Annotated in this window: 103 protein-coding genes, 7 tRNA genes and 2 pseudogenes; 37 read left to right on the top strand and 75 right to left on the bottom strand. The window is 65.5% G+C overall.

The genetic code is table 11. From position 1 onward, the window contains the following. Positions 1-194, top strand: a 194-nt coding sequence (locus tag L0C59_RS06310) for an AMP-binding enzyme (protein WP_423247925.1), incomplete at its 5' end; no start/stop codon positions are given. Here L0C59_RS06310 and L0C59_RS06305 read toward each other — a convergent pair. The 5 genes from L0C59_RS06305 to panB all read right to left on the bottom strand — a co-directional run bounded on the left by L0C59_RS06305 (position 191) and on the right by panB (position 4,325). After that, positions 191-1,321: a cysteine desulfurase family protein gene (locus L0C59_RS06305; RefSeq protein WP_243090423.1), complete on the bottom strand. Its 1,131-nt coding sequence runs from the start codon at positions 1,319-1,321 to the stop codon at positions 191-193. The genes L0C59_RS06310 and L0C59_RS06305 overlap by 4 nt on opposite strands. Positions 1,322-1,389: 68 nt before the next feature. Then, on the bottom strand, positions 1,390-1,836 hold the full coding sequence (locus L0C59_RS06300) for an RrF2 family transcriptional regulator (RefSeq protein WP_243090422.1): 447 nt from the start codon (positions 1,834-1,836) through the stop codon (positions 1,390-1,392). A gap of 23 nt (positions 1,837-1,859) precedes the next feature. Further along, positions 1,860-2,666: a metal ABC transporter permease gene (locus L0C59_RS06295; RefSeq protein WP_243090421.1), complete on the bottom strand. Its 807-nt coding sequence runs from the start codon at positions 2,664-2,666 to the stop codon at positions 1,860-1,862. After that, on the bottom strand, positions 2,659-3,399 hold the full coding sequence (locus tag L0C59_RS06290) for a metal ABC transporter ATP-binding protein (protein ID WP_243090428.1): 741 nt from the start codon (positions 3,397-3,399) through the stop codon (positions 2,659-2,661). The genes L0C59_RS06295 and L0C59_RS06290 overlap by 8 nt, the downstream gene beginning before the upstream one ends. A gap of 140 nt (positions 3,400-3,539) precedes the next feature. Beyond that, a complete protein-coding gene (panB, locus tag L0C59_RS06285; protein WP_243090420.1) occupies positions 3,540-4,325 on the bottom strand; it encodes a 3-methyl-2-oxobutanoate hydroxymethyltransferase in 786 nt (261 codons plus the stop codon). A 24-nt stretch (positions 4,326-4,349) separates the two neighbouring features. Between panB and ruvB the strand changes: the two genes are divergently transcribed. Together ruvB and L0C59_RS06275 are read left to right on the top strand one after the other, a co-directional pair. Continuing rightward, on the top strand, positions 4,350-5,327 hold the full coding sequence (gene ruvB / locus L0C59_RS06280; RefSeq protein WP_243090419.1) for a Holliday junction branch migration DNA helicase RuvB: 978 nt from the start codon (positions 4,350-4,352) through the stop codon (positions 5,325-5,327). Between the two features lie 3 nt (positions 5,328-5,330). Further along, positions 5,331-6,368: a DUF4388 domain-containing protein gene (locus L0C59_RS06275; protein ID WP_243090418.1), complete on the top strand. Its 1,038-nt coding sequence runs from the start codon at positions 5,331-5,333 to the stop codon at positions 6,366-6,368. On the opposite strand, the gene L0C59_RS06270 is transcribed toward L0C59_RS06275, so the two are convergent. Continuing rightward, complete coding sequence (locus tag L0C59_RS06270; RefSeq protein WP_243090417.1) at positions 6,365-7,717, bottom strand: tetratricopeptide repeat protein; 1,353 nt, start codon at positions 7,715-7,717, stop codon at positions 6,365-6,367. The two genes, L0C59_RS06275 and L0C59_RS06270, sit on opposite strands and share 4 nt — an antisense overlap. Positions 7,718-7,790: 73 nt before the next feature. Here L0C59_RS06270 and ftsH point away from each other — a divergent pair, with 73 nt between their 5' ends. Beyond that, complete coding sequence (gene ftsH, locus L0C59_RS06265) at positions 7,791-9,644, top strand: ATP-dependent zinc metalloprotease FtsH (protein ID WP_243090416.1); 1,854 nt, start codon at positions 7,791-7,793, stop codon at positions 9,642-9,644. Here ftsH and L0C59_RS06260 read toward each other — a convergent pair. From L0C59_RS06260 to L0C59_RS06180, 16 genes and pseudogenes are all read right to left on the bottom strand, one after another. After that, positions 9,641-11,179 carry an FAD-dependent oxidoreductase gene (locus L0C59_RS06260; protein WP_243090415.1) on the bottom strand — a complete coding sequence of 513 codons (1,539 nt, stop codon included), beginning with the start codon at positions 11,177-11,179 and terminating at the stop codon, positions 9,641-9,643. The genes ftsH and L0C59_RS06260 overlap by 4 nt on opposite strands. An 86-nt stretch (positions 11,180-11,265) precedes the next feature. Further along, positions 11,266-11,406, bottom strand: a pseudogene (locus L0C59_RS06255) (FGGY family carbohydrate kinase); the annotation flags it as partial. Beyond that, positions 11,403-12,449 carry a galactose-1-phosphate uridylyltransferase gene (gene galT / locus L0C59_RS06250; protein ID WP_243090414.1) on the bottom strand — a complete coding sequence of 349 codons (1,047 nt, stop codon included), beginning with the start codon at positions 12,447-12,449 and terminating at the stop codon, positions 11,403-11,405. The gene galT and the pseudogene L0C59_RS06255, both read right to left, overlap by 4 nt. Then, on the bottom strand, positions 12,433-13,893 hold the full coding sequence (locus tag L0C59_RS06245; RefSeq protein ID WP_243090412.1) for a glycoside hydrolase family 36 protein: 1,461 nt from the start codon (positions 13,891-13,893) through the stop codon (positions 12,433-12,435). Before L0C59_RS06245 ends, galT begins: the two co-directional genes overlap by 17 nt. Positions 13,894-13,934: 41 nt before the next feature. Beyond that, positions 13,935-15,197, bottom strand: coding sequence for an MFS transporter (locus L0C59_RS06240; RefSeq protein WP_243090426.1), 1,263 nt, complete (start codon positions 15,195-15,197; stop codon positions 13,935-13,937). After that, positions 15,197-17,245: a glycoside hydrolase family 2 TIM barrel-domain containing protein gene (locus tag L0C59_RS11125; protein WP_279232554.1), complete on the bottom strand. Its 2,049-nt coding sequence runs from the start codon at positions 17,243-17,245 to the stop codon at positions 15,197-15,199. Before L0C59_RS11125 ends, L0C59_RS06240 begins: the two co-directional genes overlap by 1 nt. Further along, positions 17,242-19,581: a glycoside hydrolase family 31 protein gene (locus tag L0C59_RS06225; protein WP_243090410.1), complete on the bottom strand. Its 2,340-nt coding sequence runs from the start codon at positions 19,579-19,581 to the stop codon at positions 17,242-17,244. The genes L0C59_RS11125 and L0C59_RS06225 overlap by 4 nt, the downstream gene beginning before the upstream one ends. Positions 19,582-19,635: 54 nt before the next feature. Then, a complete protein-coding gene (locus L0C59_RS06220) occupies positions 19,636-21,363 on the bottom strand; it encodes a glycoside hydrolase family 2 protein (protein ID WP_243090408.1) in 1,728 nt (575 codons plus the stop codon). Positions 21,364-21,369: 6 nt separating this feature from the next. Beyond that, positions 21,370-22,623 (bottom strand): MFS transporter, encoded by a 1,254-nt coding sequence (locus L0C59_RS06215; RefSeq protein WP_243090406.1) that lies wholly within the window; start codon positions 22,621-22,623, stop codon positions 21,370-21,372. Between the two features lie 12 nt (positions 22,624-22,635). Next, a complete protein-coding gene (locus L0C59_RS06210) occupies positions 22,636-23,424 on the bottom strand; it encodes a carbohydrate deacetylase (protein WP_243090404.1) in 789 nt (262 codons plus the stop codon). Positions 23,425-23,520: 96 nt separating this feature from the next. Next, positions 23,521-24,489 (bottom strand): D-alanine--D-alanine ligase, encoded by a 969-nt coding sequence (gene ddl / locus L0C59_RS06205; RefSeq protein ID WP_243090403.1) that lies wholly within the window; start codon positions 24,487-24,489, stop codon positions 23,521-23,523. Between the two features lie 9 nt (positions 24,490-24,498). Next, positions 24,499-25,077, bottom strand: coding sequence for an aminoacyl-tRNA hydrolase (pth, locus tag L0C59_RS06200; RefSeq protein WP_243090402.1), 579 nt, complete (start codon positions 25,075-25,077; stop codon positions 24,499-24,501). Positions 25,078-25,214: 137 nt separating this feature from the next. Then, complete coding sequence (locus tag L0C59_RS06195; RefSeq protein ID WP_243090401.1) at positions 25,215-25,835, bottom strand: 50S ribosomal protein L25; 621 nt, start codon at positions 25,833-25,835, stop codon at positions 25,215-25,217. Between the two features lie 247 nt (positions 25,836-26,082). Continuing rightward, positions 26,083-27,006, bottom strand: coding sequence for a ribose-phosphate diphosphokinase (locus tag L0C59_RS06190; protein WP_243090400.1), 924 nt, complete (start codon positions 27,004-27,006; stop codon positions 26,083-26,085). A gap of 15 nt (positions 27,007-27,021) precedes the next feature. Continuing rightward, positions 27,022-27,687: a 5'-methylthioadenosine/S-adenosylhomocysteine nucleosidase gene (gene mtnN / locus L0C59_RS06185; protein ID WP_243090399.1), complete on the bottom strand. Its 666-nt coding sequence runs from the start codon at positions 27,685-27,687 to the stop codon at positions 27,022-27,024. Further along, positions 27,684-28,151, bottom strand: coding sequence for an S-ribosylhomocysteine lyase (locus tag L0C59_RS06180; protein WP_243090398.1), 468 nt, complete (start codon positions 28,149-28,151; stop codon positions 27,684-27,686). The genes mtnN and L0C59_RS06180 overlap by 4 nt, the downstream gene beginning before the upstream one ends. 31 nt (positions 28,152-28,182) lie before the next feature. Here L0C59_RS06180 and guaA point away from each other — a divergent pair, with 31 nt between their 5' ends. The 8 genes from guaA (at position 28,183) to L0C59_RS06140 (ending at position 34,358) form a co-directional block, all read left to right on the top strand. Then, positions 28,183-29,694, top strand: a complete 1,512-nt coding sequence (guaA, locus tag L0C59_RS06175; RefSeq protein ID WP_243090397.1) for a glutamine-hydrolyzing GMP synthase — start codon at positions 28,183-28,185, stop codon at positions 29,692-29,694. After that, positions 29,694-30,257: a Uma2 family endonuclease gene (locus L0C59_RS06170; RefSeq protein ID WP_243090396.1), complete on the top strand. Its 564-nt coding sequence runs from the start codon at positions 29,694-29,696 to the stop codon at positions 30,255-30,257. The genes guaA and L0C59_RS06170 overlap by 1 nt, the downstream gene beginning before the upstream one ends. A gap of 81 nt (positions 30,258-30,338) precedes the next feature. Beyond that, complete coding sequence (locus tag L0C59_RS06165) at positions 30,339-30,626, top strand: glutamine synthetase/cystathionine beta-lyase binding protein (RefSeq protein ID WP_243090395.1); 288 nt, start codon at positions 30,339-30,341, stop codon at positions 30,624-30,626. Next, on the top strand, positions 30,626-31,006 hold the full coding sequence (locus L0C59_RS06160) for a VOC family protein (RefSeq protein ID WP_243090394.1): 381 nt from the start codon (positions 30,626-30,628) through the stop codon (positions 31,004-31,006). Before L0C59_RS06165 ends, L0C59_RS06160 begins: the two co-directional genes overlap by 1 nt. 4 nt (positions 31,007-31,010) lie before the next feature. Continuing rightward, complete coding sequence (locus L0C59_RS06155; RefSeq protein ID WP_243090393.1) at positions 31,011-31,301, top strand: hypothetical protein; 291 nt, start codon at positions 31,011-31,013, stop codon at positions 31,299-31,301. Continuing rightward, complete coding sequence (rnhA, locus tag L0C59_RS06150; RefSeq protein WP_243090392.1) at positions 31,298-31,783, top strand: ribonuclease HI; 486 nt, start codon at positions 31,298-31,300, stop codon at positions 31,781-31,783. Before L0C59_RS06155 ends, rnhA begins: the two co-directional genes overlap by 4 nt. A gap of 24 nt (positions 31,784-31,807) precedes the next feature. Then, complete coding sequence (locus L0C59_RS06145; RefSeq protein WP_243090391.1) at positions 31,808-33,490, top strand: acyl-CoA carboxylase subunit beta; 1,683 nt, start codon at positions 31,808-31,810, stop codon at positions 33,488-33,490. A gap of 4 nt (positions 33,491-33,494) precedes the next feature. Next, a complete protein-coding gene (locus L0C59_RS06140; protein WP_243090390.1) occupies positions 33,495-34,358 on the top strand; it encodes a hydroxymethylglutaryl-CoA lyase in 864 nt (287 codons plus the stop codon). Here the strand turns inward: L0C59_RS06140 and L0C59_RS06135 are convergent. Both L0C59_RS06135 and L0C59_RS06130 read right to left on the bottom strand, forming a co-directional pair. Further along, a complete protein-coding gene (locus tag L0C59_RS06135) occupies positions 34,355-34,750 on the bottom strand; it encodes a DUF3197 domain-containing protein (protein ID WP_243090388.1) in 396 nt (131 codons plus the stop codon). The genes L0C59_RS06140 and L0C59_RS06135 overlap by 4 nt on opposite strands. A gap of 38 nt (positions 34,751-34,788) precedes the next feature. After that, positions 34,789-35,286, bottom strand: a complete 498-nt coding sequence (locus tag L0C59_RS06130) for a DinB family protein (RefSeq protein ID WP_243090386.1) — start codon at positions 35,284-35,286, stop codon at positions 34,789-34,791. A 140-nt stretch (positions 35,287-35,426) separates the two neighbouring features. Here L0C59_RS06130 and L0C59_RS06125 point away from each other — a divergent pair, with 140 nt between their 5' ends. Continuing rightward, complete coding sequence (locus L0C59_RS06125) at positions 35,427-36,035, top strand: YkgJ family cysteine cluster protein (protein ID WP_243090385.1); 609 nt, start codon at positions 35,427-35,429, stop codon at positions 36,033-36,035. Positions 36,036-36,056: 21 nt separating this feature from the next. On the opposite strand, the gene L0C59_RS06120 is transcribed toward L0C59_RS06125, so the two are convergent. From L0C59_RS06120 to L0C59_RS06110, 3 genes are all read right to left on the bottom strand, one after another. Next, a tRNA-Ser gene (locus tag L0C59_RS06120) sits at positions 36,057-36,148 on the bottom strand. Then, a complete protein-coding gene (tilS, locus tag L0C59_RS06115; protein WP_423247924.1) occupies positions 36,127-37,671 on the bottom strand; it encodes a tRNA lysidine(34) synthetase TilS in 1,545 nt (514 codons plus the stop codon). Before tilS ends, L0C59_RS06120 begins: the two co-directional genes overlap by 22 nt. After that, on the bottom strand, positions 37,664-37,939 hold the full coding sequence (locus L0C59_RS06110; protein ID WP_243090384.1) for a hypothetical protein: 276 nt from the start codon (positions 37,937-37,939) through the stop codon (positions 37,664-37,666). The genes tilS and L0C59_RS06110 overlap by 8 nt, the downstream gene beginning before the upstream one ends. A gap of 31 nt (positions 37,940-37,970) precedes the next feature. Here L0C59_RS06110 and L0C59_RS06105 point away from each other — a divergent pair, with 31 nt between their 5' ends. Further along, complete coding sequence (locus tag L0C59_RS06105; RefSeq protein ID WP_243090382.1) at positions 37,971-38,180, top strand: CDGSH iron-sulfur domain-containing protein; 210 nt, start codon at positions 37,971-37,973, stop codon at positions 38,178-38,180. A 17-nt stretch (positions 38,181-38,197) separates the two neighbouring features. On the opposite strand, the gene treS is transcribed toward L0C59_RS06105, so the two are convergent. Genes treS through L0C59_RS06090 form a run of 3 tightly spaced genes read right to left on the bottom strand, consistent with a single transcriptional unit; the run spans position 38,198 to position 43,174 of the window. Continuing rightward, positions 38,198-41,119 carry a maltose alpha-D-glucosyltransferase gene (gene treS / locus L0C59_RS06100; protein WP_243090380.1) on the bottom strand — a complete coding sequence of 974 codons (2,922 nt, stop codon included), beginning with the start codon at positions 41,117-41,119 and terminating at the stop codon, positions 38,198-38,200. A gap of 19 nt (positions 41,120-41,138) precedes the next feature. Beyond that, a complete protein-coding gene (gene otsB, locus L0C59_RS06095) occupies positions 41,139-41,828 on the bottom strand; it encodes a trehalose-phosphatase (protein WP_243090378.1) in 690 nt (229 codons plus the stop codon). After that, positions 41,825-43,174 carry a trehalose-6-phosphate synthase gene (locus L0C59_RS06090; RefSeq protein WP_243090377.1) on the bottom strand — a complete coding sequence of 450 codons (1,350 nt, stop codon included), beginning with the start codon at positions 43,172-43,174 and terminating at the stop codon, positions 41,825-41,827. Before L0C59_RS06090 ends, otsB begins: the two co-directional genes overlap by 4 nt. Positions 43,175-43,355: 181 nt before the next feature. Here L0C59_RS06090 and L0C59_RS06085 point away from each other — a divergent pair, with 181 nt between their 5' ends. The 4 genes from L0C59_RS06085 (at position 43,356) to L0C59_RS06070 (ending at position 47,058) form a co-directional block, all read left to right on the top strand. Beyond that, the gene (locus tag L0C59_RS06085; protein WP_243090375.1) at positions 43,356-44,942 is read left to right on the top strand and encodes an alpha-amylase family glycosyl hydrolase; all 1,587 of its coding nucleotides are present in this window, start codon (positions 43,356-43,358) and stop codon (positions 44,940-44,942) included. A 7-nt stretch (positions 44,943-44,949) separates the two neighbouring features. Further along, positions 44,950-45,594, top strand: coding sequence for a class I SAM-dependent methyltransferase (locus tag L0C59_RS06080; RefSeq protein ID WP_243090373.1), 645 nt, complete (start codon positions 44,950-44,952; stop codon positions 45,592-45,594). Beyond that, positions 45,585-46,352, top strand: a complete 768-nt coding sequence (locus L0C59_RS06075) for a YkoF family thiamine/hydroxymethylpyrimidine-binding protein (protein ID WP_243090372.1) — start codon at positions 45,585-45,587, stop codon at positions 46,350-46,352. The genes L0C59_RS06080 and L0C59_RS06075 overlap by 10 nt, the downstream gene beginning before the upstream one ends. 124 nt (positions 46,353-46,476) lie before the next feature. Further along, positions 46,477-47,058 carry a DJ-1/PfpI family protein gene (locus L0C59_RS06070; RefSeq protein ID WP_243090370.1) on the top strand — a complete coding sequence of 194 codons (582 nt, stop codon included), beginning with the start codon at positions 46,477-46,479 and terminating at the stop codon, positions 47,056-47,058. 37 nt (positions 47,059-47,095) lie between these two features. Here the strand turns inward: L0C59_RS06070 and L0C59_RS06065 are convergent. After that, positions 47,096-47,182, bottom strand: a tRNA-Leu gene (locus L0C59_RS06065). Further along, on the bottom strand, positions 47,161-48,492 hold the full coding sequence (gene lnt, locus L0C59_RS06060) for an apolipoprotein N-acyltransferase (protein WP_243090368.1): 1,332 nt from the start codon (positions 48,490-48,492) through the stop codon (positions 47,161-47,163). Before lnt ends, L0C59_RS06065 begins: the two co-directional genes overlap by 22 nt. Before the next feature lie 70 nt (positions 48,493-48,562). Here lnt and L0C59_RS06055 point away from each other — a divergent pair, with 70 nt between their 5' ends. Then, entirely contained in the window at positions 48,563-49,267 is a 705-nt protein-coding gene (locus tag L0C59_RS06055) for a metallophosphoesterase family protein (RefSeq protein WP_243090367.1), read from the top strand. Here L0C59_RS06055 and queG read toward each other — a convergent pair. Beyond that, complete coding sequence (queG, locus tag L0C59_RS06050) at positions 49,175-50,323, bottom strand: tRNA epoxyqueuosine(34) reductase QueG (RefSeq protein WP_243090365.1); 1,149 nt, start codon at positions 50,321-50,323, stop codon at positions 49,175-49,177. The two genes, L0C59_RS06055 and queG, sit on opposite strands and share 93 nt — an antisense overlap. A gap of 31 nt (positions 50,324-50,354) precedes the next feature. Here queG and L0C59_RS06045 point away from each other — a divergent pair, with 31 nt between their 5' ends. The 5 genes from L0C59_RS06045 to L0C59_RS06025 all read left to right on the top strand — a co-directional run bounded on the left by L0C59_RS06045 (position 50,355) and on the right by L0C59_RS06025 (position 53,694). After that, on the top strand, positions 50,355-51,353 hold the full coding sequence (locus tag L0C59_RS06045; protein WP_243090364.1) for a homoserine dehydrogenase: 999 nt from the start codon (positions 50,355-50,357) through the stop codon (positions 51,351-51,353). 38 nt (positions 51,354-51,391) lie between these two features. Beyond that, positions 51,392-51,898: a Uma2 family endonuclease gene (locus L0C59_RS06040; protein ID WP_243090363.1), complete on the top strand. Its 507-nt coding sequence runs from the start codon at positions 51,392-51,394 to the stop codon at positions 51,896-51,898. Between the two features lie 117 nt (positions 51,899-52,015). Next, positions 52,016-53,071 (top strand): threonine synthase, encoded by a 1,056-nt coding sequence (gene thrC, locus L0C59_RS06035; RefSeq protein ID WP_243090361.1) that lies wholly within the window; start codon positions 52,016-52,018, stop codon positions 53,069-53,071. Positions 53,072-53,083: 12 nt separating this feature from the next. Continuing rightward, positions 53,084-53,398, top strand: a complete 315-nt coding sequence (locus L0C59_RS06030; RefSeq protein WP_243090359.1) for a hypothetical protein — start codon at positions 53,084-53,086, stop codon at positions 53,396-53,398. Next, on the top strand, positions 53,398-53,694 hold the full coding sequence (locus tag L0C59_RS06025; RefSeq protein ID WP_243090357.1) for a hypothetical protein: 297 nt from the start codon (positions 53,398-53,400) through the stop codon (positions 53,692-53,694). The genes L0C59_RS06030 and L0C59_RS06025 overlap by 1 nt, the downstream gene beginning before the upstream one ends. Here L0C59_RS06025 and L0C59_RS06020 read toward each other — a convergent pair. Next, positions 53,667-54,005: a hypothetical protein gene (locus tag L0C59_RS06020; protein WP_243090354.1), complete on the bottom strand. Its 339-nt coding sequence runs from the start codon at positions 54,003-54,005 to the stop codon at positions 53,667-53,669. The two genes, L0C59_RS06025 and L0C59_RS06020, sit on opposite strands and share 28 nt — an antisense overlap. Further along, positions 53,998-55,431, bottom strand: coding sequence for an ATP cone domain-containing protein (locus L0C59_RS06015; protein ID WP_243090351.1), 1,434 nt, complete (start codon positions 55,429-55,431; stop codon positions 53,998-54,000). Before L0C59_RS06015 ends, L0C59_RS06020 begins: the two co-directional genes overlap by 8 nt. Positions 55,432-55,514: 83 nt before the next feature. Here L0C59_RS06015 and L0C59_RS06010 point away from each other — a divergent pair. Together L0C59_RS06010 and L0C59_RS06005 are read left to right on the top strand one after the other, a co-directional pair. Further along, positions 55,515-55,589, top strand: a tRNA-Cys gene (locus L0C59_RS06010). 5 nt (positions 55,590-55,594) lie between these two features. Continuing rightward, positions 55,595-55,671: transfer RNA gene (locus L0C59_RS06005), tRNA-Val, on the top strand. A gap of 31 nt (positions 55,672-55,702) precedes the next feature. On the opposite strand, the gene ttuA is transcribed toward L0C59_RS06005, so the two are convergent. From ttuA to L0C59_RS05960, 9 genes are all read right to left on the bottom strand, one after another. Continuing rightward, positions 55,703-56,668 carry a tRNA-5-methyluridine(54) 2-sulfurtransferase gene (ttuA, locus tag L0C59_RS06000; protein ID WP_243090349.1) on the bottom strand — a complete coding sequence of 322 codons (966 nt, stop codon included), beginning with the start codon at positions 56,666-56,668 and terminating at the stop codon, positions 55,703-55,705. Continuing rightward, positions 56,658-56,879, bottom strand: coding sequence for a MoaD/ThiS family protein (locus L0C59_RS05995; RefSeq protein ID WP_243090348.1), 222 nt, complete (start codon positions 56,877-56,879; stop codon positions 56,658-56,660). The genes ttuA and L0C59_RS05995 overlap by 11 nt, the downstream gene beginning before the upstream one ends. A gap of 4 nt (positions 56,880-56,883) precedes the next feature. Continuing rightward, positions 56,884-58,011 (bottom strand): acetoin utilization protein AcuC, encoded by a 1,128-nt coding sequence (locus tag L0C59_RS05990; protein WP_243090347.1) that lies wholly within the window; start codon positions 58,009-58,011, stop codon positions 56,884-56,886. Further along, the gene (locus tag L0C59_RS05985) at positions 58,005-58,631 is read right to left on the bottom strand and encodes a CBS and ACT domain-containing protein (protein ID WP_243090345.1); all 627 of its coding nucleotides are present in this window, start codon (positions 58,629-58,631) and stop codon (positions 58,005-58,007) included. Before L0C59_RS05985 ends, L0C59_RS05990 begins: the two co-directional genes overlap by 7 nt. 47 nt (positions 58,632-58,678) lie before the next feature. Then, positions 58,679-59,662 carry an ABC transporter ATP-binding protein gene (locus L0C59_RS05980; RefSeq protein ID WP_243090343.1) on the bottom strand — a complete coding sequence of 328 codons (984 nt, stop codon included), beginning with the start codon at positions 59,660-59,662 and terminating at the stop codon, positions 58,679-58,681. Continuing rightward, the gene (locus tag L0C59_RS05975; RefSeq protein WP_243090341.1) at positions 59,659-60,678 is read right to left on the bottom strand and encodes an ABC transporter ATP-binding protein; all 1,020 of its coding nucleotides are present in this window, start codon (positions 60,676-60,678) and stop codon (positions 59,659-59,661) included. The genes L0C59_RS05980 and L0C59_RS05975 overlap by 4 nt, the downstream gene beginning before the upstream one ends. A 72-nt stretch (positions 60,679-60,750) precedes the next feature. Continuing rightward, positions 60,751-62,106 carry an ABC transporter permease gene (locus tag L0C59_RS05970; RefSeq protein WP_243090339.1) on the bottom strand — a complete coding sequence of 452 codons (1,356 nt, stop codon included), beginning with the start codon at positions 62,104-62,106 and terminating at the stop codon, positions 60,751-60,753. 8 nt (positions 62,107-62,114) lie between these two features. After that, positions 62,115-63,098, bottom strand: coding sequence for an ABC transporter permease (locus L0C59_RS05965; protein WP_243090337.1), 984 nt, complete (start codon positions 63,096-63,098; stop codon positions 62,115-62,117). Positions 63,099-63,153: 55 nt separating this feature from the next. Next, positions 63,154-64,905: an ABC transporter substrate-binding protein gene (locus tag L0C59_RS05960; RefSeq protein ID WP_243090335.1), complete on the bottom strand. Its 1,752-nt coding sequence runs from the start codon at positions 64,903-64,905 to the stop codon at positions 63,154-63,156. A 131-nt stretch (positions 64,906-65,036) separates the two neighbouring features. Between L0C59_RS05960 and L0C59_RS05955 the strand changes: the two genes are divergently transcribed. The 4 genes from L0C59_RS05955 (at position 65,037) to L0C59_RS05940 (ending at position 68,865) form a co-directional block, all read left to right on the top strand. Next, positions 65,037-66,068, top strand: a complete 1,032-nt coding sequence (locus L0C59_RS05955) for a zinc-binding dehydrogenase (protein WP_243090333.1) — start codon at positions 65,037-65,039, stop codon at positions 66,066-66,068. Between the two features lie 147 nt (positions 66,069-66,215). After that, entirely contained in the window at positions 66,216-67,223 is a 1,008-nt protein-coding gene (locus tag L0C59_RS05950; protein ID WP_243090332.1) for an NAD(P)/FAD-dependent oxidoreductase, read from the top strand. 70 nt (positions 67,224-67,293) lie between these two features. Beyond that, positions 67,294-67,842 carry a LabA-like NYN domain-containing protein gene (locus L0C59_RS05945; RefSeq protein WP_243090331.1) on the top strand — a complete coding sequence of 183 codons (549 nt, stop codon included), beginning with the start codon at positions 67,294-67,296 and terminating at the stop codon, positions 67,840-67,842. A gap of 3 nt (positions 67,843-67,845) precedes the next feature. After that, a complete protein-coding gene (locus tag L0C59_RS05940) occupies positions 67,846-68,865 on the top strand; it encodes a hypothetical protein (RefSeq protein ID WP_243090329.1) in 1,020 nt (339 codons plus the stop codon). Here the strand turns inward: L0C59_RS05940 and L0C59_RS05935 are convergent. Further along, the gene (locus tag L0C59_RS05935; protein WP_243090327.1) at positions 68,862-69,386 is read right to left on the bottom strand and encodes a ribonuclease FAU-1 family protein; all 525 of its coding nucleotides are present in this window, start codon (positions 69,384-69,386) and stop codon (positions 68,862-68,864) included. The genes L0C59_RS05940 and L0C59_RS05935 overlap by 4 nt on opposite strands. Before the next feature lie 74 nt (positions 69,387-69,460). Further along, positions 69,461-69,652 carry a YgaP family membrane protein gene (locus tag L0C59_RS05930; RefSeq protein WP_015717852.1) on the bottom strand — a complete coding sequence of 64 codons (192 nt, stop codon included), beginning with the start codon at positions 69,650-69,652 and terminating at the stop codon, positions 69,461-69,463. 88 nt (positions 69,653-69,740) lie between these two features. Between L0C59_RS05930 and L0C59_RS05925 the strand changes: the two genes are divergently transcribed. Together L0C59_RS05925 and L0C59_RS05920 are read left to right on the top strand one after the other, a co-directional pair. After that, a tRNA-Ile gene (locus tag L0C59_RS05925) sits at positions 69,741-69,817 on the top strand. A gap of 110 nt (positions 69,818-69,927) precedes the next feature. After that, positions 69,928-70,257 carry a tRNA-binding protein gene (locus tag L0C59_RS05920; protein WP_243090325.1) on the top strand — a complete coding sequence of 110 codons (330 nt, stop codon included), beginning with the start codon at positions 69,928-69,930 and terminating at the stop codon, positions 70,255-70,257. Here the strand turns inward: L0C59_RS05920 and L0C59_RS05915 are convergent. Next, a complete protein-coding gene (locus tag L0C59_RS05915) occupies positions 70,254-71,285 on the bottom strand; it encodes an SIS domain-containing protein (protein WP_243090323.1) in 1,032 nt (343 codons plus the stop codon). The genes L0C59_RS05920 and L0C59_RS05915 overlap by 4 nt on opposite strands. Positions 71,286-71,359: 74 nt before the next feature. Here L0C59_RS05915 and uvrA point away from each other — a divergent pair, with 74 nt between their 5' ends. Next, positions 71,360-74,218, top strand: a complete 2,859-nt coding sequence (uvrA, locus tag L0C59_RS05910) for an excinuclease ABC subunit UvrA (protein WP_243090321.1) — start codon at positions 71,360-71,362, stop codon at positions 74,216-74,218. Here uvrA and L0C59_RS05905 read toward each other — a convergent pair. The 8 genes from L0C59_RS05905 to L0C59_RS05870 form a co-directional block, all read right to left on the bottom strand. Continuing rightward, the gene (locus L0C59_RS05905) at positions 74,215-74,853 is read right to left on the bottom strand and encodes a TetR/AcrR family transcriptional regulator (RefSeq protein WP_243090320.1); all 639 of its coding nucleotides are present in this window, start codon (positions 74,851-74,853) and stop codon (positions 74,215-74,217) included. The genes uvrA and L0C59_RS05905 overlap by 4 nt on opposite strands. 25 nt (positions 74,854-74,878) lie before the next feature. Continuing rightward, positions 74,879-75,373 (bottom strand): hypothetical protein, encoded by a 495-nt coding sequence (locus L0C59_RS05900; RefSeq protein WP_243090319.1) that lies wholly within the window; start codon positions 75,371-75,373, stop codon positions 74,879-74,881. Positions 75,374-75,466: 93 nt separating this feature from the next. After that, positions 75,467-76,321 (bottom strand): NAD(P)H-dependent flavin oxidoreductase, encoded by an 855-nt coding sequence (locus L0C59_RS05895; RefSeq protein ID WP_243090316.1) that lies wholly within the window; start codon positions 76,319-76,321, stop codon positions 75,467-75,469. A gap of 83 nt (positions 76,322-76,404) precedes the next feature. Beyond that, positions 76,405-77,811, bottom strand: coding sequence for a glycosyltransferase family 2 protein (locus L0C59_RS05890; RefSeq protein ID WP_243090314.1), 1,407 nt, complete (start codon positions 77,809-77,811; stop codon positions 76,405-76,407). Then, entirely contained in the window at positions 77,808-78,947 is a 1,140-nt protein-coding gene (locus L0C59_RS05885; protein ID WP_243090312.1) for a HEAT repeat domain-containing protein, read from the bottom strand. Before L0C59_RS05885 ends, L0C59_RS05890 begins: the two co-directional genes overlap by 4 nt. Continuing rightward, positions 78,931-79,293, bottom strand: a complete 363-nt coding sequence (locus tag L0C59_RS05880; protein ID WP_243090310.1) for a response regulator transcription factor — start codon at positions 79,291-79,293, stop codon at positions 78,931-78,933. The genes L0C59_RS05885 and L0C59_RS05880 overlap by 17 nt, the downstream gene beginning before the upstream one ends. A 71-nt stretch (positions 79,294-79,364) precedes the next feature. Beyond that, positions 79,365-81,527, bottom strand: coding sequence for an ATP-binding protein (locus tag L0C59_RS05875; RefSeq protein ID WP_243090309.1), 2,163 nt, complete (start codon positions 81,525-81,527; stop codon positions 79,365-79,367). Positions 81,528-81,569: 42 nt separating this feature from the next. Next, positions 81,570-81,887, bottom strand: coding sequence for a cupin domain-containing protein (locus L0C59_RS05870; RefSeq protein WP_243090307.1), 318 nt, complete (start codon positions 81,885-81,887; stop codon positions 81,570-81,572). Between the two features lie 56 nt (positions 81,888-81,943). Here L0C59_RS05870 and L0C59_RS05865 point away from each other — a divergent pair. Continuing rightward, a tRNA-Pro gene (locus L0C59_RS05865) sits at positions 81,944-82,020 on the top strand. A gap of 78 nt (positions 82,021-82,098) precedes the next feature. On the opposite strand, the gene fba is transcribed toward L0C59_RS05865, so the two are convergent. The 7 genes from fba to glpX form a co-directional block, all read right to left on the bottom strand. After that, positions 82,099-83,022 (bottom strand): class II fructose-1,6-bisphosphate aldolase, encoded by a 924-nt coding sequence (gene fba, locus L0C59_RS05860; RefSeq protein ID WP_243090305.1) that lies wholly within the window; start codon positions 83,020-83,022, stop codon positions 82,099-82,101. Beyond that, the gene (gene rpe / locus L0C59_RS05855; RefSeq protein ID WP_243090302.1) at positions 83,003-83,671 is read right to left on the bottom strand and encodes a ribulose-phosphate 3-epimerase; all 669 of its coding nucleotides are present in this window, start codon (positions 83,669-83,671) and stop codon (positions 83,003-83,005) included. The genes fba and rpe overlap by 20 nt, the downstream gene beginning before the upstream one ends. Positions 83,672-83,681: 10 nt before the next feature. Then, positions 83,682-84,647 (bottom strand): phosphoribulokinase, encoded by a 966-nt coding sequence (locus L0C59_RS05850; protein ID WP_243090301.1) that lies wholly within the window; start codon positions 84,645-84,647, stop codon positions 83,682-83,684. Continuing rightward, positions 84,637-85,530, bottom strand: coding sequence for a CbbX protein (cbbX, locus tag L0C59_RS05845; protein ID WP_243090299.1), 894 nt, complete (start codon positions 85,528-85,530; stop codon positions 84,637-84,639). The genes L0C59_RS05850 and cbbX overlap by 11 nt, the downstream gene beginning before the upstream one ends. A gap of 62 nt (positions 85,531-85,592) precedes the next feature. Next, positions 85,593-86,018: a ribulose bisphosphate carboxylase small subunit gene (locus L0C59_RS05840; RefSeq protein WP_243090297.1), complete on the bottom strand. Its 426-nt coding sequence runs from the start codon at positions 86,016-86,018 to the stop codon at positions 85,593-85,595. Positions 86,019-86,036: 18 nt separating this feature from the next. Next, positions 86,037-87,485 carry a form I ribulose bisphosphate carboxylase large subunit gene (locus L0C59_RS05835; RefSeq protein WP_243090296.1) on the bottom strand — a complete coding sequence of 483 codons (1,449 nt, stop codon included), beginning with the start codon at positions 87,483-87,485 and terminating at the stop codon, positions 86,037-86,039. A gap of 11 nt (positions 87,486-87,496) precedes the next feature. Continuing rightward, positions 87,497-88,471, bottom strand: a complete 975-nt coding sequence (gene glpX / locus L0C59_RS05830; protein ID WP_243090295.1) for a class II fructose-bisphosphatase — start codon at positions 88,469-88,471, stop codon at positions 87,497-87,499. 70 nt (positions 88,472-88,541) lie between these two features. Here glpX and L0C59_RS05825 point away from each other — a divergent pair, with 70 nt between their 5' ends. Next, positions 88,542-89,447, top strand: a complete 906-nt coding sequence (locus L0C59_RS05825; protein WP_243090294.1) for a LysR family transcriptional regulator — start codon at positions 88,542-88,544, stop codon at positions 89,445-89,447. On the opposite strand, the gene L0C59_RS05820 is transcribed toward L0C59_RS05825, so the two are convergent. Genes L0C59_RS05820 through tkt form a run of 8 tightly spaced genes read right to left on the bottom strand, consistent with a single transcriptional unit; the run spans position 89,425 to position 94,901 of the window. Further along, positions 89,425-89,865, bottom strand: a complete 441-nt coding sequence (locus L0C59_RS05820; protein WP_243090292.1) for a phosphate-starvation-inducible PsiE family protein — start codon at positions 89,863-89,865, stop codon at positions 89,425-89,427. The two genes, L0C59_RS05825 and L0C59_RS05820, sit on opposite strands and share 23 nt — an antisense overlap. A 4-nt stretch (positions 89,866-89,869) precedes the next feature. Next, positions 89,870-90,139 (bottom strand): hypothetical protein, encoded by a 270-nt coding sequence (locus L0C59_RS05815; protein WP_243090290.1) that lies wholly within the window; start codon positions 90,137-90,139, stop codon positions 89,870-89,872. A 9-nt stretch (positions 90,140-90,148) separates the two neighbouring features. Next, positions 90,149-90,421 (bottom strand): annexin VII, encoded by a 273-nt coding sequence (locus L0C59_RS05810; protein ID WP_243090288.1) that lies wholly within the window; start codon positions 90,419-90,421, stop codon positions 90,149-90,151. After that, the gene (locus L0C59_RS05805) at positions 90,409-90,717 is read right to left on the bottom strand and encodes a Dabb family protein (protein ID WP_243090286.1); all 309 of its coding nucleotides are present in this window, start codon (positions 90,715-90,717) and stop codon (positions 90,409-90,411) included. Before L0C59_RS05805 ends, L0C59_RS05810 begins: the two co-directional genes overlap by 13 nt. Continuing rightward, the gene (locus L0C59_RS05800; protein ID WP_243090284.1) at positions 90,702-91,457 is read right to left on the bottom strand and encodes an HAD-IA family hydrolase; all 756 of its coding nucleotides are present in this window, start codon (positions 91,455-91,457) and stop codon (positions 90,702-90,704) included. Before L0C59_RS05800 ends, L0C59_RS05805 begins: the two co-directional genes overlap by 16 nt. Beyond that, on the bottom strand, positions 91,442-92,251 hold the full coding sequence (locus L0C59_RS05795) for a class II fructose-bisphosphate aldolase (protein ID WP_243090282.1): 810 nt from the start codon (positions 92,249-92,251) through the stop codon (positions 91,442-91,444). Before L0C59_RS05795 ends, L0C59_RS05800 begins: the two co-directional genes overlap by 16 nt. 8 nt (positions 92,252-92,259) lie before the next feature. Further along, positions 92,260-92,949: a 2-phosphosulfolactate phosphatase gene (locus L0C59_RS05790; protein WP_243090280.1), complete on the bottom strand. Its 690-nt coding sequence runs from the start codon at positions 92,947-92,949 to the stop codon at positions 92,260-92,262. Then, complete coding sequence (gene tkt / locus L0C59_RS05785) at positions 92,946-94,901, bottom strand: transketolase (RefSeq protein WP_243090279.1); 1,956 nt, start codon at positions 94,899-94,901, stop codon at positions 92,946-92,948. Before tkt ends, L0C59_RS05790 begins: the two co-directional genes overlap by 4 nt. A 593-nt stretch (positions 94,902-95,494) precedes the next feature. Here tkt and L0C59_RS05780 point away from each other — a divergent pair. Then, positions 95,495-95,571, top strand: a tRNA-Arg gene (locus tag L0C59_RS05780). 60 nt (positions 95,572-95,631) lie between these two features. Here the strand turns inward: L0C59_RS05780 and L0C59_RS05775 are convergent. The 4 genes from L0C59_RS05775 to nth form a co-directional block, all read right to left on the bottom strand. Further along, positions 95,632-97,197, bottom strand: a complete 1,566-nt coding sequence (locus L0C59_RS05775) for a DEAD/DEAH box helicase (RefSeq protein ID WP_243090278.1) — start codon at positions 97,195-97,197, stop codon at positions 95,632-95,634. 76 nt (positions 97,198-97,273) lie between these two features. Further along, positions 97,274-98,488 carry a molybdopterin molybdotransferase MoeA gene (locus tag L0C59_RS05770; RefSeq protein WP_243090277.1) on the bottom strand — a complete coding sequence of 405 codons (1,215 nt, stop codon included), beginning with the start codon at positions 98,486-98,488 and terminating at the stop codon, positions 97,274-97,276. A gap of 29 nt (positions 98,489-98,517) precedes the next feature. Further along, on the bottom strand, positions 98,518-99,669 hold the full coding sequence (locus L0C59_RS05765; protein WP_243090276.1) for an MFS transporter: 1,152 nt from the start codon (positions 99,667-99,669) through the stop codon (positions 98,518-98,520). Positions 99,670-99,707: 38 nt separating this feature from the next. Further along, positions 99,708-100,364: an endonuclease III gene (gene nth, locus L0C59_RS05760; RefSeq protein ID WP_243090275.1), complete on the bottom strand. Its 657-nt coding sequence runs from the start codon at positions 100,362-100,364 to the stop codon at positions 99,708-99,710. Positions 100,365-100,387: 23 nt separating this feature from the next. On the opposite strand from nth, the gene L0C59_RS05755 reads away from it, so the two are divergent. Further along, positions 100,388-100,753 carry an ASCH domain-containing protein gene (locus tag L0C59_RS05755; protein ID WP_243090274.1) on the top strand — a complete coding sequence of 122 codons (366 nt, stop codon included), beginning with the start codon at positions 100,388-100,390 and terminating at the stop codon, positions 100,751-100,753. Here the strand turns inward: L0C59_RS05755 and L0C59_RS05750 are convergent. Further along, positions 100,719-102,134, bottom strand: a pseudogene (locus tag L0C59_RS05750) (GNAT family N-acetyltransferase); the annotation flags it as partial. The gene L0C59_RS05755 and the pseudogene L0C59_RS05750 sit on opposite strands and share 35 nt — an antisense overlap. Positions 102,135-102,363 lie beyond the last annotated feature (229 nt).

Genomic DNA, 102,363 nt, shown 5'->3' with positions numbered 1-102,363 from the left:
CCGCCTTCATCGTCCTCAAGGAAGCCTACAGGGGCAAGGTCACGGAAAAGGACATAGAGATCTTCTGCCGGCAAAACCTCGCCGCCTATAAGGTCCCCCGCCTCATAGAGTTCCGGGATAGCCTGCCCAAAACCAGCGTGGGGAAGATCCTCAGGCGGGAGCTTCGAGAGGAGTTTACCAAAAGGCAACCCTAGCCTTGGGCCCGTGCCCGGGCCACCGCCTCCTTGAAAACCTCCACCGCCCGGTCCACCTCGGCCTCCGTGGTGTGGCGCCCTAGGGAGAAGCGCAAGGAGGCGCGGGCTTCCCTTGGGGATCGGCCAATGGCCAGGAGGACATGGGAGGGCTCGAGGCTCCCCGCCGAACAGGCCGAGCCCGAGGACACCGCCACCCCCATGAGGTCCATGGCGAGAAGCAGGGCCTCCCCATCCGCGCCCTTCACCGTCACGTTGACCAGCTTGGGAAGGCGGCGCTCCGGGTGGCCGTTGAGCTCTACCCCTTCCACGGAAAGCAAGCCCTCCTCGAGGCGCCTCCTTAAGGTGAGAAGCCGGGAAGACTCCTTTGGCAAGAGCCTTAAGGCCTTCTCCAGGGCCACCGCCATCCCATGGGCCAGGGCTGGGCTTTGGGTGCCTCCCCGCCTTCCCCCCTCCTGCTTGCCCGGCACCAGGGGGAAGAGATCCACTCCCTGGCGCACCAGAAGGACCCCTATCCCCTTCGGCCCATAGAACTTGTGGGCACTTAGGGAAACCAGGTCCGCTCCCACCTCATCCGCCCGGAAGGGCACCTGGCCCACTGCCTGCACGGCATCGGTGTGGAAGAGGACCCCGCGGGCGCGGGCGATCTCGGCCATCTCCCGGATGGGGTAAAGGGTGCCGAGCTCGTTGTTGGCGGCCATGACGCTCACCAAAACGGTGTCGGGCCTGAGGACCTCCTCCAGCTGCTCGGGGTAGACCAAGCCAAAGCGGTCGGGCCTGAGCCGGGTCACGGCGAAGCCCAGGCGCTCAAGAAGCCGCAAGGCCCCTAAGACCGCGGAGTGCTCCGCCTCCGTGCTCACCACGTGCCCCTTTCCCTTGGCCAGGGCCACCCCCAGGAGGGCCAGGGCGTCCGCCTCGGAACCCGAAGCGGTGAAGACCACCTCCCTGGGGCGCACCCCCAAGAGGCCTGCGATCCTCTCCCGGGCCCCTTCCAGGACTTTCCTCGCCTCCTGACCGAAGCGATGGACGCTGTTCGGGTTGCCGAACACCCCTTCCACCTGGCGCATGGCCTCCTGGACCTCGAGGTCCAGGGGCGTGGTGGCCGCATAGTCCAGATAGACCCAAGCCAAGGCTCCCTCCTTGCCCTAGACTCCCCTCGCCCGGGGCAGGCCCTGGCGGCAAGCCCCAAAACCCGCGCCTAGCCTGCGGGCTGGAGCGGGATCAACCGCTTGGCCTCGATGAGCTTCCGCTCCTCAATGAGGTCCTTCAGGGTGGTGCCCCCCAGGACCTGGCGCATGGCCAGATCCACCCGCTTCCAAAGGAGCTCGGTGGAGCACTGGCCCACCTTGGCGCAGGACTCCGGGTCCTCGATGCAGGAAACGGGGGCTAGGCTGCCTTCCAGGGCCTCCACCACCTCGAGGGCCGTCACCCTCTCGGGGGGACGGGCCAGGCGGTACCCTCCCCTGGCCCCCCGCACGGAGCGGATGAACCCCGAACGCCGAAGCTGGGCCGCGATCTGCTCCAGGTAGTGCTGGCTGATGCCCTGGGCCTCCGCCACCTCCTTAAGGGGCACCGCCTCCGGGGCCTTGAGGCCGATCTCCACCAGGGCCCTGAGGCCGTACTGGGCCTTCGTGGACACCCACATGCCCCCAGTATAGCGCAAAGGCCCTATTTCCTCACGGAAAACACGGTTTTCACGAAGGCCAGGCCGAAGAGCCCCGCCTGGAGGAGGACAATGCTGGCGCCGCTGGGCCAGTCCAGGAGGAACGAGAGGAAAAGGCCAAGCACCATGGAGAAGGAGGCCAAAAGGAGGGAAAGAAGGGTGAGGCCGGCAAAGGTGGAGCTTAGGAGCCTGGCCGCCGCCCCGGGGATCACCAGAAAGGCCGCCACCAGGATAATCCCCACCACCTTCACCGCCAACACCAGGCTCACGGCGAGGAAGCCGGAGAGGAGGTAGTCGTGGAAGACCACCGGCACCCGGTCGGAAAGGGCCAGCTCCCGGTCGAAGGTGGCGTAGGCCAAGGGTCCCCAAAGGGGCAGGAGGAAGAGGGCGAGGAGGAGGAGGAGGGCCATGGCCCAAAGGTCCGCAGGCCCCACCGCCAGGAGGGAGCCGAAAAGGTAACCCATGGCGTCCCCCACGTACCCCCGGGCCTTGGAGAGGAAGACGGCCCCCAGGGCCACGGAAAGGGCGAAGAAGACGCCGATGGCCGTGTCCTCGGAAAGCTCGGTTTTCTCCCGGACAAAGGTGATAGCCATGGCCACCAGAAAGGTAAAGGGCAGGGCCAACCAAAGGGGCTCTCCCCTCAGGAAAAGCCCCAAGGCCACCCCAGCGAAGGCGGCGTGGGCGAGGCCATCCCCCAGGAAGGAAAGCCTACGTTGCACCACGAAGGGGGAAAGGAGGCCGGAAAGAAGGCTTACCAAAAGCCCCGCCAAGAGGGCCCGCTGAAAAAAGGGGTAGCCCAAGGCTTCAAGCACGCCCACCCCCCACGTAAAGCCCATGGGCGTGGCCCAGGTGGCCAAAGGCCTGGCGCAGGCACTCCTCGCTTAAAGCCCGCTCCGGCGGACCAAAGCCCACCACCCTGCGGTTCATCACCAGGACGTGGCTGGCGTGGTGGGCAGCCTCCCAGTCGTGGGTGATCATGAGGACCGTGGCCCCCGACTCCCCCTGGTAGGCCTCCAGGTACCGGTACAGGTCCACCTCCCCCACCCGGTCCACCCCGGTGGCGGGCTCATCCAAAAGAAGGATCTTCGGCCTGCGGATGAGGGCCCGGGCCAGGTAGACCCGTTGAAGCTGCCCCCCGGAAAGCCGGCCCAAGGGGCGAAAGGCTAGCTCCTCCGCCCCCACCCGCTTTAGAGCGGAAAGGGCCTCTTCCCTTTCCCAGGAGGTGAGGCGGAAGGGCCAGCGCCGCCTAAGCCCCGTGGCCACCAGCTCCAGGGAAAGGGCCGGGAAGGAGCGGTCAAAGGTCTTGATCTGGGGCACGTAGCCAAACCACAGGGGATCGCTTTCCGCCAGGGAACGCCCCAAGACCCTGACCTCGCCCGTGAAGGGAACAAGGCCCAGGATGGCCTTCAAAAGGGTGCTCTTCCCCGCCCCGTTGGGGCCCACGATGGCCACGAAGGCCCCCTCTGGCACCTTCAGGCTGACACCCTCCAGGGCCCGGAACTCCCCAAAGCGCACAGACAGGTCTTGGACCTCGAGGGCCAACACACAATAACGGTAATCCATTTTCAACAAATCCGTCAAGGCCAAAAGCCTAGGCGTACACCCCCACGGGCGGGACCCCTTCCTACCAAACCCTGCCCTTAGCCTTGGGAAGGCAGGCCGCCTCCTCGAGCCCGTCTGGGCCCTTAGAAACCGTGCTCTTCCCCGGGGAACACCCCTTCCCGCACCTCCCGCACGTACTGGGACAGGGCCTCGAGGAAAAGCCTTTCCCCTTCCAGATACCGCTTCACAAACCGGGGCTTGAACTCCCCGTAAAGCCCCACCACATCGTGGAAAACCAGGACCTGGGCGTCCGTGTGAGGGCCAGCCCCGATGCCCACGGTGTGGACGGATAGCCTTTCCGTGACCTCCTTGGCCAGGCCCGTGGGCACCATCTCCAGCACCACCCCATAGGCCCCCGCCTCCTCCAGGGCCAAGGCCCCCTTTAGGATGCGCTCAGCCTCCTCGGGGCGCCTCCCCTGAAGCCGGTAGCCCCCCAGCTGGCTGGCCGTCTGGGGGGTGAGGCCCACGTGGCCCAGGACCGGCACCCCCGCCCGGCTGAGCCCCGAAACCACCTCCGCCACCTCCTCCCCACCCTCCAGCTTCACCGCATCCGCCCCGCCCTCCTTAAGGAGCCTCTCCGCGGCGGAAAGGGCCCGGTCCAAGGTGGCGTAGGAAAGGTAGGGCAGGTCCGCCACCAAAAAGGTATCCGGGGCCCCCCGCCGGGCTGCCTTGGTGTGGTGGAGCATCTCCTCCAGGCTCACGGGGACCGTGGAGGAATACCCCAGCACCACCATGCCCAGGGAATCCCCCACCAGGATGGCGTCCACCCCGGCCCGCTCAGCTAAGCGGGCCGTGGGGTAGTCGTAGGCGGTGAGGTAGACGAGCCTTTGGCCTTTGGCGTGACGGAACTCCTTAACCGTCCGGCGCACGGGAAAAGGCTATCATGAAAGGGCGTGGAAGGGCACCCAGACCTCGCCCTAAGGCCCAGGACCCTGGACGAGTACATCGGCCAGGAGAGGCTCAAGAAGAAGCTGAGGGTGTACCTTGAGGCGGCCAAGGCCCGGGGGGAACCCTTGGAGCACCTCCTCCTCTTCGGCCCCCCGGGCCTGGGCAAGACCACCCTGGCCCACGTGATCGCCCACGAGCTTGGGGTGAACCTGCGGGTCACCTCTGGGCCCGCCATCGAGAAGCCCGGGGACCTGGCCGCCATCCTGGCCAACTCCCTGGAGGAGGCGGACATCCTCTTCATCGACGAGATCCACCGGCTAAGCCGCCAGGCGGAGGAGCACCTCTACCCGGCCATGGAGGACTTCAAGATGGACATCGTCATCGGCCAGGGGCCCGCGGCCCGCACCATCCGCCTGGAGCTTCCCCGCTTCACCCTGATCGGGGCCACCACCCGGCCTGGCCTCATCACCGCCCCCTTAAGGAGCCGCTTCGGCATCGTGGAGCACCTGGAGTACTACTCCTTGGAGGAGCTTGCCGAGGGGGTCAGGCGGGATGCCCGGCTTTTGGGAGTGGCCATCACCCAGGAGGCCGCCCTGGAGATCGCCAAGAGAAGCCGGGGCACCATGCGGGTAGCCAAGAGGCTTTTCCGGCGGGTGCGGGACTTCGCCCAGGTGGCGGGGGAGGAAACCATCACCCAAGAGAGGGCCCTCGAGGCCCTAAACGCCTTGGGCCTGGATGAACTTGGCCTGGAAAAGCGGGACCGGGAAATCCTGGAAACCCTGATCCTGCGCTTCGGAGGCGGCCCGGTGGGCCTGCAGACCCTGGCCACCGCCATCTCCGAAGACCCAGGGACCCTGGAAGAGGTCCACGAGCCCTACCTCATCCAACAGGGCCTCCTGAAGCGCACGCCCCGGGGCCGGGTGGCCACGGAACGGGCCTACCGCCACCTGGGCTACCCCCCTCCCGTGGAACCCCTTCTCTAGGCCATGGTGCGGGCCACCCTGGACGAACTGGACCTGGCGGAGCTCCTGAAGGCTTTGGCCGACCACCGCAAAAGCGCCGTGGTGACCTTCCGGGGCCGCCTCTATGGCCGGATCCACCTCCTCCACGGGCGCATCCTCTACGCCCGCACCGAGCCGGGGCCCCACCTGGGGGAGTACCTGGTGCGCCTTGGCCACCTTTCCCTGGAGGAAGTGCAGGAGCTGGTGGAGCGCCAGGGGCGGGAAAACCCCGGAACCCCCTTGGGGGCCTTGGCCCTGGAGCTGGGCCTCATCGGGGAGGAGGAGCTAAGGGAGGCCCTCGAGGCCCAAGTCCTCGAGGCCCTGGCCACCCTGCTAGGGGAAAGGGAAGGGGAGGTCCTGGCCGAGCCCCTGGAGGAGGGAAGCCAGGTGGCCCTGCCGGAGACCCTGGAAACCAAGGCCACCCTCCTGGAAGCAGCCCGCCGCCTGGACGAGTGGCGCCAAGGCCAGGTGGACCCCGACGAGGTCTTCCACCTGGCGGAGGACCCCACCCGCCACCCCCTGACCCCGGAGGCCTGGACGGTGCTGGAACTCCTGGACGGGGTGCGGCGGGCGAGAAGCGTGGCCTTGCTTTCCGGTCTTCCAGAAGAGCAGGTTTATCACATCCTCTTCGAGCTGAAAAGCCGGGGGCTGATCCGCCCATCCACCCTGCTGGCCGAGGACCCTTTGGTCCTGGTGTTGGCGGAAAGCGGGGTGGTGCGAAGGCTTCTCCTTTACCTGTTGGAGGCCCACCGCTACCGGGTACAGCTTCCCCTGGACCCCGAGATGGCCCTGCGCCTCCTGAAGGAAAGGCCCAAGGCCGTCATCCTTCAGGGGGAAAGGGCCTTGGAAATGGCCCGAAAGCTCCGGGCCCACCCCGAGGGCAAGCTGGCCTCCTTGTACCTGGTAAGCGAAGCCCCCCCGGGGCTTCTCTTCCGTCCCCTTAGGGTTTTGCACCTTCCCAAACCCTTAAAGGCCCAGGAGGTGCTGAAAGCCCTAGCCCCCTTAAGGCGGGGCAAGGCCTAGTTGGGCCGCCTTCCCTCCCGCAGGAGGGCCTCCGCCCGCTCCCGGTAGGCAACCAGGGCCTGGTGCCACTCGTCGGCGGGGTGAACGTGGGGCAAGACCGCCTCGGTGCGGGCCAGGATCTCCTCGGGGGAGCGGTAACCCAACTGGACCAGGGTATCCACCACCATCTCCTGGGCCCCCACCCACTCCCGGCTTCCCTCCTGGGAAAGCTCCGCCGCCTTGCGGTAGTGGGTCAGGGCTTCCTCCAGGTGCATGAGGTCGTAGGCGATGTGGCCCAGGATCAGCTCCCCCGCCGCCTCTGCCCCCTGGCGCATGGCCTTTTGCGCCATCTCCTCCGCCTCCTGGTACCGTCCTTGCCGGTACAGGGCCTCGGCCAGGTCCGCCAGGGCCTGGGCGCGGTAGGGGTAGCCCTCTTCCCGCAAAAGGGCCCCCAGGTACTCCTCCGCCTCCAGGTAGGCCCCCTGGTCCAGGGCCGCCACCGCCATCTCGTGGAGAACGTAGCCCTTCTCCAGGCCTTCAGCCCTGGCCAAAGCCTCCTGGAAGGCGGCCATGCCCTCCGCGTAACGGCCCAGGCGGAGAAGGATCTGCCCTTGCAGAAGGGGAGTGCCATACGCCTTGTGGCCGCTTTCCTCCTCCAAAGCCAAAGCCCTCCCCACCTCCTCCAGGGCCCGGTTGGGGTTATCCAGGAGGAAATGGGCCCGGGCCAGGAGGTAGTGGCGGGTGGCGGCATCCTCCACGGGCTCCTCCCCCACGGCCCCCAAGGCCTCCTCCAGGGCCAAGAGGGCCCTTTCCCCCTCCCCCGCCTCCAGCCACATGGCAGCGGCATCCAAGAGGAGCCAGTAGCGCTCCAGCCCCAAGGCCAGCTCCGCCCCCCTCTCGTAGGCCAAGGCGGCCTCCCGGTAGCGGCCCAGCCTCTCCAAGGCCCTGCCCCTAAGCCCCTCTGCCCGCCAGGCCAAAAAGGCGGGAAGCCCCTCCTTAAGCGTCCTCAGCACCTCCTCAAACCGCCCCAGGTAGAAGAGGGCCTGGGCCTGGTGGTAGCGGGCCCGGGGGTCCTCCGTGGGGAGGAACAGGGCCAGCACCTCCCTCTCCCCTCGGCCCTCGAGGGCCAGAAGCTCCCCCAGAAGGGCCCGGTACAGGGGGTCGTACTCCAGCCCCCCGAGCTCATAGGCCTCCTCCAAGGCCCGGTGGGCCTTTTCCAACCCCTCCTCCCCGTAGAGGCTATGCACCTCCGCCAGGAGCAAAAGGGCCTCCCGGGCCTCCCCTTTGGAGCCGAACAGGGCCTTCCGGGTGAGGCGCTCAATGGCGGTGTCGTAATCCCCCTGGTGCAGGGCCTCGAGGACCCCCTTCATCGCCGCTAGAGAATACCACACCCCTCAGTCCTCTCACCGCGAAGGCGCTACCATAGGACCAGGGAGGTAGACCTTGCCGCAGCGGATCAACCCCTTCACCCTGGTTTTCTTGCTCCTTCTAGGCTATTTAGCCTACACCGCCTTCACCGGCCCTCCAGCCCCCACCCTTCCCTACACGGAGTTCCGCACCCTGGTGCGCCAGGGCAAGGTGGCGGAGGTGACCCTGGAGGAAACCCGCATCCTGGGAACCCTGAAGGAACCCGAGCGCTTCCCCACCCCGCAGGGGGGAAGCCAGGTGGCCAGGCGCTTCGCCGTGCCCTTGCCCCCCAGCCAGGTGGCCGACCCCGAGCTACTACGCTTTCTGGAGGAAAACGGGGTCAAGATCGTCACCAAACCCCCCTCCTTCTGGCCGCAGTTCCTCCTCTACCTGGGACCCACCCTCCTCCTCATCCTCTTCTTCTGGTTCTTCTTCATGCGGGCCCAGGGCGGGGCCGGGCAGGTGATGCAGTTCGGGCAGAGCCGGGCCAAGCTCTACGGAAAGGAAAAGCAGGTCAACACCACCTTCAAGGACGTGGCCGGCCACGAGGAGGCCAAGCGGGAGCTCATGGAGGTGGTGGACTTCCTGAAAAACCCCAAGAAGTACCTGGAGCTGGGAGCGGAGATCCCCAAAGGGGTCCTCCTGGTGGGGCCCCCGGGAACGGGCAAGACCCTTCTGGCCCGGGCGGTGGCGGGGGAGGCGGGCGTACCCTTCTTCTCCGTCTCCGCCAGCGAGTTCATGGAGATGTTCGTGGGCGTGGGGGCAAGCCGGGTGCGAAGCCTCTTTGAGGATGCCCGAAGGAACGCCCCCAGCATCATCTTCATAGACGAGCTGGACTCCATCGGCCGCAAGCGGGGGGCGGGCATAGGCGGTGGCCACGACGAGCGGGAGCAAACCTTAAACCAGATCCTTTCCGAGATGGATGGCTTTGAGAAGGACACCTCGGTGATCGTCCTGGCCGCCACCAACCGCCCGGACATCCTGGACCCCGCCCTCTTACGCCCCGGGCGCTTTGACCGCCAGGTGGTGGTGGGCCTTCCCACCCTGGAGGAGCGCCGGGATATCCTCCTGGTGCACATGCGGGGCAAACCCATCGCCGAGGAGGTGGACGCCCTGGAGCTGGCCCACCTCACCCCGGGCTTCTCCGGGGCCGACCTCAAGAACCTGGTGAACGAGGCAGCCCTGTTGGCGGCCCGGGATGGCGCCAAGAAGATCCGCAAGGAGCACTTCCTGAAGGCCCTGGACAAGATCGTGCTGGGCCTCGAGCGGCCTGCCCTTAAGCTTTCGGAGGAGGAGAAGAGGGCCGTGGCCTACCACGAGGCCGGGCATGCCGTGGTGGGCGAGGTCTTGCCCCATGCGGACAAGACGGAAAAGGTTTCCATCGTCCCCAGGGGCATGGCCTTGGGTGCCCGCTGGAGCAAACCGGAGGAAAGGGTTTTGGTTTCCAAGGACCACCTCATGGACGAGCTCGCCGTCCTCATGGCGGGCCGGGTGGCGGAGGAACTCTTCACCGGCACCGTGACCACCGGGGCCCAGGACGACTTCAAGCGGGCCACCCAGATCGCCAAGCGCATGGTCCTGGACTGGGGCATGGGGGAGCACTTCAAGAACATCGCCTGGGGTTCGGACTCCGGCCCCATCTTCCTGGGGGAGGAGATCGCTAAGAAGAAGGACCACTCCGAGGAAACCGCCCGCCTCATCGACCAGGACGTCCGCAAGATCCTGGACGAGGCCTACGCCAAGGCCCGCCAGGTCCTCATGGAGCACGCCCCCGCCATGCACAAGATCGCTGAGGAGCTCCTCCGGGAGGAAACCATCCCCGGGGAGCGGGTGCGGGCCATCCTCGAGGAAACCCAAGCGGTGCAAAGGGCCTCGGAGGAAAGCGCCTAGCAAAGAGCGGGAAGGGCCTTTTGGGCCTCCAGGAGTAGGGCCTGTTTCCTTTCCTCCCCCCACCCCAGGAGGGGGGCCATGAGGTCCGCCACCCGGGGCAGGGCCTCCTCCGCCCTCCTCCGGTCCAAAAGGGCCAGGCCCAACCTGCGGGCCAGCACGTCCAGGGGCTTTTGCGCAAGCTCCTCCCTCACCGCCCACACCACCTCCCCCTCCAGGTAGGGAAGCCCGGGGAGGAGGGGCTTGTCCCCCAAGGCGGCCACCTCGAGGGCCAGGGTGCCGTAGTGGGCATAGAGGTGCTCGGCCACCTCCTCCGGCAGGGGCAAGGGGGGCTTAGGCCCCGCCCCCAGGAGGGGGGTGCGGTGGCTTTCGGAGGGGGGGAGGTGGAGGGAGAGGTCCCGGGCCAGGCGTTCCAGGAGGTCCAGGGCCATGAGGCGGAAGGTGGTCCACTTGCCCCCGGTGAGGGTGTAGAGGCCCCGTTCCTCCACGATGAGGTGGTCCCGCACCAGAAGCCGGGTCTCCCCCTTCCCCACCAAGGGCCTGAGGCCCGCCCAGGCGGCCAGGACCCGGTCCGAGAGGTCCCCCAGGTAGGGCCGGATCTCCTCCAGGAGGTAGGCCACCTCCTCCTCCCCGGGCAGGGGGCAGGCCGTGGCCTCGGCGGGGAGGTCGGTGGTGCCCAAAAGGGCCCTTCCCCCCCAGGGCAGGAGGAAGAGGACCCGGCCATCCCGGGTCCTGGGCAGGAGGAGGCCCACCTGCAGGGGGTAGTCCAGGACCAGGTGCGTCCCGCGGGAGGGGGTGAGGAGGGGGGGAAGGTGGGGATGCAGAAGGCGGCGCACCCGGTCCGCCTGGGGCCCGGTGGCGTTCACCACCGCCCTGGCCTGGACCTCCACCTCACGGCCCGTGAGCCGGTCCCGCACCACCGCCCCCCTTACCCTTCCCTCCCTTAGGAGAAAGCCCGTGGCCTCGGCGTGGTTCAGGGCCACCGCCCCCCGCTGGAGGGCGGAGAGGACGAGGGCCAGGTTCAGGCGGTGGTCGGCGAACTGCCCGTCCTGGTAGAGGATGCCCCCAAGGGTGGGGGGAAGGCTGGGGAGGAGGGCCCTCACCTCCTTGGGGGTGGCGTAGCGGCTTGGGGCCAGCCGCCCCCCTCCCGCCAACAGGTCGTAGAGCTTGAGGCCGAGCCCGTAGTAAGGGAGCTCCAGGGGGCGGAAGAGGGGGGTGAGGAGGGTTAGGGGCCTGGCCAGGTGGGGGGCAAGCCCCATCACCACCCTCCTCTCCTTAAGGGCCTCCCGCACCAGGCGCAGCTGCCTGGGGTCCCGGTGCCTGACCGCCAGCTCCAGGTAGCGCACCCCCCCGTGGAGGAGCTTGGTGGAACGGCTGCTGGTGCCCATGCCGAAGTCCCCCGCCTCCACCAGGGCCGCCCTCAGGCCCCTTAGGGTGGCCTCCCACAACACCCCCGCCCCCGTGGCCCCACCCCCCAGGACGAGGAGGTCCAGGGGCTCCCTAAGGCGTTCCCAGAGCTCCTCCCGGGCCGGGGTCATCCCTCCTCCCTGGCCCAGCCCAGGGCCCGCTCCACCGCCCGCCGCCATTCCCCGTGCAGGGCCTCCCGCCGGGAGGGGGGCATGGGGGGATCGTGCTCCACCCAGCCCGGCCTTGGGTAGAGCTGGCGGAACTCCCTCTGGGCCATGGCCACAGGCCTCCCCTCCAGGCTGAAGAGGATGGCCCGGCTGCTGGTGGTGCCCTGGTCCAGGGCAAGGAGATAGCTCATAAGGCCTCCCGTAGCCTCCTGGCGGAATCCTCGGGCAGGGTGTCCACCACAAAGGTGCCCGCCCCAAGCTCCGTGCCCGCCAGGAACTTCAGCTTGTCCTTGGCCCTTTTAGGGGGATAGAACTCCACGTGGAAGTGAAAGGTGCGCTCCTCCCCCAAGGGGGCAGCGTGGAAGACCATCACGTAAGGAAAGGGCTCGCCGAAAAGGGCGTCGTAGCGGGCCACCACCCGGCCCAAAAGCCGGGCGAAGGCGGCCATCTCCCCCTCGGAGAAGGTCCAGGGCCCTGGGTGGCGCTCCAGGGGGACCACCCAGACCTCAAAGGGGTAGCGGGCGAAGGGGGGCACGAAGGCCAAGAACCCCTCCTCCTGGTCCACCCGGTAGGGCCCCAAGTGGGGAAGAAGCTCGAGGAGCACCGGCCTTTCCCGGAAGGCCTGGCTTTCCCGCTCCAGGATGGGGGGCACAAAGGGGTAGGCGTAGATCTGCCCGTGGGGGTGGTGTAGGGTAACCCCCACCGCCTCCCCCCGGTTCTCGAAGGGCATGACGAAGCGGACCCCCTCGAGGGCATACAAAGCCCGGTACCGCTCCCGCCAGACCCAGGCCAGGAGGAGCCTTTCCTCCTCCTCGAGGGTGGCCAGGCTTCCCACGTGGGCCTGGGTGTAAACCACCACCTCACACCGGCCCAAGGCGCTTCCCACGGGAACGGGAAGCCCCTCCGGGGGAGGGGTGGGGCTTGGCACCAGGGAGGGAAACCGGTTCTCAAAGACCGCCACCTGAAAGCGGGCAAAGGGGATCTCGCTGGGGAAGCCTCCCTCCTGGCTTGGGCAGAGGGGGCAGTGCTCCTTGGGGGGCAAAAAGGTGCGCTCCTGGCGGTGGGCGGCGTAGACCACCCACTCCCGCCGCAGGGGATGGTAGCGGAGGTGGGGGCTTGGGGAAAGGGGCTCCGCGGGCTCGGGGAGGGGGGGGTCCTCGAGGGGATGAAGCCCGTAGAGGATCAGCTCCCGACCATCCTTCTTGCGGTGCACGCGCCTATAAAAGGAAGGCATAGTCCAAAACCTCCTCCTCCACCCGGAAACGGTAGGGACCAAGGAACTCCACCTCCTTGTCCCGGCCCAGGAAGGCCAGAAGCCTTTCCCTTTCCCCCGGGGAAAGCCAGGAGGGAGGGTCAGAGGTGGCCTTGAAGCCCGTGATCTCCCCCATGGCCTCCTGTAGGCGCATCTCCTCAGGGGATAGCAGCGAGAAACGGCTCCGGAAGAAGGCCACGTCCGGGTCCACCTGGACGTTTCCCCGAAGCCAAAGCCGGTGCAAGGTGGTGCGGAGGGCATTCCTTAGCCCCGGGCCCGTGGGGTCCTGTAGCCAGAAGGAGCGGTCCTCGTTGTCCCAGTAAGGAGCGGCATCCGGACCCACCCTCAGGCCATCGGCAAGCCCCAAGGAGGCCAGGATGGGGGCGCCGCAGAAGAGGAGGTAGGCCTCCCCCGCCTCTTCCCGGATCCGCTCCATGGCCTTACGGTACCGCACCTCCCCCTCCGCCCCGGGAAGGGCAGCGGCGTAGAGGAAATCCAGCTTCAGGTACTCGTAACCCCATTCCCGCACCCTGCGCACCAAAGCGGCCACATGCTCCAAGACCTCCTCGTTCCCGGAGTCCAGGGCGTAAAGGGGCCTCCCCCAGTTGAAGCCAGCGGGAATGGGCCTTCCTTCCCCATCCCTCAGGATCCACTCGGGGTGGGCGCGTCCTAGGGGACTATCCGCTGTCACCAGGAAGGGGGCCAACCATAACCCAGCCCTCAAGCCCTTCTCCCGGATCCTCTCCGCCAAAAAGGCCATCCCCCGGGGGAAGCGGGGGTTTGGCTCCCAGTCCCCCAGGGCCCGCTGCCAGCCGTCGTCGATCTGGAAGACCTCAAAGGGAAGCCCAGCCACCTCCTCCAGCACCTTTAGGAGCAAGGCCTCGTGGATCCGGTTGTAGAAGCTATACCAGGAGCACCACACCCTGGGGGGCCTGCCGGAAAGGCGGCGGGGAAGGTACCGGGCATAAGCGGCAAAGGCCTCTTCCTCGAGCCCGTAGGCCAAAAACCAGCGCCCCTCCCCCGAGGCGTACCGCCCTAGGAGCACCTCCTCCCGCCCCAAGACCCGGGCCCCTGGGTCCAGGGCCCCAACAAGGAGGACCTGGCCCTCGGGAAAGCGCAAGGCCCCAAGGCCGCTTCCCCACCAGGCCTTCCCCCAGTCCGCGGCTTCCAGGAGGAAGGGATCATCCGCCTGAGGGCGGCGCTCCTTGGGGAAAAGGGGCTTGGGCGGCTCCCGTGGGTCCACCCAAGCGGACAGGCTCCAACTCTGCCAGCCGTGGCGGAAAAACTGGACCCCCCTCAAAGGGGGAAAGGCCCGCACCTCCCTTCCCCTCAAGAGGTACCCTCCCGAAACCGGCTCCGAGGAAGCCGCCGTGACCGCCACCTCCAGGGAACTTCCCCGAGAAGGATCCCCAAACGCTAACCGCATGGCCCAGCCCTCCTGGAAAGCTGCCTCCTGCCCCCGGCATTCTACCCCTTGGCCCCGTAGGGAAACCGCAAGGCCAGCCCCAAGGCCAACAGGGCCGCCACAAAGGGAGGCACCGCCATAAGGAAGCGGAAGGCACCCCCCGGGTCGGGCCCCGGGGCCTCCCCGCTCACGTACCCGAAAAGGGGGGTGAGGAGGGCGAAGGAAAAGGCCTGCAGGGGTCCGGAAAGCCGGTTGATGAACCCGTAGACGCTATAGTAGACCCCTTCCCGCCTCCTTCCCGTAAGCTGGGCGTCCCGGTCGATCACCTCTGCCAGCAGGACATCCCCCAAGACCAGCACCCCGCCAAACCCCATCCCGATGAGGAGGCCCACGGGCAGGGCCTGGAGAAGGGTGCGGGGCAGAAGGAGGAGAAGGGCCCCCAGGGCCAGGAGGGCAATGGCCAGGAGCCAGGCTCCCTTGGGGCCCAAGGCCCCTGACAGCCGGGCCCAGAGGAAGACCGAGGGCAAGGCCGCCAGGAGCACCGAGGCGAAGAGCAGGGAGGTGGCCTCAGGCCCTAGGCCCAAGGCGTACTTGGCGTAAAAGGGCATGGCCGCCCCGAAAAGCCCCACCGCGAAGAGGAGGAACAAGGCGGCCAGGGAGTAGAGCCAAAAGGCCTGGTCCCCCAGGGTGTAGCGGAAGGCGGGGATGAAGGGAAGGGGCTTGGCCAGCTGGGCCTTAGGGTCTTCCCGGATGGAAAGGAGGAAGAGGAGGAGCAACGCTCCCCCGCTGGCCCCATAGAGGAGGGCCATGCCGGGAAAACCCAAGGCGGTGTAGACCAAGGGGGTCAGGGCGATGCTCACCGCCAGGCCCAGGAAGTAAAACCCCTGGCGCCAGGCATTGGCCCGGGCCCGCTCCTCCTGGCCCCTGAAGAGCTCGGGAAAGAGGGCCGCGTGGTTCACCCAGGTGAGGGCGGCGAAGGTCTCGAAGAAGAGGATGACCCCAAGGCAGTACCAGAAGAGGCCAGGCCCTTGGCGGAAGGGCCCGGGAACGTTGAAGGTGAGGTAGAAGGCCAAAAGCAACAGGGGAAGCCCCAGGAAAAGCCAAGGCCGCCTCCGGCCCCAGGGGGTCCGGGTGCGGTCGGAGAGGTAGCCGAAAAGGGGATCGTTCACCGCATCCCACGCGGAAAAGACCAGGCGGGCTAGGGCGAAGGCGCTGGCGGCCAGGCCCAGGTGGTCCAGGTAGTAGAAGGCCAGGTAGGTGCCAAAGGTCTGGCCCGGCAGGGTTAGGCCCAGGGCACCCAGGGCATAGGCCATGTGGGCTGGGATCACCAGGCTACCCCCAGGGGCAGGATAGGCTCCAGATACGCCACCTCGAGGACATGGCGGGACCAGAGCCTTTCCCCCTCGTAAGCCTCCCCCACCAGACGGTAGGTACCCGGGGAAAGCCGCCTTAAGGCCTCCTGGAGGGGGAGGTAGCGGGCCTGGACCTCGAGGGGGCTTTCCCAAAGCTCCCCCAGGCTGAAAAACCGCCGGGCCTCCCCAGGGGCCAAGGCCACCTCCTCCTCGTATAGGGGGAGGTGGACGGGGCCCTCCAGGAAAAGGCGCACCTTAAGCCTCAGGGGCCGGTCCAGGTCGCTTATGAGCCAGGCCTCCTGCAAAGGCGGTCCTCCCACCTCCACCCTTTCCCGGTAGGGGACCAGGGAGAGGAGGACCGGGCTGCTGGCCTCCTTCAGGGCGTGATAGCCCTTCTTGGGCACCCGCTCCACGTCCACCACCGCCCAGGTGATCCCCTCCCAGGGCTCCACAAACATGAACTGGAAGTAGCCCGCCACCCTCCCCTTTCCCCGCCGATAGGCGTGGATGGCAAACTCCAAAAGCCTGGCCTGGTAGGCTTGGGAGTTCTCCACAAACGCCTCCAGGGACTCCCCCACCTCCACCCCCGCCACCCGGAAGGTCTCGTGGGGCTGGAAGTTGTGGTAGGCGTAGACCTCCCACCGGGGAGGCCAGGCAGCCTCCCCCAGGACCCGGCGCAACAGCGCTGGCCGGGGCAGGGCCTGGGCCCCGAACTCGGAGGGAAGGGGAGCCCCGGGAAGGGCCAGGAAGTCCCGCATGTGCCCCCAGTACCACCCGGGGTAGGGGTGCTCGCGAAAGTCGGAGGCTTCCTTTACTGGGCGGGTGGGGTCCTCGGCCCTAAGGGCAGCGGCCAGGAGGGGGCCCAGGGCGTGGCAGTTATGGGTGGGCTCGTTCTGGGCGCACCAGAGGTAAAGGGAGGGATGGGCCCCTAAAACCTCCACCATGGCCCTCGCCTGGCGCAAGGCCTCCTGGGCGAAGGCCTCGTCAGGGGCGTACCCCCACTGCAAGGGGAAGTCCTGCCATACCAGGATCCCCTCCTGATCGCAGGCCCGGTAGAAGGCGGGGTGGGTCAGGTGGGCGTGGACCCGAACGGCGTTCAGGTGGGCCTCCTTGAGGAGGGCCACGTCCTTTTGGGCCAGGGCCTCGGTGTAGCCGGAAAGCCACTGGGTGGGGATGATGTTGGTCCCCCTCAGGAAAAGCCTCCTCCCGTTCAAAAGAAGCCACCCCTCCCCGTCCAGCTCCACGGTGCGGAAGCCGAGAGGAGCGCTGAGGCTTGCCCCCAGGAGCTCCGCCTCCAGGCGGAAAAGATGGGGGAACCCCCGCTCCCACACCTCCCACAGGGGCATCTCGGGCAGGTCCCAGACCCCCTCCTGCCACCTTCGCCCCCCTTCCCCCTCCAGGACCAGCCTTTTCTCCAAGGCCTCCCCAGGAAAGTTCTCGGGGAGGATCCTGAGGATCACCTCCTCGCGGTAGGGCCTCAGGGCATCCACAAGAAGGCGCACCCATAGCCGCCAACCCCCCGGCCGGGGAAGGAGACGGTGGGTAAGGCCCAAAAGGGCCACCTCCTCCCGCATCCAAACCTCCACCCCGCCCCAAAGGCCCCCCGTTCCCCGCTCCTGGCCCCGCTCCGTGGTCCCCCCAGGCCGGCAGTCGTGCTGCCCAAAGACCCCTTTGATCTGCCGCTTAAACCGGGGCCAGACCCCCAAGGGCTCCTTGGGGGCCGAGACCCGGAGGAGAAGCTCCCGCCCAGGGGGAAGCTCCTTAAGCCAGGGGAAGAAGTACCCCTCGTGCCGCCCCAGGTAGGTGCCATCCACCCAAGCCTCCTGGTAATAGTCCCCAAGGGAGCGGAAAAACCGCCTCGAGCCCCCCTCGGGAAGGGAGAACCGGTACCAGCCCACCTCCGCCTCCAGGCCCTCGAGGGTCCACTGGTGGGGAAGGGCCACCTCCCGCCAGCCGGCCTGGGGAAGCTCCGCAGGGGTCCTCGCCTCATGGGCCAAAAACCAAGCTCTTTCCAACCTCATCCCTCCACCTCCAAAAGGGCCTCCCGAAAGGGGGGCAGGAGGACCCGTTCTCCCTGGCAAGGGAACACCTTCCCCTCCACCCAAGCCCCCCAAAGCCTCCTGCCAAAGAGCCTCAGGCCAACCCCCTCCCAAGGCCAGGGGTACTCCCCCTCCCCTTCCCAAAGGAGGCGGTAGCCTCCCTCCACCGGAAACAGGCGGAACCGGTCCAACCTATAAGGCCCTTCCCCATCCCCCTCGTCCCAGTACAGGCCGCCTTCCGCCCCTCCCTCCTCTGGGTAGAGGTGCAGGGAAAGCCCCCCTTCCTCCAAGAGGGGCAGGATGGAGCCGGCCCGCACCAAAAGGGGAATCCGCTTTAAGGGAGCGGGAAGCTCCACCCACTTTGGCCCCTGCAGGATCCGGTCCTCCCCAAAGGGGTACCACCCGCCCCCCGGCAAGGGCACCCGCTTGGCCCTGGCCCCCTCCTCCAGGACTGGGGCCACCAGAAGGTCGCTTCCCAAGAGGAAGGCCTCCTCAAGGCCAGCCCCATCGGGCTGGCCTCCTTGCAGGAAGAGGGGCCTGAGGAGGGGAAGCCCCTTTTGGCTTGCCCGGTGGGCCAGGGTGTACAGGTAGGGCAGAAGCCTCTCCCGCTGCGCCATGGCCCAGCGCACCCCATCCAAGACCTCCTCCCCAAACCGCCAGGGCTCCCGGCGCCTGGTCCAGCGGGCGGAGTGGAGGCGGAAAAAGGGGGTGAAGGCCGCCAGCTGGAACCAGCGCAGGTAAAGCTCGGGGGAAGGGTTCCCGCTAAAGCCCCCGATGTCCGAGCCCACCCAGTACACCCCGGAAAGGGAAAGCCCCAAGAGGGCCCGGAGGGTAGCCTTTAGGCCCTCCCAGGTGCTCTCCACATCCCCGGTCCAGGCCCAGGCGTAGCCCTGGACTCCGGCAAAACCCGCGCGGGTGAGGAGGAAGGGCCGGCGATGAGGGGCGTGTTTCCGAAACCCCTCAAAGCTGGCCCGGGCCATGAGGAAACCATAGAGGTTGTGGGCTAGGGCGTGGTCCCCCCCTTGGCCCTCGAGGCTGTGGCGCACGCTCCTAGGAAAGATGGGCTCCCCCCAGGCGGCGAAGAGGGCGGGCTCGTTCATGTCCAACCAGAAGCCGGAAATCCCCATGTCCAAAAACCCCTTAAGCCTCTCCCCCCACCAAGCGCGGCCCCTGGGGTCGGTGAAATCCGGGAAAGCGCTAAGCCCCGGCCAGACGGGTCCCAGGAAAACCTCCCCCGAGGGCAAACGGCAGAACACCCCCTCCCTTAGACCCTCCTCATAGGGGGTAAAACCCTTTTCCGCCTTCACCCCGGGGTCCAGGATGAGCACCGTGCGCACCCCCCTCTCCCCGAAGGCCCGCACCATGCCGGCAAGGTCGGGAAAGCGCCCTTCGTCCACGGTGAAGACCCGGTATCCCCGCATGTAATCGATGTCCAGGTGCACCGCCTTAAGGGGAAGGCCCCGCCTGAGGAAACCCTCCACCACCTCCTCCACCTCCTTCCGGGTCCTAAGCCCCCAGCGGGCATAGTGGAAGCCCAGGGCCCAGCGGGGCGGCAAGGGGGGAAGGCCGGTGAGGCGCACATAACGGGCCAGGGCTTCCTCCAGGGGCCCGGGGATCAGGTGGTAGCGGAAGGTTCCCCCAAGAAAGCCCACCAGGGCCTCGCCTCCCCGCAGGTCGGCGAAGCCATCCGCGGAGTTCTCGTAAAAGGCCAGGCACTCCCCCGCGGGCTTTAGGGAGAGCCAAAGGGGCACCGAAAGGTAAAGGGGATCCTCCCCAGAACCATAGCTTCCCCCAGGGTCTTGGTTCCAGAAGCGGAAGACCCCACCCCGGCGGTCCAAGGGGTAGGCCCTTTCCCCAAGGCCCAAGACCCTCTCCTCCGGCAAAAGGCGCACCCGGTGCCGCCAGGCCCTTCCCGAGCGCTCGGGGTAGGTCTCCTGCCAAAGAAGCCTCCCCGCCCCGTCCCAAAGGGTTAACCCCTCCTCCCCCACCGCCAGGGCCAGGCGGGGGGTCTTAAGGAGGTAACCTCCCTCCTGGTCCTCGAGCTCAAAGGAGGAAGTTTCCCCAGCCTCCGTAAGGGCGTAAGAGGGCACCGCCTCGTTGGGAAACCAGGTGAGGCGGAGGTGGTCCTCCCCTAGGAAGACCGCCTCCAGCTCCGCCCCCTGGAAGCGCACCCTCACCCCGCCGGGGATGGCCGTTAGGCCCAAAGGTTTCCCCACCCCCTGCCAGGGAGGCAAGGGAGCCTTGGGCTCCCACCGGTCCCGCCTCCTGGCGTACTGGATGGCCAGAAGGAGAATGCCTGGGCCCAAGAGGGCGGCCATTTCCAACGCACTCCAAAGTTTCTTCAGCAAATCCCTTCGCGGTGCACCCATAGCCTACTCCCAAAGCCCGCGCCTGGCCTCACAGCCCTCCAGAAAAGCCCGCACCCTCTCTGGAGGCACCTTGGGCCTGCGCCAGAAATCCAAAAGCCCGTTTTCCTCCTGAAAGGTGTCGTAGAGCTGGGTGTAGCAAAACCCGCTCAGGAGGCTTTGGCAAACGGCTCCCAGATAGCGGAGCACCTCCTGCAAGAAGGCCTCCTCCCCCTCCACCTCCCGGTACCCCCAGCCCAAGGTGGAGCCCTGGAGCCTTAAGCCCCCAAACTCGGAGAGGAAGGGGCGCACCCCCGGGGGTAGACCCTCCCAGGAAAGGGGCCGGCCCATGGGGGCCAGGGGAACGGCTCCTTGTCCATAGCGGCGGGCTAGGACCTCGGGAGGGGCGTAGTCGTGCACGGTGTAGAGGTCCCAGAAGGGGCCGTGCTCAAAGCCGTCGTTATCCACCAAAAGGCGCGTGGGGTCCAAGGAGCGGGCCAGGAAAAACACGCCCTGGAGGAAGGAGCGGGCCTCAGGCCCCCAAGGCCAAAGGCCCCAGCTCTCGTTGAAAAGAACCCAGGCCACCAGGCTGGGATGGTTGTGGTCCCGCTCCAAGGCCGCCAAAAGCTCCGCCAGGTAGCGCCGGGCAGCCTTGGGAGAGAAGCGGAAGAAGCTCGGCATCTCGGCGAAGACCAGAAGCCCATGCCGGTCCGCCAGGTGGAGGTAACGGGGGTCCTCCAGCTTCTGGTGCTTGCGCACCCCGTTGAAGCCCAGGGCCTTGGCCAAGAGGATGTCCCGCCTGAGGGCCTCGAGGCCAGGCGGGGCCAGGTGCCCCTCCGGCCAAAGGCCCTGGTCCAGGACCAGCTTGGGGAAGTAGGGCTCCCGGTTGAGGAGGAAGACCCCTTGCTGGGCGGAGACCTCCCTTAAGCCCCCGTAGGAGTAGGCCTCGTCCAGAACCCGCCTTCCCCCGAGGAGGCGGAGGCGCAAGGGAAAAAGCACCGGGTTCTCCGGGCGCCAGAGGAAGGCGCCGGCCTCCCCCCTTAGGGGAAGCCCCAAAAACCCCCGGGCAAGCCCGTCCGAAAGGGGAAAGCGGGCCTCCAGCCAAGGCTTTTCCCCCATGGGCGCCTCCCCCCTTACCCCTGGGAAAAGGGCCACCTCCACCGCATCCCCTTCCCCTTGGGCCCGGACCTCCAGGTGGAAACCCAAGGCCTCGAGGTCCGGACGGAGGCGAAGGGAGGCGATGTGACTTTCCGGCACCCATTCCAGCCAAACCGGCTGCCAGATCCCCGTGGTCCTCGGGTAGAAGATGCCCCCGGGCTCCCCCAGGGCCTGCTTGCCCCTGGGCTTTTCCGGATCCAAGGGGTCGTCCTCGGCCCGCACCAGGACCTCCAAGGGCTTACCCAGGAAGGGGGTGAGCTCTAAGGCGAAGGGGGTGTGCCCCCCTTCGTGCTCCAGGACTTTGGCCCCGTTCAAAAAGACCTCCGCCCGGTAGTCCACGGCCCCGAAGCGCAGGAAAAGCCGAAACCCAGGCCTGGGCTTTACCCTTAGGACCTTCCGGTACCAGGCCACCCGTACCCAGGGCTGACCCACCCCGCTCCCTGGGGCCTCGGGGGGGAAGGGAACCCGAATCCTACGGTCAAAGGAAACCCCTTCCGGGCGCTCTGCCTCACTAAGGGCAAAATCCCAGGTCCCCTCGAGGCTCCTCCAGCCCGGACGCCCTAGGGTGGGCCTGGGATGGTTGGGGTCGGGGTTCATAAGGCCCTACTCCTTGATCTCATGGGGGAAGAAGGCGCTGAGGAAGTAGGCGAGGAGAATGGCCACCCCGGGGATCACCGCCACCAGGAAGCGGAAGGCCAAGCCCGGGTTCGGCCCGGGGTTTTCCCCGCTCACGTACCCGAAAAGGGGCCCAAGGAGGGCGAAGGAGAGCCCCACCAGGGCCCCCGAGGCCCGGCCCAAAAGCCCCACCAGGCTGTAGTAGGCTCCCTCCCGCCGGGTCCCCGTTCTTTCGGCGTCCAGGTCGATGACCTTGGCCATCACCACCTCCCCCGTGACCCGCACCCCCGCAAACCCCACCCCCACCAAAGCCCCCACCAGGACGGCGGGCAAAAGGCTTTGGGGAAGGAAAAGGAGCAAGGCCGCCACCCCCATGAGGAGGTGAGCCAGCCGCCAGGCCCTTTTGCCCCCCAAGGCCCTTGCCAGCCGGCCCCAGAGGAAGACCGAAGGCAAGGCCACCAGGAAAACCGCGGCGAAGAGGAAGGTGGTGGCGGCCTCGGGCAGGCCCAGGCTGTGCTTGGCATAGAAGGCCATCCCCGTCTGGATCACCATGCGGCCAAACTCAAAAAGGAGCCCCACCAGGGCCGCCACCCAGAAGGCCCCATTGGCCAGGACCAGCCGGAAGGACTCCCTTAGCCCCAGGCCGCTTTCCGCCTTGGGGTCCTCCTGGATGCCGGGGAAGAACCAGGCAAAGGCCATAAGGGCCAGCAAGGCGAAGAGGAGGGCCATGCCCCAAAACCCCACCTGGGCGTAGACCAAGGGGGCCACGGCAATCCCCAGGATTAGGCCAAAAAGCTCCGTTCCCCGCTTCAAGGCCGCAGCCCCCGCCCTTTCGGAAAGTCCTCGGAACATCTCCGGGAAAAGGGCCCCGTAGTTGGTCCAAACCACGGTGGCCATGGTCTCGTAAAGGACGATTCCTAGGGCGAAGTAGTAGGGAAGAACCTGGGGAGAACGGGCCCACTCGGGCACCCAGAAGACCAGGATGTAGAAAAGGAGGAAAAGGGGTATCCCCAAAAGGAGCCAAGGGCGCCTGCGGCCCAAGCGGGTCTTGGTGCGGTCGGAAAGGTGGCCGAATAGGGGGTCATTGACGGCATCCCAGAAGGCATACACCGTGCGGGCCAGGGCATAGAAGGCGGCGGAAAGGCCCAGCTTTTCCAGATAAAAGAAGGCCAGATAGGTGCCAAAGCTTTCGGAAACCAAGGTAAGCCCCAGCTGACCCGAGGCGTAGCGCCACTTTTTCACGACGGCCTCCTTCTAAAGCGCATCCCGAACCATCCGCCACGTAAGGGGGTGGAACTCGGCCAGGACCCGGCGCACCTCGGGGTGGGCAAGGGCAAAGTAGTCAGCCTCCCGCGTCCGCCAGTCGGGAAGGGCCCGGCCCTCGGGGGTGGGGAGGGCGCTGTGGTGCACCAGGTAGTAAAGGCCCGGGGGGAGGTTGGCCAAATCCAGGTAAAAGCCAAGCCGCTCCTCTGGGGGAAGGCCATAGGGGTCCAGGAAGCGCACCCTGGGGAAGGGCACCCGGGCCAGGAGCCGTTCCAGGTCGGGCAGGAAGGCAGGGGGAACCCCCAGGCCCTCGAGGCTCTCCGGCACCAAGGGCACCAGGCGGTACTCCTGGGCCAACCGCAGGTAAACCTCCGCCAGGTCGGGCCTCAGCACGGCCCCTTGGTGGGTGTCCAGGTGGGTGGGCGAGAAAAGCCTTTTGGCCGCCTCAATCTGCGCCCTTAGCTCCCGTTCCACCTCCTCCTGGCGGGCTCTTTCCCAGACGATCTCCAACGAATCCGGGAAATATCCCGCTTCGTCCCTAAGGCTTTCCCCCTCCGTCAGGGGCCGCATCCGGGGAGCGGGCCACTCGCTGGTGAGCACCAGATGCACCCCCAAATCCTCCCCCTTCACCCCGCTGGCCCAGGCCCCCGGCACCATCACGCTTCCCGTGGGAAAGCCCAGGGCCTGGTAGGCGCTGTTTTGCGCATGGGTCAGGCCCAGGTCATCGTGGTGCAGGAGGAGGGCCCGCCTAGGAAGCCCAAGCCGCTCCAGAAGGTCCATAAAAACCCCCTTTCCCTTCTGATTCCATCCTAGCGCACCGCCAAAGGAAAATGCAAAAGGAGGGGCCCAGCCAGGCCCCTCGAGGGGGGAAGCCCACTACCCCAGGGCCAACTCCACCAGCCGCCTTAAAAGCTCGGGGTAGGGTAGCCCCCCAGCGGCGAAAAGCCTGGGGTACATGCTGGTGGGGGTGAATCCGGGGATGGTGTTGATCTCGTTCAGGTAAACCTCCCCCTCCGCCAGGAAGAAGTCCACCCGGGCCATGCCGCGGATGCCCAGAAGCTTATAGGCCTTTAAGGCCAGCTCCTGAAGGGTCTCCTGGGTACCAGGGTCCAGGGGAGCAGGGATCAGAAGCTCCGCCCGCCCAGGGGTGTACTTGGTTTCATAGTCGTAAAAGGCCGCCTGATAGCGCACCTCCCCCACCGGGCTGGCCTCCCCAAAGACGTTGCCCAAAACCCCCACCTCCAGCTCCCGCACCCCCGGAAGCCCCTGCTCCACCACCGCCTTATGGTCGTGGCGGAAGGCCTCCTCCAGGGCCTCCTCCAGCTCCGCGTAATGCTCCACCCGGCGGATGCCGATGCTGGAACCCGTGTTGGCGGGCTTGACGAAAAAAGGGGGGTCAAAGGGGATAAAGGGGCGCTCCCCTGGGTAAAGGGCCACCCAGGGCACCACGGGAATCCCCGCCTGGGCCAAGACCCGCTTGCTTAAGTCCTTGTCCATGCAAAGGGCACTGGCCGCCACCCCCGCCCCCACGTAGGGCTTGCCCAGGATCTCCAAGAACCCCTGGATGGTACCATCCTCCCCCCACCTTCCGTGAAGCAGGGGGAAGACCACGTCATACCGGCTCCACTCCAAAGGGGGTGGAAAGCCATGCCGGCCAGCAGGGGCCACCTTAGCCCCAAGAGCGGCAAGGGCCTCCTCCCCAAGGAGCCACCTGCCGTCCTTGGCGATCACGGCCAGCTCGGTGGGGAAAGGAATGTGTTCCAAAACCCCCTGGGCGGAAAGGAGGGAAACCTCGTGCTCGGGGCTTCTTCCCCCGGCGATGAGGAGGACCTTAGGCGCAGCCATGCCTAAAGCTTAGCCCTTTCCCCCCAAGCCTTGGGAAAGATCCAGGCCGTTAAAGCGCCCCGCACAGGGGGGAAGCCCCTCCCTTACCCAGCAGAGCACGGCCTCCTTGGCCGCCTCGAGGACCCTCTCCACCACCGGCCACTCCTCGGGAAGGAAGGGGGAAAGCACATACTCCGCCCCAAGCTCCCGGGAAGGGGGCTTGCCGATGCCCAGGCGCAGGCGGTGAAACGCCCCGGTTCCCAAGGCCTCGGCAATGGAGGCCACCCCCCGGTTTCCCGCAGAACTACCCCCCGCCTTGAAGCGCAGGCGGCCTAAGGGCAGGTCCATCTCGTCGTGAACCACCAAAAGGCGCTCCGGAGGGATCTTGTAAAAGCGCACCAGGGGAGCCACCGCCTGGCCGCTTAGGTTGTAGTAGGTGAGGGGCTTGAGGAAAATCCCCTTCTCTCCCGCCACCTCCACTTCGGCCAAAAGGGCCTCCCCCTTGGGGCGGAACTCCAGCCCCAGCCGGTCCAGGACCATAAACCCCAGGTTGTGCCGGGTTCTGGCGTAGCGCTCCCCCGGGTTTCCCTGGCCCACCACCAAAAACATCCTCCCCCTCCAAAAAGGAGGCGGGACCGCCCGCCGATCCCGCCCCTTATGCCCTTTCTCGCCCTATTGTGCTCCCCAGGGCGTGGCCCGGAAAAGGGATGCACCGGGGTCCCCACCTTGGCTTTCGTGGGGTGGTACTACTCCTCCTCTTCCTTCTTGCCCTTCTTGATCACCTCGGGCTCGGCGGGGGCCTCGAGGGCCTCGGCAGCCAGCTTCTCCACGTCCTCAGGGGGCACCACCGCGGCGATGGTCTCCTCCGGGGAGACCGCCAGCTTCACTCCTTCGGGAAGCTTCAAGTCAGCCGCATGCAGGCTATCCCCAATGCCCAGCCCCGACACGTCCACCTCGATGAACTCGGGGATGTTCCTGGGGGAAACCCGCACCAGGATGTCCCGGTGAACCTCCTGCAAGACACCCCCTTCCCGCACCCCCTGGGGCGTGCCCACGAAGCGCAAGGGAATGTACATCTCCACGGGCTCGTCGGAGAGCACGTAGAAGTCCACGTGCTCGGGGCGGCGCCGGCGCTTATCCAGGTTCACCTGGCGCACCAGGGTGGGCAGTTCCTGGCCGTCGGGGAGTTCCAGGACGATCACGTGGTGGATGGAAGCCTGGCGGAAGACCTTGTCAAACTCCCCCAGCTCCACGTAAACCTTCCGGTTCAAGTGCTTGTTGTAGATGACGCCGGGGAGCTTCCCTGCCCGGCGCAAGGCGGCGGGCTTCTCCCCTTCCCGGTACTGGGCCTTCAAACGGTATTCCATGTCTCCTCCTAGCAAAAGGCAAAGGCCCCCTAGGGGCACACTATGGGAAAGCTTAGCACACCCCCCGGCCCTCCTTCTACACCTGAGAGAGCACCTTGTATAGGGTTACCAGCAGGATCAACACGCCGAAGAGCTGTTTCAAGCGCTGGGCTCCCCGTGGAAAATATGGATGACCCCTTTGGCCATAAAACCCCCAGAGGGTAGCTTACCCCGCGTCAAGATGACAGGTGTCCTTTCCCTCCAAGCCCTAGATCAGGGCACTCACCGATTGGTTGGTGTGCACGTGCTGGATGGCCTGGGCCAGGAGCTCGGCGGTGGAAAGCACCGTGTACCCCCCGTCTTTCAGGGGAATGGTATCCGTGAAGATCACCTCCCGGATGGCGGGGTGGGAAAGGTTCTCCCTTGCCTCCCCCACCAGCACCGGGTGGGTGGCCATGACCACCACCTCAGGCAAAGCCCCCGCCTGGAGAAGGGCCTCCACCCCCCGCCTTATGGTCCCCCCGGTGGAGACGATGTCATCTATGACCAAGGGCCTCTTCCCCACCACCTCCCCGATCACGTAGGTGACGGAGGTCTCCTTGGGGCCATGGCGACGCTTGGCCAGCATGGCAAAGGGCAAGCCCAGCCTTTCGGAAAGCCGCCTCGCCTCCTCCGCCCGGCCCGCATCCGGGGAGACCACCACGGCGTTTTCCGTATATCCTCTCTCCTGCAGGTAGCGGGCAAAAAGGCGCACCGCAGACAGGTGGTCTACGGGGATGTCAAAGAAACCCTGGATCTGGGGGGCGTGCAGGTCGATGGCGATCACCCGGTGCACCCCCACGGTCTCCAGGAGGTTGGCCACCAGCTTGGCGCTCACGGGCTCACGCCCTTGGGTTTGCTTGTCCTGGCGGGCATAACCGAAGTAGGGGATGACGGCGTTGATGCGCCCCGCTGAACTCCTGCGGGCGGCATCCGCCAGAAGGAGGAGCTCCATCAGGTGATCGTTCACCGGAGGACTGGTGGGCTGGATTAGGTAAACGTCATTCCCCCGCACGCTTTCCAGAAGCCGCACCTGCACTTCGCCGTCGGGGAAGCGATCCACCAGGGCTTTCCCCAGGGGTATCCCCAAAGCCTCCGCCACCCGCCGGGCCAGATCGGGGTGGGCGTTCCCCGTGAAGAGCTTGATTTCCATGGACCCCCTCCCCTTTCAGTATGCCAAAAGGGCCCGGGCCAGGAGGCCAAGCCGCCTCGAGGCCTCCGCCAAAAACGCCCGGAAATCCCTAGCCGCCTCCTCGCCTGCCCCGTCGGTCACAGCGCGGATCAAGGCCATGGGATGCCGGAAGCGCCAGGCCACCATGAGGGCCGCGGCCCCTTCCATCTCCACCGCCTGGGCCCCGTGGAGCTGGGCCAGCCTCCTGGCCTCCTCCCTGTCCGCCAGAAACCGGTCCCCCGTGGCCACCACCCCTCTTCGGAAGGGAAAGCCCAAGGCGGAAGCCGCCACCTCGGCCCGGGCAACGAGACCAGGGTCCGAGGGGAAAAAGCGCACCCCAAAAGCCGTCTCCCCCGGTTCCCGACCAAAGGGGGTCAGGTCCACATCCCACTGCACCGCCCTCTCGGCCAAAAGGAGGTCCAGGGCACGAAGGGAGGGGTCCAACCCCCCCGCTACCCCCAGGAAAAAGCTCTCCTTTGGGGCAAAGCGGGTAAGGATGTGGGCCACGGCCAAGGCCGCCGCCACCTTCCCCACCCCGGTTTCCGCCACCAGCACCCCGGGGGCCCGGTGGAGGGGAAAGGGGGCCTCGAGGGCCTCCCTGGCATCCAAGGCATCCCTTAAGGCCTCCGCTTCCTCGAGCTCCGCCGCAAAGAAGGCGATCACCTTTCCTCCAGGGGAAGGGTGGCCTGAACCTTCAGCCCCTCCCTCAGCACCTTCCCCGCCCAGGCTTTTGCCCCTTGGAGGTCGTGATCGCGATAGTTGCCGCACTCCCTAAAGCTGGCCCCGGGAATGGGCCCCTCGTGCAGGAGAACATCCCTTAGGGCCCGCTCAAAGGCCACCAGGACCCTTTCCTCCTCCAAGGGGCCTTCCACCACCAGGTAAAACCCCGTGCGGCAACCCATGGGGGAAAGGTCTATGACCCCTTCCAGGTGGTCGCGAAGGTAACCCGCGAGAAGGTGCTCCAAGGTGTGCAAAGCCCCCGTGGGGATGGCCTCCCGGTTGGGCTGGGCCAAGCGTAGGTCATACTTCTCCACCAGGCCACTTCCCACCGTTTTCCTCCCCGCCAAGCGGACATAGGGAGCCTTCACCTTGGTGTGGTCCAGGGCAAAGCTTTCCACCTCGGCCATGGGTCTATCCTACCCTGCTAGACTGGCTTCCATGGTCCTGGTCCTGGACTTCGGCTCCCAGTACACCCGCCTCATCGCCAGAAGGCTTCGCGAGCTAAGGGCCTTCTCCTTGATCCTGCCGGGAACGGCAAGCCTGGAGGAAATCCTTAAGCACAAGCCCCAGGCCCTCATCCTCTCCGGGGGACCTAAAAGCGTCTTTGACCCCAACGCCCCCCGCCCCGACCCCCGGGTGCTTACCCTAGGCCTTCCCACCCTCGGCATCTGCTACGGGATGCAACTTCTTGCCCAGGAGCGCGGGGGAAAGGTGGAGCGCGCGGGACGGGCAGAGTACGGCAAGGCCCTCCTCACCCGCTACCAGGGCCCCCTCTTTAAGGGCCTGGAGGGCGAGGTCCAGGTCTGGATGAGCCACCAAGACGCCGTGACCGAGCTTCCCCCTGGGTGGCGGGTGGTGGCGGAGACCGAGGAAAACCCCGTGGCGGCCATGGAGGCCCCAGGCGGCAGGACCTTTGCCGTCCAGTTCCATCCCGAGGTGGCCCACACTCCCAAGGGGATGCAGATCCTGGAAAACTTCCTGGAAATCGCCGGGGTAAATCGGGACTGGACCCCGGAGCAGGTCCTGGAAAGCCTGGTCCAGGAGGTCCGGGAAAGGGTGGGAAAGGACCGGGTGCTCCTGGCGGTCTCCGGGGGGGTGGACTCCAGCACCCTGGCCCTCCTCCTGGCCAAGGCCGGGGTGGACCACCTGGCGGTCTTCGTGGACCACGGCCTCCTGCGCCTGGGGGAACGGGAGGAGGTGGAAGGGGCCCTTAGGGCCCTTGGGGTAAACCTCCGGGTGGTGGACGCCAGGGAGCGCTTCCTGAAGGCCCTAAAAGGGGTAGAAGATCCTGAGGAAAAGCGCAGGATCATCGGCCGGGAGTTCGTGGAGGTCTTCGCCCAGGTGGCCCGGGAAGCAGGCCCTTTCCGCTTCCTGGCCCAGGGGACCCTTTACCCCGACGTCATCGAGTCCGCAGGCGAGCCAGGCGCCGCCAAGATCAAAAGCCACCACAACGTGGGGGGTCTTCCCGAAGACTTGAAGTTTGAGCTCTTGGAACCCTTCCGCCTCCTCTTCAAGGACGAGGTGCGGGAACTGGCCCTGCTCCTCGGCCTTCCCGACCCCATCCGCCTGCGCCACCCCTTCCCGGGGCCGGGCCTGGCGGTGCGCATCCTAGGCGAAGTCACGGGGGAAAAACTGGACATCCTCCGGCGGGCTGACGACATTTTCATAAGCCTTCTACGGGAATGGGGGCTTTATCCCCAGGTGGCCCAGGCCCTGGCCGTCCTCACCCCCGTGCGGAGCGTGGGGGTGGCGGGGGACGAGCGGAAATACGGCTACGTTCTGGCCCTACGGGCCGTGACCACCGAGGACTTCATGACCGCCGACTGGGCCAGGCTGCCCCTGGACTTCCTGGACGAGGTAGCCCGGCGGATCACCCGCAGGGTGCCGGAGATCGGCCGGGTGGTCTACGACCTCACCAGCAAACCCCCAGCCACCATAGAATGGGAGTGATGGGGGAAGCCGCCAAGGCCCTCAGGCCGATTTCCCTGGAAGAATATCTGGATAGGGAGGCCCAGGCCCAAACCAAGCACGAGTTGGTGGAGGGCTTTCTCCACGCCATGGCCGGGGCCAGCCGTGATCATGCCCTTTTGGTCACCAACCTGGCCCTGGTCCTAGGCCCCCTGGCTCGCCGGCGGGGTTGCCGGCTCTTTGTGGCGGACATGAAACTCAAGGTGGGCGAGAGGACCGTGTACTATCCGGACCTGATGGTGGTCTGTGCTCCTCCCCCCGCAAACCCCTACTACGAGGAGGAGCCTTGTTTGGTGGTGGAGGTCCTCTCGCCCACCACGGAGGCTATTGACCGTCGGGAAAAGCTTTGGCGCTACCTTTCCCTACCCTCCTTACAGGGGTATATCCTGGTCCACACCCAAGAAAGGCGGGTTGAACTCTACCGGCGCGAGGGGGAACAGATCCTTTACCAGGCCACCACGGAGGGGGAGCTACCCCTGCCCTGCCTCGAGGGGAACCTCCCGCTAGCAGAAGCCTACGCTGGGGTGGACCTGGAAGCCCCCTGATGCCACCCCTCTTTGTCCAAACCCAGGCGGGGTTGCCCTATAGAAACCCTGGGGCTATCCTGAGGGGGAAAGGAGGCCAAAATGCCCACCTTTATAGTGCTCAGCACCCTCACCGATGACGGCGCCGAGACCCTGGTGAAAAACCCCGAGCGCATCAAGCAGGTGAACCAGGAGCTGGAAAGGGACTTCGGGGTCAAGGTGGTGGCCCAGTATGCCGTCCTTGGGCCCTATGACTTCGTGAACATCGTGGAGGCGGAGGATGCCTTGGCGGTGGCCCGGGCCATGCTCCACCTCTCGGCCAGGGGAAGCGTGAAGACCACCACCCTCGAGGCCATCCCCGTGGCCGACCTCATCGCCAAGCTCAAGTAGTGGAGGTTCTGGAAACCGCCGTCTACGCTGAGGATCTGGAGAAGGCCCGGGCCTTTTACGAGGGGGTCCTGGGCCTTCCCTGCTTCCAGTTCCAACCCCCGCGCCACGCCTTCTTCCGGGCGGGGAGGGGGGTCTTCCTGGTCTTCAACCCCTACCAGACAGAAAAGGAGGAGAAGCTACCCCCCCACGGAGCCAAAGGTAGCGTCCACGTGGCCTTCAAGGTGGCGGAGGAGGAGCTTCCCTCTTGGGCTAAGAGGCTGGCGGAGGCAGGGTTTCCCGTATGGTGGGCGGACTGGCCCCGGGGGAAAAGCCTCTATACCCGTGACCCGGCGGGGAATCTGGTGGAGCTGGCCCCCGCTGCCATCTGGGGCCTAGAATAAGGGCATGGCCACCCGCCACCGCTTTGGGGTAGAGGGGTTTAAACGCCTCCTCCAGGGGGTAAAGCACCTGGAACTCCTCGAGGGAGAGGTTTGCGAGACGAGCCCGATTGGACCCAGGCACGTTTTTACCGGAACCCAGCTGGACAATAGGCTTCAGGCTCTATTGGCCGAGGAAGAGGAGAATCTCCTCGAGGTACGGGCTTCCCCCGTGACCGAGGTCTACCGCCACCCCCAAGGGGACGGCTACCGCCTGCGGGAACTGGTCTTCCCTGACCAAACCATTCCCTGGTCGTGAAGCGGGTGGAGCTTTTCACCGACGGGGCCTGCCTGGGAAACCCGGGACCCGGCGGGTGGGCGGCCCTCCTGCGCCATGGGGGGAGCGAAAGGATGCTTTCCGGGGGTGATGCCTGCACCACCAACAACCGCATGGAGCTCACCGCCCTCCTCCAGGGCCTGAGGGCCCTCAAGGAGCCCTGTGAGGTGCATCTCTTCTCCGACAGCCAATACCTGGTAAAGGCCCTAAAGGAGTGGCTTCCCGCCTGGGAAAGGAGGGGGATGCGGAAGGCAGACGGCAAGCCCGTGGAGAACCGGGACCTCTGGGAGGCCATCAGGGTGGAGCTCAAGCGGCACCGGGTGGTGCCCCACTGGGTGCGGGGGCATAACGGCCACCCGGAAAACGAACGGGTGGACGGGGAAGCCAGAAGGCAGGCCTTGCGGCAAAAGGCCCTGTCCCAAACCCCCTGCCCCCCCGAGGAAGCTACGCTTTTTCCCCGCTAAGCAGAAAAACGTTATACTAAAGCCATGCTAGGCCAGCCCACGAGCCGCCTCGAGAGCAAGCTCCGTCCGGAGGAACGGGAAGGCCCCCTTTACAAGGCCAACAAGGACGCCTGGGTGGCCCTGGTGCGGGACTTCAGGGAAAGCCTGGAGAGGGTGCGCCAAGGGGGCGGGGCCAAGGCGGTGGAGCGCCAGCACAAAAAGGGGCGCCTCACAGCCCGGGAGCGCATCGCCAGGCTTTTGGACCCGGGCACGGAGTTCTACGAGCTCATGGCCTTCGCCGGCTGGGGGATGTACGAGGAGTGGGGCGGGGCCCCGGCGGGAGGGGTCATCGCCGGCCTCGGGCAGATCCAGGGCCAGACCTGGATGATCCTCGCCAATGACGCCACGGTGAAGGCGGGGGCCTTCTTCCCCATCACCGCCAAGAAGGTGATCCGGGCCCAGACCATCGCCCTGGAAAACCGCATCCCCACCCTGTACCTGGTGGACTCCGCTGGGGTCTTCCTGCCCCTACAGGACGAGGTCTTCCCAGACCAGGATGACTTTGGCCGCATCTTTTACCTCAACGCCCGCATGTCCGCCCTGGGCATCCCCCAGATCTCCGCCATCATGGGCAACTGCGTGGCCGGGGGAGCCTATCTTCCCGTGATGACCGACGTCCTCATCATGACCGAGGGGAGCGGGCTCTACCTGGCAGGCCCAGCCCTGGTGAAGGCGGCCATAGGCCAGGAGGTTTCCAGCGAGGAGCTGGGCGGGGCCCGGATGCACTTTGAGGTCTCGGGCACCGTGGACTTCTACGAACCCAACGACGAGGCCGCCATCGAAAGGATCCGCCAGCTCATCGCCCTCTACCCGCCCCCCAGGCTCGCCCCCTGGGCCGAAGGGCGCAAGGAGCCTAAAGAACCCCTCTACCCCGCCGAGGACCTCTACGGCCTCATCGCCCCCGACGGCAGCCGCCCCTATGACCTCCGGGAGGTGATCGCCCGCCTGGTGGATGGCTCGGAGTTTTTGGAGTACAAGGGGGGGTATGGGGAAACCCTGGTGACGGGGTTTGCCCGCATTGGGGGCTTCCCCGTGGGCATCGTGGGCAACCAGCGCCTCATCCTGAAGAAAAAGGGGCGGATTGAGGTGGGCGGGGTGATCTACGCGGAGGCCGCGGACAAGGCCGCCCGGTTTATCCTCGAGGTCAACCAGATGAACATCCCCCTCCTTTTCCTCCAGGACGTGACGGGCTTCATGGTGGGGAAGGAGTCGGAGCAGGCGGGGATCATCCGCCGGGGGGCCAAGCTGGTCAACGCCGTGAGCAACTCCGTGGTGCCCAAGATCACCGTGATCCTAGGAGGCTCCTTCGGGGCGGGAAACTACGCCTTGGCGGGCAAGGCCTATGCCCCCAGGTTCATCTTTGCCTGGCCCAGCGCCAAGTACGCGGTGATGGGCGGAGCCCAAGCGGCCAAGACCCTGTTGGAGCTGGAGGTGGAGAAGCTCAGGCGGGCGGGCAAAGAACCCTCCGATGAGGAACTAAAAGAGCTTTACGAGCGCATCAAGGGCCGCTACGAGGAAACCCTAGACCCACGGTACGCCGCCGCCCGGCTTTGGGTGGACGGGATCCTCCTCCCCCACGAGACCCGGAAGTGGCTTATCCGGGCCCTCGAGGCCTGCGCCCTCAACCCCGAGCGGGAGCCCTTCCGCACCGGGGTCTTCCAGGTGTAGCGCCATGGCCAAGCTCCCCGTCCGCTACGTGGAATGCCCCCGGGATGCCTGGCAGGGCTTCCGCCGCTTCATCCCCACCCAGGAAAAGGCGGCTTTTTTAAACCGGCTCCTGGAAGCTGGCTTCCGCCACCTGGACCTCACCAGCTTTGTCTCCCCCAAGTGGGTGCCCCAGATGGCGGATGCCGAGGAGGTTTTGGCCGCTTTGCCTCCACCCCAAGGCCGCACCTATCTGGCCATCGTGGCCAACGAAAAGGGCCTGGAAAGGGCCCTTAGGGCCCCGAACCTCACGGCCATCGGCTACCCTTTTTCCCTATCGGAGACTTTCCAGAGAAAAAACACCAACCGCTCCCGGGAGGAATCCTGGCCCCTGGTGGAGGCCATGGTGGAGGCCACGAAGGGAAGGCTTGGCCTGGTGGTCTACCTCTCCATGGCCTTCGGCAATCCCTACGGGGACCCCTGGAGCGTGGAGGGGGTTTTGGAGGATATCGCCCGGCTACGGGACCTTGGGGTCAAGGAGATCGCCCTGGCGGACACCTACGGGGTGGCGGAGGCAGGCCGCATCCAGGAGGTGCTGAGGGAGGCTGTGGCCCGCTTCGGCCCCGAGGGCCTGGGCGCCCATCTCCACGCCCGCCCGGAAGGGGTTTTGGCCAAGGTGGAAGCGGTGCTTGCATCCGGCATCCTCTGGTTGGAAGGCGCCTTGGCCGGGGTGGGGGGCTGCCCCTTTGCCGGGGATGAGCTGGTGGGCAACCTACCCACGGAAAGGGTGCTTCCCTACCTGGAGGAGAGAGGCTACACCACGGGGGTAGACCTAAAGGCCCTCCCCGACCTTGCAGGGGAGGCTGCCCGGCTTAAGCTCCTCTACGGCTAAGCCGCCCTTTTCAGGTAAATCCCGGGGTCGGTGGGGTTGGCGATGGCGTTGATCCGCCTTAGGAGCTCCTCAGGTACCAGGTGCAAAAGGCCCGAAAGCTCCCCCGGGGAGACCACCGCCTCGTAGAACTTCCTGGCCCCAAGCTCCAGCAAAAGGCCCACCAGCTCCGAAAGGGCCTCCTCCCCTCCCGGAAAGGCGGGGCCGAAGGCATCGGGGGTGAGGAGGTCCTTCTTGCCCCCGTGGATCAAAAGGGCGTACCGGGCCAGGCGCCGGCGGTCCTGCCAGTCGGTGATGAGGTAGACCTTAGCCTCGGGGAAGCGCACGCCCTTGAGGGCTTCCTTGAGGGCCTCGAGGGTAAGCCTAGGAGAGGCGCGCAGGCCAACGCGTTCCATGGAAACATCTTACGGCCATCCCCCAGGGACAGGAGTCCTCAGCCCAGGAGCTTGCGGGCGTAGATGATCTGCCCCGCGTGGTGCTGGGCGTGCTCCACCAGGTGGTGGAGGATGTGCGCCCTAGGGGCCCGCAAGCCCTGGGTTCCCACGGGAACCTCCTGGGCAAGGTCCTCCTCCCGCAAACCGCGGAAAGCGGACAAAAGCCGCGCCCAAGCCTCCTGGAACCGGGCCTGCACCGCTTCCTTGGCCTCGGGCTCCCCCTGAAGCTCCCACTCCCGCCCCCTTTTGGCCCAGTGGGGAAGCTCCTGGGGGAAGGCGTAGGAAAGGAGCCGCAAGGAGCTTCCCGTGATGTGGCGCACCAGCCCCCCGATGGGGTTCAGCCCCTCCTTGGGCCGCCACCAAAAGCCCTCCTCGGAAAGGTCGAAAGCCCAGCGATGGAGGTGAGCCTCTACCTCCTTAAGCCCCTTGATCCAGGCGGAAACCCCCGGGGAAACACCAGGCTCCAAGGCTTCCAGGAAAGGTGCGGGATCCGGCATGGGTATAGTATAACCCCTGTGGACGGCTTGGGCCTTCTCCTCGCTTTGCTCCCGGTGGCCCCGCTCCGGCGCCACTGCCCCCAGGTGGCGGTGAGGGCCTGCCCCTTTGACCCCCGGCGAGGCCTCTACCGAAAACGGCCATGAATCCGGCGGAAGCCCATTGGCTGGCCCTCGAGGCTGATCTGGCCGACTACTTGGCCCAAAAGGGGGTTCGGCCCTCCTGCCGGGCGGGGTGTGCTGCCTGTTGCTTTGGCCTGGTAACCCTTTCCCGATTGGAGGGCGAAGCCCTCCTTCCCCATCTCACCGGGCCCCAGAGGTCCCGGCTCCTAGGGGAAGGCCCCAGGCGGCTTGCCCTTCTCAGGGAGGGCAAGGACGACCCCCGTTTCCCAAGCCGCTTTTTCCTAAGCCGCACCCCCTGCCCTCTTCTGGAAGAGGGCCTCTGCGGCGTCTATCCCTGGCGCCCCCTGGCCTGCCGGGGGCTTCTCACCCAAGGCGACCCCAGGCTCTGCGAACCCGAGGCGGGCTTGCGAAAAGGCCATTTCCTCTCCGCCCCCTGGCGCATGGCCCGCCTACGCATGGAAAGGGTTTGGGAGGAGGAAAAAAGGCGGTACGGCTTCCTGGTCCTAGGGGAGCTCGCCAGCCTTTTGTACCTGCTTCTTTCCGGGTTCCCCCGGGAAAAGGAGGAAGCGGAAGCCCTTTTGCAGGAACTGGGGATCCTGGGAGGACGGTGGGGGTTCCAGGTGGCATAAAAGCGGCCCTAAGGCCGCTTTTGGCGGAGGGGGCGGGATTCGAACCCGCGAGGCCCCTTGCGGGGCCTACCGGTTTTCGAGACCGGCCCGTTCAACCGCTCCGGCACCCCTCCCTGAGCCGGGCAAAGAAACCCTTTAGGAGCTTAGCACACTCCCCTTCCAGGACGCCACCCCTAAGGCCCTCCCCCTGGCCATACCGGGTTAAGGCCCCCTCCTTCAGGTTCTCCACCCCGTAGACCACCTCCACCCCCGCCTCCTTGAGGGCATGGTGGCACATGCGACAGGGCTCCAGGGTCACATAAAGCCTTCCTCCCCGGGCCTCCTTGCCCACCTCCCTAAGGAGGAGCATCTCCGCGTGGGCCGTGGGGTCCCGGCTGGCCTCCACCCGGTTGTGGGCCCTAAAGACCTTTCCCCCCACCACCAAGACCGCCCCCACCGGCACCTCCCCCTCCTGGAAGGCCTGCCTGGCCTCCTCGAGGGCCAAGGCCATGTACCCTTCCTCCTGGGAAGGGGGGTAAAGGCCCAGGACCTCCACCACCTCCTTGCCCTCCGCCCTCACCGGCCAAAGGGGCTTGAGCTCCTTGGGCACCCCTTTTTCCGCCAAAAAGTCCACCAAGCGCTTTCTCCCGTGGGGCATGGCCAGGTGGTCCCCTGGCAAGGGGCGGCGGAACCCGGGGGGCAGGGGCAGCCTGGGCTCGGGGGGAAGGAGGAAAAGGGTACCCCCCTTGCGCCGAGCCGTATAGCCGCCGGGCAGGGTGGCCACCCTACCCCCTAAAGCCTCCTCCAAGAGGGCGATGAACCGGGCCTCAGGCCGGAGGTCCAGGGCTTCCAGGATAGAGCGCAAGGCCCTCCGCCTAAGGGCCAAAGGAGCCTCCAAAAGGGGTGCCACCCGGTAGGCGGGCACGAAGAAGCGGGGATCGGGCAGGAGGCGCGCCTTGGCCTCCCTCTCCAGGTGGGCATCCTCCTCCATCCGCACCCGGGCGAAGCGGGAAAGGGCCTCCTTGGCCCCGGGAAACCGCTCCTGCAAAAGGGGGAAGACCCTAAGCCTCAGGTAGTTGCGATCCCGGGAGAGGTCCTGGTTGGAGGGATCCTCCCGCCACGTTTCCCCCAGGGCCTGGAGGTACGCCCTTAACTCCTCCCTGCGGAAGGCCAGAAGGGGCCGGACCACAAGCCCCTCCCTTTCCCGGATCCCCAGGCCCCGGGCCGTGCCCTGGAGGAGCTTGAGGAGCACCGTTTCCGCCTGGTCGTCCAGGGTGTGGGCGGTCAGGATGGCCTTGGCCTTCACCTCCTTGGCCACCCGGTGCAGGAAGGCGTAGCGGATCTCCCGGGCCACTGCCTCCAGGTTCTCCCCCCTTTCCCTGGCCACCCCGGCCACCTCCACCCGCTCGGCGTAAAAGGGAAAGCCAAGCCTTTCCGCCAGGGCCCTCACGAAGAGGAGGTCCTCCCCGCTTTCCGGGCGGAGGGCGTGGTCCAGGTGGGCCACCACCGCCTCCCGCCCCGCCCGCCTCACCAAATGGGCCAGGGCCACGGAATCCCCGCCCCCGGAGACCGCCAGCACCAAGGGGTCGTGGGGGGCAAGCCGGGCCAGACGCCCTTGGAAAGCCTCCTCCAGTTCCTGGGAAAAGCCCTCAGGCAAGCCTAGCCACCTCCGCCCGCAGCCCCAAGGCCTCCGCCAACCCCTCCCGGGGCCAGCCAAAGCCGTAGTAGACAAAGGGGGCTCCCTTGCCGTGGATGGGGAAACGCACCTCCTCCAGGGTGTACCCGCCTTCCTCCCCGGGGTAGACCACCGGGCAGGCGGGGTTCTGGTAGGAGTCGGGCTGCGCCAGGGCCTTCCCCGTGAGGAAGTTCTTCACCGTCTTCAAGGGGACCTCGAGGTCCGCCCTTCCGTACTGCGGACCGAGCATACCTCCACTTTACCCCCGGTATCCTGAGGGCATGAAGCTCCGCTTCCGGGAAAACGGGCCTTACGTGTTGGACCTGCCCGAGGGAACCCCCTTCCGGCTCAACGGGGAAGAAAGGCGCCTGGAGAGGGCCAAGCTGGCCCTTTGCCGCTGCGGCCACTCCCGGAATAAGCCCTTCTGCGACGGAACCCACAAGGAAGTGGGGTTCCAAGCGGAGAAGGGGGAAGTGGAGGTAAAACCGTAAGCTCCCCCATAGGTCCCTCAGAATCCGTCCCCCCACTCCTTAGCCTTCGCCTGCCAACGCTCAAGGACCCTGTGCCGGCTCAGCCTCTCCTCCCGCAAGGCCTGGTCTTGGGCCAAGTCCAGCATTATCTGGGGAAACCGGTCCAAACCCTCTAAGACCTCTTGGGCCGCCTCCTGGTAGGCCTGGAGGAGGGCTTGCTCAAAGGAGTCGGCAGCGAGGGCCACCCAGTCCATCGCCTCGGGGACCTCCTCGGCGGCCAGATAAAGGGCCCGCTCCAAATCGTAGGCCAGCCGGGCCAGGTCCCAAAGGGGTAGGCCCCTGGCTTCCCTTCCCAGGGCAAGAAGGAAAACCTCCCCTTCCACCTCCACAAAAGCCCCCAGGCCGCGGTTCAGGAGGGGTACCCCATCCCCCTCCCCCTCTGCTTCCCGCAAAGCCCGGTGCAAAAGGGCAAGCCGCACCCCCAGGAGCCGGGCCAGGGCCTCGAGCTCCCGGAGGGCATCCGCCATCAGGCCCGAGGCCCCTTCCCCAACCGGGTGGTCCCGTAGCCGGGCCAGGCCCTCCCCCGCCAGCCTTAGGGCGTAGGCGAAGGCCTCCTGGGGCCGACCGGAAGGGAGGGTGCCGGTGAGGGCAAGAACCCGCCGCTCCCGGCCCCGTTCCCAATAAAGCCCACCCCCAGGCTTCAGGATCCAGGGAAGATCCAGGTGGGGCAAAATCCGCTCCGTGCGGTCCAGTCCGCCGTCCTGGACCAACCCCACCTGGAGCCATACCCCCTCCCCTGCCGCTAGACCCGGGCGGAGGAGTTCCAGGGCCTCAGGAACTGGGCCCCTGTGACGGCCCCGGTAGTGGGCCCTGAGGCTTCGGCCCTCAAATCCCTGGGCCAGCCGCCTTAAGAGGAGGGTGTAAAACCCGGGGTCCTGAGACAGCTCGATGAGGTATCCCCCTCCCCGCACCCGGGCAAAAACCCCAGGCCCCTCCTTTTCCGGGCGCAGGGCAATGGGCAAGAAGACCTCTTGAACCAGCCCCTCCCCCTCGAGGCGCAAGAGGGTGAGGTACAAGGGGGGATCCTTCTGGAAACGAAGGGCGTCCTTGAGCTCCACCCTCCCAGGCCTCGAGGCCAGCCAACCCCGCCCCCCCAGCACCTTACCCAGGGCGCTCAGGAAGGAGGCTCGGGCCCCTTCGTCCACCAAGGTATCAACAAAGAGGCTCTCCACGCCACCAGAAAGGGGCACGGAGGGCAGGTCCTCGAGGGCCTCCATCACCTCCTCCCCGGGTGATGCCCAGTCGGGAAGGTGGAGGCGCTCCATCTCCTCCTTGGGCCTTAGGGAGAAAAGGGCAAAGCCATGAGGCCCCAAGGCCAGGCGGTAACACCCCTCCACCGGCGGGAAAGGGTGTTGGGAGAAGAGCTCCACCGGAACCAGGCCCTCGTATCCTTCCAGGGGCAGGTCGAAGGCCTGGGTGTAGCGGGAGAGGTTGGCCACCACCAGGATCCTCTCCCCCTCAAACTCCCTCTCATACGCCAGGATGCGCCGGTTCGCCACGGGCAACAGGCGCAAAGCCCCCCGGCCGAAGACCTTGGCGTACCGGTTGCGGATGCCCAGGAAGCGGCGCACGAAGTTAAGGAGGGAGTGGGGGTTCTCCTGCTGGGCCTCCACGTTGACAAAGTGGTAGCTGTAAGGTCCCTCGCTCACCGGGGGCAGGAAGAGGCGATGGTAGGGGGCGCGGGAAAAGCCCGCATTCCGGTCCGCCGACCACTGCATGGGGGTCCTTACCCCGTTGCGGTCTCCCAGGAAAGGGTTATCCCCCATGCCGATCTCGTCCCCGTAGTAGAGGATGGGACTTCCCTTCAGGGTGAAGAGGAGGGCGTGAAGAAGCTCAAAGCGCCGCCTATCCCCACCCAGAAGGGGCATGAGCCTGCGGCGGATCCCCAGGTTGATCCGGTACCGAGGGTCGGGAGCATAGACCTCCCAGAGGAATTCCCGTTCCTCCTCCGTAACCTTCTCCAGGGTCAGCTCGTCGTGGTTGCGCAGGAAAAGGGCCCACTGGGCAGCCTCCGGTATGCCCTCCGTCTCCTGGAGCATGGCCTCGATGGGCTTCCGGTCCTCCCGGCGCAGGGCCAGGAAAATCCGGGGCATCAGGGGGAAGTTGTAGGCCATGTGCACCCCATCCCCTTCCCCGAAATAGGGGAGGGTCTCCTCCGGCCACATGTTGGCCTCGGCCAAAAGGACCTTGCCGGGACCATAGCGCTCCTCCAGGGCCTTGCGCAGGCGCTTCACCGCCTCAATGGTCTCGGGAAGGTTCTCGCAACTGGTCCCCTCCCGCTCGTAGAGGTAGGGAATGGCGTCCAAGCGGAAACCGTCCACCCCCATGTCGGCCCAAAAGAACATCACCTGGTGCATGGCCCTTTCCACCTGGGGGTTATCCCAGTTGAGGTCGGGCTGGTGGTGGTAAAACCGGTGCCAGTAGTAGGCCCCGGCCACCGGGTCAAAGGTCCAGTTGCTGGGCTCAAAGTCCTGGAAGATGACCCTTACCCCCTGGTACTTCTCCGGGGTATCGCTCCACACGTAAAAGTCCCGCAAGGGGCTACCCGGCTTCCTGGCCTCCTGGAACCAGGGGTGGTCGATGGAGGTGTGGTTGAGGACCAGCTCCACGATCACCCGCATCCCCCTTTCGTGGGCCTCGTCCAGGAAACGCCGGAAATCCTCCAGGGTCCCGTGGACGGGCAGGATCTGGTAATACTCGGAGATGTCGTACCCGTCGTCCCGCAGGGGGGACTGGAAGAAGGGCATGAGCCAGAGGGTATTCACGCCCAAGGCCTCCAGGTAGGGAAGCTTTTGCCTTAGGCCCTCGAAGTCCCCGTAGCCGTCGTCGTTGGCGTCAAAGAAGGAGCGCACGTGGAGCTGGTAGATGACCGCATCCTTGTACCAAAGGGGATCCACCACGATCCCCAAGTATGCGCCGCTAGAGGTAAGACTTCAAGTAGGCCAGGACCGCCCCCACATCCCCAAACCGGCCCTCCGCCCGGGTGGGCCCCGGGCCCACCTTAAAGGTCAGCCCCCTTCCCTTAAGGGCCTGGAAGGCGTCCTCATCGGTGATATCGTCGCCGATGTAGATGGGGGTGTGGCCGGGGTGCCGTGCCAAGAGGCTTAACACCGCCTGCCCCTTGCTGGCCCCCTTGGGCTTGATCTCCAGGACCTTCTTCCCCGCAAGGGCCTCGAGGCCCAAGGCCTGCAAAAGCTCCTCGTGGGCGCCAAGCCACCCCTCCAGGCAAGCCCGAGCCCTTTCCTCGTCCTCCGCTCCCCGGTAGTGGAAGGCCAGGGCGAACCCCTTGTCCTCCAGCCAAACCCCCGGGCAGGAGGGCAGAGCCCGGCGTAGGGGGCTAAGGTCCACGGGGAATAGGGGATGGCTTTCCCCACCCACCTCTCCTTCCTCCAGGCCATGCCCCCCCACCACGCGAAGCCCAGGAAGGGGCAGGAGCCCGGCCAGATCCGCCACCCGCCGCCCCGTGACCACATAGAGGGGATAGCGGGCCATCAGGGCCCCCAGGACCTCGAGGGCCTCCGGGTGAGGGAAGGCCTCCTCGGGCCTGGGGGCGATGGGCGCCAGGGTGCCGTCGTAGTCCAGAAGGAAAAGGGGATTTTCCACCTTCATCCCGCCTCCAGGGAGGAGAGGAACCGATCCGCCCAGCTTTGGGCATCCAGGGCCTCAACCCTGGCCTTCAAGGCCCTTAGCCGCTCCTGCCGCTCACCGGCTGGCATGCGCAGGGCCCTGTCCAAGGCCGCTGCCATGCCGTCCAGGTCGTAGGGGTTAACCAAGAGGGCGTCCTTGAGGTACTCCGCCGCTCCGGCCAGGTTGGAGAGGACCAACACCCCTTCCGTGGAGGTGTAGGCGTACTCCAGGGCCACCAGGTTCATCCCATCCCGCAAGGGGGTGATGAGGGCCACGTCGGCGGCCCGGTAAAAGGCGGCAAGCTCCTCCTGGGTGTAGGTCTGGTAGAAGTAGCGGAGGGGCACCCAGTCCTCCCGCAGGAAGCCACCCAGGATGCGCCCCACCACCTCGTCCACCTGGCGCTTGAGCTCCCGGTAGGCAGCCACCTGGGTGCGGCTTGGGGTGGCGATCTGGAAAAGGGCCACCCGGCCCCGCCAGTGGGGGTAGGCCTGGAGGAAACGTTCAAAGGCCAGAAGCCTCTCCCGGATCCCCTTGGTGTAGTCCAGCCGGTCCACCCCCAGGATCAGGCGGTCCACCCCGGCCAGGCGCCGCAAGCTCCTAGCGTGGGCCCCCACCTCCGGGCTTTCCGAGAGCTCCAGGAACCTATAGGTGTCGATGCCCAAGGGGTGGGCCTCCACCCGCACGAAGCGCTCCCCCACCCGTACCCGGTTTCCCTCCACGGTAAAGCCGTAGTGGGCGGCGGTACGCAGGAAGTTCTCCACGTACTCCTGGGTGTGGAAGCCCACCAGGTCTGCCCCCAGCACCCCCTCCACCAAGGCCCTTCCCCAAGGAAGGATGCGGAAAACCCCGCTAGAGGGCCAGGGGATGTGGAAGAAGAAGCCTATAGGGCCTTGGACCCTCTCCCGGAGCAATCCGGGCAGGAGGAGGAGGTGGTAATCCTGGACGAAAACCGTATCCCCCTCCCGGTGAACCCGGGCCACCGCCTCGGCAAAGCGGCGGTTTACCCGCAGGTAATCCTGGAAATACTCCCGCCTCAACTCTATCTTCTCCAGAAAGTAGTGGCAAAGTGGCCAGAGGATCCGGTTGGAAAACCCCCCGTAATAGCCCTGCCACTCCCTGTCGCTGAGGAAAACCCTTTCCAAGCGGATCTTGCTCTGCCTGGGCTGGGCTGTCCGACCCCTTTCTCCCCACTCCGCCGCGGCCACCCAGGTTCCCCCCCGGGCCTCGAGGACCGGCAACAAGGCGGTGGCCAGCCCCCCCACCGCGGGAACCAAGCCTTCGCCGGTTAGGCGGAAAGGAGCACGGTTGGCCACGATAATCAGGCTCACAGACTTCAGTATAAGCCATAGGCGAGACCCACCTTGTACTCAATGCACTCTTTCGCGGGGTGCATTCCTATGGATGGCCTAGGCTTGTCTATTTCTGGAATGTAAAACCGTAGCCAGGGCTGGAGTAGCCCTTTGCCTGGAAACCCTTCCGCGCCCAGGCCGGAAGCGGTAGACTTCTGGCATGTGGTGGAAGCACACGGTCATCTACCAGGTCTACCCGAGAAGCTTTCAAGACTCCAACGCGGACGGCATCGGGGACCTCGAGGGCATCCGGCAAAGGCTTCCCTACCTGAAGGACCTGGGGGTAGGAACCCTCTGGCTCTCTCCCTTCTACAAAAGCCCCATGAAGGACTTCGGCTACGATGTGGCCGACTACTGCCACGTGGACCCCATCTTCGGCACCCTGGAGGACTTTGACCGCCTTCTAAAGGAGGCCCATGACCTGGGGCTCAAGGTCCTCATCGACCTGGTGCCCAACCACACCTCGGACCAGCATCCCTGGTTTTTGGAGTCCCGAAGCTCCCGGGATAATCCCAAGCGGAACTGGTACATCTGGAAAGACCCGGGGCCGGATGGAGGCCCTCCCAACAACTGGCAGAGCTTCTTCGGGGGCCCCGCCTGGACGCTGGACAAAGGGACTGGGCAGTACTACCTCCACCTTTTCCTGCCCGAACAACCCGACCTCAACTGGCAAAACCCCGAGGTGCGGGAGGCCATCCACGAAGCCATGCGCTTCTGGCTTAGGCGGAGGGTGGATGGCTTTCGGGTGGACGTCCTTTGGCTTTTGGCCAAGGACCCCCTCTTCCGGGATGAGCCGGGAAACCCCGAGTGGCGGCCCGGGCACCCTGACCGCCTGCGCCACCAGCACCTCTTCACGGAGGACCAGCCGGAAACCTACGCCTACGTGCGGGAGATGCGCCAGGTTTTGGACGAGTTCAGCGAGCCGGGCCAGGAACGGGTCATGGTGGGGGAGATCTACCTTCCCCTCCACCGCCTGGTGCGCTACTACCGGGCGGGGTGCCACCTTCCCTTCAACTTCAGCCTGATCACCGAAGGCCTCCCCGATTGGCGGCCCGAGAACATCGCCCGCATCGTGGAGGCGTACGAAAGCCTCCTCACCCCCTGGGACTGGCCCAACTGGGTCCTGGGGAACCACGACCAGCCCCGGCTGGCCTCGAGGCTAGGGGAAGCCCAGGCCCGGGTGGCCGCCATGCTCCTTTTCACCCTGCGGGGCACCCCCACCTGGTACTACGGGGACGAACTGGCCCTGCCCAACGGGGAAATCCCCCCGGATAGGATCCAGGACCCCGCCGCCCTCAGGCAAAAGGACCGTACTCCCGCGGGCTACCACAGCCTGGGCCGAGACCCCGAACGCACCCCCATGCCCTGGGATGCCTCCCCTTACGCGGGCTTCTCCACGGTGGAGCCCTGGCTTCCCCTAAACCCCGACTGGCCGGTGCGGAACGTGGCAGTTCAGGAAAGAGACCCCCAGTCCATGCTCCAGCTGGTGAAGCGCCTCATCGCCTTGCGCCAGGAACCAGGCCTTCTCCTTGGCCCCTACCGCACCTATCGGGCACGGGGTGGGATCTACGCCTACCTGCGGGGGGAGGGCTTCCTGGTGGCCCTGAACTTCACGGACCGGGAAAGGGCCCTGGAGCTACCGCAAAAGGGCCGGGTGGTCCTCTCCACCCACCTGGACCGGGAAGAGACCGTGGGGGAGACCCTGCGCTTGCGCCCGGATGAGGGGGTGGTGGTGCGACTAAGCTAGGGGCAGGATGCGGGAAGATCCCTTTGTGACCCTAGCCGAGGGCTACGAAGCCTGGTACGAAACCCCCTTGGGGGCCTTCGTCATCGCCGAGGAGGAAAGGGCTTTGCAATCGCTCCTTCCCCCCGGGGAAAGCCTCCTGGAGGTGGGAGCGGGAACTGGCTACTGGCTTAGGCGCCTTCCCTATCCCTGGAAGGTGGGGCTGGAACCCTCCGCGGCCATGCTCCGGGTGGGGCGGGAAAGGGTACCGGAGGCCAAGTGGGTGGAAGGCCAGGGGGAAGCCCTTCCCTTTCCCGAGACAAGCTTTGACGTGGTCCTTCTCTTCACCGTGCTAGAGTTCGTAGAGGATGTGGAGAAAACCCTTTCCGAGGCAAGAAGGGTCCTCAAACCTGAGGGGAGGCTTTTGGTGGGGATCCTCGAGGCCCTCTCCCCTTGGGCCGCCCTGTACCGGAGATTGGGGGAACAGGGGGTTCTCCCATGGACCCAAGCCCGTTTCCTCACCCGTGAGGACCTGAAAGACCTCCTGGGCCCACCGGAGGCGGAAGGGGAAGCCGTCTTCCTGGCCCCCGAGGCCCAACCCCCCTTTTTCGAGGCGGATCGGGCAGGCCGGCGGGCGGGTAACCGCGGCGCCCTATACTTGGGGCGATGGCGGTAAAGGTGCTCCTTGCCCTCTACCCCCTTTTGCAAGGGGACTATCGGGCGGTGGAAAAGGCCCTTTTGGCCCTGGAGGGAAGCGGGGTGGACTACCGCACCCACCCCACCCACACGGAGCTTTCCGGGGAGGAGGAGGCCGTTTTCCAGGTCCTTAAGGCCGCCTTTTTAGCCGCCGCGGAAGAGGGAGCCACGGTGATGTGGGCCCTTTTCACCAACGCCTGCGAGGCCCATGATCCCTTCCGCAGGCCCGAGCGCCTCAAGCGGTTTCCCCCCTTGGAAATCGCCCAAAAAGCCCTGGAGGGCCTTGGGGCCCAAAGCGTCCTGGACATCGGCACGGGCACCGGGGTCTTCGCCGAGGCCTTCGCCTCCTTGGGCCTTTTCACCGTGGGGGTGGACCCCAGGTCCGACCGCCTCGAGGTGGCCCGGGCCAAGGTGAAGGAGGCCCACTTCCTGGAAGCCCGCGGGGAAAACCTCCCCTTTCCCAACGGGAGTTTTGACCTGGCCTTTTTTGGCTTAAGCCTCCACCACCTGGACCCCATCCTCGCCCTGAGGGAGGCAGCCCGGGTGGCCAAGCGGGTAGCGGTTTTGGAGTGGCCCTTCCGCCAAGAGGAGGAGGGCCCACCTCTAGCCCATAGGCGTTCCCCCGAGGAGCTGAGCGAGCTCTTTCAAAAAGCCCTGGGTAGCCCGCCCCGGCTGTGGCTAGAACCAGGCTACCTTCTGGCCCTGTGGGAGCAACCCAGGGCAGGCGATGGAGGGTAGTCCCCTCCCTGCCTTGCAAACCCCCTTAAAGATCCTCCCTGGCTTTCTTTTCTTCGGAGCAGAGGACAGGGTTTCAAGGGATGGGGTAGAATGGAAGGTGCCCTAAAGGGCAAAGGGGGAAGGTATGGCGCGGAAAATCCTCTTTTTGGTGGGCGACTACGTGGAGGACTACGAGGTCATGGTGCCCTTTCAGGCCTTGAAGATGCTAGGCTTTGAGGTGCATGCCGTCTGCCCAGGCAAGCGCTCCGGCCAGCGGATCCGCACCGCGGTGCACGACTTCGAGGGGGACCAGACCTACTCGGAAAAGCCCGGCCACAACTTCACCCTCAACTATTCCTTTGACGAGGTGGACCCCGCCCAGTACGACGCCTTGGTGGTCCCAGGTGGGCGGGCTCCAGAGTACATCCGCCGCGAGCCCAGGGTATTGGAGATCGTCCGCCACTTCTTTGAAGCCAACAAACCCGTGGCCGCCATCTGCCATGGCCTCCAGGTGCTCACGGCCGCCGGGGTCATGAAGGGGCGCAGGGCCACCGCGTACCCGGCGGTGGGGCCGGAACTCACCCTGGCCGGAGCCCAGTACGAGGAGGTGCCAGTGGACCAAGCCGTGGTGGACGGGAATCTGGTCACCGCTCCCGCCTGGCCCGCGCATCCCGTCTGGCTGGCCCGGTTTTTGGAGGTCCTGGGGGTGCGGGTAGAGGGGGTGTAGGAAGCCCCAGGGCCAGGCCCCTAGGGCCTGGCCCCTTTGGTGCCGGGGGCGGGACTCGAACCCGCACGTCCTTGCGGACAGCAGATTTTGAGTCTGCCGCGTCTACCGGTTCCGCCACCCCGGCGCGCGCACCCTAAGGATAAGGCCCAAAAGGAAAAGCGTCAACGCCACCCCCACCGCCCAGTCCCCGTAGCGGACGTAAGGCGTACGGCCCTCTTTCAAGCTGTAGGGGGCCAGAAGGTATCCCTCCTGGTGTGGGGGAATCCGCGCCACCAACCGGCCATAGGGGTCAATGCTGGCGGTGATGCCGTCGTTTCCCGCCCTAAGAAGCCAGCGCCCCGTCTCCACCGCCCTAAGCCGCCCCACGGCGAAGTGCTGCCGGCCACCAAAGGAGGGGCCAAACCAGGCATCGTTGGTGAGGAGGACCAACACCCCTGCCCCCTCCCGGACCAAGGCGCGGGCCACGGAGGGAAAGGCGGACTCGTAGCAGATCATGGCCCCATAGGAAGCGATGGGAGCCAGCCGGTTCCCCGGCGTCCGGTCCGCAAGCTCCCCCAGGCCAAAGGAGCGAAAGAAATAGCTGTACACCCCTCCCAAGGCCCCCCGGAAGGGAAAACGTTCCCCAAAGGGCACCAGGCGCACCTTGTCGTAAAGGCCCAGCATCCTCCCGTCTTGGTAAAGGACCGCCCGGTTGGGGCCATAGAGGTTTAGGCCCGTGAGGAGGAACCGGTCCTCTAAAAGGCGGTCCAGGCCACCTGGGATCTGCCAGACCGCCGTCTCTGGCCAAACCACCAGCCGGGCCTCGGGATGCCTTTGCAAGCCTTCCCGCGTGAGGCGGAGGTAGACCTCCTCGTCCAGCTCCCCCTGGACCTTGGACAAGGGGTTGATGTTACCTTGGACCAAAAGGGCTTTTCCTTCCCCCGCCGCCGGAGGTAGAGGCAATAGCCACAAGGCTGCCCAGGGTAGAAGTACCCAGTAGCGGCGCTCCCTAAGGCCCCAGGCCAAAAGCAGGACCAAAAGGGAAAGGAGGTACACCCCGCCCCAGGCGGCCAGCACCCGCCCGGGAGCCTCCACCAGGCTGTAGCCTAGGAAACCCCAGGGGAAGGCCAGATCCCCTTGCTCCGTGAGCCACTCTAGCACCACCCACCCCCCTACCCGGGCGAGGGGCATGGGAGTGAGGGCGAAGAGGAGGCCGAAGGAAAGGGCCTTAAAGAGCACCAGGGGGAGGAAGGGCAAAGCCCCCAGGGGGCCAAAAAGCTGGGTAAAGCTCTGGGGAAGCCAGATGAGGTGGAGGCCCCAAAACCCTAGGCCCATGAGGAAGCCCGTGCGGAAACCCCCTCGAAGGAGAAAGGCTAGGACCAAAGGGGCAAAAAAACCGAAAGGGAAAGGGGGCAGGGTGAGGGCCAGGAGAAGGCCGAGGAGGAAGGGCCGCACCCCTTTAACATAAGGGGTAAGCACAGGTTTTTTCACAGGTCTTTCCCAGGTTGCATGGGAAAATGAGCCCATGCGGCTAGGGGTTCTTTCCGACATCCACGCCAACCTGCCGGCCCTCGAGGCGGCCCTCGAGGCCCTAAGAGAAGAAGGCGTGGACGAGGTTCTGGTGCTGGGGGACCTGGTGGGCTACGGACCCCATCCCAAGCAGGTCATCAGCCGCATCCTCAAGGAGGGGCTTCCCGCCATCGCCGGAGCCTGGGACCTGAGGGTGGCCTACCCCTTGCCGGGCACCCTGCCCGAGGGCGTGGGCAGGGCCACCCTGGAGTGGACCCGGTCCCAGCTTTCGCCACGGGAGCTGGACTACCTCCGCTCCCTTCGCCTTTCCCACCGCAAAACCTACGGGGAAAAACGGCTTGTGGCCTTCCATGGCACCCCCGGCAACCCCGAAAGCCACCTGGACCTCCTGGGCCCAGCGGCCCAGTTTGTGCCGCTTCTGGAACGCTATGGCGCCGCGATCCTCCTCCTGGGGGGGCGGCACCTCCCCCTTTCCCGCCGGGTGGGCACGGGCCTCCTGGCCGATCCCGGGAGTGTGGGCCTAAGCCTGAGCGGGGAACCCGGGGCCGACGCCATGGTCCTGGACACGGAGACCCTCGAGGTCCGCTTCCTCAAGGTGCCCTACGACCTAGGCCCCCTCATCTTTGACCTCAGGGCCTGGGGCCTTCCCCCTGTTCTGGAAAGGGTCTACCGTACCGGGCGCTTCCCCAAGGAGGAGTGAGGCCTCGGCCCGGATCCCTTCATCGGGATCCCTCAGAAACCCCTCGATCCCCAAGCCAGCCCGGTAAAGGGCGTGGAGGGCGGTGCGGCGCACCAAAGGATGGGGGTCCCGGGCCGCCTCCCGCAGAAGCTCCTCCCCCAGGCCCAGGTTACTCAGGACGATGAGGGCATTCCGGGCCATGCGGGCCCTCCCCGGACGAGCGAAGGCCGTGTCCCCGTACTTCCTTTGGAACGCCCTTCCCGAGAGGCGAAGGAACTCGCTCAGGTCCGGGTGGGCCAAGTCCGGCTCCGGCTCAAAGCCCCGCCAGACCCGGCCAAACCGCTCCCAGGGACAGACCTCCTGGCAAAGGTCGCACCCCAAAAGCCACTCCCCCACTCCCGGCCAAAGCCCCGGGGGGATGAAGCCCTTGTGCTCCACGGTGAGGTAGCTCACACACACCCGGGCATCCAGGGTGCCATCCCCCAAAAGGGCCCCCGTGGGGCAGGAGGCCAGGCAACGGGTACAGCGCCCGCAGCGGCCTGGATGGGGGGAAGATACCTCCACCTCCAAGGAGGTGAGCAGAACCCCGATGAAGGCGTGCACCCCAAACCCCTGGGAAAGAAACATGCCGCTTTTCCCAATCCAGCCCATCCCGGTAAGGGCCGCCAGGGTTCGTTCGGGGATGGGCCCGTGGTCCACGTAGCCCTTGGCCTCTACTCCCAGGCCTCGGGCCAGGGCCTCCAGGGCCCTAACCTCCTCCCCCAGAACCAGGTGGTAGTCCCGAACCCAGGCGTAGCGGGCCACCCGGCCCACCCGGACTCCCCCCTTTGGCACCCCGGGGTCGGGGTAGGCGTAGGGGGCAAAGAGGACCAAGGCGCTTCGCGCCCAGGGAAAGCGGTGCGCCAAACGGAACCGAGCCTCCACTCCCCCTTCCAGATAGGCCATCCCCCCGTGCCGTCCCTCGGCCAGGAATCTCCGGAAGCGGCCCTCCACCCCTTCCGGTATGGTCAAGGGCGCCCAGGCGTAAAGGAGCCCCCGCTCCCCAAGGGCTTCTTCCAAAAGCGGGCGGGCCTCCACACCCCCACTTTAGACCGGTATAATCCCCGGCATGGAAGAGGTGAAGATCGCCCTCCTGGGCGGGGGCACCGTGGGAAGCGCCTTCTATGCCCTGGTCCAGGAGCGCCTCGAGGACTTCCAGGCCCTGGGCTTCTCCCCCCGGTTTCTGGGGGTACTGGTGCGGGATAGGACCAAGCCCAGGCCCATCCCCGAAGAACTCCTCCGCACGGAGCCCATGGACCTCCTGCAGGCGGACGTGGTGGTGGAGGCCATGGGCGGGGTGGAGGCTCCCCTCGGCTGGGTGCTCCCCCCTCTGGAAGCCGGCATCCCCCTCATCACCGCCAACAAGGCCCTCTTGGCGGAGGCCTGGGAGGCCTTGCGCCCCTATGCCGAGGAAGGCCTCATCTACCACGAGGCCAGCGTCATGGCCGGCACCCCGGCCCTTTCCTTTTTGGAGACCCTTAGGGGAAGCCGGCTTGTGGAGCTTCACGGGATCCTGAACGGCACCACCCTCTACATCCTGCAGGAAATGGAGAAGGGACGGACCTATGGGGAAGCCCTCCTCGAGGCCCAGCGCCTGGGCTACGCCGAGGCAGACCCCACCCTGGACGTGGAGGGCATAGACGCCGCCCACAAGCTCACCCTTCTGGCCAGGCTCCTGGTAGACCCTGCCTTCCCGTTCCCGGAGGTGAAAACCCGGGGCATTACCCGGCTGACTCCAGAACTTCTCCAAACCGCTCAGGATCAAGGGGAAAAAGTGCGCCTGGTGGCGAGCCTCTACGGGGAAGGCGGGCGCTGGCGGGCGGTGGTGGCCCCCCGGCGCCTGCCCCAGGACCACCCCTTGGCCCGGGCCCAAGGCAACATCCTCTGGGTACGGGCCAGGCCCCTGGGCGAGGCCTTTGTGACGGGACCGGGAGCCGGGGGCGAAGCCACGGCCAGCGGCCTTCTGGCAGACCTCTTCCGCTTCCTATCCGGAAACCTGGGCCACCTCCCCGCCCCGGCCCCAACGCCCGCCACGGAGGAGGGAACCCCCTTCCCCGGGGTAGAATAAGGCCGTGCCCTTCCTGGACCTTCTCCGCCCCGTGAGCGATGAGGAACTGCGCCAGCTCTCAGCGTAAAACCCCGGCTGGCAGTTGGAGCGATGGGAAGACGGTAGGAGGGGAAAGCGGCCACCTGGAAGCCCTCCTTTTGGGCCAGCTCTACCGCTGGAACGGGGAAATGGACCTGGGGTATATCTTCAGCTCGGGCACCGGGTTCCGGTTTCCCCGCGGGGCCGTGCTCTCCCCCGACGCCGCCTTTGTGCTCCGCCACCTTTGGCTGGCCCTCTCCCCGGAAGAGCGGGAAGGCTTTCCCCCCTTGGTCCCCGACGCTGTCTTTGAGATCCGCTCCCGAAGCCAAAGCCTCGAGGAGCTCCAGCAAAAGGCCCAGGCCTACCTGGCCCAGGGGGTGCGCCTGGTGGTGCTTCTGGACCCCTACGCCCACCAGGTGGAGGTCCTCCGTCCCGATAGGGCCGAGAGGTACCAGGACCCGGAGTCAGTCCCCTTGGACCCAAAGCTTCCCGGCTTTGCCCTAAAGGCCCAGGAACTTTTCCTGTAGGGCCATGCCGCCCGGGCTTGGCAGGAGGAAGGGCCTTGCCAGGCTGTGCCCTTGGGCTTCCGTGGGGCATACTGGGAACCCTTGACGCCCTGGCCCCCTAGGGGGAAACATATCCCCATGCGGCTTCCCCTCATGGAACGGTACCGGGCCCACCTTCCCATCTCCCTGAACACGCCCGTGATCTCCCTTCTGGAAGGCTCCACCCCCCTGATCCCCCTAAGGGGCCCTGAGGAGGCCCAAAGGCGGGGCATACGCCTCTACGCCAAGTTCGAGGGCCTAAACCCCACGGGAAGCTTCAAGGACCGGGGCATGACCCTGGCGGTGTCCAAGGCGGTGGAGGAGGGCGCGAGGGCGGTGGCAGCTGCCAGCACGGGAAACACCGCCGCCAGCGCCGCCGCCTACGCCGCCCGGGCAGGGATAAGGGCCATCGTCATCCTGCCCGCGGGCTACGTGGCCCTGGGCAAGGTGGCCCAGAGCCTGGTCCATGGGGCACGGATTATCCAAATCGAAGGCAACTTTGACCAGGCCTTGGCCCTCACCAGGGCCCTCACCGAGGCCTATCCTGTGGCCCTGGTGAACTCCCTGAACCCCTACCGCCTGGAGGGTCAGAAGACCCTGGCCTTTGAGGTGGTGGATGAGCTCGGGGATGCCCCCCACTACCACGCCCTGCCCGTGGGCAACGCCGGCAACATCACCGCCCACTGGATGGGCTACAAGGAATACCACGCCTTGGGCAAGGCGAGCCGCCTCCCCAGGATGCTGGGCTTCCAGGCGGCAGGCGCCGCTCCCTTGGTCCTGGGTCGGCCTGTGGAGAAGCCGGAAACCCTGGCCACCGCCATCCGCATCGGCAATCCGGCCAGCTGGCAAGGGGCCATGAGGGCCAAGGAGGAGTCCGGGGGGCTGATCGAGGCGGTAACCGACGAGGAGATCCTCCTCGCCTACCGCTACTTGGCGGAGAAGGAGGGGATTTTCTGCGAACCTGCCTCCGCCGCCGCCATGGCGGGGGTGTGGAAGCTCCTTAAGGAAGACCGGTTGGAGCCGGGAAGCCAGGTGGTCCTCACCCTCACGGGCCACGGCCTCAAGGACCCGGCCACCGCGGAAAAGGTGGCGGGGCTCTTACCCCCGGTGCCGGCGACCCTCGAGGCGGTGGCCCAGGCCGCGGGGCTCCTGTGATAAGCTTGGGCCATGTCCGAGGCCAAAAGCACCCCCAAAAAGCCCAAGGAACCCTTCCCCGGAGCCTACTACTTGGCGGGGGCCATCACCATCGCCCTTATGCTCTTTTTCATGGTCCTGGGGGCCACCCTTCCCCCGGGGATCGCAGGGTTCTTGGTGGCCTTCGTCCTGGGCCTAACCGTAAACCCTAAGTATGTCCCCTTCTTCCTGGCGGCAGGGATCTTCTCCGCGGCCATGGGCTTTTTGGGGCAGGAGCCCCAGGTGGCCTGGGGCGGCGTGGCCCTGGCCCTTTCCCAGGTTCTGGTCAAGCGCGCCGGCTGGACCTGATGAGCCCTAACCGCCTGTCCCAAAGCCTGGCCCTCCTGGGCGTAGCCGCCTACGCCTACTTTCTCTTCCTACGCCCCAACCAGGAGGGAATGGCCCTGGCCGTGGGCCTCTTCGTGGGCACCATGGGGGTGGCCTACGGGGAGAGGCCTTTCCTCGTGCCCTTTTTCGTGGGCCTTTACCTCCTGCTCTTCCTCCTGCAGCTCCTCTTCGGCCACCCCATCCCCTTCCTGGCGGGAGGCGCTTTGGGGGTGGGCCTTCCCTACCTGGTCTACCGCTTGCGAAAACCCGCCAGGTAGAGGAGGGCTCCAAGGAGCATCCCCTCCCCCAAGGCGGGCAGGTAAGGAAGAAGCTCCCGCACATCCAGGCCCAGGTAGAGGAGGAGGGGCCAAGGGAGAAGGGCCCAGGCCAAGCCCGGTTGGCCAGAGCCCGCCGCCAGGAAGATCCCCGCACCAAGGCCCCTCAGGTAGGCCAGCCACCCCGAACCCAGCTCGTTTTGGTACACGAACCACACCAGGTTGAGCCAAACCCCTAAGGCCCAGAGGGGAAGCCGGTTCTGCCAGCGAAAGGCCAGGAAGAGGAGGAACAAAAACCCCAGGACCTCAAGCACGGGCCACCTCCTGGGAGCCATGGGCCTCCAGGTAGGCCACCAAGACCTCCAAGGCCTTCTCCACCGCCTCATCCAGGTCCTCGCCCGGGATGACGGGAACCCCTTCCTCCTTTGCCCAACGGAGGAGGTGGTCCTGGATAAGGCGGATCTCGGAGAAATGGGTGAGGTACTTCTCCTGCGGCCGGGCATGGGCCGTTTCCCGGTCCCTAAGAAGAAAGCGGTCCCGGTGCAGCCTTTCGTCCTGAAGCACCACCAGCATGGGAACCGTGAGCACCCTGTCCCGGTAGGGATGGTCCAGGTAGCGGGGAACCACATGAACCCCTTCCAGCACGATGGAGGTGCCCTCGAGGGCGCTCCTCACCTGAATGGCCCTAAGGCCCACCGCCACCCGGGCCACCTGGTCCAGAAAGCCCCGCATCACCCGCTCCTCGTGGCTTTCCTCCCCGCTCAGGTCTTGCAAAAGGGCCTTCCAGGCCTCAAAGGTGGAAAGGTGCAGGGTGGGAAGGAGGTCCTGGGAAAGGGAGGCCCGGAACACCTCCCGCACGGCATCGGAGGGGACGATATGGGTGATGCCCAAACGGTAGGCCAGGGCCGAGGCCAGCACGCTCTTCCCCACCCCGGTCACCCCGCCGATGAGGATGTGCACCGGGCGAGCGCTTCGCCTCAGGCTCCTAAGGAGCAGGTACCGCCTGGCCACCTCCTCCCCCGCCTCCTTGAGAAGGGCCTGGTGCACCCTTTCCCGAAGCTCATTCCGCCGGATTACCCTGCGCCCCTCCTGGCGCAGGGCCTTTTCCATCTCCCGGGCCAGCCGGTACGCCCGCTCGGGGGAGAAGCCGATACCCATCAGGGACTGGGCCAGGATACCCTTGGAGAAGGGCATGCGGGGCTCGCCGCTTTCCTCCTCCACGAAAAGCTCCCCAGCGAAGGCCTGGCGCTGGAGATAGCGCCTCCGGGCCCCCTTGCCCAGGGCCCGGCCCACCACCTGGGCCACCACCTCCTCCAGGCGGCGGGCCGAGATCTGCCTCACCCCTTCCCGCCTGAGATGCCCCTCCACCTCCTTGGCCAGGTCATGGGCTTCCCTTAGGGAAAAACCCGCCTCCTCGAGGCTCCTGGCCAAGAGCCCTTTGGAGAAGGGGCGGCGCCTTTTCCCCTCGAGCACCAGGATCTCCTCAAAGGGAAGGGTCTGCCCGGAAAGCCTCTTTGCCACCTCTCCCCCCATGGCCCGGGCCACCTCCTCCAGGAAGACCCTGCGCAGGAGCCTAGGGGACACGGAAAGCTGCCCTTCCGCCTTCAGGCGCTCCTCCACGGTGTGGGCCACGGCCTGGGCGGCCTCGAGGGGCACCCCCAGGGGCAAAAGAGCCTCCACCAAAAGCCCTTTGGAAAGAGGCCACCGGCCTCGCCTTAGGCGCACGAAAACCTCAGCCACTCTCTGGCATCATAGCATCTACCCTTAAGGAAGGGTCTTCCTTGACAGCCTTTTTCCCAGCGTGCTATCCTTACTTACGGCTTGGCGCCGTAGCCAAGTGGTAAGGCAGAGGTCTGCAAAACCTCCATTCGCCGGTTCGAATCCGGCCGGCGCCTCCAGACACGGGCGCGTAGCTCAGGTGGCCAGAGCACTACCTTGACACGGTAGGGGTCGGTGGTTCAAGTCCACTCGCGCCCACCAAGAACCCCCGGGGCCCGCCCCGGGGGCTTTCTTATCCCTGGCGCACCGCCGGCACCACGGGATGGAACTCGGCTTCCTCCGGGAGAAGGCGGCGCTTCTTGGCCCGGCGGTACACGGCATCCCACATGCGGCAGAAGGAGCAGACCGTCCCCGTGGTGGGGTAGCCGCAGCGCTCGCACTCCTGCAACTGCACCTCCTCGGCCGCCTGCAGGCGGGGCTGGATCCTCTCCAAAAATCCTTCCAGGAAACGCAGCTTAGCCCCGGGCATCTCCCGCTCCACGAGGTTCAGGGCCTCCTTGTAAAGGAGGCTCTTGGCTCCCTTGGCGTTGGGGCACTCCTCGTGCAGGTAGCGGATCCCCCTCAGGAGGGTGTAGGAGAGGACCTCCCGCTCGCTAAACCGGAAGAAGGGCTTGACCCGGGCGGCCAGACCCGGCTTTTCGGGAAGGACCGGCCCCTGGCGGACCAAGGCGTCCTCCTGGGGGTTTAGGAGGTTGCCGAAGAGGACCGCCGCCTCGTCGTCCAGGTTGTGGCCGGTGGCCACCACCCTAAAGCCCCCCTCCACCGCCACCTGGTTGATGATGTACCGCTTGGAAAGGCCGCAGGCGGAACAGGCCACGCGCCCCGAAAGCTCGGCCAGCTCCGGCACCCCAAAGCCATAGGCCTGGCGCAGGTCCACCACCCAAAGCTCGAGGCCCCGGTCCTGGGCAAAGCTTCGCGTAACCTCAAGGCTCCTTTCCGAGTAGGCTCCGATCCCCAACTGCAGGTGGAGCCCCACCGCCTCATAACCCAGCCGCCAAAGCACATCCCAAAGGGCCAGGGAGTCCTTGCCCCCGGAAACCGCCACCAAGACCCGCTCCCCCGGCCGGAGCATCCCATGGCGGCGGATGGCGCGCTGGGTCTCCTTCACAAACCACTCCAGGTAATGCTCCTTGCACAGGGAAAAGCCCCTGCCCCGAAGCTCCACCTGGGCCTTCCCACCGCAAACCTTACACACCATGACCGCTTTCCCCCCACCCCCCGGAGATGGCGGAGAGGACCTCGAGGGTCTCCCCTTCCCCCACCCTCTCGTCCAGGGTAAGGAGCTCCTCTCCCCGGATCACCACCACCGTCTCCGGATTCAAGCCCAGCTCCAGGAGGATCTCCCTCAGGGGCCTATCCCCCTTTACCTCCACCTCCTTGCGCTCGGGAAGGCGCAACACCAGCTTCATCCCGCTAGTGTACCAGGTGGGAGCGCAAAAGCTCCATGAGCCTTTCCAGGGTGAGGCGGTTCCGCTTCTCTATCTCCTGCCTTCGGGGAATCTCCGGGTAAGGCGCATGGGGATCGTGGAGGGTAGGGGTTAGGGGTTGGCCAAGCCTCCCCTCCCATTCCCGCAACCACCCCTCCGGCAGGCGCTCGGGAAGGGGAAGGCCATGGAAGACGTGGTAGAGGAGGGCCCAAACCCGCACGGTGGCGTCCAGGCTATACCCACCCCCCAGGGTGAAGAGCACCCTCCCTCCCGCATAGGCCTCGGCGTAGTCCAGGATGAGGGGGAAGATGCGGGCATAAGCCCGAGTGGTCAGGAGAAGGTCGGCCAGGGGATCCAAGAAATGGGCATCGGCCCCCGCCTGCACCACCAGCACATCCGGGCGGAAGGCCCCAAGGGCCCAGGGCACCAGGGCCTCAAAGGCCTCCAGGTAGCTTTCGTCCTCGGTGAAGGGCTCCAGGGGCAGGTTGAGCTTCCTCCCCACCCCCTCTCCCCGCCCGATCTCGTGCACGTGCCCCGTTCCCGGGAAAAGGTAACGCCCCGACTCGTGAAGGCTCAGGGTCAGGACCTCCTCTTCCTCGTAGTGGATCCACTGCACCCCATCCCCGTGGTGGACGTCTATATCCAAGTAGGCCACGCGAAGCCCGGCGCGGGTCAGGTGGCGGATGGCCACGGAAAGGTCGTTGTACACGCAAAAGCCGCTGGAGCGGTCGTACTGGGCGTGATGTAGGCCCCCGCCCAGCTGGAGCACCCGCTTCTCCCCAGCCAGGATCCGCCGGGCTCCCTCCAGGGTACCCCCCACCAGGATCCTCGCCGCCCGGTCCATGCCGGGAAAGACCGGGGTATCCCCGGTGCCCAGGCCATAGTGCTCCAAATCGGGCACCCTCTCCCCCCGGCTTGCCGCCTCCACCCGCCTCACCAAGCGCTCGGAATGCACGGAAAGCACCTCCTCCCGGGTGGCCTCCCTGGGGGCCAAGGGTTCCTTCCACACCCCCAAGGCTTGGAGAAGGGAGGTGAGCATCTCCAGGCGCACGGGGCTGAAGGGGTGGCCCGGTCCAAAGTTGTACAGGCGGTACTCGTCCCGATAGATCACCATGGTTTCTTGGGGGGCCAGAGCACCTCAAACCCCTCTTGGCGTAGCCCCTCCGCAAGAAGGTGGGTCTCCAGGGTATTCACCCGCACCACCGCCCGCACCACCTCCTTGTCCTCGGGGTAGGAAAGCAGGGAGTGGATGTTGATCCCCCGCCCCGCCAGAAACCCCGTGAGCCGGGCAAGCTCCCCCACCCGGTCGGGGAGGCGGACCTCGAGGCGGCCCGAGGGCTCCGTAACCCCGGTGAGCTTAAGGAGTGCGTCCAAAAGGTCAATCCCCGTGACGATCCCCACCAAAGCCCCATCCTCCAGCACGGGCAGGGAACCGATCTTCCTTTCCCGCATCACCCGGGCCGCCTCCTCCACGGGGTCCAGGGGATGAGCGGTGACCACCTCCTGGGTCATCACCTCCGCCACACGGGTGCACCCGGGGCAGGGCCCCCTGGGATTTAGGTGGCTGGTGGCCAGGCGGATATCCCGGTCGGTGATGATCCCCACCAGCCTTCCCTCCTCCATCACCGGCAGGTGGCGGATGCCCCTCTCCAAAAGGAGGCGGTAGGCCTCCTCGAGGGTCACCCCGGGCTCCACCGTCACCACCGGGAAGCGCATCACATCCTGGATCAACATGAAAAAAGTATACCCCGGCGGGATCCGCCGGGGCCTGCGCCCAAAACCTACAGGATGTCGTCCCGGATGCAGGCCTTGTAGTGGCCGGGGGCCACCTCCTTAAGCTCCGGCACCACCTCCGCGCACTCGGGGAGGGCGTAGCGGCAACGGGTGCGGAACACGCATCCGGAAGGCGGATTGATGGGCGAGGGGATATCCCCCTGGAGGACGATCCTCTCCCGCTTCACCGTGGGGTCGGGGATGGGCACCGCCGAGAGCAGAGCCTCGGTGTAGGGGTGCTTGGGATTGCGGTAGAGCTCCCGGGAGGAAGCGATCTCCATCACCTTCCCCAGGTACATCACCGCCACCCGGTCGGAGATGTACTCCACCACCGCCAGGTCATGGGCGATGAAGAGAAGGGTTAGGCCCAACTCCTCCTTAAGGTCCTGGAGGAGGTTCACCACCTGGGCCTGAATGGAGACATCCAAAGCGGAAACCGGCTCATCGGCCACGATGAAGTCCGGGGCCACCGCCAGGGCGCGGGCGATGCCGATCCTCTGCCTCTGGCCACCCGAGAACTCATGGGGGTAGCGGCGCATGTGGTCTGGGGAAAGCCCCACCAGCTTAAGGAGCTCCGCCACCCTCTCCGTGCGCTCCTGGGGCGTCTTGCCGATCCCGTGGATGATGAGGGGCTCGGCGATGATGTCCCCCACGGTCATGCGGGGGTTCAAGGAGCTAAAGGGGTCCTGGAAGATGATCTGCATGCGGCGGCGGTAAGGGCGGAGCTTGTCCTTGGGCAGGTCCGTGATGTCCTGCCCATCGAAGAGGATGCGCCCCCCCGTGGGCTCGATGAGGCGGAGCAGGGTCCGGCCCACCGTGGTCTTGCCGCTTCCCGACTCCCCCACCAGGCCCAGGACCTCACCCTTGCGGATGGCGAAGGAAACCCCATCCACCGCCTTGACGCTTCCCACCACCCGAGAGAGGATCCCGCCGCGGATGGGAAAGTGCTTCTTCAGGTCCCGGATTTCCAGGAGGACGTGGTTGCCGTTCATGCCCGCACCTCCCGGATCTCCCGCCAGCGCACGCACCGCACCTGGCGACCGTCACCCGTGCCCTCCAAGGGAGGCACCTCCCGGTCGCAGAGGCCTTCCACGTAGTGCTTGCACCGGGGGTGGAAGGCGCAACCCGGGGGCAGGTACAAGGGGTTGGGCACATTGCCGGGGATGGCCTCGAGGCGCTCCCTCCGCTCCGCCGCCAGGTCCAGCCGGGGCACGGAGCGCAAAAGCCCCCGGGTGTAGGGGTGCAGGGGCTCCTTGAAAAGAGGTACCACATCCGCCTCCTCCACCGCCCGCCCCGCGTACATCACCACCACCCGGTCCGCCATCTCCGCCACCACCCCCAGGTTGTGGGTGATGAAGAGGATGCTCATGCCGATCTCCTCCTGAAGCTTCTTCATAAGCTCCAGGATCTGGGCCTGGATGGTCACGTCCAAGGCCGTGGTGGGCTCGTCCGCGATGAGGAGGGAAGGATTGCAGGAAAGGGCCATGGCGATCATCACCCGTTGCCGCATCCCCCCGGACATCTGGTGGGGGTAGTTGGCAAGCCGCTTCTTGGGCTCGGGAATCCCCACCAGGTCCAGCATGTGGGCCGCCAGCTCCATGGCCTCCTTACGGCTTTTCCCCTGGTGGAGCATGATGGCCTCGGCGATCTGGTCCCCCACCGTGTACACGGGGTTTAAGGAGGTCATGGGTTCCTGGAAGATCATGGCGATGTCGTTGCCCCGGATCCTCCGCATCTCTACCTCGGAGAGCTTAGTGAGGTCCCTAAGCTCCCCGTCCTTGCCGCGGAAGAGGATCTCCCCCCCCACGATCCTTCCCGGAGGCGTGGGAATGAGCCGCATGATGGAGAGGGCCGTGACGCTCTTCCCGGAGCCCGACTCCCCCACCACCGCCAGGGTTTCCCCTTTGTCCACATGGAAGGAAACCCCGTCCACCGCCTTCACCACCCCGTCATCGGTGAAGAAGTGGACTTTAAGGTCTCTCACCTCCAGTAGCCGCTTTTCGTCCATGCGTACTCCTTTGGGCCCTGCCCTCTAAACACCTCATCCGTTATACGCCATACCCGGTCAAAAGAGAAGGGGCTACCGCCTCCGCCTGGGGTCAAAGGCATCCCGCAAGCCATCCCCCACAAAGTTCCAGGCCATGATGGATACGAAGATGAAAAACCCCGGCCAAAGCACCCAGGGACGGTCCACAAAGCTAGCAAAACCGCCCTGCTGGGCCGCTTGCAGGAGAAGCCCCCAGCTGGTGTAGGGCTCCGTGACCCCAAGCCCCAAGAAGGAAAGCCCGCTTTCCCCCAGGATGAAGCCGGGGATGGTCAACGAGAGGCTCACAATGATGTAGCTGGCGGTGGCGGGTAGCACGTGCCGAGCGATAATCCGGGCATCCGAGGCCCCCAAGGCCCTGGCCGCCTGCACGTAGTCCATCTCCCGCACGGAGAGGACGATCCCTCGCACCACCCGGGCCAATCCCCCCCAGCCGATGAACCCCAAAAGCCCCACCACCAGGTAAAAGGTGAAAAGGGGGTCAACGTTAGTGGGAAACACCGCCCGTAAGGAAATAAGGAGGAAAAGGGTGGGAATGGCGGCGATGATTTCCACCAGGCGCATGATGAGGTTGTCCGGGTCTAGGAAAAGGGGGCGGAAAGGCAGGGTCCGGGCAAGGAAAAAGGCAAACCATAAGGCGGCAAGCGCTGCCAGAACCTGGAGAACCCCAAGGCCGGTAAGGGTGTAGTAAGTCCAAGCCAGATACAAGGCGCCAAAGGCCAGCCCGCCCCAGATGGCCCAGGAGAAAGGCCCCCAAAAGAAGCCCCACCCCCGCCATTCCCGAAGGGGCAAGGAGAGGGCAAAGGGCCGGCCAGAGAAATACCCGGCGATCCCCCCCAGCACCAGCCCCAGGACGAAGGAAACCAGGGCTGAAAGGATCCCAATGGTAAGGGAAACCTGCCCCCCATACACCAGGCGGCTGTAGAGGTCGCGGCCAAAGTTATCCGTACCCATCAGGAAGATGCGGCCCGGGGGATCCACCCCGAAAAGGCGCAAATCGGAGCGGAATACCCTGAGAATGGTGTAGGGTTGCTCAGGGGTGCGAACGAAGAATCGCAGGTAGAACTTACCCTGGGAGGGATCCTCCTCGTAGCGCGGCTGCAAGGAAACGGGATCAATGCTCCGCTTGGTGGCATAGACAAAGGGTCGGCTAAGCCGCCCCGTTTCCGGATCCACAAAATGGATCCGAGTGGGTGGGTGGTGGCCCTTTGGTGGGTAGAGCTCGTAATAGTTGGGATCGTAGGGGGTGAAGAAACCAGCAAAAAGGGCAAAGGTGTAAAGCACCAGAAGGATCCTGAGGCCCCAAACCGCCAGGGGGTGCTTGCGGAACTGGCGCAGGGCCACCTGGGTGAGGCTTTGCGACTGGTGGGTTTTGACAGCAGATGCCCGCATAAAGTCCCCTACTCGTAGCGAATCCTGGGGTCCACCCAAGTCAAGAGGAGGTCGGAAAGCAGGTTACCCACCATCAGGAGGACTAAACCTATGGTGAGGAAGCCGGCTACCATGTAAAGGTCTTGTTGCTGTAAGGAATCCAGAAGCAGCGGAGTGATCCCAGGCCAAGCCATAACCACTTCCACCAACCCCGCCCCCGAGATCAGCCCGGGCAAAATGCCGCCTATGTTGGCCACGAAGGGAATGACGGCGTTCCTAAGGGCATGCTTGTAGACCACTACCCGCTCCGCCAAACCCTTGGCCCGGGCGGTGCGGATGTAATCCTGGGAGAGAACCTCCAGCATCTGCCCTCGCATTACCCGGGAAAAACCCGCGATGTCACTGGTGGTCACCACAATGATGGGGATCACCGCATGCCAGGCGATGTCCAGGATCTTTTTCCAGGGGTCAAACTGCTCAAAACCGCTGCCGGTCATACCCGACACCGGGAAAACCATCACCCCCGTGCGGAAGTAAACCTGAAGGATCAGGTACATGAAGATAAGGGCCAGAAAAAAGTTAGGGATGGCTAAGCCGATGTAGGCCAAAAAGGAAATCACCCGATCCCGTAAGGAGTACTGGCGCAAAGCGCCGTAAACTCCCACGGGAATGGCCACTAGGAAAAGGAGCAGGGTGGACGGCACCACGATGACCATGGAGTTGACCACCCGGGGCCAGATGACGTCCAGCACCGGGGCCTGGTAGGCAAAGGAATAGCCCAGATTGAGGTGCAAAAGGTGGTGCATCCAAAGGAGGTACTGCTCATGAATGGGCCGGTCCAGGCCGAACTGGGCCCTAAGGCGGGCGATGGTCTCCGGGGTTACCTTGGGGTCCAGCTCCAGCTGGGTCAGGTAGTCCCCAGGGGCCAGCTGGATGATGAGGAAGGCCAGGAAGGTAGCCCCGAAGAAGGTGGGGATCAGGTAAAGGATGCGGCGAAGGATGTATGCGGTCATGGCTTCCCAAAGGATCCCCGGGGCCCATAGACCCCGGGGCTACCCTACGGCTAGCTCATTTCTTGATGAAGGTCAGCTCCAGTTCCCGCTGGCCCCAGATGCTGCTGATGATGGCGTCGGGGTGCTCCCCACCCAGGCGGTTGTTCCAGGCAGGGTGGTAGTTGGGCCCGGCGATGTAGATGACGGGAAGAAGCTGGGCTTCGATCTCCTGCATGCGGTAGCCGATCTCCACCCGCTTCTTGAAGTCAAGCTCGGTGCGACCACGCGAGTACAGGGCATCCAGCTGGGTTTCCCTGGGGTCCAGGCACTGGCCCGACTTGTTCCACATGTGCAGGTTGCCCTTGCAGGGCACCACGTTGGAACCAAAGGGCCAGTCCAGACCGCCTCCGGAGAGGCCAATGATGATGGCGTCAAAGGGCCGGTCAGGGCCAGAGGAAAGGAGCTGGCCCACCAGGGTGTTGAAGTCGATGGCGGTGAAGTTCACCTTCACCCCCACCTTCTTGGCCTCGTCCACGATGAGCTTGGCGATCTGCTCCCGCTGGGCGTTGCCCGCGTTGGTGGAGAGGTTGAACTCCAGCCTCCGGCCCTTGGAGTCCACCAGGTAGCCTTCCCTGTCCTTCTTGGTGAAGCCCAGCTCCGCTAGAAGTTTGGCCGCCTGTTGCGGGTTGTACTCGTACTTGGGCACCTTGGGGTTCAGCCACTGGGTGAGCACGGGGTAGACGCTGGTGTACATGGGGGTGCCCAGGCCGCCATAGACGATGTCGATCACCGCCTGGCGGTTAACGATGTGGCTCATGGCCCGGCGGAACTTGTCGGAGCGGAAGAGGCTCTGCTTGAAGGGATCCGAGGCCTTGTTCCAGTTGAAGACCATGAACTGGCTGCTGGCCACCGGGGAAGCGTTCACCTTGATGGTGGCGTCCAGGCGGCCCTGCTGGATGGCCTGGCGTATTTGGGAGATGTGGTCCACGGTGGAGGGGGCCATGAGGTCAATGTTCCCCGCCAGGAACTCCGCCAGCTGGGCGTTGGTATCCTTAACGATCTTGATTTCGTACCGGTCCAGATAGGGCAGGGGATTCCCCGCCTCATCCTTGTTCCACTCCCCGAAGGCCGGGTTGCGCTTCAAGACCAGGCGCTCGCCCGGGCGGTAGCTTTCGATGAGCCAGGGCCCACCGGAAACGATGTTTTCCGGCTTCTCGTTCAGGGTCCACATCTTCTTGATGCCCTCTGCCCCATCCTTCTGGTAGACGGGCCCAAAGATATGGGCCGGCCAGGGCTCAAAGCTGGCCACGGCAAAGGCTTCCGCATCCGTCTTGGGGTAGATGAAGCGGAGGGTGTAGTCGTCAATCTTGCGCAGGGTGATGGGCTTGCCGTCGATGAAGAAGGAGTCGTAGCTGTTGGACCCCACCGCCTTGTCCGTGTGGATGCGCCAGGTCATGATCCAGTCGTCGGCGGTGATGGGCTTGCCATCGGACCACTTCATGCCCCTGCGGATCTTGAAGGTGATCTCCAGCTTGTTGGGGCTAATGGTCCAGGACTCGGCCATGTAAGGGATCCAATCCCCGGTGGTGGGGTCCCGGGTCACCAGGCCCCTACCCCCAGAGATGATGTCCGGCACGTTCCCTGCCTCTGCGGTGATAAAGGGGTTAAAAGTGCGGTAGTCGGAGATAACCGCTGCCCGCAGGGTTCCGCCCCGCTTGACCTCGGAGGGCTTGGCCACCGTCCACTTTTGCGGCCAGACAAAGGTCTGGGCGCTGGCCACTCCTGCCAGGGCTAAAAGACCCGCCAAAACTGCCAAGGTTCTTCTCATATCGTCTACCCCCTCTGCTACCTTACGTTGGACAGGGTACCCGGTTATTCTGGACCCTGTCAAGGGTGTTGCCCCCTCAGCTTGACCCTGGTGCCCGCGCGTGGGAAAATCCCCCCCATAAGGAGGTGGTGATGAAAGCAGTGGTCATGGAGGCTCGAGGCGGCCCGGAAGTCCTAAAGGTGGCCGAGGTGCCTACTCCTGAACCCGGCCCCAAGGAGGTGAGGATCCGCGTGAAGGCCGCAGCCCTCAACCACCTGGACATCTGGGTTCGCAAGGGAGTGGCCAGCCCCAAGCTTCCCCTACCCCACATTCTGGGTGCCGATGCCTCGGGGGTGGTGGACGCGGTGGGGCCCGGGGTAACGGGCTTTGTCCCTGGGGACGAGGTGGTGGTCAACCCTGGCCTTTCCTGTGGCCATTGCGAGCGGTGCCTGGCGGGGGAGGACAACCTCTGCCCCCGGTACGAGATCCTGGGCGAACACCGCTTCGGGGCATACGCGGAGTACTTGGTGGTACCCGAGGTGAACCTCCTCAAAAAGCCACAAAACCTTTCCTTTACAGAGGCCGCGGCCATCCCCCTGACCTTTCTCACCGCCTGGCAAATGGTGGTGGACAAACTCCAGGTGCGGCCTGGCGAGGACGTTCTGGTCATGGCGGCGGGCAGTGGGGTGAGCGTGGCCGCCATCCAGATCGCCAAGCTATTCGGGGCCCGGGTCATCGCCACCGCAGGCTCGGAGGAAAAGCTCAGGAAGGCCAAGGAGCTGGGAGCCGATGAAATCGTGAACTACACCCACCCCGACTGGCCCAAGGAGGTGCGCCGGCTAACCGGCGGGAAAGGCGCCGACAAGGTGGTGGACCACACGGGAGCCCTCTACTTTGAAGGGGTGATCCGGGCCACGGCCAATGGGGGCAGGATTGCCATCGCCGGAGCTTCCTCGGGATACGAGGGCACCCTTCCCTTCGCCCACGTGTTCTTCCGGCAACTCTCCATCCTGGGCTCCACCATGGGCTCCAAAAGCCGCCTCTTCCCCATCCTGCGCTTCGTGGAACAGGGGAAACTAAAGCCCGTGGTGGGGCAGGTGCTTCCCCTCGAGGAGGCCGCCGAGGGACACCGCCTCCTGGAGGAACGGCGCGTCTTCGGCAAAGTGGTGCTACGGGTGGATTAGCCTGCTTTGGCGCAAGACCCCACCTCAATGACGGGCTGAGAGATCATAGGGGGAGGGTTATGGGACGGGGTTAAGACCTTTGTCCCTAACGGGAAGCCGCCCCCCACAGGGTTTCCCTAAGGGTAGAATGCAGGGCGAGGTGAGGCCATGGAGCACACCGATGTGATCATCATTGGCGCAGGCCCCGCTGGGCTTTTTGCGGGTTTCTACGTGGGCATGCGGGGGCTCTCCTTCCGCTTCATCGACCCCTTGCCCGAGCCTGGGGGACAGCTTTCCGCCTTGTATCCGGAGAAATACATCTACGACGTGGCGGGCTTCCCCAAGGTGTATGCCAAAGACCTAGTGAAGGGGTTGGTGGAGCAGGTGGCTCCCTTCAACCCCGTTTACAGCCTGGGGGAGCGGGCGGAAACCCTGGAAAGGCAAGGAGACCTCTTCCAGGTGGCCACCTCCTCCGGCAACACCTACACCGCCAAGGCGGTGATTATCGCCGCCGGGGTGGGCGCCTTTGAGCCCAGACGCCTGGGCGCTCCGGGAGAAAGGGAACTGGAGGGCAAGGGCGTCTACTACGCGGTGAAGACCAAGGCCGAGTTCCAAGGAAAGCGGGTCCTGATCGTGGGAGGTGGGGATAGCGCCGTGGACTGGGCCCTGAACCTTCTGGACACCGCTAAGGAGATCACCCTGATCCATAGGAGGCCCCAGTTCCGGGCCCACGAGGCCAGCGTAAGGGAGCTTTTCCAAGCACACGAGGAAGGGCGCCTTACCGTGCTTACCCCCTATGAGGTACGGCGGATCGAAGGGGATACCCAGGTGCGCAAGGCGGTGGTTTTCCACAACGGGACCCAGGAGGAAAAGGAACTTACGGTGGACGCCGTGCTGATCCTGGCGGGCTACCTCACCAAGCTGGGTCCCCTGGCCAACTGGGGGCTGGAACTGGAAAAGAACAAGATCAAGGTGGACACCACCATGGCCACCAGCATCCCCGGGGTCTACGCCTGCGGCGACATCGTCACCTACCCCGGGAAGCTTCCCTTGATCGTGCTGGGTTTTGGCGAAGCTGCCATCGCCGCCAACCACGCCGCCGCCTACGCCAACCCCGCCCTCAAGGTAAACCCTGGCCACTCCTCGGAAAAGGCCGAGGAGAAGGCCCCTGCCTAAGGGTCCCCCCTGGTGTATTCCCAGACCCCGGGCTATTCCGGGGTCACGCTTTGCCCTAAGATGAAAGCATATGCGGGTTGCCCTTTTCATTGACGGGTCGTACATGTACCTGGCCACCAAACGCCTGGGTTGGAACGTGGACCACCGCCGGGTCCTGACCCAGTTCGCCACCCCGGAGCAGCTTTACAACGCCTTCTACTACGTGCCCATCACCGACCCCGAGGACGAGCGTCAGCAACGCTTCATCGACGCCTTGGTCTTCATGGGCTACACGGTGCGAAGCCGCTTGGTGCGGGGGGAAGCCCGGTTTGAGGCCATGATGGCCACGGACCTCCTCACCACCGCCCCCCGCTGGGACCGGGCCATTGTGGCCAGCGGTTCGGGAGATCTGGCCCACACCTTTGCCGCCTTGCGGGCCTTGGGCAAGGAGATCCACCTCCTTGGCGTGCACGAGCTGGCCGACCTCGAGCTCCGCAACCAGGCGGACCGCTTCCTCAACCTCCCCGAGTGGCGGGAGGTACTGGAGAGAACCCTGGGGGGCCGCCGCACCTACGGGGGCTATCCCGTGGAGGCCACGGTGGAGGTGCCCCCTGCCCCGGTGGAGGACGCCCAGTCCTGACCTATGCCCCTGGGCCCCTGGCTCGTGCTCCTGGCAGCGGGCCTTCTTTACCTTGCCCTTCCCATTCCTCCCACCCTACCTCCTTCCCCCAGCCTTAGGGACCTCCTCCCCTACCCAAGGGAGGAGCGGGAGGCTTGGGTGAGCCTCCACCTGGCCCTGAAGGCCAGCCTGCACCAGCTATTGGGGAAGGAGGCCGCCCGGGCTTACGACCGCCTCCTGCGCCTCGAGCTCAGAAACCAGGGCTCCGGCAAGCGCGCCGCCTACCCGGAACCCAAAAGCGCCCTCTTGGCGGCCAAGCGCTGGGTGGAGGCCATCGGTCAGGCCACGCGGGGCCAGAAGGTGGACCTAAAGGGCCTGCCCACCGCCCCCCACCACGTGCTTCCCCATGCCCGGGAGATCCGCGCCGCCGCCTCTGCCCTTGGCATCCCTTACGGGGTGCTGGCCGCCATTGTGGATAACGAACAGTACGGGGGAGACAAGGCCTTGGGGCTTTCCCGGGGGGTAAGGGAAGCGGCGGACGGCTTAGCCCAAGGCTTGGCCGAGGTCCAGGGCCACGCCCCCTTGAGCCGCACCCTGGGCCTAGCCCAGATGAGCTGGGAGGACGCCCTCAAGCAACGGGAACGCCTGCGCCTCTTCGGGGCCTGGGACCCAGCTAGGCCCTTCCCCACCACCGAGACCGAGGCCAGGAAAGCCTTGGAGGATCCCTACCTCAACCTCCTTTTCACCGCAAGCCGGCTTAGAGGCTACTTCAACGCCCTCCTCGGCCTCCCCCCGTGGGATACCCGTCTCCTGGAAGATCCCTGGCTCTACTACCTGGGTCCCGCCTGGCACAACCACCCCTTGCGGGCCCAGAACCTGGAAACCTGGGAGGACAGCTTCCATGGCTTCTTCAAGGGCCTCCTTTACCAGGTGGTCCTGGATGGACGCTGGCACCCGGAGGGGCACACCCTCCTTCCCCTTAAGGCCTGGGGACCTGGAGCCCAGCCCCCTGCCCCCTCGCCCCTCCCCACCCTCACACCCTAGATCCTTTCCATCCAGGGAAGGGGCTCCCCAGGAGGCAGCACCGGCCACCTTCCCTGCCGCACATGGCGGAAAATGGCCTCCACCGCCTTCTCCGCCTCCTCCACCCAGAGCTTGGGGTAAAGGGAGGTCTTGGCCAAAAACTCCTCCCGGTCAAAGACCTGGCAGGTATGGTCGGCCTGGCAACGCACATCCAGCTCGAGGTCGTACTGGCGAAAACCCCTTCCCGTCCACTCCGCCGGGGTTTGCACGTTCCAGTAATACTCCAGTACCCGCCCCTCCCTCACGTCCGGCCCTCCGGAGTACCAGGCCCCAGGGAAAAAGGCCACATAGGCGTCGTGGTCCAGCACCACCACCTTCCCCTTGGCCACGTGGTGAAAGGTCCCCCCTTGCGGCAAAAGGGTTAGGACCCCTTCGGGCCTCACCTCCACCACCCGGGCTTCCCAGAAGTAGTGGAGGACATCCCCGGGAAACTTCCAAAACTCCACCCGGACGCCATCCCCAGGGGCAAGGGGCCAATCCATATCCCCTCCAGGCCCGGCTTTCGGCCAGACGGCGCCCCAGACCGCCCGGGATCCGGGGCTGGGAAAGGCCGGGCCTACTTCTTGGTGCTGATGCCCAGGACCTTATAGAGGGCGCAGAAGCCGGTAACCGCCGTGAAGAGGAGGACCACCCCCACGATCCCCAGGATCCAGTTCCAGGGGGATGCCGACTGGAAGGCGAAGTAGAAGAGGACCAGGGCCAGGATAAAGCGAATCACCCTATCGGTGGTGCTCTCGTTTACCGTCATGGCTCACCTCCACCCTTTACCCTACACCCACCGGGCCTGGGATATCTAGCCCAATCCCACCCTCTATGCTAAGATGGCTTTCTGGCAGGGGCCGTTAGCTCAATCGGTCAGAGCGGCCGGCTCATAACCGGTTGGTTGCAGGTTCAAGTCCTGCACGGCCCACCAGCCGAAGTTGGGCACGAATCCCGCCCCCTAAAGGGGCGGGAAAACGGTTTTTACGGCAAGCGTCCGGCAACGCCCCGAGGGGCTCTACCTCTGGCAAAATGAATCTAGCTATGGATGCCCTACAAGCCTTTCAAACCCTGGACCTGCGCATCGGCCGCATCCTGAAAGCAGAGCCCCACGAAAAGGCCCGCAAACCCAGCTACAAGCTTTGGATCGACCTCGGGCCCCTAGGGGTCAAGCAGAGCTCCGCCCAGATCACCGAGCTTTACCGCCCCGAGGACCTGGTGGGCCGCCTGGTGGTGTGCGCGGTGAACCTGGGAACCCGCTCCATCGCGGGCTTCCCTTCCGAGGTCCTGGTCTTGGGGGCTAAGGATGCGGTGGGCCGGGTGGTCCTCTTGACCGCGGAACGGGAGGTACCCCTGGGGGAAAGGGTCTTCTAACGGGTCCGGGTCACCTTGGTGAGGTGCCGGGGCCGGTCCGGATCCAGGCCCCGGGCCCGGGACAGGGCCTCCGCCTTTGGGTAGAAGGCCTGGGCCAGGAAAAGGGGGGTGACCTCGGGCTCGGAGGCCAGGGGAAGGGCCAGGGGGGAATCCGCCAGGGCCAGGGCATCGGGTTCCGGGGAGAGGATGAGGAGGTGAGCCCCCTTGGCCTTTAGCCCCTCCAGGGTGGAAAGCAGGGAATCCAAGGCCTCATCCCTTTGCACCAAGGCCAGCACCGGAAAGCCGGGCTCCAGAAGGGCCTGGGGACCGTGGAGGAACTCCGCCGCCGAGAACCCCTCCGCGTGAAGCCCCGCCACCTCCTTGAGCTTCAGGGCCGCCTCGAGGGCCACAGGGTACGTGAACCCCCTCCCCAGGACGAAAAGGTTCTCCGCATCCTCCAGGTAATCCAGCTCCCCCGAGGCCTCCAAGGAGCGGTGTAGGGCCTCAGGGAGGCTGGGAAGGACCTGGCGCAGGTGGGGTTCCTCCACCAGGTGGGCCAGGAGGTGGAGGGTGGTGGCCAGCATGGCGAGGAAGCTCTTGGTGGCGGCCACCGCCTTCTCCTCCCCGGCATGGAGGGGAAGGATCACCTCCGCCATCTGGGCCAGGGGGCTTTCCTCCCGGTTCACCAGGGCCACAGTGAGGACGCCTTGGGACCGGTAGGCGCTTACCGCCTCCAAAAGGTCGGGGCTTTCCCCGCTTTGGCTGTAGGCAAGAAGGAGCGAGGGAACGGGCACCCGGGGCCTGGCCCGGTAAAGGGTAAGGATGGAAGGCGCCAGGGAGAGGACCGGCCACTCCAGGCGGGCCTCGAGGAGGTACTTGGCAAAAAGGGCTGCGTGATCGGAACTCCCCCGGGCCACGGTCAGGGTGAGGGCCGGAGGACGCTTCCTCAGGAATCTGGCCAGGCTCCTCACCTCCCCCTCGTTCTCCCTAAGGAGGCGCGCTATGACCTTAGGAGCTTCCTCCGCCTCGGCGCGCATCCAAGAGGCCATGGGTCCACTATAGGCCAGGGGAAGTTCCCCTGGCCACCTGGTCCTTGCCAGAGGGTAGTGGTATACTTCCACGGATGGACCGCATCGTCATCCGGGGGGCACGGGAGCACAACCTCAAGAACATCAGCCTAGAGCTCCCGCGGGGCAAGTTCATCGTCATCACCGGGGTTTCCGGCTCGGGCAAGAGCACCCTGGCCTTTGACACCATCTACGCGGAGGGGCAGCGGCGCTACGTGGAAAGCCTCTCCAGCTATGCCCGCCAGTTCCTGGGGGTCATGGACAAGCCCGAGGTGGAGAGCATCGAGGGCCTCTCACCTGCCATCTCCATCGACCAAAAGACCACCAGCCACAACCCCCGTTCCACCGTGGGCACGGTGACGGAGATCCACGACTACCTCCGCCTCCTCTATGCCCGCATCGGCACCGCCCACTGCCCGGAATGCGGCCGCCCCATTGAGAAGCAGTCCGCCAGCGAGATCACCGACCGCCTCCTGAGAAACCCCCCGGGCACCCGGGCCATCCTCATGGCCCCCTTGGTGCGGGGGAGGAAGGGGGAGTACCGCAAGCTTTTCGGGCAACTCCTGAAGGAGGGCTACGCCCGGGTGCGGGTGGACGGGGTCATCTACCTCCTGGAGGAGGCCCAGAACCTCAACCTGGAAAAGTACGAGAAGCACGACATCGACCTGGTGGTGGACCGGGTGGTCCTTAAGGAGGAGGAACGCCCCCGCATCGCCGAGGCGGTGGAGCTTGCCCTCCTCAGGGGCGAGGGGCTTATGCGGGTCCTTTACCCGGATTCCGGCCAGGAAGAGCTCTATTCCGAGAAGTTCGCCTGCCCCGAGCACGGGAGCGTCCTGGAGGAGCTGGAACCCCGCATCTTCTCCTTCAACGCCCCCTACGGGGCCTGCCCCGCCTGCTCGGGCCTGGGATACAAACAGGAGTTTGACCCTGAGCTCATCGTGAATCCCGAGCTCTCCCTGGCCGAGGGGGCCATCCTGCCTTGGGCCCGGGGTAGGGACACGGGGCGAAGCTACCTCTGGGACCGGCTTCGGGCCCTGGCGGAGCACCTGGGCTTCGACCTCAAAACCCCCTTCAAGGACCTGCCGGAAGAGGCCCAGCAAGCGGTGCTCTACGGCCTTCCCGAGCCCTTTGAGGTGGTCTTCCGCCGGGGAGGCAAGGAGACCTTCCGGGTGGAGGTCCACTACGAGGGGGTCATCCCCTGGTTGCAGAAGCGGTACCAGGAGGCGGAATCCGAAGGGGTCAAGGAGGTGCTGGAAAGCTTCATGTCGCAAAAGCCCTGCCCGGTCTGCGGCGGCACCCGCTACAAGAAGGAGGTGCTCTCCGTAAGGGTGGCGGGCAAGAACATCGCCGAGGTTTCGGCCCTGCCGGTTCGCGAGGCCCTGGAGTTCTTCCGGGACCTCGAGGCCCATCTCCCCCCCTTCCAGGCCCAGATCGCCCGCCCCATCCTGCGGGAAATCGTGGAAAGGCTGGGGTTTTTGGTGGGGGTAGGGCTGGACTACCTCACCCTGGACCGGGCCGCCAACACCCTCTCCGGAGGGGAGGCCCAAAGGATCCGCCTGGCCACCCAGGTGGGAAGCGGCCTCACTGGGGTGCTTTACGTGCTGGACGAACCCAGCATCGGCCTGCATCCCAAGGACAACCAGCGCCTCATCGCCACCTTGAAGCGCCTGCAGGGCCTTGGCAACACCCTGATCGTGGTGGAGCACGACGAGGAGACCATGCGGGCCGCGGACTGGATCGTGGACATGGGGCCGGGGGCCGGCATCCACGGGGGGGAGGTGGTGGCCCAAGGCCCTTTGGAGGAGATCCTCAAGTGCAAGAAAAGCCTAACCGGGGCCTACCTAAGGGGAGAGAAGCGGATCCCCGTGCCTAAGGAGCGCCGTAAGGGAAACGGCAAGTGGCTGGTCCTAAGGGGAGCCCGGGAGCACAACCTGAAAAACATCACCCTGAAAGTCCCCTTAGGCCGCTTCGTGGCGGTGACCGGGCCCTCCGGTTCAGGAAAGAGCACCCTGATCCACGATGTCCTCTACGCCGCCTTGGCGCAAAGGCTCATGCGGGCCAAGACCACCCCGGGGGCCTTTGATGCCCTGGAGGGCCTCGAGCACCTGGACAAGGTCATCGAAATAGACCAGTCCCCCATCGGCCGCACCCCCCGTTCCAACCCCGCCACCTACACGGGGATCTTTGACGAGATCCGCGACCTCTTTGCCAAGACCCCAGAGGCCCGGAAGAGGGGGTATGGCCCAGGCCGCTTCTCCTTCAACGTGAAGGGGGGGCGGTGCGAGGCCTGCGGGGGCGATGGCACGGTGAAGATCGAGATGCTCTTTTTGCCCGACCTCTACGTGCCCTGCGAGGTGTGCAAGGGCAAGCGCTACAACAAGGAGACCCTCGAGGTGAAACTAAGGGGCAAGAGCATCGCCGACGTTCTGGACATGACCGCCGAGGAAGCCCTGGAGTTTTTCCAGAACGTCCCCACCATCGCCCGCAAGCTCCAGCTCATGGTGGATGTGGGCCTAGGCTACATGCGCCTGGGCCAGCCCTCCCCCACCCTTTCCGGGGGCGAGGCCCAAAGGATCAAGCTGGCCACGGAGCTGGGCCGCAAGGCCACGGGCCGCACCCTTTACATCCTGGACGAGCCCACCACGGGCCTTCACTTTGACGACGTGGCCAAGCTTTTGGATGTGCTCCACCGTCTGGTGGACGCCGGGAACACCGTGGTGGTCATCGAGCACAACCTGGACGTGGTGAAAACCGCCGACTGGGTCATCGACCTGGGCCCCGAGGGAGGCGACCGGGGCGGGGAGATCGTGGCCGAGGGTACCCCGGAGGAGGTGGCCCTCACGGGAAGCCCCACGGGGGTTTTCCTGGCCAGAATCCCCGAGATCGCCGAGAGGCTGAAGGTGGCCGCAGACTAAGCCTTGGCCTTGGCGGATTTCCTGGAAACCCGGGCGGGCTGGCTTCGGGCCAGAATCCCCTCCAGGGCCAAGGACAGGGATTTTTCCACCTCTTCCCCGAAATCCCGGTTGGGGGTATAGGCCGCCCAGCGCAAGGCGGCCAGGAAGTAAAGGTCCGCCAAGGTACGGCCCATGCGCTCCAGGGAAAGGTCCTGCCGCACCACCCCCCTTTCCCGCAAGGGCTTCAGGATCTCGGCGATCAAATCCCCTAAAGGCAGGGCCATGAAGGCCGCCTTGGCCCGGACCGGATCAGGGTTTAAAAGCTCATAGAGGAGGGGCAGGAGGAGGTCCTTTTCCGCCTGGGTAAAGGCCGCAAGTCTCCCGAAGAGGAAGCGCAAGAGGGCCAGGGGATCCTCCCCCTGGGCAAGCCGGCGCCGCACCTCCTCCCGAAGCCCGGCCAAAAGGAGGCTTCCGTACTCCAGGAGGACCGCCTCCTTATAGGGGTAGTAGTTGAAAAAGGTGCCCCGGGACACGTGGGCGGCCTTGGCGATGTCGGTGGCGGTGGTTTCCCGAAAGCCCTGCTGGCGAAAAAGGGCCATGGCCGCCTGAAAGATGCGCTCCCGGCGGCGCTTTTTCTGATACTCCCTCACGGTCATGGGGGTAGTGTACTACCGTATAAACTCAAAGTTCAATCGCTTTTTGTGCCCAATCCTCTAGGGCCCTGAGCAAGGACAACCCCCCCAGGGTGGTATAGACCTTGGCCTCCCGGTGGAAGGGACCATCCGTCAGCTGAAAGCCCTGCCTGGCCAATGCCTGGGCCACCTCCCCCCTGGCCGCCACCCGGGAGGGGAGCCTACCCACCTCCGATAGGAAGAGATGGGCGTTAAACCCCACGAACACCACCTCAAGACCCTCCCACACCTCCTCCACAAAGGCCACGTAGGTGGCATCCTGGGCCATCCGGCTTGGCCTCCTGGCCCCAGGGATGAGGAGGGCCTTGGGGGGCGGGGCTGCCGGGAAGGCGTAGGTGGGGGTCCACACGGAACCCCCCAGGGCCGGGGTCCCCTTGCGACCCTTGGCCACGGTGTAGGCAGGGTATTCCAGATGGCGGGCGGCCTCGAGGGCCAAGGCCGCCTCCAGCTCGGAGAACTCGGGAAGGAGCAGAATGGCCAGCATTCCAGACCATTATGGCAGAAGGCGGTACAAAAAGGGGGCCACCTCCCTGCCCCATGGGGCAGTAGACATCCTGGCGAAGACCCCGGTGGGCCATTAGGGCAGGCCTTCCTTGGCCTCCTGGTACTCGGCCACCAGCCGGGCCACCACCTCCTTGGCGGAAGGAAGGTCCCGGATGAAGGCCACCCCGTGCCCCGCGGAATAGACCTCCTTCCAGGCCTTGCCCCCGCCCTGGCGGAAACGCTCCAGGGATTCCCGGAGGAAGTTGGCGGGCACCCCGGTGACCTCCGGGGTGTATTGGATGTCCTCGGGACTGGCCCTTAAAAGGGCTTCCTTGTACTCCAGGGGAGCCTCGGACTCCAGGGTGGCGATGAAGCGGGTGCCGATATAGGCCCCATCCCCCAGGGCCAAGGCGGCGAGGAGCTGCCTTCCCGTGGCGATACCCCCGGCGATGAGCACAGGTATCCCCAGCTCCTCCCTAAGCCAGGGCCCCAGGACAAAGGGGCTCACCACCCCCGCATGCCCCCCAGCCCCGCTGGCCACCGCCACCAGGGCATCGGCCCCAGCCTCCACCGCCTTTCTCCCGTGCCTTAGGCCCACCACATCGCACCAGACCACGCCGCCATAGGCCTTGACCCGCTCCACCACCCGGGTGGGGTCTCCCAAGGAGGTAACCACCAAGGGCACCCTTCGCTCGGCCACCGCCTCCAGGTCCTCCTCGAGGCGGGGATTGTCCTTCAGGATGAGGTTCACCCCGAAGGGAAGCCCCGGGGGAAAGGTCTCCAGGAATTCCCGAAAGCCCGCGTGGGTGCGGAAGTTGAGGCTGGGGATCACCCCGATGGCCCCTGCCTCAGCCACCGCCTGAAGCAGCCTGGCCCCAGAAACCAAGAACATGGGGGCAGCCACGATGGGGTACCGGATACCCAGCATGCGGGTGATGGCGGTCTCCATGGGGAAGATTTTACCGGGTTCAAGCATAACCGTGGCCTAACATCCTCCTTTCCCTAGGCCTGCGGCTTGGGACGGCCCTCCCTTTACGTGGACTCCAACCCCTTCCGGCGCATCTCCCCCCAGACCCCCCGCTTCCGCCACACCTGGAAGGTGGCGAGAAACCGCTCCCAGGCCAGGATCTGGCGGTAGCCCAGGCCCTCGAGGACCGCCAAAAGAAGGAGCGCCAGACGATCCCTGAGCCGGGGATAACGCTTGAGGAGCAAGGTCTCCATGCCCACCGCCAGCTGGGAAAGAACCACCCCATAGGCCACGGCCAGGAGAAAGAAGAGGAGGGCAAACTCCGCGTTGAAGAGGCCAAGGAGGTAGAAAACCGGGAAAAGCACATACCCCAAAACCTCCACCACCGGGGCCAAGGCTTCAAACAGGAAGAAATACGGCATGGCCACCAAGCCCAAACGACCGTACCGCGGGTTAAAAAGCATGGTGCGATGGTTCCAAAGCACCTCCCAAAGCCCCCGGTGCCAACGGTTCCTCTGCTTCCTTAGCGTGGCCCAGTCCGCGGGCACCTCGGTGTAGCAGATGGGGTCCGGGGTGTACACGATACGGTACTCCCGCCCCTCCTCCCGGGCCCGGCGGTGCAGGCGCACCACCAGCTCCATATCCTCCCCCACGGTGTCCGTGCGGTACCCCCCGACCCTTAAGGCCTCCTCCCTGCGGAAAAGGCCAAAGGCCCCCGAGATGATGAGCAGGGCCCCCATGGCGCTCCAACCTGCCCGGCCCATGAAGAAGGCCCGGGCGTACTCCACGATTTGTACTTTCTCCAGAAAGCCTCGGGGAAGGTGCAAGGTCTCCACTATGCCCTCCCGCACCACCGCCCCGTTTAGGGGCCTTAGGGTTCCCCCCACGGCCAGGACCCGGTCGTCTTCCAGGAAAAGCCGGCTGGCCCGCAGGAGGGCCTGGGCATCCAGGAGGCTATCCGCGTCCACGGCGCAGAAGAGGGGGTAACGGGCCAGGTTGAGCCCAGCGTTTAGGGCATCCGCCTTGCCCCCATTCTCCTTGTCCACCACGATGAGGTTGGGGTAGACCAGGGAGCGGTAGACCGCCCGCACGGGCTTGGTGGCAAGCGCCCGACGGTAGACCCATTCCACCTCCACCAGGCGGAAGGCCTCCTTAAGCACCTCGAGGGTCCGGTCCTTGGGCCCATCCGCCACCACGATCACCTCAAATTCCGGATAATGCAGGGCTAAAAAGGAGCGCACCGAGTGGGCAATGGTCTTCTCCTCGTTGTAGGTGGGCACCAGTATGGAGACGGGCAGGTAGGCCTCCCGCTCCAGAAGGTCCTTCAGGGATAGTTCGGAAAGCTCCCGGGCATAGCGGGCCACCATCCCTAAGCCGAAAAAGGCGAAGAGGGCATAAAAGAAATTCAGAAAGGCGAAGTACCACAGGACCACCACCTGGTACAAGAACAGAAAGTCTAGAAAAAGGTTCACGCCGCCTCCCGCAACACCTGCTGGGCCATGGCCCGACCAAGGGGGTCAGGGTGGCCTTCCGCCGCCCGGGCCAGGAATCCCTTGTCCATCAGCAAAAGCCCCTCCGCCGCCGCCCGGCGCACGTAAAAGGAGGGGTCGGAAAGCGCCTTCCACAACGCCCGCTGGGCCAGCTCATTCCCCAAAAGGGCCATGAGCCGGGCGGCATGGACCCGCAAAAATTCCTGCTCATCCTGCAAAGCTGCCAGCAAAAGCCCCTCGTACCCCTTGGGTGGGTGGCGCATGCGGTAAAGGGCGCGCATGGCCGCAGCCCTAAGCTCGGCATCCCCCTGCTCCAAGAAGGGAAGAACCCTTTCCGCAAGCGAGAGAAGCTTGAGCCGGCCAATGGCCTCCAGGGCCGCCCACACTTCCTCCCTGCCGCCCCGGGAAAGGAAAGCCTCCACCACGGGTGACGCCCGCTCTTCCAGGAGAAGGAGCACCTCCAGGAGGGCCCCTCGGGGCAGGCCCGCCTCGAGGAGGGCCTCCGCCAGCCGTCCAAGCCCCTCCCCCTGGGCCACCCGGGCCCCAGCCCGGGCCGCTCCTAGCCGTAGCACGGGATCCCGATGGGAGAGGTAAGGAAGGATAGCCTCTAGGGTTTCCGGCAAGCGGGCCTGGGCCAGGGCATCCAAGGCCTCCAGCCGGGCAGGCTTGGAGGCCCACCGGCTTTTCAGAAGGCGGATCCAGTAAGGACAAGCCTGGCGGAGCCAGTCGGCCACCCGCTCGGAAAGCTCCCCCTTGAGCATCTCCCGTAGGCTCAAAAGGGCCTCGAGGGCCGGACGGGGCCAGGGAAGGGGCGGAGGCGGCCCACCGTTGAAGAGGGCCTCGGTGAACCGGCCCAGCCATTCCTCATAGGCCTTCCGGTCCAGACCCTCCTTGCGGGCGGTGTAGGCGTGGTAGAGCAGGATGTAGGCGGAAAGCACGCTTAGGGCCACTCCGGTAAGGACCAGGGCCTGGAAAAGGGCCCGGTAGGCCACAGGGGAACCAAACAGGCCAAAAATCCGCCCCGAGAAGGCCACCACCAGACCCCCCAGGGCCAAGGCCTCCAGGAGAACCACCAGCACCACCAGGAGGGCATAAAGCCGCTCACCCCGCCGCCACATAGCGCTCCAAGCGCTTCACAAGTTCCCCAGGGCTGAAGGGCTTGGTGAAGTACTCCTGGGCTCCCAGGGCCTGGGCCTCGGCCACGCTTCGCTCCTGCTTCAGGCCGGAAAGGACCAGGACGGGGGTGTCCCTCTTCAACTCCCTCCTTAGGTAGCGCAAGAGATCCAGGCCCGAGCCACCGGGCAGGTTGATGTCCAAAACGATGGCATCCCAATCCTGCGCCAGGGCCGCCTTTGCGGTGGGATAATCCCTGGCCAGTTGGAACCGGTACCCTTCCCGCCCTAGGGCCAGCTCCAAGACCCTGGCCACGGTAGGATCGTCCTCCACCACCAAGACGCGGGCCACGCCTCCATTCTAAATACCCCACCCCCCGCCGAAACCTAGGGCCAAGGGAGGAAAAGGAGATCATCGTTGAGCTAAGGAAGTCCTTCTAGCAAAGCTTTCACCTCCGGGTCGGGGTTCCTTCTAAACTCCTCCACAAGAAGCCTTCTGGCCTCCTCCACCTTCCCTTGCTCCAACAGGGCCTTGGCCAGGGTAAACCGGGCCAGGGGGTAAGAGGGCTCCACGGCCAGGACCTGCCGGGAAAGGAGCTCCGCCTCCTTAGCCCGCCCCAGGGCCAGGACCACCTCGGCAAGCCCCCAGCGGGCATCCAGGTTCCCTGGGTCCTCGGCCAGAACCAGGCGGTAGCTCTCCTCCGCCTCCCCAAAGCGCTTCATGTGGTAAAGGAGCCTGGCGTAACGGACCCGGATGTCGGGGCTATCCAAAAGGGCCAGGGCCTTCTCGTAAAGGGGCTTGGCCTCGCCGTGGCGGCCCTGCAGGTAAAGGGCGAAGGCCAGCTCGCCCCAGGCCTCCGCGTCATCCGGGAAAGCGGACACCGCCCGGCGCAAGAAGGCTTCCGCTCCCGCTCTATCCTGGGGTAGCCTCCTCTTGCCCTCGTAGAAGCTTTTCCGCTCCCGGAAGGGCACGGGATCAGAGGGGTAACCCTCGAGGCCCACCTCATCCAAGGCCATGGCCCGCACCTGGCTCAGGCGGTCCGCCTGGGGTAGGTAGCGGAAGAGGTTGCCCTCCACCCGGGCGGCAAGGACCACCTTTTCCCCACTCCGCACCTCCACCCGGAAAGCCCGGGTCCCCTCGGGGCCCAAGAGGCGGAAGACCACCTCCCCCTCAGGACCCGGCACCGGGCGCACCAAGGGGGCAGGGAGAAGCTTCCGCCTAACCTCCGTGCCCAGTACCGCCCCTTCTCCGGCGGGAAGCGTTTCCTCTCCCAAGGCCACCCTCCCCCGGTAAAGGGAGATCCGGGCCCCGCCCTCCCGGGAAAGGCGCAAGTGAGTCCCGGTGGGCCGCACCTGGCCCTCTGGGGTGGAAAGCGCCAGGGGAAGGGGCTTCTCCCGCACCGCCTCCACCCCTCCCCTTTCCAAGCGGACCTCCACCCTATTCCCCCCGCCCCAAAGGCTCCGCCAACGCCGGGCCTCCCCTTGGGCCTCGGGGCTAAAGGCCAGCTCCAGCCCGGGAAGCCGCACCACCTCCCCCGCCGGCACCCGGCCAAAGGCCTGGGAACCCAAGGGGGCGGGGAAGAGGGGCAGGCGGGCCAGGGCGATGAGGGCCACCATCAGGAGGAGAAGCCTTCCCACCGGGGCCCTTTGGCCTGGCCGAGGCCTGGGCAACAGGAGAAGGAAGGTGCTTCCCCGGCCTAAACGGCTTCTTAGACGCACCTCCCCCCCGTGGGCCTCGAGGACCCGCTTCACCAGGGCAAGCCCAAGCCCCGTCCCCTCCACCTCCCCCCGGGTGGAGGCCCGGTAGAAGGGCTCAAAAACCCTTTCCTGCTCCTCCTTGGGGATGCCGGGGCCGGTGTCGGAAACCGCGATGCCGTACTGCTCCGGACCCACCAGCAGGCGCACCGCCACCCGCCCCCCTTCCGGGGTGTACTTGATGGCGTTGTTGACCACGTTGAGCACCGCCTGGTACAGCCACTCCGGATCCCCAAAGACCCAGGCCTCCCCCTTGGGCAGGACCAGGCGCAAGGCAATGCCCTTCCTTCGGGCCAGAGGCCGCATCTCCTCCGCTGCCCGCAACAGGAGGGCCTTCAGATCCACCCGCTCGCCCTTAAGGCGAACCCCCTGGCCCAGGCGCAGGTACTCCCTGGCCTTGTTGAGGAGGTCTTGAATCCGCCGGGCGCTCTTCTCGGCGATGGAAAGCAGCTCCTTGGCCTCTTCTGGCAAGCCCTCGGTCTCCAAGGTGAGCTCGAGGGCCCCCAGAACGCTCATGAGAGGGTTTTTGATCTCGTGGAGGAGGAGGCCAAGAAGCCTCGAGGTTTCCTCCTGGCTTTTGAGGAGGGCCAGCTCCCTCTCCCGAAGCTCCAAAACCTCCCGGAAGACCCTAAGGAGAAGGCGAAGCGCCTCCCTTACCTCTGGGGAAGGCGGCGGCCCCTCCCAGTAAAGGGCAAGATCCCCCTCCTCCCAAAGCTTCTCCCCCCTCAGGGGGCCTTCGGGAAGGACCTCCCCCCGGAGAAGGACCCGCACGGGGTAGCGGCGGAGAAGCTCCGCCACAAACCCCAGGTCGGCGGGTGGGGCTTTTACCATCGGGATAAGGTTACTCCAAGGGTTTGAAAACCCTGTGAAAGGCTAGGGCCTTGGGGCCATCACCACCAGGAGGAGGGCCGGGTTAGCCGACTCGTTCCGCACCCCGTGGGCTTCTCCCGCACGGGCGATGGCCGCCATCCCCGGGGCCAAAAGGGCCTCCTCGCCTCCCACGTGCACCACCACCTCCCCTTCCAACACGTAGTACACCTTATCGGAGCCCTCGTGGGCGTGCACCTTCTGGGCCTGGCCCGGAAGAAGGGCATACAGGTCAAAAAACATCTTGTCCGAGGAAAAGACGGGGATCTTCGCCACCTTCTCTGGGTTGTACTGCACCAAACTTTTCAGGTCCTTGATCTCCATGCCCTCAAGTCTACTTGACGGGAAGGAGGTGGCGCACTACACTAACCTTTGCGCGCCGGGGAGTAGCGCAGCCTGGTAGCGCACACGCTTGGGGTGCGTGTGGTCGTCGGTTCAAATCCGGCCTCCCCGACCAAAAGCCCCCGCCCACATGGGCGGGGTTCAGCTTTAGGGGGTCCAGGCTACCCGCCCTGGCCATGCCAGGGCGGAGGCTTTACGCCCGGCCCACGGTGCCCATCAGCTCAAACTTCTCCCGAATGACCTGTTTCAGGTAATCCCGGCCTTTGCCGATGATCTTCCGGGGGTCAAACTCCTTGGGGTTTCCCACCACCACCTCACGAATCCCCAGGGTCATGGCCAGGCGCAGGTCGGTGTCGATGTTGATCTTGGCGATACCGTTGGGGATAGCCTTGCGGATGTCCTCGTCGTGGATGCCCGTGGCCTCCTTGAGCTCAGCCCCCGTGGCCAAGAGCTTCTCCTTAAGCCAGGTGGGCACCCCGCTGGCCCCGTGGAGCACCAGGGGGATATGCACCCGCTTGCTGATCTCCTCCAGGCGCTTGTGGTCGATGTAGGGCCGGCCCTTCCCCTTGTAGGCCCCGTGGCTGGTGCCGATGGCGATGGCCAGGTAGTCGATCCCCGTCTCCGCCACGAAGCGTTCCGCCTCCTCGGGGTCGGTGAGGAAGGCCTCCGCCTCAGAGACCTGGATGTTGTCCTCGATGCCCTGGAGCCGGCCCAGCTCCGCCTCCACGCTCACCCCCACCGCATGGGCTGCCTCCACCACCTTCTTGGTCTCGGCCACGTTCTCCTCAAAGGGGTGGTGGCTGGCGTCGATCATCACGCTGGTGAAACCCGCCCTCAGGGCCTGCATCACCATCTTGAAGTCGGCCCCGTGGTCCAGGTGCAGGACCACGGGCACCTTGGTGCGGCTGGCCATATCCCTCACCAGGTTGGCCAGGTTCTCCATCCCCGCATACTTCCGGGCCCCGTCGGAAACCTGGATGAAGACCGGGGCCCTTAGTTCATCGGCCACCTCGAGGATGGCCTGGGTGATCTCCAGGTTGTTGGTGTTGAAGCTGGGAACCGCATAGCCTTCCCGCCGCGCCTTATCCAAGACTTCCTTACCGATCACCAAGGGCATAGAGCACCTCCTTTAACTCCTTCAGGTTATCAGCCACGGGCCGTTTGTTGAAAAGGGCGCTTCCCGCCACGGCCACGTCCGCACCTGCCCGGTACACCTCGGCCACGGTATCCCGGTTCACACCCCCATCCACCTCGATGAGGCAGGAGGGATTTAGCCTATCCCGCATCTCCCTGAGGCGGCGAAGCCTTCCCGTGGAGGTGGGGATGTACCGCTGCCCTCCAAACCCCGGGTTCACGCTCATGAGCAGGGCCAGATCCAGCTCGGGCAAGAGGGGTTCGAAGGCCTCGAGGGGAGTGGCGGGGTTAAGGGCAAGCCCCGCCTTCTTCCCCAGCTCCTTCACCTTCTGCACCGCCCGGTGGGCGTGCAGGGTGGCCTCGAAGTGCACGGTGATCACGTCAGCCCCCGCTCGGGCAAAGTCCTCCAGGTACCTTTCCGGCTGCACGATCATCAGGTGCACGTCCAGGGGCAAGGAGGTTACCCGCCGCACCGCCTCCACCAGAAGGGGGCCGAAGGTGAGGTTAGGGACGAAGACCCCGTCCATCACGTCCAGGTGGATCCAGTCCACCCCCGCCGCCTCGGCCTCCTCGATCTGGTCCTTCAGCCTCGCCAGGTCCGCCGTGAGGATGGAGGGTGCAAACTTGAGCATCCTTTTCCCCCTAGGCCACCCGCAGGTGTCCCCGCTCGATGGCCAGCTCCCGCATCTTAACCAGATAGTAGGCGATGATGAGCTGGGTCAGGGCCAGGGGGTAGCTCTGGCCAGTCTTGTCCAGGAAGGTACCCACCAGGCTGGGGTCGAAGTGCTCCGCATGATGGCCTAGGTGGTCCCAGATTATGCGCTCAAAGGCCAAAGCCTGCTCGGGGGTCACGTTGCCGGTAATGTCCAGGATGTCCGCCTCCTTGCGGGTTTCCAGGCGGATCAGGGCCTCGTCCTCGTAGGCGGAGTGGAGGACCTCGGAAAGGTCCAGGCGAGGGAGGGTGTGCTTGAGGGCGATCCTTACGTTCAGGGTGCTGGGGTTTTCCGGGTTGTAGCCTGGGGGGCGGTAAAAGCGCACCACGATGTCCGCGTGCTCCTTCTGGGGCCAGATGAAGGCCCGAGAGTCGGGCATGCGCCTTTCGATGTCGGCGATAACCTCCTCCGGGGTATACCCCCGCTTGGCCACATCCCGCTTTACCTTCCATTCCCGCCTTAGCTCCTCCTCGGGGTCCAAGTAGACGGTGAGGTGGTAGCGGCTCCTCAAGGCCGGGGAAAACAGGGTAAGGAGCCCCTCGAGGATCACCACCCGGGGCACAAGCCGCCCCTCCTCCTCCACCGCCCGGGGGGCAGGGATGTAGACCGGCGGATCAAACGTACCCGTGGAGTGGTTGTACACGGGCTTCAGGATGGGCTCTCCTTCGGCGAGAAGCCTTACATGCTGCTCCATGATGTCCATGTAGTTGCACTCGGGGTTCAAGGGGGTGATGCCCAGCTCCTTGCGCTGCTTGCGATCATACTTGTGGTAGTCGTCCACGCAGATGTTGGTGGTGCGCTCCTCACCCAGAAGCCGGGCGATCCCTGCGGAGATGGTGGTCTTTCCCGCCCCCGAGTCTCCGGCAATCCCTAACATGAAAGGCCTATGGGGCATCTTCCTCCTCCTTCTCCTCCCTAAAAACCGAGCTGGCGTAAATGTCGTCCGCGGTGATGGTCATGAGCTCCTCTGGGGTCACCGGCCCCGCCTTCTGGTATAGGCGGTAGGCCTGCCTGAGCTTGAAGCGGTCCAGGGCGTTGCGCACGCTCCGGGCGTAGGCGAAGTTGGGAAGGCGCATGCGGCGTTCCAGGTACTCCATGAAGGCCTTTTCCGCCTCCTCGGTGAAGCGGTAGCCCTGCTTCTCCAGCATGAGCTTGCCGATCTGGAAGAGCTCCTCGGCGCTATAGGGGGGAAACTCAATGTGGTGGGCGATGCGGGAGCGCATCCCCGGGTTCAGGGCAAAGAACTCCTCCATGCGGTCCTTGTAGCCCGCCAGGATCACCACCAGGTCCTCCCGCTGGTTCTCCATGACCTGGAGGAGGATCTCTATGGTTTCCTGGCCGTAGTCCCGCTCATTTTCCGCCCGGTAGAGGCTGTAGGCCTCGTCAATGAAGAGCACCCCCCCCATGGCCCGCTTCAGGACCTCCTTGGTCTTGGGGGCAGTGTGGCCGATGTACTGGCCCACCAGGTCGTCGCGGCTGGCCACCACCAGGTGGTCGCGGCGGATGTAGCCCAGCTTGTGCAGGATGGTGGCCATGCGCATGGCTACGGTGGTCTTCCCCGTGCCCGGAGGACCCACGAAGGCCATGTGCAGGGTGGGGCGGTCGGCGGTAAGCCCCAGCTCCCGGCGGAGCTTGTCCACGGAGAGATAGGCGGCGATCTCCCGGATCCGCTGCTTGACAGGCCGAAGGCCCACCAGCTCCCGATCCAGGGTTTCCAGAACCGCTTCGATCTCGGGGTTTTTGACCACCGCCAGGTTTTGGCCTTGGGTTTCCTGCATGGCCCTCCTTAGGGTTTTGGGAATGGGCCCCGGCCAGGGCCGGGGCCCCTAGATCCCGGGGTTTACTCCTGGTAGCGCTCGCCCTCTGGCCTCATGGTGGCGTAGGCCTCGAGGGTGTACTTGAGCCTGCGGCCATCGCTCCAAAGCTGCCGGTGCAGGCGGAAGCCGGGCTCCTTCTTGGGCCGATGAGCGATGAAGGAAACCCTTTGCGCCTGCCACATGGGGGAGGGGTCGTAGCCGTTGATCTTGATGTAGTGGTTGGGGAAGGCCTCGCGGCATTTCTGGAACTCGTACATGGCCGCCGCGGCATCCTCCAGGTCAAACATGGGCAGGCCCCACATGTTCCAGTAGACGTTGTAAGGGCTGGGGTCATCGGTGTACTCAATGGAAACCGCCCAGCCGTTCTTGATGATGTACTCAATCTGGGCCCGGATCTCCTCATCCGTCAGGTCCGGCAGATAGGAAAAGGTACCTTGGGTAATCCGCATCTCGCTCAACTCCTTTCCTTAGCTGGTGGGCGTGGGAAGCACATCCGGGGTGTCGGTGGAGGCGAAGTCAAAGGTGACGCTACCCCAGGTATCCAAAGCCGCCGCCAGGGCCGGGGAATGCTGGGCCGCCTTCTTGAGGATCTCGGGGCCTTCCGCCAAGATGTCCCGCCCCTCGTTACGGGCCTTCACCATGGCCTCCAGGGCCACCCGGTTGGCGGTAGCCCCCGCCTGGATGCCCATGGGGTGGCCGATGGTGCCGCCACCAAACTGGAGCACCACATCGTCCCCGAAAAGGGAGAGGAGAAGGTGCATCTGGCCGGCGTGGATCCCACCGGAGGCCACGGGCATGACCGCAGGCAGGTAGGCCCAGTCCTGGTCAAAGTAGATGCCCTTCACAGGGTCCGCCTTAACGTACTGCTCCCTGAGGATGTCGTAGTAGCCCCGCACCAGGTTGGGGTCCCCCTCCAGCTTGCCCACGGCGGTGCCGGCATGGATATGGTCCACCCCCAGCATCCGCATCCACTTGGCCAAGACCCGGAAGTTGATGCCGTGGTTCTTCTGGCGGGTGAAGGTGGCGTGGCTGGCCCGGTGGAGGTGGAGGATCATGCCGTTTCTGTGGCACCAGTTGGAAACAGACTGCAAAGCGGTGTAGCCCATGGTGAGGTCTACCATGACGATGATGGAGCCGATCTCCTTGGCGAACTCCAGCCTTTCGTAGACGTCTTCCATGGTGGCGGCGGTCACGTTCATGTAGTGGCCCTTGCGCTCCCCCGTGACCTGCTCCGCCTTCATCACCGCCTCCTGGGCGTACAGGAAGCGGTCCCGCCAACGCATGAAGGGCTGGGAGTTGATGTTCTCATCGTCCTTGGTGAAGTCCAGACCCCCTGCCAGGGCCTCGTAGACCACCCGGCCGTAGTTCCTCCCCGAGAGGCCCAACTTGGGTTTCACCGTGGCCCCGAGGAGCGGGCGGCCATACTTGTTCAGCATGTCCCGCTCCACAGGGATCCCGTGGGGAGCCCCCTTGAAGGTCTTGAGGTAGGCCACGGGGATGCGGAGGTCCTCGAGGCGGAGGGCCTTAAGGGCCTTGAAACCGAAGACGTTCCCGATGATGGAGGAGGTCATGTTGGCAATGGATCCCTCCTCAAAAAGCGCCAGGTCGTAGGCGATCCAGGCGAAGTACTGCTCGGGGTTCCCCGGCACCGGCTCCACCCGGAAGGCCTTGGCCCGGTACCGGTCCAGATAGGTGAGGCGGTCCGTCCAGACCACCGTCCAGGTGGCGGTGGAGGACTCCCCGGCCACCGCGGCCGCCGCCTCCTCAGGCTCCACCCCGGGCTGGGGCGTCACGCGAAAGAGGGCGATGGTATCCGTGTCCTTGGGCTCGTAGTCAGGGTCCCAGTAGCCCATCTCCTTGTACTCCAGGACCCCTGCCTTGCTGTACTTGCCTTTTCCTGCATATCCTGCTGCCATCTCCACACCTCCTAATAGGCCACGGGGCTGATACCCCGAAGCTTTTCAAGTTGGTGCCAAGCCTCCACCTTCCTCAGGGTGCGGGTGGCTCCGCGGATCACCAGGCTCTCGGTCCAAGCCCGGCTTTCCCCATAGCGAACCCCCCTCAAGAAAGGCCCATCGGTGATGCCGGTGGCGGCGAAGTGGGTGTCCTCGGCCGAACAGAGTTCGTCCAGGGTATACACCCGATCCAGGTCATAGCCGGCATGCACCACATTCCAGCGCTCCTCCTCGCTTTGTGGGTCCAGGCGCATCTGCATCCCACCCCCCAAGGCCCGCACGGCCACCGCGGCGATCACCCCCTCTGGGGTGCCTCCGGTCCCCATGAGGACATCAATGCCCGTGTCGGGCAGGACCGCAGCCAAGGCCCCACCCACATCCCCGTCGGTCTGTAGGCTGATACGGGCCCCCGCCAGGCGGATTTCCTCGATGAGGCGCTGGTGCCTAGGCTTGTCCAGGACAAAGACCGTGAGCTCCCGCACCTCCTTCCTAAGGGCACGGGCGATCTCCTTCAGGTTGTCGGCCACGGAGGCCTTCAGGTCTATGGCCTCCTTGGCCTCAGGCCCCACCACCAGCTTGGCCGCGTAGAAGGCTGGGCCCGGGTTGAAGAGGGTGCCCTCTGGGGCTGCGGCGATCACGCTGATGGCCCCAGGGCGGCCCAGGGCGAGGAGCCTCGTGCCCTCCACCGGGTCCACCGCCAGGTCCCAGTAGGGACCTTCCCCTTGGCCCAAGACCTCGCCGTTATAGAGCATGGGGGCCTTATCCTTCTCCCCCTCCCCGATCACCACCCGGCCCCGGAAGTCCAGGCTGTTGAGAAGGAGGCGCATGGCCTCCACCGCTGCCTGGTCACCCCCTTCCTTATCCCCCCGGCCCACATAGCGGGCGGAGGCCAAGGCGGCAGCCTCCGTGGCCCGCATGAGGTCTAGGCCTAGGTTGCGTGTGGGCATAGCCATGCGCTTACCTTAGAGGGACGGTTTTATTATTGCAATCATATGTTTTTGGGCGTACCATAAGCCCATGCTCATATCTAAAAACGCTAAACTGCCCAACCCCGCTGCATTACGGGTCTTCGTCACGGTGGTGGAGGAAGGAGGCGTGGGCCGGGCCGCCCTGGCCCTGGGCATCACCCAGCCCGCGGTGAGCCAGTACCTGCGGAATCTGGAGGAGCAGGTGGGGCATCCCCTCTTTGAACGCCGGGGACGGCACCTGGTGCTTTCCCGGGTAGGGGAGGCCCTTTTGCCCGAGGCCAGGCGGGTAGTCCAAGCTCTGGAGGAATTCCAGCGGGTTTCCCAGGCCATGGGCCGGCTGGAACTGGGGGAGGTCACCTTAGGAGCCGCCACCACCATGGCCACCTACGTGCTCCCCCTTTTCCTCAAGGATTTTCACGACGCCCACCCAGGGGTGCGGGTTCACGTGGAAAGCGGTTCCTCTGAGCGCCTGGCTGAGCGGCTCCTCATGGGAGAGGTGGAGTTTGGCGTCCTGGAAGGGGTAGAACACTGGGAAGGCTACGAGCGCTATCTTTTCTACGAGGACGAGCTGGTCCTCATCGTGCCTCCCGACCACCCTTGGGCCGGACGGGAAATCATACCCCCGGAGTGGCTCAGGGAGGAAACCCTCATCGTGCGCAAGCCTGGTTCCATGACCTGGCGGGCCCTCGAGCGGGCCTTTGAGCAAGTGGGCTTGGAGCTGAACCCCACCTTCTACACGGACAACAACGAGGTTACCAAGCGCCTAGTGTTGGCAGGGGCTGGGGTGGGGATCGTAAGCCGGGTGGTGGTCCAGCCCAACCTGAAGGTGGGAAACCTCAGGGCCCTAAGGCTTTCTGCGCCCGTGGGGGAGATCCGCCGTTACTTCTGGCTGGTCCACCCCAAGGTGGTGGCCAACCCTGCGGCCCAGGCCCTCATCGCCCTGCTTCGCTCCTAGCGAGGCGCATGGCAAGGGCCAGGGCCACCACCATCAGGGAAAGAAGCCCCAGCTCTGCCAACACCGCCATGAAGCCGGGGTCCGCCAGGTCAAACTTCTCCACGGCCTCCGCCGTCAGAACCAGGATGCGGCGGATGGCAGCGATGAGCCCGATGACCAGGAAGGGGGTGGCCTCGAGGGTCCCCTCCTTGGCAAAGCGAAGGAGCGTGTAAAGGATCTCCGCCAGCATCAGCGCAAGAAGAACCCGGTCCAAAAGAGCCAAGGCCACCTCGTGGTAATCACCATGGAGAAGATGCCGGGTTCCTTCCACCAGGGTAGATAACAGAAGAACTGCCGCCCCGGCGGCGATGAGAAAGCCGGCAAACAGGTAGATTACCGTTTCCGTTAGCTGAAGGATCCGGTAAGCGTCCCGCTTCACCGCTTCAGTCTACATCGTTGAGGTAGGTGAAATCCCCCTGCTCCTCCAAAAACTTCTGCATCTCGTAAGGGGACCGGATCCCCTCCTCCCCTGGGAAAGGACCTTCCATCCAGTGGGGCTGGGCCTCCGGCGGCGGAGCCTGGAAGCCGTAGAAGTAGTAAAGAACCCAGTATCCATGGGCATCCTTCAGGACCACCGCATCCCCGTAGCCATCCTCCAGCACCCTCACTGCCTGCTTCCTGGCCTCCTGGTAGGGCATCTCTGAGTAGTCCATACCCACCTCCTACTTGGACTCGTTGATGAAGAGGGTGTAGCCGTTGTCCTCCAACCAGCGGGCCTGGTCGTAAGGGCTCAGAAACTCCTCGGGGGAAGGCCTAGGCCCCTCCACCCAGTCGGGGGTCTCCTCGGGGTCCGGGGCCCTGCGGCCGTACCAGCTGTAGAAGTAATAGAGGGCGTAGTACCCCCCTTCCCCCTCGAGGACCAATCCCTCCCCTATCCCATCCACCAGGACCTTCAAGGCCCTGGCCTCCGCCTCCCGGTGGGCTAGTTGCCGCATGGGATCTCCGTCATCACCAGATAGTCGGTGGTGATGCGATCCTTGGCCATGGGGCGGAAAACCGTATCGGCGAACTCCACGTGCAGGGGATGGTCCCGGTAGAAGGAGACCACCTCTGGACCCTCAAAGAGGATGGAAAGCCAGTAGCGGTAGCGGGCCCCCTCGGAAAGGGCCTCCCCGTAGCGAAGCCCACAGACCCCGGGGATCTGAAGCAGGACCTCCCTGGCCTTCCGCACCATCTCCCTAACCTCCTCCGGACTGGCCTCGGCGTTGAACACGATCAGGTGCTCCACCATCCTCTCACCTCCTCCAGGTAGGAGAGGTCCACCACCACCCTCTCCCCAAACCTCGGCCCCTGGAGCACAGGGGCCGGATTCTCAGGCTCCCCAAGATGGGGAAGAAGGGCCGTGGCCTCCCGGTAGTCCTGGTCCAGGGTGTAGAGGCTCGGGGTAATGAGCACGGGAAAACCCGCCCCCAGGGCGCTCAAAAGGCCATTGCGGGAGTCCTCCACCACCACCCCTTCCTCCGGGGCCAGACCCAGGCGCTCTTGGGCCAGCAGGTAGATGCCGGGGTCCGGCTTTTTCCTCTCCACCACATCCCCCGCCAGGGTCAAGGAGAACCAGCCGGAAAGCCCCGCCCCCTCCAAAAAGGCCTCGGCGTTTTCCGGGCTGGTGGTGGTGCACAGGACCAGGGCTACCCCCGCCTCCCGGGCCTCGGCCAGGAGGCGGCGCACCCCTGGCCGCAACCTGACCCCTTCCTCCCGCAAAAGCCTCAGGTAAAGATCCGTTTTGTAGCGGTGCACCTCGGCGATCTCCTCCCAGGAAAGCCTGGGCGCCCCAGGGGTTTCCTCCAAGGCCCGCTTAAGGCGCTCCTTACCCCCGGTGGTCCAAAGGAGGCGGGCGTAGGTTTCCTGGTCCCAGTAAAGGGGAAGGCCGAAGTGGGCGAAGGCCCGGTTGAAGGCCTCCCGGTGGAGTTCCTCCGTCTCCGCCAAAGTGCCGTCCAAGTCCCAAAGAAGGGCTTTCAGCTTCCCCACCATAACCGCATCCGGGCCATGGCCAAGTCCTTGAGGCCCTCCTTCATGGCCGCCATCAGGCCCAGGTAGTCTTCCGCCTCCACCTTCTTCAGGACGGAGGCCGCCTCGAGGGCCAAGTCCGCATACAGGTTGATCTTACGAATCCCCCCGGCCACCAAGGCCCGATACTCCTCCGGGCGGAGCCCCGAAGCCCCGTGAAGGACCAGGGGCACGGGAAGCTGGCCCAGCTCCTCCAAAAGGGGAAGGTTCAAACGCACTGGCCCCTTGTGCAGGCCGTGGCGGGTGCCGATGCTCACCGCCAAGGCATCCACTCCGGTTTCCTCCAGATAGCGCCTGGCCTCCAAGGGATCGGTGTAGGCCACGGGCTCGTGGGAAACCTCCCCCCCATAGCCTCCCGGCACCGCCCCCACCTCCCCTTCCACCGTGGCCCCATAGGCCCGGGCCACCTCCACCGCCAGGCGGGTCAGGCGGATGTTCTCCTCGAGGGGCAGGTGGCTTCCATCCAGCATCACGCTGGTGAACCCAAGCTTTAAGGCCTCCACCACCTCCCCTAGGCTCTCCCCATGGTCCAGGTGCAGGGCCACGGGTACCCGGGCCCCTTCCGCCAAGACCCTAAGCCCAGGGGCCAGGGCCCCTAGGGGTGGCCCCCCCAGGTGGGGAGCCACGCTGAGGATGACGGGAAGGCCCAGGGTTTCCGCACCCTCCAGGATGGCCTCCGCCCACTCCAGGCCCACCACGTCGAAGGACCCCACCGCCCGGCCCTTTTCCGGCAGAACCTCCCGCAAGGTGGCCAGCATCCCTCCCCCTACCCGCCAAAAACCATGCCCTCACCCCGCATCCCCAGGAAGCGGGGGACAACCCCATGCACGTCCACCCGGGCGCACTCGGCCACATCCTCCCCAAGCCCCACCCTCACCAGGGCCTTGGCGGCCTCGCTGGAGGCAAGGACGGGGAAGGGAGGGTTTTCCGCCAGGAAAAGGGCCAGCTGCGCCATCTCCCCCTCTGGGGAAAGACCCAGGGCCTTTAGGCGCTTTCCAATAACCCCGGCCGCGTACAGGTCGTCCAAGGCCATCTGGCCTTCCTTCCCCGCGCAAACCAGGTGCACCTCCTCCCCTATTTCCGCCGCCCTTTCCGCCACCGCCTGGGCGTTTTGCAAGGACCCCAAGAGGATATGCCTAGCCCCCATGGCGGCATGGGCTGCCCGGGTGCCGTTGGTGGTGGCCATGACCACGGTCTTCCCCACCACCCCATTCACCTCCCGGGGGGAGTTGCCCAGGTCAAACCCTTCCGGGGGAAGCCCCCCCACCTCCCCAGCCAGGATTTCCCCCTCCCGGCGCAGGGTCCGGGCCGCCTCCACCCCCGGGGCCAGGACCAGGGCCTTAGCCCCCGCCCTGAGGTACAAGCCCGCGGTGGTGGTGGCCCGGATCACATCCACCACTATGGCCGTTCCCCCGTACGCGCCGGGGCGGGGAAGGGGGTCCACCCTGAACCTCATAGGAGTTCTTCCAAAGCCCCCGCCACCCTCTCCGGGGTGAAACCCAGCTTCTCGTAGACCTCGGGGTAAGGGGCGCTGGCCCCGAAGCGGTCCAGACCCACCACCTTTTGGGCGTAACGTTCCCATCCCAGGGTAGCCCCCGCCTCCACCGCCACGGTGGGGAGGCCTGGAGGAAGCACCTCCCGGCGGTACTCCTCTGGCTGGGCGGCAAAGAGCTCAAAGGAAGGCAGGCTCACCACCCGCACCCGGCGGCCTTTCTCTGCCAGGAGAGCCCTGGCCTTTAGGGCCAGGTGCACCTCGCTTCCCGTGGCCACCAGGACCCCCTCAGGATCCTCCGCATCCTCCAGGACGTAGCCTCCTTTTAGGGCCCCTTTGGCCTTTTCCGGGGAAAGGAGGGGCACCGCCTGGCGGGTGAGGATCAGGGCCGTGGGACCCTCCTTGCGCCTTAGGGCCACCTGCCAGGCGTAGAAGGTTTCGTAGGCGTCCGCGGGACGGATCACCCAGAGGTTGGGGATGGCCCTAAGGCTCATGAAATGCTCCACGGGCTGGTGGGTGGGGCCATCCTCCCCCAAGGCGATGGTGTCGTGGGTGAAGACAAAGACCGTGGGGGTTCCCATGAGGGCCGCCAGGCGGATGGCCGGGCGCATGTAGTCGGAGAAGACCAGGAAGGTGCCCCCGTAGGCCCGGTACCCTCCGTGGAGGTTGAGGCCATTCAGGATGGCTCCCATGCCGTGCTCCCGCACCCCGTAATGGATATACCGTCCGGTGGGATTCTGGGGGGAGAAGTCCGCCATGCCCTGGGCCTGGGTGTTGTTGGAGGGGGTGAGGTCGGCGCTCCCGCCAAGAAGCTCAGGCATGCTGGGGGCAATGGCGTCCAAAGCCTTGCCGCTGGCCGCCCGGGTGGCCACGGGCTTGTCAAAGGCCGGGGGCTCTTCGGGAAGGGAGGGGAGTTCGCCCTTTAGGCGGCGCACCAGCTCCTGGTGGAGATCGGGATAGGCCCGGGCATAAGCCTCCATGAGCTCTTCCCAGGCTTCCTGCCAAGCCCTTCCCTTCTCCCGCATGTCCATGTGCCGGTAGACTTCCTCGGGCACCTCAAAGGGAGGGTAGGGCCAGCCCAGGTTTCTGCGGGTGGCCTCCACCGCCTCTGGGCCCAAGGGCTCCCCGTGGGCCTTGTGGGAGTCCTGCTTGGGGGATCCGTAGCCGATGTGGCTCCGCACGGCGATGAGGGAGGGCCTTTCGTCCAACTGGGCCAGGCGTACGGCTTGGCGGAGGGCCTCGAGGTCGTTGGCATCCTCCACCGCCAGGGTGTGCCATCCATAGGCCCGATAGCGCGCCAGAACGTCCTCAGTGAAGGCCAGGTCCGTGGAGCCGTCGATGGAAATATGGTTGTTATCCCAAAAGACAATAAGCTTGGAAAGTTTCCAGTGTCCTGCCAAGGAACTGGCCTCCCCGGAAACCCCCTCCATTAGATCCCCATCCGAGGCCAGCACGTAGGTGTAGTGGTTCACCACCTCGTAGCCCTGACGGTTGAACTCCGCAGCCAGCTTCCTCTCCGCCAAAGCCAGGCCCACGGCGGTGGAGATACCCTGGCCCAGGGGACCGGTGGTCACCTCCACCCCCGGGGTGTGGTCATACTCGGGGTGGCCCGGGGTTTTGGAACCCCACTGGCGGAAACGTTTGATCTCCTCCAGGGAAAGGTCATACCCCGTGAGATGCAAGATGGCGTAAAGGAGCATGGACCCGTGACCGGCGGAGAGGACAAAGCGGTCCCGGTTGGGCCAGGAGGGGTCCAAGGGGTTGTGGCGCATGACCTCGCGGTAAAGGAGATAGGCCAGGGGCGCCATGGCCATGGGCATGCCGGGGTGGCCGCTTTTGGCCTTTTCCACGGCATCTATGGCCAAAAACCGGATGGCGTTCACCGAAAGGGTGGTGAGGTCCTTGGTCTCGGTCATGTTGCCTCCAGGGTACGCCCCCGTGAAGGAGGGCACAAGCGGAGCCCGGGCGCACTACTATAAGACCATGCTTATGTAGAAGCCCGTTTCCCCCGGTGGGAAACTATACCTGTTTCCGACCCGGCCCTCCAGGGTAAGGTTTACGAGTGGCTTCGCGGAGGGAATGCGGATGCCCACCATCTTCCCGTGCGAGAAGACGCCCTCCCAAAACACCCCGGGCCCCAGGCGGGATCCGGGAAGTTTACGTACCCGAAAGCCCTTACCGGTCAGCACGGAAAACGCCTTGGCAAGCTGGGAACCACGTTCCCGTAGAAGGCCCTCTGGCGTTAGGCAGGGGTGGGCGGCTCAAACCTCCCCGGGGGTTTCCCGGTAGCCAAAGGGCGGAGGATCCCGTCCACGGTGATCCGGGTGCCCGCCCCCACGGACTTGCCCAGCATCACCCCAGGATCCCTGATACCTCGGCCTTCCCCCGGCGCCGCCCTGGGCTTCCCTTCCACCGATAGCCTCGGGTAACGTCTCCCCAATCGCAACCCCTCCTTAAAACCCGCCGCTTGCCTTGGCCCGCTTGGGCTGCTAGAATCCTCTAGGTGTGGGCGCCCGTAGCTCAGCAGGATAGAGCGGGGGCTTCCTAAGCCCTAGGCCGGGGGTTCGAATCCCTCCGGGCGCACCAGAAGGCCCGCCCCTTGGGGCGGGCCTTGATATTCCCCGGGCCCCTCAGGGTGGGGAGGTATCAAAAGCGGCCTGTACGGCGGCCTCGAGGCGACCCCCCTCGGGTAGCGGCCCCCGCATAGGCTTCAGGGGCAACCTCCACCCGCTTAGCCCTCTCCAGCTTCACCCCTTGCACCTCGGAAAGCTTGGGCAGGTCCTGGGGGCGGAGATCCACGTAAAAGCCCTCCTCTCCCTGGGCGATCTTGCCCACCTCGAGGCCCGCTTCCTTCAGGAGGGCCACCAGCCGGGGCAGGGTGAGCCTGGGCCCCGTGGCCTTGAAGGTGAGCCAGCCTTCCTCGCCGGTGAGAAGGCTCTTCTCCTTGGGTGCCCCGCCCAGGAGCAAGGCCATGAGGGCAGCCACCACCTCCACCCGCCCTTCGGCGAAAAGGCGGCTGGCAAAGTCCTGGTACAGCTTGTAGTCCCGTTCGGGCACCCGGGCCAGGCGGGCCAGGAGATGGTGCCACTTGGCCTCGAGGACCTCCTCGGGCGTGGGGGGATTCACCCGCCTAAAGGTCCGTCCCACGGCCCTTTCCAGCTCGGAAAGCTCCCTTTTCTCCCGAGGGCCATAGAGGATCACCACCTCACCCCCCCGTCCGGCCCTACCCGTGCGCCCTGAACGGTGCTGATAGGTTTCCGGCTTGTCGGGTAAGCGGTAGTGCACCACCAGGTCCACCTCCGGGATATCCAGGCCCCGAGCAGCCACATCCGTGGCCACCAGAACCCTTACCTCCCCTTCCCGAAAAGCCTTCATGACCCTTTCCCGGTCCGTCTGGGAAAGGTCCCCATGGATGGCCCGCGCCGGGTGCCCAAGGCGAAGAAGCCCCGTGGCCACCTCCTCGGTTTCCGCCTTGGTGCGGGTGAAGACGATGGCCCGCTTGGGAGCTTTGACGAAAAGGATGTCGGAAAGGAGGGGAAGCCGGTCCCCGGGGGCAGGAATGGCCTCTTCCTGGTAGGTAACGCCCTCCTCCCGCACCACGTTGATGACCACCGGGCTTTTCATGTAGCGCTCCGCCAGCTTCTTGGCCCATGAGGGCAGGGTGGCGGAAAAGAGAAGGGTCTGCCGCTCCTTGGACGTGGCCGAGAGGATGGCCTCCACCTCCTCTTCAAAGCCCATGGAGAGCATCTCGTCGGCCTCGTCCAAAACGGCGATCCGCACCTGGGAAAGGTCCAAAACCCCTTGCCGTAGGTAGTCCAGGGCCCGCCCCGGGGTGGCCACCACCACATCCGCCCCCCGGGCCAGCTCCTCCTTCTGCTTGCCGTAGCCCGTGCCCCCGTAGACCGTAACCACCTTGAGGTGGGGGGCTACCGCCTGCAGCTCTCCGGAAACCTGGAGGGCCAGCTCCCGGGTGGGGGTCAGCACCAGGGCCCTGGGGAGGCGGCCCCGCTCCTTGGAGGCCTCGAGGCCTTGCGCAATGGGCAGGGCGAAGGCCAGGGTCTTGCCGGTGCCCGTGCGGGCCTGGCCGATGAGGTCCTTGCCCTCGAGGGCCAGGGGCAAGGCCGCCGCCTGGATGGGGGTGGGAGCGGTGATGCCCCGGCGCAAAAGAGCTTCCTTTATCTCGTCCTTCAGGGGAAAGTCTTTGAACTCCATTCTCTCTCGCTTCCCGGGCCCCACCCGCGCCCGAGAAGGAGGGGTAAAGCCCGTAAAACCCTCTAAGTTTAGTGAACTAGAGCACAAAAGTCAAGGGAATGACCTCCACCATCTCCCCCTCCCCCACATCCCGGCCTGGGGGAAGCACCACCAAGGCGTTGCCCAAGGCCATGGAGCGCAACACCCCGCTGGACTGGTTTCCCGTGGTGCGCACCAAAAGCTCCCCCTCAAAGGAGAGCACCCCCCGGCGGAAGGCCTTCCGGTCACTGGCCCCCTTGAAGGGGGTGAGGGCCTTAGCCGTCAAGGAGCGATAAGGAGGGTCGGTGCGTCGCTGGAGCCGGAAGAGGAAAGGCCTGCCGTAGAGGAAAAAGGAAACCATGCTGGAAACTGGGTTTCCCGGAAGGCCCAGGACGGGAACACCCCGGAGGCGGGCCAGGAGAAGGGGCTTCCCTGGCTGCTGCCGCACCCTCCAGAAGACCACCTCCCCGGATTCCTCCAACACCTTGCGCACCACGTCGTAGTCCCCCATGGATACCCCTCCGGAGGTGAGAAGGAGGTCCAGGTGCCCTGCGGCCTCCAACGTTTCCAGCACCTTCTCCGGCTGGTCCTCCACCTTACCCAAAAGAACCGCTTCGCCTCCCGCCTCCTCCACCAACCCCAGAAGGCTATAGGCATTGGAGTTATAAACCCCTCCAAAGGGCAGGGGTTCCCCGGGCTCCACCACCTCATCCCCCGTGGAGAGGATGCCCACCCGGGGACGCCTAAACACCTTAAGCCGGGCGTAACCCATGGCCGCCGCCAGGCCCAGCCTTCCCGGGGTGAGGAGATCCCCCCGCCTTAGGTACACCTCTCCCCTTTTCAGGTCATCCCCTCGAGGCCGGATATCCTTGGGGCTAGCCGGAGCCAGGAGAAGCACGTAATCCCCTTCCCGCTGGGTATCCTCCACCTGGATGACGGCGTCCGCCCCCTCGGGGATGGGGGCCCCAGTGTAGACGGCCACCGCCTCCCCCTTCCCCACCTTTCCGGCAAAGGGCCTGCCCGCCGGCGACTCCCCGATGACCCTGAGGCGCACCGGATTCTCCCGGCTCGCCCCCAAGGTGTCCTCCTGCCAGCAGGCGTAGCCGTCCACGGCGGTGTCGTCCTGGTCAGGGTGGTTCACCAAGGAAACCAGGTCCTCTGCCAAAACCCGGCCAAAGGCCTCCTTCAGGGGCACCTCCTCCACGGGAAGTTCCCCTTTGGCCTCCGCCAAGACCAGCTCCAAGGCTTCCTCCACGCTGATGCCCGTGCGCATACGCCTAGTCTAGGGCAAAAGCCAGGCCCTCAAGAAGCCCCCTCATAGGCTCGCCTTAACCCACCAAAGGCCCAGGGCCAAAGGGCAATGCCCAGGGCGTAGAGGCTCAGGGTAATGGCAAAGAGGTAGTGGAAGGCCACAAGGCCCCAAGCCTCCTGGACCATGCCGGAAGCGGCACTTCCCAGGGCAAAAAGGGTGCTCCAAAGGGCACCCTCCACCAGAAAGAAGCCGGGGCGCTCCCCTTCCTCCAGGTAGTCCATCACCAAAACGGCGTATACGGGTCCGGCGGCGTTCATGAGGGCTCCCCGGATGAGGAGGGCCACGGTAACCAGGGGTAGCCAAGGGACCCAGGCCAGGACGGCCAGGAAGGGTAGGGATAAGGCCTGCACGAACACGATGGCCCCCAGTTTCCCCAGCCGCCGCACCAGAAGGGGCTGGAGCAACATGGCTAGCCCGGTGGCCAGGGAGGAGAGGGCGAAGATAAAGCCGGTGGTACCGTAGCTGAGGCCAAACTTCTCCCGCAGGTAGAGGTTCAGAAAAGGGATCACCAACCCCGCACCAAAGCCGATGATCGCCTGGGGCACGAAGAGGCGAAGCCATAGGCCAAACCGCCCTGTAAGCCTTGGGGGGCTTCCCTGGCCCTCGGGAAGCCAAAGGAGAAAGGGCAGGGCCAAGAGAAAAAAGGGCAGGGCGAAGAGCAGCACCCAGCGGGCCCCCACCCATTCGGAAAGGGCGCCGGCCAAGAGGGTGGAGAAAAAGCCCGAGGCAGTGGTCAAGGCAGACTGCAGGCTGAAAAGGGAGACCCGCCTGTGTGCCGGCACCAGCCGGGCCATGAGAGGTGCCCCCGCCCCCTGCACCAAGGCTCCCGCCAGCCCGTACCCCGCCAAGGAGGGAAAAACCAAAAGGCCAAGCCCCAGGAGGACCCCGCTTCCCACCGCCAAAAGAAAGGCCAAAAGGAGGCTTTTTCGGTAGCCAAGCCGCGGGATCAGGTAGGCCAGGGGCAGGGCAAAGACCACCCCCACCAGAAGAAACAGGGCCTGGGCCAAGCCGATGGCCTGGCGGTTGAAGCCCAGGGCCTCGAGGTGAAAGTTCAGAAAAAAGTAGATGAGGTTCCCCCCGAAGGACCAGAGGGAGCTGGCCACGATAAAGCGATGAACAGGTGAACTGAGCATATACTTCATGGCGGATTCTGAAAGGGACCACCTCCCCTACAAGCCCCCTATCCCTCCCCTCGGCTAGGGCAGTAAGGGGCCAGGGAACACGCCCCACATCGCGGCTTCCGGGCCAGGCACACGTACCGCCCATGGAGGACCAGGGCGTGGTGGACGAACACCCAGTCCCCCTTGGGAAAAAGGGCTTCCAGCTCGGCCCCAATCCTTTGGGGAGCCTTGGCCTGGGAAAGGCAAAGCCTCCTCGCCAAACGGGCCACGTGGGTGTCCACGGCAATGCCCGGCACACCAAAGGCAGCCCCCAGGACCACGGTGGCCGTCTTCCAGCCCACACCAGGCAAGGCCATGAGGGCCCTCTTGTCCCGGGGTACCTCCCCCCCGTGCTCCTCCACCAGCCTCCGGGCCAGGGCCACCAGGTTTTTGGCCTTGGAGCGGTAGAGGCCGATGCGCCTTATGTAGGGCTCCACCTCCTCGGGAGTCGCCTCCGCCAAGGCCTGGGCGTCGGGGAAACGGGCGAAGAGGGCCGGGGTGGCCTCGTTTACGCTCTTGTCCGTGGCCTGGGCAGAAAGCACCGTGGCCACCAAAAGCTGGAAGGGGCTATTGTGCTTTAGCTCCGTTTTGGCTCCCGGATACGCCTCCTTTAGGGCCTTCAGGATCGCCAAGGCCCGCGCCTTCTTCTCCTTTTGCCCTTCCTTAGGGCAACCCACGAGGTCTACTCTACAATGAGGTCATGGAAAAGCCCAAGCTGGGCCTCATCGTTCGGGAGCCCTACGCCAGCTTCATCGTGGACGGGAGAAAGACCTGGGAGATCCGCAAGCGCCCAACCCGCCACCGGGGTCCCTTGGGAATCATCACCGGCGGGTATCTCATCGGCCAGGCGGATCTCCTGGACGTGTGGGGTCCCTTCACCGTGGAGGAGCTCCTGGCCCACCCGGAAAAGCACCTGGCAGAGGAAGCCTTTCTCAGGGCCTATGCCGGGGAGCAGCCCCTTTACGCCTGGGTTTTGCACAACGCCTTCCGTTACGAAAAACCCCTTTTCGTCCCCCAAAAGCCAGGTAGGGTCATGTTCGTGAAACTTTCCGAGGTATGGCCATAAGCCCCCTGTACCCCACGAAAACCAGGAGGTCCGGATCCAAGGAAGCGATAACCTCCTGGCGGTGGGTGGCCACCACAAGGGTGATGCCCGCCTGGCGCACCAGCTTCCCAAGACCCAAGGCCACCCGCCTGGCCGTGGGCACATCCAGGTGTGCGGCAAACTCGTCGATCAGGAGAAGGTCTGGGCGCTGGGCCAAAAGAAGGGCCAGGCGGTAGCGCTCCCGCTGGCCCGTGGAAAGCTCTGGGGGTCTGGCCCGGTACAGCACAGCGTCGGAAAGGCCCACCCGGTTCAACACCTCTATGGCCACCCCCACATCCTGAAGCTGGCGATATAGCCGCTCCAAAATGGGCTCCTGGCCCAAGTCCACTTCCCGCTCCCCCGGAATATAGGCCACCCGCCTACCCTCGGGCACCCCCACCTCTCCCCCGTCCGGGGGCTCCCCCAGAAGGAGGCGGAGGAGGGTGGTCTTCCCTGCCCCGCTAGCTCCGGCCAAGGCCACCACGCTGCCTGGAGGAACCTCGAGGTCCGCCTCCCTCAGTATCGCCCGCTCCAACACCCGGGCCTTGACCCCGAAGGTCGCAAGGGTTACCTGTACCTCAGGAGAAAGGTCGGAGAGGTCCAGGTAGCTCCGGTAACTTTTCCTAACCCCCACCAGCCGGATGGGCCCTGGAAGACCCCGCACCCTCCCGAAGCGGGAAACGAAAAGCCTCCCCCCATGGGCCCTGGCGTAAGGATCCTCACGCAAAAACCGCTCCAGGTGGCGCTCTGCCTCCTCCGTAAGTGGATAGACCAGCACGGGTCTTCCGGAGGCGGTGTCGAAGAGGTAGCGAAAGCCCACCCTCTCAAAGAAGGGATGGTAGCGGGCCATCTGGGCCACGGTGCACACCAGGTGTTTCTCCCGCCTTCCCTCGGGAACAGCCCGCTCCTTAACCCACGCCAAAGCCAGCTCCACCAAAAGAGCCCCTAGGCCCTCTGAGCGGTAGTCGGGGTGCACCACCACTCGGGCGATGCGGCTGGCAGCGGTGTGCACCCGGTCCAGGGCGGTTTCCCAGTCCTTCCCGCCCTCAAAGGTGGGATGGAACCAGTCCTTGGGAAAGATGCGCTCACGGATGTCCCGCTCTACACCCCCGGAAATCCTGCGGTGCATCCGGGGAATGGGGGGATCCAAACGCAAATAGCCCAGGATTCTGGGCTCAAAGGGGAGGCGCTCTTCCAACTCCAGGATGAGAAAGCGGCTGGCCGGGGTAGAGCCCTTGATCTCCTTTAGGCGGGCCTCTCCCCCACATCCGCAAAGGGGCTTGGTGTTGGCGAAAAGGCTCTGGCCGCAATGGGGGCAGGCCCAAACAGCCACCACTTCCTTCTCCGAGGCATAGTGGTACTGGAGCTTGCGCCCCTAAGTTTGTACACTATGCTTCCCTCCTGCATGTGAGCCCTCAATAGCCTCTCTCAGGGCCTCTCTGGGCGTTTTGTACCCTAGCCCCGAATGGAGCCTCCCTTCATGGTAGTATTGCAGCCTTTCCTCTTTGGGGCCCCCTGCCCCCAAATGAACTGCTAAGTACCCTCCTCTTAAAATATCCCCATGCCTGCACCCATCCGAGTTCATCTGACTC

It is taken from the genome of Thermus neutrinimicus (assembly GCF_022760955.1).
Lineage (GTDB): Bacteria > Deinococcota > Deinococci > Deinococcales > Thermaceae > Thermus > Thermus neutrinimicus.
The sequence above is the reverse complement of the archived record's forward strand: the minus strand, read 5'-3'. Positions and strand labels throughout refer to the sequence as shown.

Excerpts from the sequence above, each read along its gene's own strand:
- L0C59_RS06300 (WP_243090422.1), bottom strand. The coding sequence starts at position 1,836 with ATGTGGGTGTCCACGAAGGCCCAGTACGGCCTCAGGGCCCTGGTGGAG.
- L0C59_RS06275 (WP_243090418.1), top strand. The coding sequence starts at position 5,331 with ATGGTGCGGGCCACCCTGGACGAACTGGACCTGGCGGAGCTCCTGAAG.
- L0C59_RS06270 (WP_243090417.1), bottom strand. The coding sequence starts at position 7,717 with ATGAAGGGGGTCCTCGAGGCCCTGCACCAGGGGGATTACGACACCGCC.
- L0C59_RS06260 (WP_243090415.1), bottom strand. The coding sequence starts at position 11,179 with ATGACCCCGGCCCGGGAGGAGCTCTGGGAACGCCTTAGGGAGCCCCTG.
- galT (WP_243090414.1), bottom strand. The coding sequence starts at position 12,449 with ATGCCTTCCTTTTATAGGCGCGTGCACCGCAAGAAGGATGGTCGGGAG.
- L0C59_RS06245 (WP_243090412.1), bottom strand. The coding sequence starts at position 13,893 with ATGCGGTTAGCGTTTGGGGATCCTTCTCGGGGAAGTTCCCTGGAGGTG.
- L0C59_RS11125 (WP_279232554.1), bottom strand. The coding sequence starts at position 17,245 with ATGAGGTTGGAAAGAGCTTGGTTTTTGGCCCATGAGGCGAGGACCCCT.
- L0C59_RS06225 (WP_243090410.1), bottom strand. The coding sequence starts at position 19,581 with ATGGCCGCCCTCTTGGGCCCAGGCATTCTCCTTCTGGCCATCCAGTAC.
- L0C59_RS06220 (WP_243090408.1), bottom strand. The coding sequence starts at position 21,363 with ATGAACCCCGACCCCAACCATCCCAGGCCCACCCTAGGGCGTCCGGGC.
- L0C59_RS06210 (WP_243090404.1), bottom strand. The coding sequence starts at position 23,424 with ATGGACCTTCTGGAGCGGCTTGGGCTTCCTAGGCGGGCCCTCCTCCTG.
- ddl (WP_243090403.1), bottom strand. The coding sequence starts at position 24,489 with ATGGCTGCGCCTAAGGTCCTCCTCATCGCCGGGGGAAGAAGCCCCGAG.
- pth (WP_243090402.1), bottom strand. The coding sequence starts at position 25,077 with ATGTTTTTGGTGGTGGGCCAGGGAAACCCGGGGGAGCGCTACGCCAGA.
- L0C59_RS06195 (WP_243090401.1), bottom strand. The coding sequence starts at position 25,835 with ATGGAATACCGTTTGAAGGCCCAGTACCGGGAAGGGGAGAAGCCCGCC.
- L0C59_RS06190 (WP_243090400.1), bottom strand. The coding sequence starts at position 27,006 with ATGGAAATCAAGCTCTTCACGGGGAACGCCCACCCCGATCTGGCCCGG.
- L0C59_RS06180 (WP_243090398.1), bottom strand. The coding sequence starts at position 28,151 with ATGGCCGAGGTGGAAAGCTTTGCCCTGGACCACACCAAGGTGAAGGCT.
- guaA (WP_243090397.1), top strand. The coding sequence starts at position 28,183 with ATGGTCCTGGTCCTGGACTTCGGCTCCCAGTACACCCGCCTCATCGCC.
- L0C59_RS06170 (WP_243090396.1), top strand. The coding sequence starts at position 29,694 with ATGGGGGAAGCCGCCAAGGCCCTCAGGCCGATTTCCCTGGAAGAATAT.
- L0C59_RS06165 (WP_243090395.1), top strand. The coding sequence starts at position 30,339 with ATGCCCACCTTTATAGTGCTCAGCACCCTCACCGATGACGGCGCCGAG.
- L0C59_RS06155 (WP_243090393.1), top strand. The coding sequence starts at position 31,011 with ATGGCCACCCGCCACCGCTTTGGGGTAGAGGGGTTTAAACGCCTCCTC.
- L0C59_RS06145 (WP_243090391.1), top strand. The coding sequence starts at position 31,808 with ATGCTAGGCCAGCCCACGAGCCGCCTCGAGAGCAAGCTCCGTCCGGAG.
- L0C59_RS06140 (WP_243090390.1), top strand. The coding sequence starts at position 33,495 with ATGGCCAAGCTCCCCGTCCGCTACGTGGAATGCCCCCGGGATGCCTGG.
- L0C59_RS06135 (WP_243090388.1), bottom strand. The coding sequence starts at position 34,750 with ATGGAACGCGTTGGCCTGCGCGCCTCTCCTAGGCTTACCCTCGAGGCC.
- L0C59_RS06130 (WP_243090386.1), bottom strand. The coding sequence starts at position 35,286 with ATGCCGGATCCCGCACCTTTCCTGGAAGCCTTGGAGCCTGGTGTTTCC.
- L0C59_RS06125 (WP_243090385.1), top strand. The coding sequence starts at position 35,427 with ATGAATCCGGCGGAAGCCCATTGGCTGGCCCTCGAGGCTGATCTGGCC.
- L0C59_RS06110 (WP_243090384.1), bottom strand. The coding sequence starts at position 37,939 with ATGCTCGGTCCGCAGTACGGAAGGGCGGACCTCGAGGTCCCCTTGAAG.
- L0C59_RS06105 (WP_243090382.1), top strand. The coding sequence starts at position 37,971 with ATGAAGCTCCGCTTCCGGGAAAACGGGCCTTACGTGTTGGACCTGCCC.
- otsB (WP_243090378.1), bottom strand. The coding sequence starts at position 41,828 with ATGAAGGTGGAAAATCCCCTTTTCCTTCTGGACTACGACGGCACCCTG.
- L0C59_RS06085 (WP_243090375.1), top strand. The coding sequence starts at position 43,356 with ATGTGGTGGAAGCACACGGTCATCTACCAGGTCTACCCGAGAAGCTTT.
- L0C59_RS06080 (WP_243090373.1), top strand. The coding sequence starts at position 44,950 with ATGCGGGAAGATCCCTTTGTGACCCTAGCCGAGGGCTACGAAGCCTGG.
- L0C59_RS06075 (WP_243090372.1), top strand. The coding sequence starts at position 45,585 with ATGGCGGTAAAGGTGCTCCTTGCCCTCTACCCCCTTTTGCAAGGGGAC.
- L0C59_RS06070 (WP_243090370.1), top strand. The coding sequence starts at position 46,477 with ATGGCGCGGAAAATCCTCTTTTTGGTGGGCGACTACGTGGAGGACTAC.
- L0C59_RS06055 (WP_243090367.1), top strand. The coding sequence starts at position 48,563 with ATGCGGCTAGGGGTTCTTTCCGACATCCACGCCAACCTGCCGGCCCTC.
- L0C59_RS06045 (WP_243090364.1), top strand. The coding sequence starts at position 50,355 with ATGGAAGAGGTGAAGATCGCCCTCCTGGGCGGGGGCACCGTGGGAAGC.
- L0C59_RS06040 (WP_243090363.1), top strand. The coding sequence starts at position 51,392 with ATGAGGAACTGCGCCAGCTCTCAGCGTAAAACCCCGGCTGGCAGTTGG.
- thrC (WP_243090361.1), top strand. The coding sequence starts at position 52,016 with ATGCGGCTTCCCCTCATGGAACGGTACCGGGCCCACCTTCCCATCTCC.
- L0C59_RS06030 (WP_243090359.1), top strand. The coding sequence starts at position 53,084 with ATGTCCGAGGCCAAAAGCACCCCCAAAAAGCCCAAGGAACCCTTCCCC.
- L0C59_RS06025 (WP_243090357.1), top strand. The coding sequence starts at position 53,398 with ATGAGCCCTAACCGCCTGTCCCAAAGCCTGGCCCTCCTGGGCGTAGCC.
- ttuA (WP_243090349.1), bottom strand. The coding sequence starts at position 56,668 with ATGGTGTGTAAGGTTTGCGGTGGGAAGGCCCAGGTGGAGCTTCGGGGC.
- L0C59_RS05995 (WP_243090348.1), bottom strand. The coding sequence starts at position 56,879 with ATGAAGCTGGTGTTGCGCCTTCCCGAGCGCAAGGAGGTGGAGGTAAAG.
- L0C59_RS05990 (WP_243090347.1), bottom strand. The coding sequence starts at position 58,011 with ATGGTGATCTATCGGGACGAGTACCGCCTGTACAACTTTGGACCGGGC.
- L0C59_RS05985 (WP_243090345.1), bottom strand. The coding sequence starts at position 58,631 with ATGTTGATCCAGGATGTGATGCGCTTCCCGGTGGTGACGGTGGAGCCC.
- L0C59_RS05980 (WP_243090343.1), bottom strand. The coding sequence starts at position 59,662 with ATGAACGGCAACCACGTCCTCCTGGAAATCCGGGACCTGAAGAAGCAC.
- L0C59_RS05975 (WP_243090341.1), bottom strand. The coding sequence starts at position 60,678 with ATGGACGAAAAGCGGCTACTGGAGGTGAGAGACCTTAAAGTCCACTTC.
- L0C59_RS05970 (WP_243090339.1), bottom strand. The coding sequence starts at position 62,106 with ATGCGGGCATCTGCTGTCAAAACCCACCAGTCGCAAAGCCTCACCCAG.
- L0C59_RS05965 (WP_243090337.1), bottom strand. The coding sequence starts at position 63,098 with ATGACCGCATACATCCTTCGCCGCATCCTTTACCTGATCCCCACCTTC.
- L0C59_RS05960 (WP_243090335.1), bottom strand. The coding sequence starts at position 64,905 with ATGAGAAGAACCTTGGCAGTTTTGGCGGGTCTTTTAGCCCTGGCAGGA.
- L0C59_RS05955 (WP_243090333.1), top strand. The coding sequence starts at position 65,037 with ATGAAAGCAGTGGTCATGGAGGCTCGAGGCGGCCCGGAAGTCCTAAAG.
- L0C59_RS05950 (WP_243090332.1), top strand. The coding sequence starts at position 66,216 with ATGGAGCACACCGATGTGATCATCATTGGCGCAGGCCCCGCTGGGCTT.
- L0C59_RS05945 (WP_243090331.1), top strand. The coding sequence starts at position 67,294 with ATGCGGGTTGCCCTTTTCATTGACGGGTCGTACATGTACCTGGCCACC.
- L0C59_RS05940 (WP_243090329.1), top strand. The coding sequence starts at position 67,846 with ATGCCCCTGGGCCCCTGGCTCGTGCTCCTGGCAGCGGGCCTTCTTTAC.
- L0C59_RS05935 (WP_243090327.1), bottom strand. The coding sequence starts at position 69,386 with ATGGATTGGCCCCTTGCCCCTGGGGATGGCGTCCGGGTGGAGTTTTGG.
- L0C59_RS05930 (WP_015717852.1), bottom strand. The coding sequence starts at position 69,652 with ATGACGGTAAACGAGAGCACCACCGATAGGGTGATTCGCTTTATCCTG.
- L0C59_RS05920 (WP_243090325.1), top strand. The coding sequence starts at position 69,928 with ATGGATGCCCTACAAGCCTTTCAAACCCTGGACCTGCGCATCGGCCGC.
- L0C59_RS05915 (WP_243090323.1), bottom strand. The coding sequence starts at position 71,285 with ATGGCCTCTTGGATGCGCGCCGAGGCGGAGGAAGCTCCTAAGGTCATA.
- uvrA (WP_243090321.1), top strand. The coding sequence starts at position 71,360 with ATGGACCGCATCGTCATCCGGGGGGCACGGGAGCACAACCTCAAGAAC.
- L0C59_RS05905 (WP_243090320.1), bottom strand. The coding sequence starts at position 74,853 with ATGACCGTGAGGGAGTATCAGAAAAAGCGCCGCCGGGAGCGCATCTTT.
- L0C59_RS05900 (WP_243090319.1), bottom strand. The coding sequence starts at position 75,373 with ATGCTGGCCATTCTGCTCCTTCCCGAGTTCTCCGAGCTGGAGGCGGCC.
- L0C59_RS05895 (WP_243090316.1), bottom strand. The coding sequence starts at position 76,321 with ATGGAGACCGCCATCACCCGCATGCTGGGTATCCGGTACCCCATCGTG.
- L0C59_RS05885 (WP_243090312.1), bottom strand. The coding sequence starts at position 78,947 with ATGTGGCGGCGGGGTGAGCGGCTTTATGCCCTCCTGGTGGTGCTGGTG.
- L0C59_RS05875 (WP_243090309.1), bottom strand. The coding sequence starts at position 81,527 with ATGGTAAAAGCCCCACCCGCCGACCTGGGGTTTGTGGCGGAGCTTCTC.
- L0C59_RS05870 (WP_243090307.1), bottom strand. The coding sequence starts at position 81,887 with ATGGAGATCAAGGACCTGAAAAGTTTGGTGCAGTACAACCCAGAGAAG.
- fba (WP_243090305.1), bottom strand. The coding sequence starts at position 83,022 with ATGCCCTTGGTGATCGGTAAGGAAGTCTTGGATAAGGCGCGGCGGGAA.
- rpe (WP_243090302.1), bottom strand. The coding sequence starts at position 83,671 with ATGCTCAAGTTTGCACCCTCCATCCTCACGGCGGACCTGGCGAGGCTG.
- L0C59_RS05850 (WP_243090301.1), bottom strand. The coding sequence starts at position 84,647 with ATGCCCCATAGGCCTTTCATGTTAGGGATTGCCGGAGACTCGGGGGCG.
- cbbX (WP_243090299.1), bottom strand. The coding sequence starts at position 85,530 with ATGCAGGAAACCCAAGGCCAAAACCTGGCGGTGGTCAAAAACCCCGAG.
- L0C59_RS05840 (WP_243090297.1), bottom strand. The coding sequence starts at position 86,018 with ATGCGGATTACCCAAGGTACCTTTTCCTATCTGCCGGACCTGACGGAT.
- L0C59_RS05835 (WP_243090296.1), bottom strand. The coding sequence starts at position 87,485 with ATGGCAGCAGGATATGCAGGAAAAGGCAAGTACAGCAAGGCAGGGGTC.
- glpX (WP_243090295.1), bottom strand. The coding sequence starts at position 88,471 with ATGCCCACACGCAACCTAGGCCTAGACCTCATGCGGGCCACGGAGGCT.
- L0C59_RS05825 (WP_243090294.1), top strand. The coding sequence starts at position 88,542 with ATGCTCATATCTAAAAACGCTAAACTGCCCAACCCCGCTGCATTACGG.
- L0C59_RS05815 (WP_243090290.1), bottom strand. The coding sequence starts at position 90,139 with ATGGACTACTCAGAGATGCCCTACCAGGAGGCCAGGAAGCAGGCAGTG.
- L0C59_RS05810 (WP_243090288.1), bottom strand. The coding sequence starts at position 90,421 with ATGCGGCAACTAGCCCACCGGGAGGCGGAGGCCAGGGCCTTGAAGGTC.
- L0C59_RS05805 (WP_243090286.1), bottom strand. The coding sequence starts at position 90,717 with ATGGTGGAGCACCTGATCGTGTTCAACGCCGAGGCCAGTCCGGAGGAG.
- L0C59_RS05800 (WP_243090284.1), bottom strand. The coding sequence starts at position 91,457 with ATGGTGGGGAAGCTGAAAGCCCTTCTTTGGGACTTGGACGGCACTTTG.
- L0C59_RS05795 (WP_243090282.1), bottom strand. The coding sequence starts at position 92,251 with ATGCTGGCCACCTTGCGGGAGGTTCTGCCGGAAAAGGGCCGGGCGGTG.
- L0C59_RS05790 (WP_243090280.1), bottom strand. The coding sequence starts at position 92,949 with ATGAGGTTCAGGGTGGACCCCCTTCCCCGCCCCGGCGCGTACGGGGGA.
- tkt (WP_243090279.1), bottom strand. The coding sequence starts at position 94,901 with ATGACCGAGACCAAGGACCTCACCACCCTTTCGGTGAACGCCATCCGG.
- L0C59_RS05775 (WP_243090278.1), bottom strand. The coding sequence starts at position 97,197 with ATGGAGTTCAAAGACTTTCCCCTGAAGGACGAGATAAAGGAAGCTCTT.
- L0C59_RS05770 (WP_243090277.1), bottom strand. The coding sequence starts at position 98,488 with ATGCGCACGGGCATCAGCGTGGAGGAAGCCTTGGAGCTGGTCTTGGCG.
- L0C59_RS05765 (WP_243090276.1), bottom strand. The coding sequence starts at position 99,669 with ATGAAGTATATGCTCAGTTCACCTGTTCATCGCTTTATCGTGGCCAGC.
- L0C59_RS05755 (WP_243090274.1), top strand. The coding sequence starts at position 100,388 with ATGGAAAAGCCCAAGCTGGGCCTCATCGTTCGGGAGCCCTACGCCAGC.